This window comes from Thermoanaerobaculum aquaticum (genome assembly GCF_000687145.1).
GTDB lineage: Bacteria > Acidobacteriota > Thermoanaerobaculia > Thermoanaerobaculales > Thermoanaerobaculaceae > Thermoanaerobaculum > Thermoanaerobaculum aquaticum.
In genome coordinates this window covers 1-111534 of the sequence record NZ_JMFG01000023.1, presented here as the reverse complement: position 1 = coordinate 111534, position 111534 = coordinate 1, and the positions used below count along the sequence as shown (strand labels likewise).

Annotated in this window: 110 protein-coding genes and 1 tRNA gene (1 of these 111 only partly in view); 55 read left to right on the top strand and 56 right to left on the bottom strand. The window is 63.9% G+C overall.

Going from position 1 to position 111534, the window contains the following annotated elements:
* Nucleotides 1-184: the final stretch of a glutamate--tRNA ligase gene (gene gltX, locus EG19_RS09390; RefSeq protein ID WP_038049899.1), read on the top strand. Its footprint begins 1277 nt before the window's first position; 184 of the gene's 1461 nt are visible here — the last part of the coding sequence; its start codon lies off the left edge, out of view; its stop codon occupies nucleotides 182-184.
* Between the two features lie 3 nt (nucleotides 185-187).
* On the top strand, nucleotides 188-1903 hold the full coding sequence (locus EG19_RS09385) for a glutamine--tRNA ligase/YqeY domain fusion protein (RefSeq protein ID WP_053335167.1): 1716 nt from the start codon (nucleotides 188-190) through the stop codon (nucleotides 1901-1903).
* A gap of 152 nt (nucleotides 1904-2055) precedes the next feature.
* Here the strand turns inward: EG19_RS09385 and EG19_RS09380 are convergent, their stop codons facing one another.
* On the bottom strand, nucleotides 2056-2940 hold the full coding sequence (locus EG19_RS09380; protein ID WP_038049898.1) for an NAD(P)-dependent oxidoreductase: 885 nt from the start codon (nucleotides 2938-2940) through the stop codon (nucleotides 2056-2058).
* Nucleotides 2941-2959: 19 nt separating this feature from the next.
* The gene (mobB, locus tag EG19_RS12825; RefSeq protein WP_161685543.1) at nucleotides 2960-4015 is read right to left on the bottom strand and encodes a molybdopterin-guanine dinucleotide biosynthesis protein B; all 1056 of its coding nucleotides are present in this window, start codon (nucleotides 4013-4015) and stop codon (nucleotides 2960-2962) included.
* A 104-nt stretch (nucleotides 4016-4119) separates the two neighbouring features.
* On the opposite strand from mobB, the gene EG19_RS09370 reads away from it, so the two are divergent.
* Nucleotides 4120-4662 carry a hemerythrin domain-containing protein gene (locus EG19_RS09370; RefSeq protein WP_053335165.1) on the top strand — a complete coding sequence of 181 codons (543 nt, stop codon included), beginning with the start codon at nucleotides 4120-4122 and terminating at the stop codon, nucleotides 4660-4662.
* Between the two features lie 161 nt (nucleotides 4663-4823).
* On the opposite strand, the gene EG19_RS09365 is transcribed toward EG19_RS09370, so the two are convergent.
* The gene (locus EG19_RS09365; protein WP_038049897.1) at nucleotides 4824-5963 is read right to left on the bottom strand and encodes a trans-sulfuration enzyme family protein; all 1140 of its coding nucleotides are present in this window, start codon (nucleotides 5961-5963) and stop codon (nucleotides 4824-4826) included.
* Nucleotides 5960-6889, bottom strand: coding sequence for a cysteine synthase A (gene cysK, locus EG19_RS09360; protein WP_038049896.1), 930 nt, complete (start codon nucleotides 6887-6889; stop codon nucleotides 5960-5962). The genes EG19_RS09365 and cysK overlap by 4 nt, the downstream gene beginning before the upstream one ends.
* 45 nt (nucleotides 6890-6934) lie before the next feature.
* Here cysK and EG19_RS09355 point away from each other — a divergent pair, with 45 nt between their 5' ends.
* The gene (locus EG19_RS09355) at nucleotides 6935-7603 is read left to right on the top strand and encodes a class I SAM-dependent methyltransferase (protein WP_038049895.1); all 669 of its coding nucleotides are present in this window, start codon (nucleotides 6935-6937) and stop codon (nucleotides 7601-7603) included.
* A gap of 45 nt (nucleotides 7604-7648) precedes the next feature.
* The gene (locus EG19_RS09350; RefSeq protein WP_038049894.1) at nucleotides 7649-9199 is read left to right on the top strand and encodes a BamA/TamA family outer membrane protein; all 1551 of its coding nucleotides are present in this window, start codon (nucleotides 7649-7651) and stop codon (nucleotides 9197-9199) included.
* Here the strand turns inward: EG19_RS09350 and efp are convergent.
* Nucleotides 9196-9756, bottom strand: coding sequence for an elongation factor P (gene efp, locus EG19_RS09345; RefSeq protein WP_038049893.1), 561 nt, complete (start codon nucleotides 9754-9756; stop codon nucleotides 9196-9198). The genes EG19_RS09350 and efp overlap by 4 nt on opposite strands.
* A 103-nt stretch (nucleotides 9757-9859) precedes the next feature.
* Between efp and fabL the strand changes: the two genes are divergently transcribed.
* Genes fabL through EG19_RS09330 form a run of 3 tightly spaced genes read left to right on the top strand, consistent with a single transcriptional unit; the run spans nucleotide 9860 to nucleotide 11569 of the window.
* Nucleotides 9860-10618, top strand: coding sequence for an enoyl-[acyl-carrier-protein] reductase FabL (gene fabL, locus EG19_RS09340; RefSeq protein WP_038049892.1), 759 nt, complete (start codon nucleotides 9860-9862; stop codon nucleotides 10616-10618).
* Nucleotides 10615-11247, top strand: a complete 633-nt coding sequence (locus tag EG19_RS12820; RefSeq protein WP_053335164.1) for a glycerophosphodiester phosphodiesterase — start codon at nucleotides 10615-10617, stop codon at nucleotides 11245-11247. The genes fabL and EG19_RS12820 overlap by 4 nt, the downstream gene beginning before the upstream one ends.
* Nucleotides 11240-11569, top strand: coding sequence for a hypothetical protein (locus tag EG19_RS09330; RefSeq protein WP_038049891.1), 330 nt, complete (start codon nucleotides 11240-11242; stop codon nucleotides 11567-11569). Before EG19_RS12820 ends, EG19_RS09330 begins: the two co-directional genes overlap by 8 nt.
* On the opposite strand, the gene rocF is transcribed toward EG19_RS09330, so the two are convergent.
* Together rocF and EG19_RS09320 are read right to left on the bottom strand one after the other, a co-directional pair.
* On the bottom strand, nucleotides 11566-12468 hold the full coding sequence (rocF, locus tag EG19_RS09325) for an arginase (protein ID WP_038049890.1): 903 nt from the start codon (nucleotides 12466-12468) through the stop codon (nucleotides 11566-11568). The genes EG19_RS09330 and rocF overlap by 4 nt on opposite strands.
* Before the next feature lie 23 nt (nucleotides 12469-12491).
* Complete coding sequence (locus EG19_RS09320) at nucleotides 12492-14261, bottom strand: diguanylate cyclase (protein ID WP_081800080.1); 1770 nt, start codon at nucleotides 14259-14261, stop codon at nucleotides 12492-12494.
* Between the two features lie 119 nt (nucleotides 14262-14380).
* Between EG19_RS09320 and EG19_RS09315 the strand changes: the two genes are divergently transcribed.
* A complete protein-coding gene (locus EG19_RS09315) occupies nucleotides 14381-14857 on the top strand; it encodes a methyltransferase family protein (protein ID WP_053335163.1) in 477 nt (158 codons plus the stop codon).
* A 112-nt stretch (nucleotides 14858-14969) separates the two neighbouring features.
* Here the strand turns inward: EG19_RS09315 and EG19_RS09310 are convergent, their stop codons facing one another.
* The 6 genes from EG19_RS09310 to uvrA all read right to left on the bottom strand — a co-directional run bounded on the left by EG19_RS09310 (nucleotide 14970) and on the right by uvrA (nucleotide 25368).
* The gene (locus EG19_RS09310; RefSeq protein WP_038049888.1) at nucleotides 14970-18362 is read right to left on the bottom strand and encodes a hypothetical protein; all 3393 of its coding nucleotides are present in this window, start codon (nucleotides 18360-18362) and stop codon (nucleotides 14970-14972) included.
* A gap of 690 nt (nucleotides 18363-19052) precedes the next feature.
* Nucleotides 19053-19424, bottom strand: coding sequence for a cupin domain-containing protein (locus EG19_RS09305; RefSeq protein WP_038049887.1), 372 nt, complete (start codon nucleotides 19422-19424; stop codon nucleotides 19053-19055).
* Nucleotides 19425-19641: 217 nt separating this feature from the next.
* Nucleotides 19642-20070: a hypothetical protein gene (locus tag EG19_RS09300; protein WP_038049886.1), complete on the bottom strand. Its 429-nt coding sequence runs from the start codon at nucleotides 20068-20070 to the stop codon at nucleotides 19642-19644.
* Between the two features lie 462 nt (nucleotides 20071-20532).
* Nucleotides 20533-21810, bottom strand: coding sequence for a multiheme c-type cytochrome (locus EG19_RS09290; protein WP_038049939.1), 1278 nt, complete (start codon nucleotides 21808-21810; stop codon nucleotides 20533-20535).
* A gap of 130 nt (nucleotides 21811-21940) precedes the next feature.
* Nucleotides 21941-22294: a hypothetical protein gene (locus EG19_RS09285; RefSeq protein ID WP_038049884.1), complete on the bottom strand. Its 354-nt coding sequence runs from the start codon at nucleotides 22292-22294 to the stop codon at nucleotides 21941-21943.
* A 242-nt stretch (nucleotides 22295-22536) separates the two neighbouring features.
* A complete protein-coding gene (uvrA, locus tag EG19_RS09280) occupies nucleotides 22537-25368 on the bottom strand; it encodes an excinuclease ABC subunit UvrA (RefSeq protein WP_038049883.1) in 2832 nt (943 codons plus the stop codon).
* A 65-nt stretch (nucleotides 25369-25433) separates the two neighbouring features.
* Here uvrA and EG19_RS09275 point away from each other — a divergent pair, with 65 nt between their 5' ends.
* Nucleotides 25434-25976 carry an NUDIX hydrolase gene (locus EG19_RS09275; RefSeq protein WP_038049882.1) on the top strand — a complete coding sequence of 181 codons (543 nt, stop codon included), beginning with the start codon at nucleotides 25434-25436 and terminating at the stop codon, nucleotides 25974-25976.
* A gap of 12 nt (nucleotides 25977-25988) precedes the next feature.
* Here EG19_RS09275 and smpB read toward each other — a convergent pair whose 3' ends face one another.
* Both smpB and EG19_RS12815 read right to left on the bottom strand, forming a co-directional pair.
* Nucleotides 25989-26435, bottom strand: a complete 447-nt coding sequence (smpB, locus tag EG19_RS09270) for an SsrA-binding protein SmpB (protein ID WP_038049881.1) — start codon at nucleotides 26433-26435, stop codon at nucleotides 25989-25991.
* A complete protein-coding gene (locus EG19_RS12815; RefSeq protein ID WP_053335162.1) occupies nucleotides 26432-27904 on the bottom strand; it encodes an HD domain-containing phosphohydrolase in 1473 nt (490 codons plus the stop codon). Before EG19_RS12815 ends, smpB begins: the two co-directional genes overlap by 4 nt.
* 139 nt (nucleotides 27905-28043) lie before the next feature.
* Between EG19_RS12815 and lpxC the strand changes: the two genes are divergently transcribed.
* The 6 genes from lpxC to EG19_RS09235 are packed head-to-tail and all read left to right on the top strand — an operon-like array spanning nucleotide 28044 to nucleotide 35421.
* Entirely contained in the window at nucleotides 28044-28955 is a 912-nt protein-coding gene (gene lpxC / locus EG19_RS09260; RefSeq protein WP_038049880.1) for a UDP-3-O-acyl-N-acetylglucosamine deacetylase, read from the top strand.
* Between the two features lie 58 nt (nucleotides 28956-29013).
* Nucleotides 29014-29514 carry a DUF4390 domain-containing protein gene (locus tag EG19_RS09255; protein WP_038049879.1) on the top strand — a complete coding sequence of 167 codons (501 nt, stop codon included), beginning with the start codon at nucleotides 29014-29016 and terminating at the stop codon, nucleotides 29512-29514.
* The gene (locus EG19_RS09250; RefSeq protein ID WP_038049878.1) at nucleotides 29511-31616 is read left to right on the top strand and encodes a sensor histidine kinase; all 2106 of its coding nucleotides are present in this window, start codon (nucleotides 29511-29513) and stop codon (nucleotides 31614-31616) included. The genes EG19_RS09255 and EG19_RS09250 overlap by 4 nt, the downstream gene beginning before the upstream one ends.
* Complete coding sequence (locus EG19_RS09245) at nucleotides 31613-32968, top strand: sigma-54-dependent transcriptional regulator (protein ID WP_038049877.1); 1356 nt, start codon at nucleotides 31613-31615, stop codon at nucleotides 32966-32968. Before EG19_RS09250 ends, EG19_RS09245 begins: the two co-directional genes overlap by 4 nt.
* A 9-nt stretch (nucleotides 32969-32977) precedes the next feature.
* Nucleotides 32978-34948 (top strand): hypothetical protein, encoded by a 1971-nt coding sequence (locus EG19_RS09240; protein WP_038049876.1) that lies wholly within the window; start codon nucleotides 32978-32980, stop codon nucleotides 34946-34948.
* Nucleotides 34945-35421, top strand: a complete 477-nt coding sequence (locus tag EG19_RS09235) for a hypothetical protein (protein ID WP_152544012.1) — start codon at nucleotides 34945-34947, stop codon at nucleotides 35419-35421. Before EG19_RS09240 ends, EG19_RS09235 begins: the two co-directional genes overlap by 4 nt.
* Here EG19_RS09235 and EG19_RS09230 read toward each other — a convergent pair.
* Nucleotides 35390-35593 (bottom strand): DUF4177 domain-containing protein, encoded by a 204-nt coding sequence (locus EG19_RS09230; RefSeq protein WP_038049874.1) that lies wholly within the window; start codon nucleotides 35591-35593, stop codon nucleotides 35390-35392. The genes EG19_RS09235 and EG19_RS09230 overlap by 32 nt on opposite strands.
* A 71-nt stretch (nucleotides 35594-35664) precedes the next feature.
* Here EG19_RS09230 and EG19_RS09225 point away from each other — a divergent pair, with 71 nt between their 5' ends.
* A complete protein-coding gene (locus EG19_RS09225) occupies nucleotides 35665-36420 on the top strand; it encodes a dolichyl-phosphate beta-glucosyltransferase (protein ID WP_053335161.1) in 756 nt (251 codons plus the stop codon).
* On the opposite strand, the gene EG19_RS09220 is transcribed toward EG19_RS09225, so the two are convergent.
* The 7 genes from EG19_RS09220 to EG19_RS14300 all read right to left on the bottom strand — a co-directional run bounded on the left by EG19_RS09220 (nucleotide 36386) and on the right by EG19_RS14300 (nucleotide 44570).
* On the bottom strand, nucleotides 36386-37657 hold the full coding sequence (locus tag EG19_RS09220) for a serine hydroxymethyltransferase (protein WP_038049873.1): 1272 nt from the start codon (nucleotides 37655-37657) through the stop codon (nucleotides 36386-36388). The two genes, EG19_RS09225 and EG19_RS09220, sit on opposite strands and share 35 nt — an antisense overlap.
* On the bottom strand, nucleotides 37650-38087 hold the full coding sequence (rpiB, locus tag EG19_RS09215; protein WP_038049872.1) for a ribose 5-phosphate isomerase B: 438 nt from the start codon (nucleotides 38085-38087) through the stop codon (nucleotides 37650-37652). The genes EG19_RS09220 and rpiB overlap by 8 nt, the downstream gene beginning before the upstream one ends.
* A gap of 13 nt (nucleotides 38088-38100) precedes the next feature.
* On the bottom strand, nucleotides 38101-39438 hold the full coding sequence (dgt, locus tag EG19_RS09210; protein WP_038049871.1) for a dGTP triphosphohydrolase: 1338 nt from the start codon (nucleotides 39436-39438) through the stop codon (nucleotides 38101-38103).
* The gene (locus tag EG19_RS09205) at nucleotides 39435-40697 is read right to left on the bottom strand and encodes a bifunctional folylpolyglutamate synthase/dihydrofolate synthase (RefSeq protein ID WP_081800079.1); all 1263 of its coding nucleotides are present in this window, start codon (nucleotides 40695-40697) and stop codon (nucleotides 39435-39437) included. The genes dgt and EG19_RS09205 overlap by 4 nt, the downstream gene beginning before the upstream one ends.
* On the bottom strand, nucleotides 40673-41506 hold the full coding sequence (accD, locus tag EG19_RS09200) for an acetyl-CoA carboxylase, carboxyltransferase subunit beta (protein WP_038049935.1): 834 nt from the start codon (nucleotides 41504-41506) through the stop codon (nucleotides 40673-40675). Before accD ends, EG19_RS09205 begins: the two co-directional genes overlap by 25 nt.
* A 64-nt stretch (nucleotides 41507-41570) precedes the next feature.
* Nucleotides 41571-41795 (bottom strand): hypothetical protein, encoded by a 225-nt coding sequence (locus tag EG19_RS09195; protein ID WP_038049870.1) that lies wholly within the window; start codon nucleotides 41793-41795, stop codon nucleotides 41571-41573.
* Between the two features lie 15 nt (nucleotides 41796-41810).
* Nucleotides 41811-44570 carry a TonB family protein gene (locus EG19_RS14300; protein ID WP_053335160.1) on the bottom strand — a complete coding sequence of 920 codons (2760 nt, stop codon included), beginning with the start codon at nucleotides 44568-44570 and terminating at the stop codon, nucleotides 41811-41813.
* A gap of 122 nt (nucleotides 44571-44692) precedes the next feature.
* Between EG19_RS14300 and EG19_RS09185 the strand changes: the two genes are divergently transcribed.
* The 8 genes from EG19_RS09185 (at nucleotide 44693) to EG19_RS09150 (ending at nucleotide 50379) form a co-directional block, all read left to right on the top strand.
* Nucleotides 44693-45439 (top strand): YebC/PmpR family DNA-binding transcriptional regulator, encoded by a 747-nt coding sequence (locus tag EG19_RS09185; protein ID WP_038049869.1) that lies wholly within the window; start codon nucleotides 44693-44695, stop codon nucleotides 45437-45439.
* 2 nt (nucleotides 45440-45441) lie between these two features.
* A complete protein-coding gene (ruvC, locus tag EG19_RS09180) occupies nucleotides 45442-45924 on the top strand; it encodes a crossover junction endodeoxyribonuclease RuvC (protein WP_038049868.1) in 483 nt (160 codons plus the stop codon).
* Nucleotides 45925-46059: 135 nt separating this feature from the next.
* Entirely contained in the window at nucleotides 46060-46716 is a 657-nt protein-coding gene (locus tag EG19_RS09175) for a MotA/TolQ/ExbB proton channel family protein (RefSeq protein ID WP_038049867.1), read from the top strand.
* 1 nt (nucleotide 46717) lies between these two features.
* Nucleotides 46718-47155: an ExbD/TolR family protein gene (locus EG19_RS09170; protein ID WP_081800078.1), complete on the top strand. Its 438-nt coding sequence runs from the start codon at nucleotides 46718-46720 to the stop codon at nucleotides 47153-47155.
* A 10-nt stretch (nucleotides 47156-47165) separates the two neighbouring features.
* Complete coding sequence (locus EG19_RS09165) at nucleotides 47166-47645, top strand: ExbD/TolR family protein (RefSeq protein WP_081800077.1); 480 nt, start codon at nucleotides 47166-47168, stop codon at nucleotides 47643-47645.
* Nucleotides 47646-47688: 43 nt separating this feature from the next.
* Nucleotides 47689-48393 carry an energy transducer TonB gene (locus EG19_RS12805; RefSeq protein ID WP_053335159.1) on the top strand — a complete coding sequence of 235 codons (705 nt, stop codon included), beginning with the start codon at nucleotides 47689-47691 and terminating at the stop codon, nucleotides 48391-48393.
* Between the two features lie 6 nt (nucleotides 48394-48399).
* Nucleotides 48400-49221, top strand: a complete 822-nt coding sequence (locus tag EG19_RS09155) for a DUF4388 domain-containing protein (RefSeq protein WP_081800076.1) — start codon at nucleotides 48400-48402, stop codon at nucleotides 49219-49221.
* Nucleotides 49222-49239: 18 nt separating this feature from the next.
* Entirely contained in the window at nucleotides 49240-50379 is a 1140-nt protein-coding gene (locus EG19_RS09150) for a tetratricopeptide repeat protein (protein ID WP_038049863.1), read from the top strand.
* A 49-nt stretch (nucleotides 50380-50428) separates the two neighbouring features.
* Here the strand turns inward: EG19_RS09150 and EG19_RS09145 are convergent, their stop codons facing one another.
* Nucleotides 50429-51244 (bottom strand): cell division protein FtsX, encoded by an 816-nt coding sequence (locus EG19_RS09145; RefSeq protein ID WP_152544011.1) that lies wholly within the window; start codon nucleotides 51242-51244, stop codon nucleotides 50429-50431.
* Complete coding sequence (gene ftsE / locus EG19_RS09140) at nucleotides 51241-51909, bottom strand: cell division ATP-binding protein FtsE (protein WP_038049861.1); 669 nt, start codon at nucleotides 51907-51909, stop codon at nucleotides 51241-51243. The genes EG19_RS09145 and ftsE overlap by 4 nt, the downstream gene beginning before the upstream one ends.
* 85 nt (nucleotides 51910-51994) lie before the next feature.
* Here ftsE and EG19_RS09135 point away from each other — a divergent pair, with 85 nt between their 5' ends.
* Complete coding sequence (locus tag EG19_RS09135) at nucleotides 51995-52699, top strand: polyphenol oxidase family protein (RefSeq protein WP_053335158.1); 705 nt, start codon at nucleotides 51995-51997, stop codon at nucleotides 52697-52699.
* On the opposite strand, the gene rlmN is transcribed toward EG19_RS09135, so the two are convergent.
* Together rlmN and EG19_RS09125 are read right to left on the bottom strand one after the other, a co-directional pair.
* Nucleotides 52696-53760 (bottom strand): 23S rRNA (adenine(2503)-C(2))-methyltransferase RlmN, encoded by a 1065-nt coding sequence (gene rlmN, locus EG19_RS09130; protein WP_038049860.1) that lies wholly within the window; start codon nucleotides 53758-53760, stop codon nucleotides 52696-52698. The two genes, EG19_RS09135 and rlmN, sit on opposite strands and share 4 nt — an antisense overlap.
* The gene (locus tag EG19_RS09125; RefSeq protein WP_038049859.1) at nucleotides 53711-54031 is read right to left on the bottom strand and encodes a hypothetical protein; all 321 of its coding nucleotides are present in this window, start codon (nucleotides 54029-54031) and stop codon (nucleotides 53711-53713) included. The genes rlmN and EG19_RS09125 overlap by 50 nt, the downstream gene beginning before the upstream one ends.
* 21 nt (nucleotides 54032-54052) lie before the next feature.
* On the opposite strand from EG19_RS09125, the gene EG19_RS12800 reads away from it, so the two are divergent.
* Nucleotides 54053-55000 carry a phosphotransferase gene (locus tag EG19_RS12800; protein WP_053335156.1) on the top strand — a complete coding sequence of 316 codons (948 nt, stop codon included), beginning with the start codon at nucleotides 54053-54055 and terminating at the stop codon, nucleotides 54998-55000.
* A 17-nt stretch (nucleotides 55001-55017) separates the two neighbouring features.
* On the top strand, nucleotides 55018-55200 hold the full coding sequence (locus tag EG19_RS09110) for a twin-arginine translocase TatA/TatE family subunit (protein ID WP_038049856.1): 183 nt from the start codon (nucleotides 55018-55020) through the stop codon (nucleotides 55198-55200).
* Here the strand turns inward: EG19_RS09110 and EG19_RS12795 are convergent.
* The 6 genes from EG19_RS12795 to EG19_RS09080 form a co-directional block, all read right to left on the bottom strand.
* Nucleotides 55175-55762 (bottom strand): lytic transglycosylase domain-containing protein, encoded by a 588-nt coding sequence (locus tag EG19_RS12795; RefSeq protein WP_053335155.1) that lies wholly within the window; start codon nucleotides 55760-55762, stop codon nucleotides 55175-55177. The genes EG19_RS09110 and EG19_RS12795 overlap by 26 nt on opposite strands.
* A gap of 1 nt (nucleotide 55763) precedes the next feature.
* Complete coding sequence (locus EG19_RS09100) at nucleotides 55764-56009, bottom strand: helix-turn-helix domain-containing protein (protein WP_038049855.1); 246 nt, start codon at nucleotides 56007-56009, stop codon at nucleotides 55764-55766.
* On the bottom strand, nucleotides 56009-57127 hold the full coding sequence (locus EG19_RS09095; RefSeq protein ID WP_038049854.1) for a LysM peptidoglycan-binding domain-containing protein: 1119 nt from the start codon (nucleotides 57125-57127) through the stop codon (nucleotides 56009-56011). The genes EG19_RS09100 and EG19_RS09095 overlap by 1 nt, the downstream gene beginning before the upstream one ends.
* Before the next feature lie 65 nt (nucleotides 57128-57192).
* The gene (locus tag EG19_RS09090) at nucleotides 57193-57888 is read right to left on the bottom strand and encodes an outer membrane protein assembly factor BamD (RefSeq protein ID WP_038049853.1); all 696 of its coding nucleotides are present in this window, start codon (nucleotides 57886-57888) and stop codon (nucleotides 57193-57195) included.
* Nucleotides 57889-58557 (bottom strand): ribulose-phosphate 3-epimerase, encoded by a 669-nt coding sequence (rpe, locus tag EG19_RS09085; protein WP_038049852.1) that lies wholly within the window; start codon nucleotides 58555-58557, stop codon nucleotides 57889-57891.
* Nucleotides 58542-59255 carry a PASTA domain-containing protein gene (locus EG19_RS09080; RefSeq protein WP_038049851.1) on the bottom strand — a complete coding sequence of 238 codons (714 nt, stop codon included), beginning with the start codon at nucleotides 59253-59255 and terminating at the stop codon, nucleotides 58542-58544. Before EG19_RS09080 ends, rpe begins: the two co-directional genes overlap by 16 nt.
* 25 nt (nucleotides 59256-59280) lie before the next feature.
* On the opposite strand from EG19_RS09080, the gene EG19_RS09075 reads away from it, so the two are divergent.
* Nucleotides 59281-60135 carry a deoxyribonuclease IV gene (locus EG19_RS09075; protein ID WP_038049850.1) on the top strand — a complete coding sequence of 285 codons (855 nt, stop codon included), beginning with the start codon at nucleotides 59281-59283 and terminating at the stop codon, nucleotides 60133-60135.
* Here EG19_RS09075 and rseP read toward each other — a convergent pair.
* Genes rseP through truA form a run of 5 tightly spaced genes read right to left on the bottom strand, consistent with a single transcriptional unit; the run spans nucleotide 60132 to nucleotide 65052 of the window.
* Nucleotides 60132-61457: an RIP metalloprotease RseP gene (rseP, locus tag EG19_RS09070; protein ID WP_038049849.1), complete on the bottom strand. Its 1326-nt coding sequence runs from the start codon at nucleotides 61455-61457 to the stop codon at nucleotides 60132-60134. The two genes, EG19_RS09075 and rseP, sit on opposite strands and share 4 nt — an antisense overlap.
* Before the next feature lie 13 nt (nucleotides 61458-61470).
* Nucleotides 61471-62625 carry a 1-deoxy-D-xylulose-5-phosphate reductoisomerase gene (locus tag EG19_RS09065; RefSeq protein ID WP_038049848.1) on the bottom strand — a complete coding sequence of 385 codons (1155 nt, stop codon included), beginning with the start codon at nucleotides 62623-62625 and terminating at the stop codon, nucleotides 61471-61473.
* Nucleotides 62622-63431, bottom strand: coding sequence for a phosphatidate cytidylyltransferase (locus EG19_RS12790; RefSeq protein WP_053335154.1), 810 nt, complete (start codon nucleotides 63429-63431; stop codon nucleotides 62622-62624). Before EG19_RS12790 ends, EG19_RS09065 begins: the two co-directional genes overlap by 4 nt.
* A complete protein-coding gene (locus EG19_RS09055; protein ID WP_038049847.1) occupies nucleotides 63432-64226 on the bottom strand; it encodes an isoprenyl transferase in 795 nt (264 codons plus the stop codon). It lies immediately after the preceding gene.
* Nucleotides 64227-64251: 25 nt separating this feature from the next.
* Nucleotides 64252-65052 (bottom strand): tRNA pseudouridine(38-40) synthase TruA, encoded by an 801-nt coding sequence (gene truA, locus EG19_RS09050; RefSeq protein ID WP_081800070.1) that lies wholly within the window; start codon nucleotides 65050-65052, stop codon nucleotides 64252-64254.
* A 70-nt stretch (nucleotides 65053-65122) separates the two neighbouring features.
* On the opposite strand from truA, the gene EG19_RS09045 reads away from it, so the two are divergent.
* The gene (locus tag EG19_RS09045; RefSeq protein WP_038049846.1) at nucleotides 65123-66910 is read left to right on the top strand and encodes an AMP-dependent synthetase/ligase; all 1788 of its coding nucleotides are present in this window, start codon (nucleotides 65123-65125) and stop codon (nucleotides 66908-66910) included.
* Here EG19_RS09045 and EG19_RS09040 read toward each other — a convergent pair.
* The gene (locus EG19_RS09040) at nucleotides 66907-67614 is read right to left on the bottom strand and encodes an HAD family hydrolase (RefSeq protein ID WP_053335152.1); all 708 of its coding nucleotides are present in this window, start codon (nucleotides 67612-67614) and stop codon (nucleotides 66907-66909) included. The genes EG19_RS09045 and EG19_RS09040 overlap by 4 nt on opposite strands.
* 132 nt (nucleotides 67615-67746) lie before the next feature.
* On the opposite strand from EG19_RS09040, the gene EG19_RS12785 reads away from it, so the two are divergent.
* Nucleotides 67747-68436: a hypothetical protein gene (locus tag EG19_RS12785; RefSeq protein WP_053335151.1), complete on the top strand. Its 690-nt coding sequence runs from the start codon at nucleotides 67747-67749 to the stop codon at nucleotides 68434-68436.
* Nucleotides 68437-68438: 2 nt separating this feature from the next.
* On the opposite strand, the gene EG19_RS09030 is transcribed toward EG19_RS12785, so the two are convergent.
* Together EG19_RS09030 and EG19_RS09025 are read right to left on the bottom strand one after the other, a co-directional pair.
* A complete protein-coding gene (locus tag EG19_RS09030; protein ID WP_038049845.1) occupies nucleotides 68439-69347 on the bottom strand; it encodes a proline dehydrogenase family protein in 909 nt (302 codons plus the stop codon).
* Between the two features lie 3 nt (nucleotides 69348-69350).
* The gene (locus EG19_RS09025; RefSeq protein ID WP_053335150.1) at nucleotides 69351-70043 is read right to left on the bottom strand and encodes a ComF family protein; all 693 of its coding nucleotides are present in this window, start codon (nucleotides 70041-70043) and stop codon (nucleotides 69351-69353) included.
* A gap of 71 nt (nucleotides 70044-70114) precedes the next feature.
* Here EG19_RS09025 and EG19_RS09020 point away from each other — a divergent pair, with 71 nt between their 5' ends.
* Entirely contained in the window at nucleotides 70115-70654 is a 540-nt protein-coding gene (locus EG19_RS09020; RefSeq protein WP_038049844.1) for a hypothetical protein, read from the top strand.
* 3 nt (nucleotides 70655-70657) lie between these two features.
* Nucleotides 70658-71041, top strand: a complete 384-nt coding sequence (locus tag EG19_RS09015) for a hypothetical protein (RefSeq protein WP_038049843.1) — start codon at nucleotides 70658-70660, stop codon at nucleotides 71039-71041.
* A gap of 37 nt (nucleotides 71042-71078) precedes the next feature.
* Here the strand turns inward: EG19_RS09015 and EG19_RS09010 are convergent, their stop codons facing one another.
* A complete protein-coding gene (locus tag EG19_RS09010; RefSeq protein ID WP_038049842.1) occupies nucleotides 71079-71591 on the bottom strand; it encodes a hypothetical protein in 513 nt (170 codons plus the stop codon).
* A 132-nt stretch (nucleotides 71592-71723) separates the two neighbouring features.
* On the opposite strand from EG19_RS09010, the gene EG19_RS09005 reads away from it, so the two are divergent.
* From EG19_RS09005 to rny, 10 genes are all read left to right on the top strand, one after another.
* Nucleotides 71724-72602, top strand: a complete 879-nt coding sequence (locus tag EG19_RS09005) for a hypothetical protein (protein WP_038049841.1) — start codon at nucleotides 71724-71726, stop codon at nucleotides 72600-72602.
* A 40-nt stretch (nucleotides 72603-72642) separates the two neighbouring features.
* Nucleotides 72643-73761, top strand: coding sequence for a hybrid sensor histidine kinase/response regulator (locus EG19_RS09000; RefSeq protein ID WP_038049840.1), 1119 nt, complete (start codon nucleotides 72643-72645; stop codon nucleotides 73759-73761).
* A gap of 1 nt (nucleotide 73762) precedes the next feature.
* Entirely contained in the window at nucleotides 73763-75925 is a 2163-nt protein-coding gene (locus tag EG19_RS13190) for an ATP-binding protein (protein WP_081800069.1), read from the top strand.
* Between the two features lies 1 nt (nucleotide 75926).
* Nucleotides 75927-76304: a response regulator transcription factor gene (locus EG19_RS08990; RefSeq protein ID WP_038049839.1), complete on the top strand. Its 378-nt coding sequence runs from the start codon at nucleotides 75927-75929 to the stop codon at nucleotides 76302-76304.
* Nucleotides 76297-77181: an ATP-grasp domain-containing protein gene (locus EG19_RS08985; protein WP_038049838.1), complete on the top strand. Its 885-nt coding sequence runs from the start codon at nucleotides 76297-76299 to the stop codon at nucleotides 77179-77181. Before EG19_RS08990 ends, EG19_RS08985 begins: the two co-directional genes overlap by 8 nt.
* Nucleotides 77178-78347: a class I SAM-dependent rRNA methyltransferase gene (locus EG19_RS08980; RefSeq protein WP_038049837.1), complete on the top strand. Its 1170-nt coding sequence runs from the start codon at nucleotides 77178-77180 to the stop codon at nucleotides 78345-78347. The genes EG19_RS08985 and EG19_RS08980 overlap by 4 nt, the downstream gene beginning before the upstream one ends.
* Before the next feature lie 60 nt (nucleotides 78348-78407).
* Nucleotides 78408-78483 (top strand) — tRNA-Gly (locus EG19_RS08975).
* Nucleotides 78484-78500: 17 nt separating this feature from the next.
* A complete protein-coding gene (locus EG19_RS13185; RefSeq protein WP_161685540.1) occupies nucleotides 78501-78902 on the top strand; it encodes a bactofilin family protein in 402 nt (133 codons plus the stop codon).
* A gap of 69 nt (nucleotides 78903-78971) precedes the next feature.
* On the top strand, nucleotides 78972-79271 hold the full coding sequence (locus EG19_RS08965; protein ID WP_081800066.1) for a cell division protein ZapA: 300 nt from the start codon (nucleotides 78972-78974) through the stop codon (nucleotides 79269-79271).
* Between the two features lie 264 nt (nucleotides 79272-79535).
* On the top strand, nucleotides 79536-81104 hold the full coding sequence (gene rny / locus EG19_RS08960) for a ribonuclease Y (protein ID WP_038049836.1): 1569 nt from the start codon (nucleotides 79536-79538) through the stop codon (nucleotides 81102-81104).
* An 81-nt stretch (nucleotides 81105-81185) separates the two neighbouring features.
* On the opposite strand, the gene EG19_RS12780 is transcribed toward rny, so the two are convergent.
* Nucleotides 81186-82259 carry a glycosyltransferase gene (locus EG19_RS12780; RefSeq protein ID WP_053335149.1) on the bottom strand — a complete coding sequence of 358 codons (1074 nt, stop codon included), beginning with the start codon at nucleotides 82257-82259 and terminating at the stop codon, nucleotides 81186-81188.
* Between the two features lie 65 nt (nucleotides 82260-82324).
* Between EG19_RS12780 and EG19_RS08950 the strand changes: the two genes are divergently transcribed.
* From EG19_RS08950 to EG19_RS08925, 6 genes are read left to right on the top strand one after another with little or no spacing between them, the layout of a single operon-like run.
* Nucleotides 82325-82570 carry a Trm112 family protein gene (locus EG19_RS08950; RefSeq protein WP_038049835.1) on the top strand — a complete coding sequence of 82 codons (246 nt, stop codon included), beginning with the start codon at nucleotides 82325-82327 and terminating at the stop codon, nucleotides 82568-82570.
* 3 nt (nucleotides 82571-82573) lie between these two features.
* Nucleotides 82574-83713, top strand: a complete 1140-nt coding sequence (locus EG19_RS08945; protein WP_038049834.1) for an O-antigen ligase family protein — start codon at nucleotides 82574-82576, stop codon at nucleotides 83711-83713.
* The gene (gene xseA / locus EG19_RS08940) at nucleotides 83710-85077 is read left to right on the top strand and encodes an exodeoxyribonuclease VII large subunit (protein ID WP_053335148.1); all 1368 of its coding nucleotides are present in this window, start codon (nucleotides 83710-83712) and stop codon (nucleotides 85075-85077) included. Before EG19_RS08945 ends, xseA begins: the two co-directional genes overlap by 4 nt.
* Complete coding sequence (gene xseB, locus EG19_RS08935; RefSeq protein WP_038049833.1) at nucleotides 85074-85316, top strand: exodeoxyribonuclease VII small subunit; 243 nt, start codon at nucleotides 85074-85076, stop codon at nucleotides 85314-85316. The genes xseA and xseB overlap by 4 nt, the downstream gene beginning before the upstream one ends.
* Entirely contained in the window at nucleotides 85309-86190 is an 882-nt protein-coding gene (locus EG19_RS08930; RefSeq protein WP_038049832.1) for a polyprenyl synthetase family protein, read from the top strand. Before xseB ends, EG19_RS08930 begins: the two co-directional genes overlap by 8 nt.
* 4 nt (nucleotides 86191-86194) lie before the next feature.
* Complete coding sequence (locus tag EG19_RS08925; protein ID WP_152544009.1) at nucleotides 86195-86950, top strand: TlyA family RNA methyltransferase; 756 nt, start codon at nucleotides 86195-86197, stop codon at nucleotides 86948-86950.
* Between the two features lie 33 nt (nucleotides 86951-86983).
* Here EG19_RS08925 and EG19_RS08920 read toward each other — a convergent pair whose 3' ends face one another.
* Together EG19_RS08920 and EG19_RS08915 are read right to left on the bottom strand one after the other, a co-directional pair.
* A complete protein-coding gene (locus tag EG19_RS08920) occupies nucleotides 86984-87658 on the bottom strand; it encodes an MBL fold metallo-hydrolase (RefSeq protein ID WP_200867134.1) in 675 nt (224 codons plus the stop codon).
* An 11-nt stretch (nucleotides 87659-87669) separates the two neighbouring features.
* Complete coding sequence (locus EG19_RS08915; protein WP_038049830.1) at nucleotides 87670-89142, bottom strand: PhoH family protein; 1473 nt, start codon at nucleotides 89140-89142, stop codon at nucleotides 87670-87672.
* A gap of 45 nt (nucleotides 89143-89187) precedes the next feature.
* Between EG19_RS08915 and EG19_RS08910 the strand changes: the two genes are divergently transcribed.
* Nucleotides 89188-89598, top strand: coding sequence for an outer membrane protein assembly factor BamB family protein (locus EG19_RS08910; protein WP_038049829.1), 411 nt, complete (start codon nucleotides 89188-89190; stop codon nucleotides 89596-89598).
* On the opposite strand, the gene EG19_RS08905 is transcribed toward EG19_RS08910, so the two are convergent.
* From EG19_RS08905 to EG19_RS08895, 3 genes are all read right to left on the bottom strand, one after another.
* Nucleotides 89595-91907: a hypothetical protein gene (locus EG19_RS08905; protein WP_038049828.1), complete on the bottom strand. Its 2313-nt coding sequence runs from the start codon at nucleotides 91905-91907 to the stop codon at nucleotides 89595-89597. The genes EG19_RS08910 and EG19_RS08905 overlap by 4 nt on opposite strands.
* A gap of 9 nt (nucleotides 91908-91916) precedes the next feature.
* Nucleotides 91917-93440, bottom strand: coding sequence for a YifB family Mg chelatase-like AAA ATPase (locus EG19_RS08900; RefSeq protein WP_038049826.1), 1524 nt, complete (start codon nucleotides 93438-93440; stop codon nucleotides 91917-91919).
* Between the two features lie 133 nt (nucleotides 93441-93573).
* Nucleotides 93574-94083 carry a CvpA family protein gene (locus tag EG19_RS08895; RefSeq protein ID WP_038049824.1) on the bottom strand — a complete coding sequence of 170 codons (510 nt, stop codon included), beginning with the start codon at nucleotides 94081-94083 and terminating at the stop codon, nucleotides 93574-93576.
* A 63-nt stretch (nucleotides 94084-94146) separates the two neighbouring features.
* Between EG19_RS08895 and EG19_RS08890 the strand changes: the two genes are divergently transcribed.
* From EG19_RS08890 to coaE, 5 genes are all read left to right on the top strand, one after another.
* Nucleotides 94147-94638 (top strand): DUF2231 domain-containing protein, encoded by a 492-nt coding sequence (locus tag EG19_RS08890; RefSeq protein WP_038049822.1) that lies wholly within the window; start codon nucleotides 94147-94149, stop codon nucleotides 94636-94638.
* A 599-nt stretch (nucleotides 94639-95237) separates the two neighbouring features.
* On the top strand, nucleotides 95238-96968 hold the full coding sequence (locus EG19_RS14465; RefSeq protein ID WP_407702155.1) for an LTA synthase family protein: 1731 nt from the start codon (nucleotides 95238-95240) through the stop codon (nucleotides 96966-96968).
* 34 nt (nucleotides 96969-97002) lie between these two features.
* Nucleotides 97003-97692, top strand: a complete 690-nt coding sequence (locus tag EG19_RS08880; RefSeq protein ID WP_152544008.1) for a ubiquinone/menaquinone biosynthesis methyltransferase — start codon at nucleotides 97003-97005, stop codon at nucleotides 97690-97692.
* A gap of 3 nt (nucleotides 97693-97695) precedes the next feature.
* On the top strand, nucleotides 97696-98607 hold the full coding sequence (gene folD, locus EG19_RS08875) for a bifunctional methylenetetrahydrofolate dehydrogenase/methenyltetrahydrofolate cyclohydrolase FolD (RefSeq protein ID WP_038049819.1): 912 nt from the start codon (nucleotides 97696-97698) through the stop codon (nucleotides 98605-98607).
* 1 nt (nucleotide 98608) lies between these two features.
* Nucleotides 98609-99262: a dephospho-CoA kinase gene (gene coaE / locus EG19_RS08870; protein WP_053335147.1), complete on the top strand. Its 654-nt coding sequence runs from the start codon at nucleotides 98609-98611 to the stop codon at nucleotides 99260-99262.
* Here the strand turns inward: coaE and EG19_RS08865 are convergent.
* From EG19_RS08865 to EG19_RS08830, 8 genes are all read right to left on the bottom strand, one after another.
* Nucleotides 99233-99793: a non-canonical purine NTP pyrophosphatase gene (locus EG19_RS08865; protein WP_038049818.1), complete on the bottom strand. Its 561-nt coding sequence runs from the start codon at nucleotides 99791-99793 to the stop codon at nucleotides 99233-99235. The genes coaE and EG19_RS08865 overlap by 30 nt on opposite strands.
* Nucleotides 99790-101340: an adenylate/guanylate cyclase domain-containing protein gene (locus EG19_RS08860; RefSeq protein WP_038049817.1), complete on the bottom strand. Its 1551-nt coding sequence runs from the start codon at nucleotides 101338-101340 to the stop codon at nucleotides 99790-99792. The genes EG19_RS08865 and EG19_RS08860 overlap by 4 nt, the downstream gene beginning before the upstream one ends.
* Before the next feature lie 4 nt (nucleotides 101341-101344).
* Nucleotides 101345-103777 (bottom strand): alkaline phosphatase family protein, encoded by a 2433-nt coding sequence (locus EG19_RS08855; protein ID WP_038049815.1) that lies wholly within the window; start codon nucleotides 103775-103777, stop codon nucleotides 101345-101347.
* 82 nt (nucleotides 103778-103859) lie between these two features.
* Complete coding sequence (locus tag EG19_RS08850) at nucleotides 103860-106535, bottom strand: TonB-dependent receptor (protein WP_038049813.1); 2676 nt, start codon at nucleotides 106533-106535, stop codon at nucleotides 103860-103862.
* 228 nt (nucleotides 106536-106763) lie between these two features.
* On the bottom strand, nucleotides 106764-109460 hold the full coding sequence (locus EG19_RS08845) for a TonB-dependent receptor (protein WP_038049812.1): 2697 nt from the start codon (nucleotides 109458-109460) through the stop codon (nucleotides 106764-106766).
* A 165-nt stretch (nucleotides 109461-109625) separates the two neighbouring features.
* Nucleotides 109626-110321 (bottom strand): diguanylate cyclase domain-containing protein, encoded by a 696-nt coding sequence (locus EG19_RS08840; RefSeq protein WP_038049810.1) that lies wholly within the window; start codon nucleotides 110319-110321, stop codon nucleotides 109626-109628.
* A 30-nt stretch (nucleotides 110322-110351) separates the two neighbouring features.
* Nucleotides 110352-111245 (bottom strand): hypothetical protein, encoded by an 894-nt coding sequence (locus tag EG19_RS12775; protein ID WP_053335145.1) that lies wholly within the window; start codon nucleotides 111243-111245, stop codon nucleotides 110352-110354.
* Nucleotides 111242-111534 (bottom strand): SPOR domain-containing protein (locus EG19_RS08830; protein WP_038049809.1); only part of this gene is annotated, 293 nt, incomplete at its 5' end. The genes EG19_RS08830 and EG19_RS12775, both read right to left, overlap by 4 nt.

Below are 111534 nucleotides of genomic sequence, written 5' to 3'. Positions count from 1 at the left end.
TGCCGAGGCGCGAGGGTTGCGGGCCGGGGATTTCTTCATGGCGGTGCGGGTGGCGGTCACGGGGCGCACCGCCACGCCGCCGCTTTTTGAAACCATGGAGGTGCTGGGCAAGGAAACCTGCCGGCGGCGCCTGCGGCACGCCATTGGGGTGCTGAAGAGTGCGGTAACGACGAAGGGAGCTTAAGCCATGGCCAACGACACCCAGCGCGTGAGCGAGTTTCCGGCGGAGGGCAGCGATTTCATTCGGGAGATCATCCGCGCTGACCTGGCCTCGGGGAAACACCGCACGGTCATCACCCGCTTCCCCCCCGAACCCAACGGCTACCTGCACATTGGCCACGCCAAGGCCATTTGCCTGAACTTCACCCTGGCCCAGGAGTTTGGCGGCCGCTGCCACCTGCGCTACGACGACACCAACCCCACAAAGGAAGAGCAGGAGTACATCCAAGCCATCGAGCGGGACGTGCGGTGGCTGGGCTTCGATTGGGGGGAGCACCTTTACTTTGCCTCGGATTACTTCGAGCAGATGTACCAGTGGGCGGAAAAGCTCATCCTCAAAGGGAAGGCCTACGTATGCGACTGCACCCCCGACGAGGTGCGGGAAAAGCGAGGCACGCTGACCGAGCCGGGGGTTCCTTGCGAGCACCGCAACCGCAGCGTCGAGGAAAACCTGGAGCTCTTCCGCCGCATGCGTGCCGGGGAGTTTCCCGACGGCAGCCGGGTTTTGCGGGCAAAAATCGACATGAGCTCCGGCAACGTGAACATGCGGGATCCGGTGATGTACCGCATCCTCCATGCCCCGCACCCCCACGCGGGCGACAAATGGTGCATTTACCCCATGTACGACTACGCCCACCCCTTGGAGGACGCCATTGAGGGCATCACCCACTCCATTTGCACCTTGGAGTTTGAGGACCATCGGCCCCTTTACGACTGGTTCATTGACGAACTGGAGCTGCCCGAACCCCACCCGCAACAAATCGAGTTTGCCCGCTTGAACCTCACCTACACGGTGATGTCCAAGCGCAGGCTCTTAAGCCTGGTGCAGGAAGGGTTTGTGGCCGGGTGGGATGACCCGCGCATGCCCACCATTGCTGGCCTGCGGCGCCGGGGGGTTCCCCCCGAGGCCATTCGCCTTTTTGCTGAGCGCATTGGCGTGGCCAAGCGCAACAGCGTGGTGGACGTACAGCTTTTCGAGCACTGTATCCGCGAGGTGCTCAACCGCACCGCACCGCGCCGTTTTGCGGTGCTGGATCCGGTCAAGCTGGTGGTCACCAACTACCCGGAAGAGCAGGTGGAGTGGTTTGCCGTCCCCAACAACCCCGAAGACCCCACGGCCGGCGAGCGGCAGCTGCCCTTTACCCGGGAGCTCTGGATCGAGCGGGAAGACGTGCGGCCGGAGCCGCTGCCCAAGTACTTCCGCCTTTACCCCGGCAACGAAGTGCGGTTGCGGGGCGCGTACCTCTTCACCTGCCGGGAGGTCATCACCGACCCGCATAGCGGCCAGGTGGTGGAAGTGCGCGGTGAAATTGACCCCCAGAGCCGGGGCGGGCAGGCCCCCGATGGCCGCAGGGTGAAAGCTACCATTCACTGGCTTTCCTGTGGCCATGCCCGGGAGGCCGAGGTGCGGCTTTACGACTACCTCTTCGAGAAGCCGGATCCCGACGACGTGCCCGAGGGCAAAACCTGGAGGGACAACCTCAACCCCAACTCGCTCACCGTGCTCAAAAACGCCAAAATTGAGCCGCTTTTGGCGCAAGCTGCGGTGGGGGAGCGCTTCCAGTTTGAGCGGGTGGGCTACTTTGCGGTGGACCCCGACACCACCCCGGAACGCCCGGTCTTCAACCGCATCGTCACCCTCAAAGACGAGTGGGCCAAGCTCGCGAAGAAAATGTCCTTTTAAGCCTCAGGCTCCGCTGCGTGGTTGCCAAGGAAAATGTGGGGCCGCCAAGGAAAATGTGGGGCCGCCGCTCCGCGGCGGCAAACAGAAAAAAAGACCCGCGACGGAGCGCGGGTCCCACATTTTTCGCGTGGGTCCCACAGAAAGAGTTGCAGCTAGCTACCGGATGAAGATCCCCCGATCACCTGAGCTACCGCAGCGTAATCGGCGTCGGCAAGTCCGGCGTTTTCTGTGGCGGCAAAGAGCGCTTCCAGGCTGGCCACCAGGGTGGGGTTGATACCCAAGGCCTCGGCGGTGGTGCGAATGAGCCGCACGTCCTTGAGCATGTGCTTGGCGGGGAAGTTGACCTTGGCGTGCAGAGGGTCCAGCATGACCGGCAGCTTGCGCTCGAAGGTGGGGGCGTAAAAGGCACTTGGCCGCAGGATCTCCAGGAAAAGCTCCAGGGGCACATGCGCCTTCTGCACCAGAGCCAGAGAGGTGGCAAACGCCGCCGCTTGAGCGGCAATCAAGTGGTTGAGGGCCAGCTTCAGGGTGGCTGCAGCACCCACCGGCCCAATCCAGCGGGGGTTGGGCCCAAAACAGCGAAACACCGGGAGAAGCTCCTCAAACAGAGCTTTTTCGCCCCCAGCCATGACCTCCAGCTTCCCCGCTTCCGCTTGCGGCACCGAGCCCAGAACTGGGGCTTCCAGGTAGCGGCCTCCGTGGCTTGCAATTTCTGCGGCCAAGGTCTTGCTTTCCTCCGGGCCAATGGTGCCCATTTGCACCACAGTTTTTCCTGATAAAAAGGGCGCAGTTTCCGCGGCCAGCAGGGTTTTGCCGATGGCCTCGGCGTGGGCCAGCATCAGAATGGCAACATCTGCGTGCTCCAGGGCTTGAGCTGGGGTTGTGGCCACCTGGGCTCCCAGCGCCGCCAGGGGCGCCGCCTTTTCGTGGGTGCGGTTCCATGCGGTGACCGGAAAACCTGACTCCAGGAGTCGCTTGGCCATGGGGAAACCCATGAGGCCGGTACCAAAAAACGCAACGTTCCGAGACGTGCTCATGCCACACCTCCAAGCGGTTTCAAGATGATGAGCCCTGCAATTCCGCCAAGAAGGTCTCCCACTCTTGCCGGGTGTTGACGGTGCGCAGGGCTGGCGCCAAAGCCTCGGGAAGGCGGACCCTGCGGGCTTTGGGGTGGTGGGCCAGGGCCCGCGGCCCTTCTCCCCGTTCGGCCAGGCGCTCCACAGCGTGACGCAGTTGCGGGGCCACCAGGGAAAAGGCAGGCTCCAGGGCCCCTTGGGGGTTTTCCACGAGCACAGCCCAACAGCCCTGGCTGTGCTGCTGGATGATCCAGCGGACAAAATCCTGGCTCACCGCCACTGCGTCCACCGGCAACATCAGCCACCGGGCCAAAGGGTGCCACCGGAGGGCTGCCCGCAAGCCCGCCAGCGGACCGCCGGGGCCAGGGGGGTCCGGCAGCTGCGGTGCTTCCGGTACGTCTGGGGGCAGAGGACCGGCACCCAGATAGGCAAAGCCCTCCACGTGAGGTGCAAGGACGCGGGCCGAGCGGGCGAGAAGGCTCTCCCCGCCGAGCTCTAGGAGCTGCTTGGGCGTGCCCATGCGCTGGCTTTTGCCCCCCAGAAGGATGCCACCCCACAAGGGGGGCTGCCGGGTCAGGCAAAAATCCCGAACGATGGCAAACAACGCCGCTACCCGGTCGCTCCCCCACGGGAGCACCGCCAGGACGTCGGTCACGCCTGCCGGAATTTCGGACGTTTGGGGATGCTCCAGCCACACCTTAGGAAGCGCCGTGTCCTTGTGCCCCTCCACCAGGATGAGATCCACGTTCCAGGCGAGCTGAGCCAGAGCCCAGGTGAGGTCCTTGCCCTGGTCGGGGTGGAAGCGGGCGAAGGTCTCGTTGGGCGCGCGGAGGAGAACCTCCCCACCGGCGCGAAACAGGCGATCGGAGTCCTTGCCCGGCTGATCCACCGTGACCCCGTGGGCGTCGTGTTTAATCAGGCCTACCGTAAGCCCTTGCGCGGTGAGCTCCGGGATCACACGCTCCAAAAGCGTGGTTTTGCCGCTCCCCGAAAAACCACACACCGCCAAAACCGGCACCGGAAGCTGTACGTCCACGGGGGAAAGTGTAGGCCACACGCGGCACCGGCCCAAGACGCGGTTTTTGAGCTAGCGCAAGGAAGACCTGCGCAAGCCGGGTCAAGATACACCCGGAGGTGGACATGAACCCGATTGAAACCCTCATGCATGAGCACGATGTGATCTTGCTGGTGGTAGACGCCGCCCGCCGGGAAGCCGGGCGCCTGCGAAGCGGGGGCAGCGTGGACAAGGAAAAGGTGGAAAAAATCGTGGACTTTGTCCGCACCTTTGCCGATGCCTGCCACCACGGCAAAGAGGAGGACCTGCTCTTCACCCGCCTGGAAGAGCGGGGGTTTTCCCGGGAAATGGGGCCCGTGGCCGTCATGCTCTTTGAGCACGACCAGGGCCGGGGCTACATTCGCCAGGTGGTGGAACACCTGGAAGGCGCCGCCCGAGGCAATCAGCAGGCGGCGTTGCAGGTGGCTTCCGGCCTGGCCGGCTGGGCGGAACTATTGGAGCAGCACATTTACAAGGAAAACAACATCCTTTTCCCCATGGCCCAGCAGGTCTTGAGCGCACAGGACACCCAGGAGCTAGCCGCCAGCTTCGAAAAGGTGGAACGGGAGCGCTTTGCCGCAGCGCACGAGCGTTACCATGCGCTAGCGCACGAACTCGCGGGAAAATAAGGCAACGAAAATTCCGAAGCGCTGAGTTTCTTGCAGGACCTGGCCCCCGGGGTGCTTGACCTCTCCGGGGGCCGTAGGCTCTTCCTAAGCCGTAAGCTTCGCGCCGAGCCCCGGTTGGCTGAGGTATTCCGCGTTCTTGCCTTTGCTCCCGAAGACCCGGCTTACAGCGCTGCCAAAGCGCGATCCAAATCCGCCAGCAGGTCTTCGGGATCCTCAACACCCACCGAAAGCCGCAAAAGGCCATCGGTGATGCCCAGCTTTTCCCGCTCATCCTTGGGCACCGAGGCGTGGGTCATGGTGGCCGGGTGGGAAACCAGGGACTCCACGCCCCCCAGGGATTCCGCCAGGGTGAAGAGCTTGAGGGCGTTGCACACGGTTTTGGCGTTTTCCAGGCTGCCCACATCAAAAGCCACCATGGCGCCAAAGCCCCGTTGCTGGCGGCAGGCCAGCTCGTGCTGGGGGTGGCTGGCCAGGCCCGGGTAATAAACGCGAACCACCCTGGGGTGCTGGGCTAAGAAGCTGGCCACCGCCCGACCTCCCTCTTCGTGAGCGGCCATGCGCAGGGCCAGGGTGCGGATGCCCCGCAGCACCAGGTAGGCGTCAAAAGGGCCCATGATGGCCCCGGCGCTGTTTTGGATGCGGTGCAGCTGAGCTCCCAGCTCCCCGTCTTTGCACACCACCACCCCACCAACGGCATCGGAATGCCCGTTGAGGTACTTGGTGGTGGAGTGCACCACGAAATCGGCCCCAAGCGCCAGCGGCTTTTGCAGAACCGGCGAGAGGAAGGTGTTGTCCACTACCACCAGGACGCCCCGCTGGTGGGCCAGGCGGCTGGCCTCCTCCAAATCCACAATGGCCATGAGCGGGTTGGTGGGGGATTCCAGGAAAAGCATCTTGGTGTTGGGGCGGAAGCTGGCCTCCAAAGCCGCAAGATCACTGGCGTCCACAAAGCTCACTTCTACTCCGTGCCGGCGGGTGATGGTGGTGAACAAGCGGTAGGTGCCGCCGTAGAGGTTGTGGGCGGCCAGGATGTGGTCGCCGGGGGCCAAAAGGTCGGTAAGGGCGTCAATGGCGGCCATGCCCGAAGCAAAGGCGCAGGCATCAGCGCCGCCCTCCAGCTGGGCGACCGCTTGCTCCAGAGCCACCCGGGTGGGGTTGGCGGTGCGGGAGTACTCCCAGCCCCGGTGTTGGCCAAACTCCGCATAAGCGTAGGTGGAGGTGGCGTAAATGGGGGGATTTACCGCGCCGGTGGTGGGCTCGGGCCCAGGACCGGCGTGCACGCAGAGGGTTTTTTCCTTCATGAGGCCTCCGGGAAAAGCTGCAAGATATCTTTGGAAAGGTAACGCTCGCAAGAGTCGGGGATTACGGTGACCACCCGCTTGCCCGGACCCAACCGCCGGGCCACCTTCACCGCAGCGGCCACGTTAGCGCCGGCGGAAGAACCGGCCAGCACCCCGCATTCCCGGGCCAGACGACGAACCATGGCAAAGGCCTCGGGGTCGGGGATGGTTATGACCTCATCAGCCAGAGAGCGGTCCATGATGGGGGGGATTTCGTCCATGCCGATGCCTTCCACCAGGTGCTCACCTGCAGGACCACCCCCCAGCACCGACCCCTGGGGCTCCACCGCCACCGCCCAGAGCTCTGGCAGCTTGGATTTCAGGTAGCGAACCGCCCCCATGAAGGTGCCGCCGGAGCCGCAACCCACCACGATGGCGTCCAGCCGGCCACCGGTTTGCTGGTAAATTTCCGGGCCGGTGGTGAGCTCGTGGGTGCGCGGGTTGGCCGGGTTGGAAAACTGATCCACGTACACCGCACCCGGAGTGGCAGCGGTAATTTCCCGGGCCCGGGCCTGGGCGCCGGCCATGCCTTGCTCTGTGGGGGTGACCACCACCTCAGCCCCCAACGCCCGCATGAGCTTTTGCTTTTCCACCGAGTACTTCTCGGGGACCACCAGGATCACCCGGTACCCACGGCGTACCCCGGCCAGCGCCAAACCGATGCCGGTGTTGCCGGCGGTGGCTTCCACGATGGTGCCGCCCGGGGACAGCCGCCCGTCCTGCTCGGCCGCCAGAACCATGCCCAAGCCGATCCGGTCCTTCACCGAACCCCCGGGGTTGGCGGTTTCCAGCTTGGCCCAAATTTCCGCGCTGCCGTCTTCCAGTTCCTGCAAGCGCAAAAGCGGCGTTTGTCCGATGAGCTCAAGTACCGAGGTCACGACCCGCATCCTGGCCTCCGAGCGTGCCATGGTACACCAGCTACACTACACGGCGTGGAGTCCTTTCTCCGTTACCGCGATGCCCACCACCCCGAATGGGTCACGCGGGCTTATTCCGTGGCGCCCCCGGAGTTTCAAAGGCTCTTGCAGCAGGAGCTCCAATGGCTCCGCACCCGCGCGGCAACCCCTTTGCTGGAGGTGGGCTGCGGGGCGGGGAGGATCCTGGCAGCGCTGGGGATGCAAAAGGGTCCGGTGGTGGGCATGGACTTGGTTCCCCGCTACCTTTTGGCCGCCAAGAAGCTTTCCTTGCCGGTGTGTTGGGTGGCGGGGAACGGCCTTACCCCGCCGCTGCGGCGGGGGTTTTGGCAAACGGTCATCTTTGCCCAAGCCACCCTGGGTTCCCTGGGCGGGGAGGACCTGCGCCGCCGGATGGTGGCCTCGCTGGCGGAGCTGGTGGCCCCCGGCGGGTGGCTCTTGGTGACCGCCTATGGCCCCGGGGCCAGGCAGGCCCGGCGGGCCTGGTACGAGGCCCAGCAAAGGGCCGGGCTTTTGCCGGCCTTTGACGAAACCCGCACCCGCGATGGTACGTTTGCCTTCGTCAACGGCTTTGTCAGCCAGGAGCTCAGCGTCAAGGAGCTTGCAGACCTGCGTCCCCAGGGCTTTTCCGGGGAGGTGGAGGAGCTGCCCGCCGGGCTTTTGGCGGCGGCCTGGCAGCGGCGGTGAGGTCACGCACGGCGCCAGACGAGCTTCAACCGTAAAATAAAAGCGATGCTCACCGCCTTGTTGCTGTTGTCGGTGTTGGGGGAACCCTCCCTGCCGCCACCCGGGCCGGTCATCGTGGCCATCCACGTGGTGCGGCACGATGTTTTTGATCTCTCGGATCCCGAAACCTCCTCCTGGCCCTACCGCACCGCCAACGCCCTCCACACCCTTTCCCGGGAGCGCTTTATCCGCTCGCTGTTGCTGTTCAAAGAGGGCGATCCCTGGGATCCTGCGCTGGCTGCGGAAAGCGAAAGGCTCCTGCGAGCCACCGGTTTTTTGAACCCCGTGCACATTTACGCCAAACCGGTGGCGGAAGGGGTGGAGGTCTATGTGGAGACCCGCGACCAATGGACGCTGGAGCTTTCCATCAACTACGGCCGCATGGGCCACCGGCAAAAGGCCGGTGTTTCCATTTCCGAGCAGAACTTTTTGGGCTGGGGCAAAACGGTTTTTTTGGATGCCCGCTCCGATCCCGAACGGGACTCCATTACCGCCGGCTACAGCGACCCTTTGTTTCTGGGAAGCCGTTGGCGCCTTTCCGCGGCGCACCGCGAAGCTTCCGATGGAACGGCGGACGAGTTTTCCCTGGCGTACCCTTTTTATTCGCTGGCCACCCCCAAGGCGGGAGGCATCTTCTACCGCCGGGAAAGCCTTGTGGAGTACCTGTGGGCCTCGGGCAAAAAGACCGTATCGGGGGATACCTTGCGGCGCTCGCTGCTCGTTTGGGGTGGTTTGCGTCTTCCCGGCGACGGGGAGGTGACGCGACGGCTCACCGCCGGCTTTTTTGCCGAAAGGGCGGCGTTTTCCCGCTGGTCCTTCCGTACTGGGGCCTTCTACCCGGAACCCGAAGACCGGGAGCTCGTGGGTTTTCAGGTGGGCTTCGAGAGCCAATCCAGCCGCTGGGAAGTGGTCCAGGGTTTCCGCGGCTGGATTCGCCAGGAGGATGTCCCCCTGGGGCCGAACTACTCGCTGACGCTGGGTTTCTCGCTTCCGTTTTTGGGAGGGGATCGGACCCGGCTACCGTACCAGGCCAGCTTCTTCAAAGCCGGGATGGGGGCCGGGTGGTACCGGTGGCTTTCGTTGGGCAGTGAGGGCCGCTTGGAGCAGGGAGGTATTGCCGACGCGGTCACCCGCGTGGAGGCGGGGGTGGCGCAGGTGGGGGAGCGGGGGTTCCGGGTACGCGGGGCGGTGGAGCTGGGTCACCGTTTGGGCCTGGACCGGCAGCTCACCCTTGGTGCCAATACCGGTCTGCGGGGGTGGGACCCCGACACCTTTGACGGGACATCCCGGGCAGTGGTCAACGCCGAGTGGCGAAGACGGCTCACGGGCGAGGTTTTGCATTTGGCGGTTTTGGGTTTGGTGGTGTTTGCCGACGCCGGCAAGACCTGGGGGGCGCGGGTTGGTCCCGACACCGATGGCTGGCGTGCCGATGCCGGCGTGGGCCTTTTAGCGGAGGTCACCCGCGCTGCCATCTTGCGGGTGGTGCGCCTGGAGGTGGCTTACCCCGACCGGGGGAAGGGGCCGGTGGTGCTGGTCACTGGGGTTTCGCTGTTTTAAGCCCGGGACACGTACTCGCCGGTGCGGGTGTCCACCACGATCTTGGTGCCGGTTTCCACAAACATGGGCACCTGCACCACCAGGCCGGTTTCCAGCTTTGCAGGCTTAGAACCCCCGGCGGCGGTAGCCCCTTTGAGGGGCGGCTCGGTTTCCACCACGGTGAGCACCACGGTGTTGGGCAACTCCACCGAAACCGGGTTGCCCTCGTAAAAGTCCACGGTCACCACGGTGTCCGGGAGCAGGTACGAAAGGGCATCCCCCAGCACCTCGTCGCTCAAGGTGATTTGCTCGTAGGTTTCCATGTTCATGAAGTGATGACCGGAGTTGTCGGAGTAGAGGTACTGCATCTCGTGGGTGTCCAGGGTCGCCTTTTCCACCCTGTCTTCCGAGCGGAAGCGGTGCTCCAGCTGGTTGCCGGATTTTAGGTTCCGGAGCTTGCACTGCACCATACCCCGCCAGTTCCCGGGGGTGATGTGCACCACGCTCAAAACGCGGTGGAGCTGTCCGTTGTGGACGATGATGTACCCAGGTCGCAACTCCGTAGCCACGATTTGCATGAAAAACCTCCATGGCAGCGGCCTTAGCCGCGCTGCGTATTGTAGCAAACCCCTTGCTGCCACCCAGGCCTTCGGCTAGAGTTGCGCCAGGGGAGGACGTGAGATGGATTTGCGACTTCGGGGCAAGCGAGCCCTGGTCACCGGTGCATCCCGCGGTATTGGGCGGGCTATCGCCTTGTCGCTGGCCGACTTCAAGGTAGATGTGGCCATCAACTTCTTCCGCCACCGCCAGCCGGCGGAGGAGGTGGCCAAGGAAATCGAAGCTCGCGGGGCGCGAGCGTTGCTCATTAAGGCCAACGTGGCCGACGAAGAGCATGTGGAGCGCATGTTCGCGGAAATCCGCGAGCACTGGGGCGGCCTGGAGATCCTGGTTTCCAACGCCGCTTCGGGGGTTTTGAAGCCAGCCACCGAGCTCACCATGCACCACCTCCACTGGACCATGGACATCAACGCCTTGGCGCTGGTGCCCTTGGTGCAGCACTTTTTGCAGCTGCCCTCGCAAGGGGAAAAGGTGGTGGTGGCGGTGTCGTCGCTGGGGGCGGTGCGGGCTATCCCCAACTACACGGCGGTGGGGGCCTCCAAGGCCGCTTTGGAGTCCATGGTGCGGCATCTGGCCTGCGAGCTGGCGGGCAAAGGGGTGCGGGTCAATGCGGTTTCCGCCGGCACGGTGGACACCGATGCCCTCAAGCACTTCCCCAACCGCGAACAGCTTTTGGAGGAATCCCGACGCCGTACGCCCGCTGGTCGCCTCATCACGCCTCAAGACGTGGCCAACGCCGTGGTGTTCCTCTGTACCGAGTTTGCCTCCATGATTCACGGGCAAACCATCGTGGTGGACGGCGGATATTCCATCTTGGCATGAGGCGCCCGCTGATCATCGGCCATCGCGGGTTTGCCGGGCGCTATCCGGAAAACACGCTGGAAGCCGTGCAAGCGGCAGTGGCGGTGGGCGCCGACGGGGTGGAGGTAGACGTTCGCCCGTGCCGGGAAGGGGTTTGGGTGTGCCACCACGACCGTACCCGGAAGGGCAAACCGCTGCGGGAGTGGCCCCTGGCCGCGCTTCGCCAGGAAAAGGTCCCCTCTTTGGCGGAGGTGGTGGAGGCCGTTCCCGAGGACCGATTTCTCTTTGTGGAAATCAAACCCTTAGCCCAAAGCGAGCTTTTGCGGCTTCTGGACCCTTTGCAGCGTTTGCTTGAGCCCCGCAAGCACCTTAAGGTTTTGTCTTCCTCCTTGCGGGTGCTGAGCCTGGTGCAGACGGTGCTGCCCCGTGCCACGGTTTCGTGGGTGGTGGACCGCGTGCCTTCTTTTTTGCCCGCGGGGTTGGAGCTCTCCCCCCATCACCGCTTGGTGGAAGAGATGCGGGGCTTCCATGTCCCTCTCAACCCCTGGACGGTAAACCAAAAACCCCGCATGCGGGATCTGGCGGCGCTGGGTGTGGCCTCCCTCACCACCAACTTTCCCGATCGCGCCCTGGAGGTCCTCGGTGGTTGAGGTGGGGGTTTTTCTGCCCAACCTTTTCCTTTACTCGGTGGTGGAGGCCGCCATCCGCAGCCTGGGGGCCAAGCCGGTGCGGGTGGAGCGGGGTACTTCCCGCCTGCCGGCGGTTTTGGTGCTGGATGTGGAAGCGGTCCCGGGGGAGCAGGTTCTAGCCTGGGCTCGCGCCGGGGTGCAGGTGTTGGCTTTCGGTCCCCACCAGAAAAGCCAGGAATGGAACGCCCTCCGCGCTGCGGGAGCGGTGGTTTTGCCCAAATCGCGCTTTTTTCGCGAGCTGCCTTCGCTTTTGGAAAAGGCCCTGGCAGCCGAAAGCCCCTAGAGGATGCGTTTGCCCAAAAGCGAGGCGGCCAGCTCCACCATGAGCTGGGCGGTGCGGTTGCGGCGATCCAAGATGGGGTTAACCTCCACCAGGTCCAAGCTTGTCACCTTCCCCCAGTCGGCCAAAAGTTCCATGAGCAAGTGAGCCTCCCGGTAGGAAAGCCCCCCAGGGACCGGAGTGCCCACCCCCGGGGCTTCCTCCGGGTCCAGGACATCGGCATCCAGGGACACATGCACCCGGGAAAGGTGGGCGAGCTTGGCCATGATGTCCTCGGCAATGCGGGCGATACCCAGGCGGTCCACCTCCTTCATGGTGTACACGGTCACCCCCGCTTGCTTCAGCGTTTCCCGTTCCCCAGGGTCCACGCTGCGCACGCCCACCAGCACCACGTTTTGCGGGTTTAAAACCGGCTGGCCCTGGCCCAAGAGCGAGGCCAACCGTTGGTCCCCCAGGCCGCAGAGGGCAGCCAGCGGCATGCCGTGCACGTTGCCGGAAGGGGAGGTTTCGGGGGTGTTGAAGTCGGCGTGGGCATCCACCCAAACCACGCCGGTGGGACCGAAGGAGGCCAAGCCGGCAATGGAGCCCAAGGCCACCGAGTGATCGCCCCCCAGCACGATGGGGAAAACGCTGGGGTCGAGCTTGCGGATTGCTTCGGCGGTGCGGCGGCAAACTTCGCGGATGGCCTCCACGTACACCATGCCGCCCCGCTCTCGCCGATCCCCGCCCTGGAGGCTTTCCACCACCGGCACCTGGAGGTTCCCAAGGTCCTCCACCTCATGGCCTATGGCCTGGAGGGTTTCGGCCAGGCGTGCGTAACGCATGGCCGAAGGCCCCATATCCGTGCCCCGCCGCGACTGTCCCAAATCCATGGGAACGCCCATCACCAGTACTTTCGCCATGGGGAAAGCTTACCAGCTTCGCTTTACGCGCTGTTTAAGCGACGATGGGTCCCGGAAGCTGTGCGGAGGCAAACCTGGTTGCGGCCCGAGCGCTTGGCGGAATACAGAGCTTCATCGGCTTCGGCAAACAGCACACTGACGGGGACCCCTTCCACCGGCCGTCCCACCGCCACCCCGCAGCTTACGGTGACCACAGGCCCCAAGGGCGAGGCCGGGTGCGGCCACGCTCGCTCCTCCACGGTGTGGCGCAGCCTTTCGGCAAGCTCGTGGGCCTGCAAGACGCTGAGCGAGGGCAGGAGCAAAACGAACTCCTCACCGCCGTAGCGGGCCGCCAGGTCGCCGGGGCGCCGACAGAGGGAACGGAGTTCTTCGGCCAGCAGCTGCAAAAGGCCGTCGCCGGCCTGGTGGCCCCAGGCGTCGTTGTAAGCCTTAAAGTGGTCCACGTCCACAATCACGATACCCAGCGTTGAGCCCTGCCGGTACACCCGCCGCCACTCCAGCTCCATTTGCTCGTTCAAGAGCCGACGGTTGGCAAGGCCGGTGAGGGGGTCGAGGCGGGAAAGTTCCTCGGCCGCCACTTTTTCTTGCCGCAGGTGGCGGATCTTATGGCCCAAGGCAAAGGCCAGCAGCACCATTTCGGCAGCAGAGCCCAGCTGTGCCGAGTTGGCGGTGATGAACGTTGTGGGCAGGAGGCGGAAGAAAGCGGCGATGTACACCACCGTGCCGAGGATGACCATGCCGGTGGCCAAGAGGAAGTAGCGCGCTTCGGGGCTTTTCTGCCGCAAACGCAAAAACCCCGCAGCCACGTAAAGCGAACACGTCCCTGCCGCCGCCAGCGCCAGCGGTGTTTCGATCAGGGAAAAACGCTGGAGCGCCACCCCTACCAGCAGCAAGCCCACGAAGACACTGATAGCTTGAAGCCCGCGAGCTAGGCGCGGGGCTTTCACGGGAAGCTCCAAAAAGGCGCTGGAAAAAGCGTTGCCGAAGATGATGGCCAGGCCAATCATGAAGTAGTGAGCTTGTGCGTCCCATAGCGGCCAGTGGGGCCAAAGGAAGGTCAACCCCATCCCGGCGCGCACCAGCCAAATGCAACCAAAAAAGCTGGCGTACAGCACGTAAAGCAGGTAGAGTCTCTCCCGCAGCGAAGAGAACAAAAACAGGTTATAAAGAACCACCGCCAGCATGATGCCCCCGTACACCCCGTGGGCGTGATCAAAGCGGCGTTGCGTGATAGTAAAGGCTTCCAGGGCTTCCATTTGCACGGCCAGGGAAGAAGGGATCTTCGGTGAGTTTGCTGGCACCCAAAGCCGGAGCCAAAAGGTGTTGGTCCCGGGTGGGAGCACGGTGGGCAGAACCGCCTGGGGGCTCTTCATGGCTCTTTCGTCTAAGGGCAAAAACCACCCCGTGCGGGCCAGGGGTTGCGGGCTTTCGCCGGTAAAGAGCTCGGCGAGCGCCACAAGCTTGTCGGGCAAGAAAATGCAGGTGATGGGGTGGGGGTTTGGGTTTTCCGCTTGCAGCCGCACCAGGTACGTTCCGGGAAGGAGCTGGTTGCCGCGGGGGGCCGGGGCCCAGCTCTCGGGATAGGAGGGAAGGGGTACAGGACCGTTGCCGGCGAGGGGTTGATACCAGGCCCCGCGATCGGTGAGCACGGTGCAGGGCTGGGGGAGAGCCAGGGCTGTCCGAGCGCCAATCAAGCCAATGACAAACGAGGCCGCAAGCCCCAGGCGGACTCCCCACCTGCGTGCCCGCTTTTGGCGCTCGTATACTCTGTCCACCGGGCTCTCCGTTGGCATTGAAAATGATACCACGACTCAACACTTGGACAAACACCCGTGTCAACTGTAGAAGGGGAGGGCAACGGCGACCCGCGAAGGTGGCCGGCAAGTCCAGGGAAGGGTAAACTGCAACGGCGATGGGGGGAAGGCACGGCAATTTGGCTTCACGGGGTTTAGCGTGGGCGTTGGTCCAAATCCCGGTGCTGGTGGTTGCGGCTTACTTGCCGGTCTCCACCGGGCGTTGGCCGGACGAGGAACTGCTGGTTTCCTTTCCAGGCGCAGCCCTCGTGATCTCGGGCCTGGGCATTGTCATCGTTGCGGCGCTTAAGCTCGGTCGTAGCCTGACGCCTTTGCCAGTGCCAAAGCCTGACGCCACGCTGCAGGTCGGAGGACTTTACCGCAATGTTCGCCACCCCATCTACGCTGGGGCGGTGATGGCCGTCTTGGGTTGGTCCCTGTGGTGGTGCTCCTGGCCGGGGGTGCTATGGACCCTTGTGGTTTTTGCCTTTTTTGACCGGAAAGCCGCCTACGAGGAGCGCTGGCTTTTAGCCCGCTTTCCCGACTACCAGCAGTACCAACGCCGCACTGCCAAGTTCTTTCCCTTCGTTTACTAGGCGACGGAACGCTTTTTCGTTAATCAAGGCGGAAAAAATCCGGTTTTGCCGGCGGTGTATTGCCAGGCTAGTCACAGCACTGCCCCACCGTGAGAGCCCCAGGTTGTCGGCTTTACGGCTCCCGTAAGGCCCGGAAGGTCCAAGTACCGCTCAAACCCTGTTGACCTGGAATATCCGAGGCCTGAATCACGATCCGCCGACCATCCGGGGTGACCCGCGCCCAGGCGAATTCGGGAATGACGGGGAGCACAAACGTCCCGGCGTTCCATGGGAGCATTTTGGTGGAAAGGGGGCAGGTCTCCTTGAGGATCATGAGCGCCTGGGTCCACTCCCAAAACAAGCCAGTGGTGAGACCCCGGTAGCCCACCCCGCCGGTGACCCAGGTAAGGACGTGGAAAGCACTTAAACCGCTGGTAAGGGTACCGTTGTTATCGGCCGAGTAGGAGCAATCGCCATTGGTGCCGCGTACCACGTACGAATAATCACCGGAAAATGGTGCGTAGCCGCGGAAAACAGGGGTGTTTTCGTCGTAAAAACCCTCAGCTACGGGCTCCAGGCGCAGGCCGGCCACGTTCATGGTTTCGGTCACGCTGTTACCCCAGCGGTAGGTAAGACTGGCCTCGCCTTCCCAGTGGGCACAGCCGAGGTTTGTGGCAAAAAGCAGGGGCGGGTAGTCCCCTTTGGGCCACACGGAGCTTATCTCGCTCACATCTGCATTGGACAGGATAATCACCAGCGATTCCACCCGTTCGGCTTTCAGATCGCGGCAGTAAAGCCGTCCAGCCAGCGGGGTCCAATCCTCTTTTTTCCAGGTGCCGTTGATCTTTACGAGCGCTGTGATGTGCCCCCCTTCGGCGGTGTCTGGCCCGGCAAGGGGGGAGGCACTGTAAAGCTTCCCAAATTCGTCAACGGTTTGCAGGCTAAGGCTGCGGGTCAAGCCGTTAAAGAAACCCAGGGCAGCAACGCTGGCGTCGGGGAAATCGTAGTGATAATAAAAAAGAGAAAGCCGGAGCAAAGGCGGCTTGGTCTTAGGGATGACTTCCCAGCTTGCGTCACGGGTGGATAAGGTGCCTGTCCGCGGTGGGTTTACTTGTGCCCCATAAGTAAGGCCATCGTTGGTAAAGAGATTAAAAGGCGCCTGTTGGTTCCAAGCGTACACTGCAAAGTCCGGCCAGGACTTATCAAGCTCTGCCGAAACGGAGCGCAAGGCGCTATCCAAAGCGTGGAGGCCGTCCGCACCTACCGTGGCATCCCAGATCTTGCCAATGACATCAGGGGCAAGTCCGCGAATGCGGGTCAAGTAGTAAAAGAACGTGTAGGTGCCATAGGGCTTGAGGACGTCCCCGCCGTCGTTGTCAATGGCGAGGTAGGGTTTGTCCAAGTAATGAGGCGCATCGTCGTGTTCCCGGTTGGTGCCGGGATAAACAAAGTCTTCGAACCAGGTGGCGGTGCCCTCGCTCAGCCATCGCATTGACGTGGGGCATTGGCGGCTGTTGAAACCAATTTGTACGCCGTGAAAGGTCTCGTGGGCCAAAATGGACTTGAAGATGTTTAGGTCGCTGATGGTCCGGTTAAGGTACGAGAAAGCTGGGGCGTTGTTACAAGCGATAAGCGTCGTCGGGACGGTTGAACCGTAAGTTCTGGAGGACAGCCCGTCGGACAAAACCACATCGTAAAGAGCGCTGCCCCCCTCGTCCCCGTCGGGTTTTGGGACCCGTCCCATGGAAGCCGTGAATTTTGGCCAAATGTCGGAGGTGGCGGCAGCAGCTAAGGCGCGAGCCACGGCTGCATCAGTGGCGGCATGGGATTTCAGGTACCACACCCGCACGTAGGTGCCGTCGTAGTATTCCCAGTCTCCACTGAGAATGGGGCAGGTAATGGCCCAAGGCCGACACATGGTAGCCAAAGCCGACACTCCCGTTACTCCGGCCCTCCGCCGGTCCCACCAACTGCCGGCGTAAAAAGGCTGGACCAAATAAGGGCCAACGACCTCCTGGGTTGCTGGCGAAAGGGTGGCAAATTTCTCCGCGGCCTCTGCCGTCCCCAGGGCTTCATGGGTGTTGCGGTCATCGCCCTGGAACTGCGCCGGTAAGCGTGAATCCCCGAAATCAGCAAAAACCTTGTAGGTCAATGCTTGTTCGCTGCTAATCGTCTGGTTGGCAAGGGCTGCTTCGATAAGGTCATAGCTGCTGGGGGGAAGGAAACTGCGGGCGTCGCGAAAGGTGGTGGGGTCTCCGGTCACCGGATCAATGGTGGACATGGCACCAAGCCAGCGGCCGTTGGCTTGGGCCCAAACCGTGGCTGCCCCTGGCGGCAGGCCCATGAAGTTGCCCAAATTGTCAATTTGGGTATAGGAATTGGCCTTGATGACCTGCAACTTTTCCGTTACTCCCGCACGGAGGGAAAGCGTGATATCGCGGTTTTCCAAGTTTTGCACCACCAAGTTGGAGCGGAAATCCGTCTGGGGACTGGTGGGGGAATAAACCGACAGCGCCACCGGCATGGAGGATCCCACCGCCAGGGAAGGCGTGGCCGGGGGTAAATCCTGACCAAAGCTGCCCTGGTTTCCCTTGTTGAAGGTCCGGACCCAGGCCAGGGCTCCTCCTTGAACCTTCAGGGTCCCAGCTCCCGACGCCACCCCGAGGGTCTGGTAGAGGTCTGGGAGGTAGCGGGTTTCTCCAGCAGCCAAGGTCAAGTTGGCCCTGGCGGCTACGTTCCCCTGTCCCCGGGGGATCAGCTCCAGGATTAGCGGGAGCGACGCCGAGGTGGGGTTGTAAAACACGGCCTCGGAGCGCCAGGAGGTTTGGTTGGCACCGGGGAGCTTGGCAACGCCGGCAAAAAGGCGTTCGCTACTGTCTCCGGCACCCAAACCCCGAAGGGTGGTGGGATCGCCGGTGACGGGGTCAACCGTGGAAATGGCCGCAAACCAGCGACCGGTGGCGCTCACCTGCACCACCGAAAAGCCGGAAGCAGCACCCAAAAACGAGCCCAGGTTGTCAATTTGGCTATAGGCTCCGGCGGGTACGCTGACGGTTTTTTCCGCAGTGCCCGCGCGGAGCGTGAAGGTAATGGCAACGGGCTCCAGGTTGACCAGGAGGAGGTTTGAGCGGAAGCCGGTCTTGATGTCGGCGGTGGCAGAAAAAGGGAAGATAAGCGGTTCGCTGGGGGTATATGCGGAGCTGGCGTCCACCGGCACCAGTTCCTGGCCAAAGGTTCCGCTGGCCCCTTGGTTGTACGTGCGGACCCACGCCACCACCTCGCCTGTGATGCGGACCATGCCGGCCCCATCGGGAGCCCGCAAGAACGCGTAAAGGTCGGGGATGCGGCGGGTTTCACCCACAGCGAGGACCAGCTGGGACGCCACCGCCACCGCTCCCGAACCCCGGGGGAGCAACGCCAGCTCCACCTGTTGGCTGGTCCCGGTAGGGTTGTGAAGTACTACCTCCGAGCGCCAGGCCGTTCCGCTGGCTCCCGGGGCGTGGGCCACCCCAGGGAAAAACACCACCGTCGGCTCGCTGGCGGTGCCGGTCTGTGCTAGAAAAAAACAAAAGACAACAAACGTAGTCCATGGCTTAATAGGTATCATTGGTCCCCCAAGTTCTGCGCCTTGCGCTCCTTTTGCGCCGCCCCGGACGTTGTGAGGCAAATTCTGCCGTGAGCTTAAGTCGCAGTATGGGCTACTTCGGGAGAAAAAGCAACCGGGGGGATGGGACCGCGAAAGGTAGGTTTCAAAAGAAGCGCCCCAAGCAACGCTGAAACCACCTCAAAGGAGCCAACCCAGCCACGTATCAGGGAATCTCCTTCAAAGGGACCAAATTGGACCTGGAGGAAATCGGGGCGCTGCCTCGCAGGGCGATGTCCTGGCACGCAGGGGGCACTGGTCGCGCCCTTTGCCCTTGACAGCTCCCGAAGGAGCTCTGAAAATCCAAACAAGATGGAGCCACTGGGATGAAACTCGCAGGTGGTCCGCGGGTTTTTTTGGTCATGCTTTTGCCTATAGTGTGCTGTTTGGTGCCTGCTGTGGATAAAAAAACTGGGGCCCAGGGTTATTAACACTTGCTCTGGGCCCGGAGTTACATCTTGAATTTTGACCTTCTGTGGCCCGCGGGTGGTGGGGATTGCTTGCTGTTTTTCACCACCCGCACCGGAGCCTCGGCATTGAGCTGAAAGCCCCGGTAAGGGGTGCTTCCCTCTTTTACCGCTTAATTTCTACCACCACGAAGTGGATATCGGTCTTGCCGGTGTTTTCAGCCTTGTGGGTTACGGGCCCGTGGTAAATGGCCTGTCCGGCCTTGAAGGTGGACACCTGGCTTTTGCCGTCGGCGCCGGTGAGTGTAGCGGTGGCGTCGGTGAGCGAGTAAACCACGGTGCGGGGATGGGAGTGCATGGCGACCTTCTCCCCGGGTTTTGCCCAGAACTCGTAAACGCGGACATCGTCGTTGTCCACGAGCACCTTGCTGTTGGCAGGTAGGGCCTTGACCGCATCCTGGGCCAGCACTACCTGTACGGCGCTTAAGGCAGCGCCCGCCAAGAGGACCAAAACAGAAAGACGTGCCAGTGTTCTCATAGGTGAGACCCCCTCTCCTTTCTGAGAGTTATTCTTGTGCAAACCGCGCGCAATCTCCGGATATTTCCGGCCTGTCAAAAGCTCAGTCCGAGTGGCTTTTTAAGGCCCAAGCAGCGGTTCTTTTCTGAGGCTTGCGGTTGCTGCCTACCGATTGCCCCTCGAACCGCCGGTGCGTTCCCATGCGGCTGTCGCTACCGCGGGCACTGGTGGTCTAAACTTACTCCGTTTTCCCGGGCCCCCGCAGTCCCCAGAGGAAAAGAGAAACACCCAAGAGCATGGTCACCCCCACGCTGGCAAAACCCACGGTAATCACCAGCTCCTGCCAGGGCTGACCACGATGGGCTCCGGCGGCCAGAGGTGCCATGGCGGCGGTGCCAAAAGCGGCGGCGAGAGAGGTGAAGAACCAGTTGGCGTAGGTGCCGTAGAGCACAGCGCCCAGGGCCCATTTTTCTGCCCCTGCCGAAAGCCGCAGGCGAGACCAGTTTGCCGCTAAGGCCAGCAAGAAGATCCCGTTCATGAGGCCTTCCAGGTGCGCTGCCAATCCCATTCGCGGGTTGGGGAACAGCTGCATCACCAAGCCGGTGACAAGGCCGAGCAAAAAAAGCAGCATTCCATGCCAACACAAACGCCGCGACTTTTCCTTCATGTTTCCTCCCTTTCTCTCTGAACCAAAAATGCTCAAACCTTTTGTCGGCCTTTTCCGCTGGAAAGCCCAACGGGATTTTGCTTTGGGCTTGAGGGTGCCGTTTTTCTTCGCACGGCCAAGACGCGATTTCACAAAAACAGCAGGCAAAATCCTCAAAGTGGTCCAAGCCCATGTGCACTTTTTCCCCTCAACTTCTGCAGCTGTTGAAGTGACTAACGCAAACTAAAGCTTAATCGCTAGATTGTCAAGCGCTGGCCGCTAGGGATTGCTTGAGCCAAGAGCTCACCGGGGGCCTTGGGCCGGAAGGAGACCCGGGCTTTCCTGGCGGGCCAGGGGCTGCACAGCTAGCGGTGAATGAATTCAGACAGGCGCGGTCCGCAGGCCGCCGGAGGCATTGAGGAGTGCATCACCACCGGCGGCCTTTTCCCCAGAAAGTCTGTGGGCCAGTTGGGTCAAAACCTTTTACCGCTTGGGCGTTGCTGCATGAGCTTGCCGGAGTTCCGAAGCCATCGCCTTGATTTCCGCCAAATCGCGCTTGAGCTCGCTCCAGCCGTACCACAGGGCGTAGTCGGGGTTGGCGTGGAAGGTGCCCTGGAAGGCACGCATGCGGTGCTCCAAGTGCATGACGAAGAGCTTCTGTTCGATGGGTGTGGGGGCGTCGTGGAAGGTCAAAAGATCCGGGAAGGCGTGGGCGTAGGAGGAGGGCTTGGCGAGGATGCCATCGCGGTAAAGACCGGCCACTTCCCGGATGGCCTCAGCCAGCAGGTGGTCCGCTTCCTTGATCATTTCGTCGCCCCGTTGCACCTGCTCCTGGGCAAAGCGGCTGGAGTGGCACTGGCTGCAAACCTTCAGCAGTTTCTCGCGCTCCTTTTGGAAATCCTCGGCGGACAGCCGCGCCACCTGCGCTGCCTTCACCACCTCCAGGCGCGGGGTGGGTTTGCCTGCCGGGTCCAGGACGCCTAGAGCTTGCAGGATCGTGGTTTGGTCGGCGGCCCACTGGGGTTCTTCCGGCAGCGGCAGCCGCACCGCCAAGAAGCCCCAAGGCGTCCGCACCTCGTGGTTGCCTTCGGGCATGTGGCAGGTTTGACAGGTGGGCGCCGGGGTTTCCGCCGGCAGCACCTTGGCCTGCTTCAAGAGGTAGCGCACCCCGTGCTTGGATGCCGAGTACATCTCCCATTGCGGGTGATCAAAGCCCATGTGGCAGGTCTGGCAGGCCTGGGGCTGGCGGGCCTCGGTCACCGAAAAGGTGTGGCGGGTGTGACAGGCATCGCAGGAGGCCAAACCAAAGCCCGCGCCGCTGGCTTTCAACTCCTTGACCTCTTGCTCGCTTTTGAGCCCGATCTTGTGGCATCCTCCGCAGCCTTTCATCCCTTCCCGCATGGCCACCGGCAGGGCGTGGGTGGTGGGCATGGCCTTCATGGCTGCCCAGGCAAAGGCGTGCTTGCCTCGCTTGAACTGGGCCACCCGGTCTTCGTGACAGGTGGCGCAGGTGTCCGGGGTGGGGATGAGCGCTTTGGCGGTATCCGCTGCCGAGCGGTGCTGATCCCCATGACACGCAGCGCAATCCACGTCGTTGGCGGCGTGCTTGGAGAGCTGCCAATCGGCTACCAATGCCGGCGTCACCGCCTTATGGCAACCCACGCAGGACGCTTGCGTTGTTTCCGGGGCAGCGGTGGCAGTAGCCCAAACGCCCCAGGTTCCCGTAACAGCCAAAGCCAGGATCAGCACCTTTCTTACCATGATCTCCTCCCAAATCACGTCCTGCGGCTCAATATCGGGCAGCAAACGGAAGACGTCAAGGCTTTCTCCGGGGATTGCAATAGGCAAAACAAAGCCATGGCCTCCGCCGGAGTGTTACCGGCTTGTAACCTTAGCTTTCTGCGGCTACCCGCAGCGGTTTCCAGATGTAAAGGTACCAGTAAACCGGCATGGCGAGAACGTTGCCTAGGAAAATGACCACTGCCCAGAGAGCTTTTTGGTCTTGCGGCACCCGGTCGGTCTTAAACAAATGCACGATATAAACCACCAAAAGGCCCATGATTTCCAGCATCGTGGCGATATGCATGATAAAAATGCCTCCGAAAAGCAGGGGCATGTCTTGCGACGGCTGGGGCTTAGCTGCCGCACTGGTAATGAGGATCACAATGGTAGCAAAGAACAAGAACATATAGAGGAAGGGCCACAGGGTAAAAACGGCGAGGACAATGGCTTTTCCCTTACTCATGTTCCCCCCATGCGAGAGCACCGAAAGCCTCTGGCTGGCTTGTCCCGGACTCTCCAGCTAACTTCTACCCCAGTATAACTGCGCTAGCACGTCAATGCCGTGAAAGGCACCTGCGGTTACCACCCACGAGCGCGGGGTAAACGAACTTGAAAGAGGGTGACGTCTTGTAGCTTGTCAAATGGGAAAACGCCAGAAGCTTGGCACGGATTTAAAGCCCACACCAGCCAAACGCATCAAGCACCTTAACACGCTTGGGCTTTGGGGAGGGAAAGCAGCGGGGCGAGGTAGCGGCCGGTCCAGCTTTGCCCGTTTTGGGCGACCTGTTCCGGGGTGCCCTGGGCCACCAGGAAGCCGCCTTCGTCGCCGCCTTCGGGGCCTAAGTCAATGATCCAGTCGGCGGTTTTGATGACGTCCAGGTTGTGTTCAATGACCACCACGGTGTTCCCTCGATCCACCAGAGTGTGCAGCACCGAGAGAAGCTTTTTCACGTCGTCAAAGTGCAGGCCGGTGGTGGGTTCGTCCAGGATGTAAAGGGTTTGGCCGGTGGCGCGGCGGGCGAGCTCCCGGGAAAGCTTGATGCGCTGGGCTTCACCGCCGGAAAGGGTGGTGGCTGGCTGGCCCAGCTTGATGTAGCCCAGGCCCACGGCCATGAGGGTGTCCAGGATGCGGGTGATGTGGGGGTGGGCGGCGAAAAGCTCCCGGGCTTGCTCCACCGTGAGGTCCAAAACCTCAGCAATGGACAGGCCCTTGTAGTGCACCTCCAGGGTTTCCCGGCTGTAGCGCCGGCCCTTGCAGACGTCGCAGGTGACGTAAACATCGGGGAGGAAGTGCATTTCGATTTTGATTTGCCCTTCACCGGCGCAAGCTTCGCAGCGCCCCCCGCGGACGTTGAAGGAAAAACGGCCGGGTTTGTAGCCCCGGGCCCGGGCTTCGGGGGTTAGAGCAAAGAGCTCGCGGATGGGGTCAAAAACCTTGGTGTAGGTGGCGGGGTTGGAGCGGGGGGTACGACCGATGGGGGATTGGTCAATGGCCACCACCTTGTCGATGAACTCGGTGCCTTCCAGGCGGTCGTGGGCTCCTGGGAGCTCCAAAGCCCGGTACAAACTGCGGGCGCAGGCTTTGTAGAGGATTTCGTTGACCAGGGTTGACTTGCCTGAGCCGGAAACCCCGGTGACGCAAATGAACATGCCCAGCGGGAAGGCCACGTCGAGGTTTTTTAGGTTGTGCTCCCGGGCACCGTAAACGACGAGCTTTTTGCCGTTTCCCGGGCGGCGCTTGGGGGGAACGGGGATGGTGAGCTCCCCAGCCAGGTAGCGGCCGGTGAGGGAGCGGGGAAAGGAAGGGATGACCTCCGGCGGGCCTTCGGCTACCACCTCACCGCCGTGGATGCCGGCACCGGGGCCCAGGTCCACGATCCAGTCGGCTTCCCGCATGGTTTCCTCGTCGTGCTCCACCACCAAAACGGTGTTGCCCAAATCGCGCATGCCCTTGAGGGTGGCCAAGAGCTTGCGGTTGTCCCGCTGGTGCAGGCCAATGGAAGGCTCGTCGAGAACGTACAGCACGCCCATGAGCTTGGAGCCAATTTGGGTGGCCAGGCGGATGCGTTGGGCTTCGCCGCCGGAAAGCGTGCCGGAGGTGCGGGAAAGGGTGAGGTAGTCGAGCCCCACGGCGGCTAAAAACTCCAAACGATCGTTGATTTCCTTGAGGATCTTGCCGGCGATCTGCTGCTCACGGGGGGTGAGCTCCAGGCTCTGGAAGAACTTCAAGCTTTCCCGCACCGAAAGCTCCACCACGTCGTGGATGTTTTTGCCGCGGATGTGCACCGCCAGCGCTTCCCTCCGCAACCGCCGTCCGCCACAGGCGGGGCAGGGCTTTTGCGACATGAAGCGCTCGATTTCGGCCCGTACTTCCGGGGAGCGGGTTTCCCGGTACTTGCGCTCCAAGGCAGGGACCAGGCCTTCAAAGGGGGCGCGGTAGGCCCAGGTGGAACGCTCCCCCACAAACTCAAAGTGCAGCTCCTGGGTGGTGCCGTAGAGGATCGCCCTCTGCACCGGCTCGGGCAGCTTGTACCAGGGCACGTGCAGGGAAAAGCCCATGGCCTTGGCCAGGGTTTGCAGTTGCCGCCAGCGGAAAGAGCGCCCCGATTCGGCAATGCCGGCTACGGCGCCGGCAGCTAGCGAGCGCTGGGGATCCAGGATGAGCTTTCCGGGGTCAATTTCCTGCACGCTCCCCAGGCCCGTGCACGACGGACAGGCGCCCTGGGGCGAGTTAAAGGAGAAAAGACGGGGGGAAAGCTCGGCCAGGGAAAAGCCGCACTGGGGGCAAGCGTGGCGGGAGGAAAGCACGAACTCCTCGCGGTCTTTGGGGGCGATCCGCACCAACCCGTCACCCACCCGCAGGGCGGTTTCCAGGGAATCGGCCAGGCGCTGGGCCAGGTCCTGGCGCACCTCCAGGCGGTCCACCACCACCTCGATGGTGTGCTTTTTCTTCTTGTCCAGCTCAGGGGGGTTGGCCACCTCGATGATTTCCCCGTTCACCCGGGCGCGCACAAAACCCTCCCGCGCCATTTGCTCAAAGAGCTTGCGGTGTTCCCCCTTTTTCGCCTGGGTGAGGGGGGCCAGCACCAGAAAGCGGGTGCCGCCGGGGAGGCTCAATATGCGGTCCACCATTTGCTGGACGGTTTGTCCGGCAATGGGGATGCGGCAGTCGGGGCAAAAAACCTCGCCAATGGAAGCGTAAAGCAAGCGCAGGTAGTCGTAAATTTCGGTGACGGTACCCACGGTGGAGCGGGGGTTTTTGGAAACGGTTTTTTGCTCAATGGAAATGGCAGGGGACAGGCCCTCAATGACGTCCACATCGGGCTTGTCCATTTGCTCCAAAAACTGCCGGGCGTACGCGGAAAGGGACTCCACGTAACGCCTTTGCCCTTCGGCAAACAGCGTATCAAAGGCCAGGGAGGACTTTCCCGAACCGGAAACCCCGGTAATCACCACCAGCTTGTTGCGGGGGATGTCCAGGTTGATGTTCTTGAGGTTGTGCTGGCGAGCCCCGCGAATTGAGATGAAGTCTTTCATTTTTCCCACCCAAACAGGGTATTGTATCGCGCGCGGCATCTTTTCACGAGCCGCAGGGGGTTGGCGTGGAAGAGGATGTCCAAGGAAACGTAGCGTTTGCCGGCAAGCTTTTGAGCGTAGAGGTGCACCGGGTGCGCCTGCGACAGGGACAAGAGGCGGTGCGGGAGGTGGTTCGCCATCCCGGGGCGGTGGTGATCCTGCCGGTTTTGCCCGACGGCCGGGTGGTGTTGGTGCGGCAGTTTCGCTTTGCGGTGGGTGAGGCCCTGTGGGAGCTGCCCGCCGGCACCCTGCACGCCGGGGAGGAGCCTCTGGCTTGTGCCCAGCGGGAGCTCGCTGAGGAAACCGGTTTTCGCGGTGAGCTCATCCCCCTGGGGGCGTTTTATTCGGCTCCCGGCTTTTGTGACGAAAAGCTTCACGCTTTTCTGGCGACCAACCTCAATGCGGGGAAAACCAACTGGGATGAGGACGAAGAGCTGGAGCTAGGGTTGTTCACGCCGGAAGAGCTGGCGGTGGCCATTGGCCAGGGGCAAATCCGCGACGCCAAAAGCTTGGCGTGCCTTTTGCTGGCCCAGCTTGCCGGTCTCTTTGCTTTGCCCCAGGGTCAATAGCGCACCGGGAAGCTAGCGGTAGTGCTTCATGGCCGCTTCCGCTTCCCGATCCAGCTCCCGCCGTTTGAGGGTCTCGCGCTTGTCGTGAACCTTCTTGCCCTTGGCCAGGGCCAGCTCCACCTTGATCCAGTTGCCTTCCAAACCAATGGCCAAAGGGATGAGGGTCAAGCCCTTTTCCTGAACCTTGCCCCAGAGACGCTTGATTTCCCGCTTGTGCAGCAAGAGCTTGCGGGGCCGCAGGGGGTCGTGGCCGGCGTAGCCAGCGTTGGCGTAAGGCGCAATGTGCACGTTCACCAAAAACGCCTCACCGTTTTCAAAGGCCACGTACCCGTCTTGAAGGTTGACGCGGCCATCCCGCACCGACTTCACCTCGCTGCCGGTCAGCGCAATGCCCGCCACCAGGCGCTCCAAAAACTCGTACTCAAAGCGGGCCTTGCGGTTTTGCGCCAGCACCTTCATGCCCCTACCACCTTGATAAGCACCGGCACCAGGTTGGGATCAAACTGTTTGCCGGCTTCCTTTTCGATGATTTGCACTGCTTGCTCGCGGCTTACCGGCCGTTTGTAGGAGGCGGGGGAGGTGAGCACGTCGTACACCTCCGCCAGGTGCACGATGCGGGAGGCCAGGGGGATGGCGGGACCGGAAAGCCTCTGGGGGTAGCCGCTGCCATCCCACCGCTCGTGGTGGTGCCGCACGGCCTCGGCCAGCCCCGGGTAGGCGGTTTCCTCCAGGATCCTGGCCCCCACCACCGGGTGGCGCTGGTAGAGCCTGCGCTCCATTTCCGGGGGTTTTTCCAGGCGGTAAATGCGCTGGTAATCCAGCTCCCGCATGCCCACATCGTGGAGGTAGCCGGCCAGCGTTACCAGCTCTTCCTCGTCCTCGCTCAAGCCCAGCTCCTGCGCCATTTTTTGCGCAAGCTCAGAAACCGCCTGGCTGTGCTGGCGCAGGTGGGGGAAGCTCAAGTCCCCCGGCTCCAACAGTACCCGCGCCATGTTGCGCACGGCTCGCCGCAGGGCCTGCTCCCGTTGGGAAAGCTCCCATACCCCGCTTATGGCGGAAAGCAAGGCGTGCGGTGAGCTACCGGCCGGCGTTAAGAGCGACACCAGCACCGTCAGGCCATCCCGGGATAAAACCACGGTGCGGATTTCTTCCCGCCGCGCCTCCCGCCCCTGGGAGGGGCGTTCGGTAAAAGACCAGCGGGAGGCTTCCGGCAACGTTAAGCCGGCCTGGGCGGCCACCTCCCGTTGGTGCCGGGCGATGGATTCCCGCTCGGTGCCCTCCAGCGGGGTGGTGGTAAAGAGGTGCGAGCGCACCGTGGCCCCTTCCACCACCGTCACCGCTACCGCCCCCACCCCTTCGGCTTGAGCCAGGGCCCCGCAAAGCCCCGCGAGCTTTTCCACCGCCTGCGGGAACTTGAAGGCTTTGGACGGTTGCGGCTTGACCTCGGTGGGGGTGGGTGCAGGTGGCGGTGGAGCGGCTACCAGACCCAGCTCCCCCAACACCGAAAGCAGCTGCTCGCCAATGGCTTTGGCTCTTTTAAGCTCTTCCGGGCCGTAGCTTTTCCGTCCAGCGCGGTCCCTGGCATCCACGAAACCGATGAGGTTATCCCCGCTGATGAGCGGCACGGTGAGCAAGGTGGTGCTTCCCGAAAGCCTGAGCACCTCAGCCAGCGCCGGCTCGCTGGCCGGGTCGGCCAGCACCGCTGGCGCCGTGCGATGGCGTCGCACCCAGTGGTAAAGGGGATGGTCCGGGGGAACTTCGGCGAGGATGGCCTCCCGGCGGCCAAAGCCGTAGCTTTCCACCAGCTCCAAAGCGCCTCGGTCTCCCAGCAGGTAGAGGGCGGCCTTGGTGGTTTGGAGCTCCTCCAAAAACCGGTATAAAACCTCCTTTAAGCGAAGCACCGCCTCCGGATCCAACGGTGGCAGCATATGACCTCCACAGGCAGTGTAGCACCCGGATTGCTGTTGCATAAAAACCACAGCTTTGCAGGAAAACCACAGCCCAGCCTCCCACAAGCCGCCGCAGAGCTGGCACGGATCTCGCAAGGCCGAGGTCCGGGAGGCGGGTATGGCTTGGCAGCGGACGCTGGCGCGTGCGGTGGAAACGGAAGGGGTAGGGATTCACAGCGGTGCAAACGTGAAGATCCGGCTGCGCCCTGCTCCTGTGGGTACGGGGGTGGTTTTTGTGCGCACCGATTTAGGGGTGGCCATCCCCGCCCGCGCTGAGCACGCCCGCGATTTTTCCTTTGCCACCACCATTGGCGTCCGCGGTGCCGAGGTGGGCACCATTGAGCACCTGATGTCGGCCCTCTACGCTTTGGGCATCACCAACGTGTTTGTGGATATCTCCGGGCCGGAAGTGCCGGTTTTGGACGGTTCGGCGTTGCCCTTCGTACAGATGATCAAGCGCGCGGGGGTCATGGAGCAGTCCAGCTCCTTCCCGGAAGTGCGTTTGCTGAAGACCGTGCGGGTGGAGGACGGCGACCGCTTTGTGGAGCTGCACCCGTCCGAAACCTTTTCGGTGGATTACCGGGTGCGCTACAAGGCGCCGGTGGTGGGCGATCAGCGCTTGACCTTTACCGTTTCCCCGGAGCGCTACGCAACGGCTATTGCTCCAGCCCGCACCTTTGGTTTCCTTTCGGATGTGAAGGCCCTTCGCGACCGGGGGCTGGGGCGAGGGGGGAGCCTCTCCAACTGCGTGATCGTGGATGAGCACCGTGTGCTTTCCGGCCGCCTGCGCTTCCGGGACGAGTTTGTGCGCCATAAGGTTTTGGACCTCATTGGGGACTTGGCGCTTTTGGAGTACCCCCTGCGCGCCCACGTGGTAGCGCACAAAGCCGGCCACGCCCTGCACGTGGCGGCGGTGCGCGAGCTGTTGTCCCAGCCGGAAGCGTGGGAGCTCTTCGAGCCGGAACGGGTGACCCCGCTTTCCGTGCACCCCTTCGCCATGGAGCCGGCGGCCCAGGCAGTGGCCGGTTAGCGGTTCCCAGCGTTTAGCCATCGCCTTTTCCGTTCGCCTGTGGTAGTTTTGCCACACCATGGTAGGCCTGCTCGTGCTCCTGGCAGCCACAGCCGCACCGGAGCTGGAGGTGAACCTCACGCCGGCGCCGGGGAGGCTGTTGGTGCAGGTGACGGTGCAAAAGCCCATCCCCCAGGAGTGGGTGGAGGGCTTAGCGGGAGGGGCACCGGTGGCAGTGACCTACCGGATGAAGATCTTCCGCAACCGCCGCTTCCTTTGGGACCAGCGGCTGGCCAGTCACGAGCTGGTGGTGCGGGCACAAAAGGACCCGGTAAGCGCGGTGATTTCCCTGCAGGCGGAGCTGGATGGGGAGGTGCTGGCCTCCTCCCAAACCGCCAAGCTCGAACAGGCTCTGCAGTGGGTTTCCCGCCCACCCACCGTGGAGCTGCCCATCCCCCTCCATCACGAGCCGCTGTGGCTTTTGGTGCGCGCTGAGTTTCTCACCAAGTACAAGCTTCTGGTGATACCGGTGACCGAAGGCACCGACTGGGTGACCCGGGCCGTTCCGGAGGCGCCATGAGGTCCTGGCGCCGCTCCTGGCTGCGCCTCCGGCGGCAGGGCCGTTTTCTCTTGGGTGTGTACCTGGTGCTTGTGGCCCTGGGGGCCGCGCTGTACGCCCTCATTGCCCGGCTGCGGGAGGTCCCTGCCGAAGAGCTCACCAACCGCCTTTTGGTGTTCCTGCTCACGCTCTTCGACCTCACCCTCATGGTGGTGGTGCTTTTCGTGCTCCTGCGCTCCGTTTTCAAGCTTTTCGTGGAGCGACGGCTGGGGATCATTGGCTCCCGCTTTCGCATGAAGCTTTTGGTCTCCTACCTGCTGTTGATCCTGGTGCCGGCGGTGTTGATCTCGCTTTTAGCCACATCGCTTTTCTCCCACCTGGCTTCCTCCTGGTTTTCGGCGCCGGTGGAAGCGGTGGTGCAGGCGGGCGCTTCTCTGGCGGAAGGGGTGCGGCGGGAAAGCGAAGAGCGGAGCTTGCGGTGCGCCCAAGCCATGGCCGCACACCTTTCGGCGGTGGAGCCGCGACGGCGGGCGGCCGAGCTGGAGCGGCTGCACTTTTCCGGGAAAAACCACCTTTCGGCTTTGTTTGGGGAAAACGGTCCGGTGGTGGAGCTTTTGGAGCCCATGCGCACGGCGGCGTTGCGGTTGCCCTCCCTGACGGCTTCCGAGCTGAGCCATGCCGGCACCCGGGTGGACCGGGTGTCCCGGGTTTTGGTGGTGCGGGCGTGGGTGCCGCTGGGCGACGGGGCCGTAGTGGTTTGCGGGGAGGTCTGGCGCGAGGACGTTACCGCCGCCCAGGCGCGGCTGGCGCAGGCGGCTGCCTCGTACCAGGCGCTCAAGCTGCAACGGCCGGCCATTACCGCCACCTTGGTGCTTTCCTTTGGCGGCATCGCCCTCGTGGTGGTCTTTGCCGCGGTATGGACGGGGCTTTACCTTTCCCGCTCCTTTACCGAGCCTTTGATGGCTTTGGCAGCCACCACCGCAGCGGTGGCTGAGGGGGCGGAGCTGGCCGAGGTGCCGGTACCGGGGGAAGACGAGGTGGCGCTGCTGGTGGCTTCCTTCAACTCCATGGTGCGCCGGCTCAGGGCCCAGGAGCAGGAGCTGCGGGCCACCGTGGCCCGTTTGGATGCGGTGCTGGGGGCCATTCGCGCCGGCATCCTGTGGCTGGATCGGGAGAGAAGCGCGGTGCGCGGGAACCCCGCGGCGGCGGCCATGCTGGGCTTGCCGGCCCTGTGTGAGGGAAGCGTTCCGCTGGCAAAGCTCGCCGACCATGGCCTGGGGCGGCTGGTGGAGGTCATAAGCTCCGCCGCTTCCGGCTACCGCAGCTCCTTGACCCTCTACCCCGGAGGGGCCCCCAAGCACCTGGAGGTGACGGTGGTGGCTTTGGGGCGAGGGCCGGAGGTTTCCGGTTGGGTGGTGGCTTTGGAGGACATCACCCAGCTGCTGCGGGCCCAGCGGCAAGCGGCTTGGAGCGAGGTGGCCAGGCAAATTGCCCATCAAATCAAGAACCCCCTCACCCCCATTCGTCTGGCGGCCGAGCGGATTGCCCGCCATTTTGCCCAGAACCGCAATGACCTGGGGGAGGTGATCCCGGCCGGCTGCCGTGCCATCGTGGACCACGTGCGCTCCATGCAGGAGCTTTTGGACGCTTTTTCCCGCTACGCCAAGCTGCCGCCGGTGCAGCGTCGGCCGGTGGATGGGGAGGAGTTCCTCCAGCAGGTGGTGCGTCTTTACCAGGGGGTCAAGCCGGGCGTGGAGGTGAAGCTGGAGGCATCCCTTGCCCAGCGCCGGGTGTGGCTGGACCGCGACCTCTTCCGGCAGGTGGTGGTGAACCTCCTGGACAACGCCCTGGAGGCATCCACCCCACCGGGGGAGGTGGTGGTGCGGGCCTTTTGGGAAGGGGAGGAGATGGTTCTGGAGGTGCTGGACCGCGGGCCGGGGTTGCCGGTGGAGGACCCAGAGCTCTTGTTCCAGCCGTTCTTTTCCTCCAAGGGTCGGGGCTCCGGGGTGGGGCTGGCGGTGGTGTTGCGCATCGTGACCGACCATGGCGGCACGGTGCGCTTGGAGCCCCGGGAGGGTGGGGGGGTGCGCGCGGTGGTGCGCATCCCCGGGGGTGAGCCGTGAGAAGGGCGGCGATTTTGGTGGTGGACGATGAGCCCGGCATTCGCGAGCTTTTAAGCCAAATTCTGGCCGATGAGGGCTTTTCCGTGACCACCGTGGCTTCCGGCGAAGAAGCACTGGCCGCGGTGTCCCGGGAGGTCTTCGATTTGGTGATGCTGGATATCAAGCTTCCCGGGATGGACGGGCTGGAAGTGCTCCGCCAGCTCAAGGTAGGGGGCAAGAGGCTGCCGGTGGTGATGATTTCCGGTCACGCCACGGTGGAGCAAGCGGCGCAGGCGGTGAGGGAAGGGGCTGCGGACTTTCTGGAAAAGCCCCTGGGCCTGGAGCGGGTGCTGGTCACCGTCAACAACGTCCTGGAGCGTGCGCAGCTAGCGGAACGGTTGCAGGAGGAGGAAGAGGACGTTGAGCTCACCGGCGTTTCCCCGGCCATCGTGGAGCTGCGCCGGCAGATTCTTCTGGCTGCGCCCACCGACTCCCGGGTGCTCATCACCGGTCCCAACGGCTCGGGGAAGGAGGTGGTGGCCCGCCTCCTCCACCGGCACTCCCGGCGGGCGGCGGGGCCTTTTGTGGCCTTGAACTGCGCGGCGATCCCTGCGGAGCTCATCGAGTCCGAGCTTTTTGGCCACACCAAGGGGGCTTTTACCGGCGCGGTAGAGGCCAAACGCGGGAAGTTCGAGCTGGCGGACGGCGGCACCTTGCTGTTGGACGAGGTGGGCGACATGAGCCTTCTCACCCAGGCCAAGGTGCTGCGGGTGCTCCAGGAATCGCGCTTTACCCGCCTGGGGGGCGCCACGGAAATCCGGGTGGATGTGCGGGTCATTGCCGCCACCAACAAGGACCTGGAAGCGGAAATTGCCGCTGGCCGCTTCCGACAAGACCTTTACTTCCGCTTAAACGTGATCCCCATTCGCGTGCCGTCCCTGGCCGAACGGCGGGAGGACATCCCGCTTCTGGTGGAGACCTTCATGGCCAAGCTGGGCAAGCGCATGGGGGTCAAGCCCAAGAAGGTCACGCCCGAAGCCATGGAGGCCCTCCTGGCCTATCCCTGGCCGGGGAACGTGCGGGAGCTCCGCAATTTGGTGGAGCGGCTCTTGATCATGGTCCCCGGGGACGAAGTAACGCCCGCCGATTTGCCCATGAAGCTGGCGGAGACCGAGGTCTTTTGGCCCGGCCGTCCGCTGCCCTTGAAGCAAGCCCGGGAGGCCTTTGAGCGGGAGTACATTGCCCGGGTGCTGCGGGCCTGCGACCAGAACATGTCGCAAGCGGCGCGGGTTTTGGGCCTGGAACGCTCCCACCTTTACCGGAAGGTCAAGGCTTTGGGGATTAAGGTTGACGGCGGGACAGGAGAAAGTTAGCATCAAGCGATGTCCTACCCAGGCTCTCCCGATAAGGACCCGAAGGTGCAGCAGCGGATCCTGGCGGCTTTCCGCGAGGCCGTGCGCCTTTACCAGGACGGCCACCGGGACGAGTGCCAAACGGTGCTCCACTCGATTCTGGAGGTGGACCCCGCTTTCCGACCGGCCCAGCGGCTGGAAAGCGCCATCATTCAAGGTTTACCTGTGGATTTGGCCTCGCTTTTGGGTGACCTGGCCGGCGAGGCCGGCAGCCAAGTGGAGGGGTTGCTCTCCCAAGCCCGCCAGGCCCTGGCCGAGAGGAACTTCTCTCGCGCGGCGGAGCTTGCCCAAGGGGTGCTGCGGGAGCTCCCCGGGCACCAGGAAGCCCGCTCGCTGCTCCAGCAAGCGCAGACGGCCCAGAAGGCCCAGAGCGAGGTGGCCACCCAGTTGGCCCGGGCTCGCCAAGCGCTGGCTGCGGGGCTGGTGGAGGAGGCTAAGGGCTTTCTGGCGCTGGTGCGGGGAATTGCCCCGGATCACCCGGAGCTGGCGGAGCTGGAAGGCCTCATGGCTTCACAAACGCCTGGGGAAGCGGCCATGGTGGAGTTTGAAACCTTCACGCCGCCCCCCTCGCCGCCCACACCACCCCCTTCCCCCGCCGATCGCGTGGAGCTGGAAGCTCCCTGGGAAAGCGCAGCGCAAAAGACCACTTCCGGCTTCAGCTTTGATGCCGTGGGTGAGGTGCCCACCTTTAGCGCTGAGCCGGCAGTGCCGGAAAGCCCGGAAGAAAAGGTGGCGGCCTTGTTGGCCGAAGGCCAGGAGGCCTTTGACCGCGGGGACTACGCCCAGGCCGTGGACGTGTGGACCCGCATTTACCTCATTGATCCCCACAACCAGGAAGCCGAGCGTCGCATTGAGCAGGCCCGTCGGCGCCGGGAGGAGCTGGACCGTCTGGCGGAAATGAAGTACGCCGAAGCCCTGGAGGCGTTTGAGGGGGGGCGGCTGGAGGAGGCCAGGGAGCTTTTGCAGGAGGTGCTTTCCCTGCAACCCCAGCACGTGGACGCCAACGACCTCTTGGCGCGCCTGGAAACGCCCTCGGCGCCGCCTCCTCTGCGGGCGGAGCTGCCGGCGGTGGAGGAGGACCTCTTCCGCGACGATTTTGTGCCGCAGGAGATCGTCTCCGGGGAAAGCGCGGCAGTGAGCGAGGTGCCGCTGGAAGAAAGAGCGGTGCCGCGCCCTGTACGGCCAGCGGTGAAGGCCCGGCGCCTGGCTTTGCCTTTGCCGGTGATGGTGGGTGTGGGAGTGGCGGTGGTAGTGCTGGTGGTTTTGGGTTTGGTTCTGGGGGGCCGGGTGTTTCAATCCGGGCCTTCGGTGGAAGACACCCTGCAAGAGGCGGAAAGGCTGGCCCAGCAGGGGCAGCTGCAGGACGCCATCAAGCTTTTGCAAACCCTCAACCTGGAGGGCCCGGAAGCCAACCAGGTGCAGCAGCGGATCCTGGAGTACCAGAAAAAACTCAAGGTCCAGGCGCCTCCTCCCCCCACGGTGGACCTCGCTCCCGCCAAACAGGCCCTGGGCGAGGGGAGGTACCTCAAGGCCGCTTTGGTGTTGCGGGCAGCGGCCAAAAAGGCCCCTCACGACGAGGGGGTGCGCCAGCTCCTGGGACAGGTGGCGGCTTACGATCCTGGCCTTCCGGCGTTAGCGGATGCCTGGGAAAAGGGCAGCTGGGAGGTGGCTTCCCGTGCGCTGGCCACCATGGTGGAAGCCCATCCCCAGGATGGGGAGTTACGGCAAGCCTGGCAGGTGGCCCGCTACAACTGGTCTCTGGAGCTGCTGCGGGGTTTCCAGGTGGCCGATGCGGCCAAGGTGCTGGGGGAGCTCGCTAAGGAGACCAACGACCCCGAGGTGGGAAGGCTTCACGAGCTGGCCCGCGCCTACCTTTCCCGCTCGGTGGACCCGCGCTACAAGATCTTCGTGAACTCGCTGAGCTTCCGCGAGCTACCGTGATGTCCTCGCCGCGGTTGCCTTTCGACGTGGAGCTGGCCTGGGGTACGGCGCCTGCGCCCAAGGTTGAAGCGCCACGACCCGCCGGTTTTTTACGGTTGTTTTTGGCGTTGCTCGGGGATTTGGGTCTTGCGGCGGTGATGCTCTTTGCGGTAGCTGCCGGGGCCAGCCGCTTTCAGCTTTCCTGGTCTGGGCTGGAAGTGGCAGGGGTTTTGGTGGTGAGCCTGGGGCTTTTAGCGGGATGGGTGGAGGTGGCGTGCCTGTGGTTTTTTCACAGGACGGTAGGGATGCAGCTGGTAGGGGTGCGGTTTGAAAAGCCCCTGAAGCTAAAAAAGGCCGTTTTCCTGTGGTTTTTGGTGCTGCTGGCAGCCCCCCTTTTGGGCCTTCCCCTGCTGCTGGGTGGGCGAGGCTCCCGGGGGCTCGAAAAGCTCGCCGGATCGGCCCTTACCCTTGAGAGCCATCCCGCCGGCGCTTAAAAACGAGGCTAATGTGATCGGTGGCTCCGGTTTTAAAGTTAATGGCGGCAATACCCACCAGTTCCCACCCCTCCGCACCCAAGCGGTTCATTTCGTCCTCGTAGGAGATGGGCAGTTGGTAGTTTCGGGACTGAATGTTAAGGACCTTGTACTCCCATTTGCTGCGCTCCATACCTCCTCCCCTGCGCTCCCAGTTTCCGGCTCACGGTTCGCCGGGTACTATACCACGTTTTCTTGATTGCGATGCACTCTCCCCGTCTTTCCGTGGTGATTCCGGCCTTTAACGAAGCCGGGCGCCTGCCGCAAACCCTGGAGCGGATTGCTGCTTATCTCACCGCCAAGGCGGAGCTGCTGCCGGCGGAAGTGGTGGTGGTGAACGACGGCTCCACCGATGCCACAGCGGCGGTAGCTTCCGCTTGGCAGCCGCCGCCGGGGCTTTCGCTGGTGCTGCATTCGCTTCCCCAAAATCGCGGCAAGGGTGCGGCGGTACGCGCGGGTTTGGCTTTGGCTTCCGGGGAGCTGGTGCTCATCACCGATGCGGATTTGGCGACACCCATCGAGGAGCTGGAAAAGCTTTTGCCCTACGCTAACGCGGTGGCCTGTGGCTCGCGGGCGGTGGACCGGCGGCTTATTTTCAAAAAGCAGCCTTTCCTTCGGGACCGCCTGGGCCGGGCTTTTAACGTGGCCTTGCGGCTTTTGGGGTTGACCCAGCTACGGGATACGCAGTGCGGCTTCAAGCTGCTCCCCGGAGCGTTGGCCCGGGAGCTCAGTGCCGAGCTTACCTTCGACGGCTTCATTTACGACGTGGAGCTTCTAACCCGTGCCCAGAGGAGGGGCTTTGCGGTGGTGGAGGTGCCGGTGCGCTGGGCCCACGTGGAGGCCTCCCGGGTTAAGCCCCTCCGTGATGGGCTGGCCATGCTGGCCGACGCCCTTCGCTTGCGCTTGAAGCTTTGGCGAGAAGGGCCTAAAGCTTGCCGTAAAGGGGAAAAGCGCGGGTAAGCGCTTCCACCTCACTGCGAACCGCCGCCCATACCGCTTCATCCTCGCTGCGCAGCACCCGGTCAATGAGACGGGCAATGAGCTTCATTTCCTCCGGGCCCATGCCCCGGGTGGTGACCGCCGGGGTTCCCAGGCGGATGCCCGAGGCAATGTAGGGCTTGCGGGTGTCAAAGGGCACGGTGTTCTTGTTCACGGTGATACCCGCCCGCTGCAGCCGTTCTTCGGCCTTCTTGCCGGAAATGCCGTCGGGCCCCAAATCCAGAAGCATGAGGTGGTTGTCGGTGCCACCGGAAACCATACGCCAACCCAGGTTTTGCAGCTCCTGGCACAGAACCTTGGCGTTTTCCAGGACCCGGGCAATGTACGCCTTGAACTCTGGCTTTAGCGCCTCGGCAAAGGCCACCGCTTTGGCGGCAATGACGTGCATCAGCGGCCCGCCCTGCACCCCGGGAAACACCGCTTTATCCAGCGCTTCCGCAAACTCCGCCTTGCACATCACCATGCCGCCCCGGGGCCCACGGAGGGTCTTGTGGGTGGTGGTGGTGACGAACTCGCAGTGGGGAACCGGCGAGGGGTGAAACCCGGTGGCCACCATGCCGGCAATATGGGCAATGTCGGCCATGACGTAGGCCCCCACCTCGTGGGCAATGTCGGCAATGAGGGCAAAGTCAATGATGCGGGGGTAGGCAGAAGCCCCGCACACGATGAGGCGGGGCCTGTGCTTCCTGGCCAAGTCCCGAAGCAGGTCGTAGTCAATGGTTTCCGTGTCCCGCCTGACACCGTAGGGCACCACGGTGAAGGTTTTGCCGGAAAAGTTCAAGGGGTGGCCGTGGGTGAGGTGGCCGCCGTGGGTTAAGTCCATGCCGAAAAATACGTCCTGAGGTTGCAGCACCGCCAGGTACACCGCCATGTTGGCCTGCGCCCCGGAGTGCGGCTGCACGTTCACGTGATCGCAGCCGAACAGCTTCTTGGCGCGCTCCCGGGCCAGCTCCTCCGCCACATCCACGAACTCACAGCCACCGTAGTAGCGCTTGGCCGGGTAGCCTTCGGCGTACTTGTTGGTCATCACCGAGCCCATGGCGGCCAGCACCGCGGGGGAGACGAAGTTTTCCGAAGCGATGAGCTCCAGCCCGTGGTTTTGTCGGCCCCTTTCTTTTTGCAGGGCCTCGGCAATTTCCGGGTCGGTTTGGCGAACGGTTTCTTCCAGGAACGAGAAAAAGCGCTCCCTTTCACTCATCCTTGGCCTCCAGTTTGGCCACCCGGCGGGCGTGACGACCGCCATCAAAAGGGGTGGCGAGAAAGATGTCCACCATTTGCTTGGCCACCGCCTCGCCGGTGACCTTGCCGCCCATGCAAAGCACGTTGGCGTTGTTGTGCCGGCGGGCCATTTCCGCGGTGTAGGCGTCGTGGCAAAGGGCGGCGCGCACGCCGGGGTGGCGGTTGGCGGCCATGCTCATGCCGATGCCGGTGGCGCAAATGAGGATGCCACGGGCTTCCGCTTCGCGGGCCACCCTGGCGGCCAGGGTATGGGCAAAGTCCGGGTAATCCACCGATTCTTCCGAATGGGTGCCCAGGTCCTCCACCTCCCGGCCGGCGGCCCGCAGGTGCTCGAGGATGGCCCTTTTCAGGGCAAACCCGGCGTGATCCGAGGCAATGAAGATCTTCATCGCAAGTCCCGGCTCACCAGGAGCCGACGGTGGGATGGTACAACTTTTCAAACTCCGAGAGGGCAAAGCGGTCAGACATGCCGGCCAAATGGTCCACCAGGATGCGCACAAAGCGGGGGTCGGGGTGGTAGTGGGTGGTCACTTCCTCCTGAGCCTGGCCGTGGGGCAAATCCCGCAGGTAGGGCCGGCCGGAAACCTCGGAAAATCGCAGCAATACGTAGGGCGGAAGGGTCAGGGGGTTGCTGTAGTAGGCGCGGAAAAGGCCGGTGAGCACCAGCTGTGCGCGGTGGTCCTGGAGGTTCACCTCCTGGTGGTTGATGATGAACTGGTAAATGAAGGCCTTGAGCTCGGCAAAGAGCGGCTGCATGTGGGGCGAAAAGGCCACCAGCTCCCGGGGACTTGCGGCCCAAAAGCGCTGCCAGGAAGCGCGGTCGCCCAAGCCGAAAGTGGCAGCCAGCTCCCCGAGCTGCCGGGCGGTGTGGCGTACCGCATCGGTGACCAAAAGGTGGATGAGGGTGCGCTGGAGGGCCGCCGCCCTCCGGAAGGCCGAGCGCTCCTGCCGGTAGCGGTCCCCCAGAATCTCGATGGCTTGAGCCACCAAGCCCAGCGGCTCCACCGCGGAAAGGCTTACCGCCTCGTTGGCCAGGCCGTCCTCCAGATCATGGGTCTGCTGGGCAATTTCGTCGGCGAGGGCCACCACCTGGCCTTCCAAATGGCAGGGCTGGTGCAACCGCAACCCTTCCCGGTCGGGGAGGGGGAAGGGCAGGTCCGGGTTCCAGGAGGTGTGCTTCAGGATGCCCTCCCGCACGGGGTCGGTGAGGTTTAAGCCGGGTGTGGGGTAGCGTTGCTCCAAAAGGTCCACCACCCGCAGGGAGTGGTAGTTGTGCTTGAAGGTACCTACCTCGCCAACCACGCTGGCGGGCAGCGGGCAGGAGGGCTCCTTCCCGGCCAGGATGCGGGCCAGCACCTTTTCCCCCGAGTGGCCAAAGGGGGTGTGGCCCAGGTCGTGCCCCAGGGCAATGGCTTCCGTGAGGTCCTCGTTGAGCCCTAAGGCGCGGGCCATGGTACGCGCCAGCTGGGCCACCTCCAGGGTGTGGGTGAGCCGGGTGCGGGGGTGGTCGGCGGTGTGCGGCACGTACACCTGGGTTTTGTGCTTGAGCCGGCGGAAGGCCCGGGCGTGGAGGATGCGGTCGCGGTCCCGGGCAAACTGGGTGCGAAAGTCCTCTTCGGGGTTGGTGGCATCGAGAGGGTGCCGACGGGTGGCGTCCCGGGAAAGCGTAGCGTAAGGGGCCAGAAGCGTTTCTTCCTGGGCTTCGAGGACCGATCGCAGGCGTAAGCTCACGGTGGTCATGCCTGCCCCCGAAGGAAGCTCAGGGCTTCCCCCACCAGGCGCAGGGAGCCGGTGACCAGGGTAAGGCGGTGGGGTGCGGCAGCTTCCAGCGCTTCGGCCACACTGGCCGCCACCCGGCAGCCGGGGAACGCGCGGGCGAGCTCCTCAAGGTCCCGGGCCCGGGGGGAAGGGAGCGGTGTCACCTGCACCTCTCCCACCAGCGGCCGCAAAAGCTCGGCCATGGCGGCCAGGGGCTTGTCGGACAAGCAGGAAAAGACAAGGTCGAGCTTCCCGGCCAGACCGGCGGCAGCAAGCGCCTGGGTTAACGCCGTCATGGCTTCCAGGTTGTGAGCCCCGTCCAGCAAGAACCGGCGCCCCTGCCAGCGAATTTCCTCGAGCCTTCCCGGCCAGCGGGTGGCAAGCGTGCCGGCAATCAGGGCGTCGCGGCTGGGGCGGGGAACCAGCTGCAGCTGGTCCAGCGCCCCAAGCCCGGCCAGGGCCAGGCGGTAGTTGTGCACTTGAAAGCGGCCTGCCAAGGGAAGCTGCAGCTGCCACTCTTCGCCGAACGCGTGGGCGCGAACGGTGGAGAAGAGGGAGGGTTGGGCCGTGGGGAGAGGTTCCACCGTGACCCACTGGGACGCCCGGGAAATGCGGGTCTGCGGGCCAGCGTGGGTGCGGATCACCTCCGCAAGGCTTGGGTCCCACTCACCCAGGATGGCTTCCCGCCCCCGCAGGGCAGCGGCCTTTTCGGCGGCAATGTGGGCGCGGGTGGGTCCCAGCCAGTCCTGATGGTCGGTGCCCACGTTGGTGAGCAGCGCCACCTCGTGGGCCTTGGCGTTGGTGGCATCCCAGCGGCCTCCCAGGCCGGCTTCCATGACGGCAATGTCCACGTGGTTTTCGGCAAAGGCCGCAAAGGCAGCGGCGGTGAGGGTTTCGAAGTAGGAAAGCTCAGGAAACCGGGAAAGCCTCTGAACCCAAACCAGGAGCTCTTCCGGAGGCAGCGGGGTACCGCCAATGCGGATGCGCTCCTCCACCCGCACCAGGTGGGGGGAGGTGTAGAGCCCCACCCGCAACCCCATGCTTTGCAGGATAGAAGCTAAAAACGCCGCGGTGGACCCCTTGCCGTTGGTGCCCAGCACCAGCACCGAGGGAAAGCTATGTTCCGGGTGGCCCAGCTCCGCTAAAACCCCGGCAATGCGCTCAAGACCGGGCACCACCCGGGCTTCGAAGCGATGGGCCAAGAGCCGGTCAAGCTCTAGGGCGAGAGGTGGGCGAGACACCGGATCAGCGTCTCCTTCAGCTCCCCCCGGGGGACCACCATGTCCAGCATCCCGTGCTCCAGCAAGAACTCCGCCCGCTGGAAGCCCTCGGGCAGCTTTTGCCGGATGGTCTGCTCGATGACCCGCGGCCCGGCAAAGCCAATGAGCGCTCCCGGCTCACCGATGTTGATGTCCCCCAGCATGGCGAAGGAGGCGGTAACGCCGCCGGTGGTGGGGTCGGTGAGCACGGAAATGAACGGGATGCGTGCCTGGTGGAGCTTGGCAAGCGCTGCGGAAATCTTGGCCAGCTGCATGAGGGAAAGCACGCCTTCCTGCATGCGCGCGCCGCCGGAGCAGGCAACCGTCACCAGCGGCGTGCGGGTTTTCAGGCAGCGTTCAATGGCGCGGGTGAGCTTTTCCCCCATGGCCGAGCCCATGGAGCCCCCCATGAAGGCGTACTCCATGGCGCCAACGATGACCCTGCGGCCCCCCATCTTGCCCACGCCAATGAGCATGGCGTCGTGCTTGAGCCCCTTTTCCCGCAGGGCTTTGAGCCTTTCGCTGTAGGGCTTGGAGTCCACGAACTCCAAGGGGTCGGTGGAGTACACGTTGCCGAAGAGCTCTTTCCACTCGCCGTTGTCAAAAAGCTGGGCGAGCCTGGTGCGAGCCGAGATCCTGTGGTGATGGCCGCAGCGGGGGCAAACAAACAGCGAGCGCTCCAGCTCCTTTCGGTAAAGGATCTCCCGACACCCCTCGCACTTGACCCAAAGCCCTTCGGGTACGCGACTGGGGGGACGCTCCTCCCGGCTGGTTCGGCGAAACCAAACCATCATCGGTGGTGGCCTCGAGCTTGAGCGGTGGGGCCCTCAGTGCCGGAGGGCCCATCCTCAAGGCTTAGGCGGAGGGACTCTCCTCCAGGTCGTTGGGGATCCCCAGCCGCTGGCAAGCCGCATCGTACATTTGGCGCGCGGCCTTCTGCGCGGCTTGGAGCTCGGCGATGCGCTGCTTGACCCGCTGCAGCTCTTCCTGGATTTGGTTCTCCAGGTCCTGGATCTCCTGCTTGGTCACTTTCAGGGTTTCCTCGTAAAACTTGCGCTGTTGTTCGGTCAGTACCGCCATGTTTGTTCCTCCCTCCTATTGGGGCTTGAACGGTATGGGTTGGGTAAACCAGGTTTTCACCTTCACCCCATCCTTGGTTGCCGGTTTGTATCGCCAGTTCCTCACAGCCGCCACCGCGGCAGCATCCAGCCCTAAGTCGGGTTTGATGCCGCGCAGCACTTTCACATCCCGCACCACACCATTTTCGTCCACCAGCACGCTCAAAATCACCGTACCCCCCTGGCGCTGGCGGGCGGCCAGCGGCGGGTAGTTGGGTTTGGGCATGAGGATGGGCTCGGGCCAAACGTCCGGGACATCCACCAGGTCTCCCTCTTTCACCGCCGGCGCCGGAGCTTGGGCCACCACGGGAGCGGGGGTAGGTGTGGGTCTCGGCGTGGGTGTGGGTTCGGGGGTAGGCGTGGGCTCCACCTCAGCGGGTGGCACCACCGGCGGCGGGACTACCGCAGGAGCCGGAGTGGGCGTGGGTGCCGCCGGCCGGGTGGGTGCCGGCGTCGGTGCCGCCGTGGGGATGGGCGTGCGCGTCGCGGGGGCCGCCACCGTGGGGACAACCGCCGGTGCTGCGGCCGGTTGCCCTGCGGGGCGCGCGGCAGCTTCTGGCCCCGGCAACGCCGGTGGCGCCGTGGGCTCCGGAATCCCCGCCTGGGCCACCTGCTGCGCTTCGGGGGTGGGTGCCGGCAAGGGCGACTCCGCCGGTTTGCTGCGGGTTAAGAGGAAATACCCGCCAACCACCACCACCAGCACTGCAGGCACCGCCCAAACCAGCGGTGAGGGCTTCGGGCGCTGGGGGATTGCTTCCTCCAGCTCGGGGATGGTCACCGGCTGGGCGGGGGCGGGAGCCGGCTCCGGCTTTGGCGGCGCTGCCGGCTGGGGTTCCGGTGGCTTGGGCGTTGGGGCGCTCACCGGTAGTTTCACCGTGGCCGCCGCTTCGGTGGCCAGCGCCGGACGTTCCCGTCCTACCAGGTCGCAGAGGAAAGCCGCCAGCTGTGCCGCGCTGGGAGCTGGCTCGAAGGCGCGCATGGCCGCTTCCAGGTCCTTGGCCATGTCGGCTGCCGACTGGTAGCGCTCCTCGCGCTTTTCCTTAAGCGCCTTGAGGAGGATCTGCTCCACTTCGGGCGGGATGCTGGGGTCCAGCTCCCGGGGTGGCACCAGCTTGGGGCTGCGCACCTGCTCGAGGATGGAAAGCTCCGAATCCCCGGAAAAGGCCTTGCGCCCCACGATCATCTCGTAAAGCACCAGGCCCAGGGAGAAGATGTCGGAGCGGTGGTCCAGGTCCTTGCCCCAGGCCTGTTCCGGGGACATGTACTGAAGCTTGCCTTTGAGAGCCCCGGCGCGGGTATGGGAAGCCTTGGAGGCGGCCTTGGCAATGCCGAAGTCACAGAGCTTGATTTCCCCTTCGTAGGAGATCAGCACGTTTTGCGGGGAAACGTCGCGGTGCACCAGGGCCATGGCCTGGCCCTTGAAGTCGCGCTTGCGGTGCGCGTAGTCCAGGGCATCGGCTAACCGCGCCCCCACGTACAGCGCCAGAGGCAAGGGGAAGCGCTCCCCTTTAGCCTGCAGCTTGTTGAGGATGGAGCGCAGATCGAGGCCGTCAATGTACTCCATGGCGATGTAGTAGGAGCGCTCGATCTTGCCCAAGTCGTAAATGTGGATGATGTTGGGGTGCTGGAGCTGGGCGGCCAGCTTGGCCTCGTCAATGAACATGGTGACGAACTCGTCGTTGTCGGTAAGGTGCGGGAGGATGCGCTTGATGGCCACGATCTTCTGGAAGCCCTCCAGGCCCTTCATGCGCGCCTTGTACACCTCGGCCATGCCGCCGGTGGCAATGTGCTCGATGAGCTCGTACTGGCCAAAGGCGGTGCCGGTGGTGGCTGTGGGCTGGGCGGCCGCAGGCTTGGGAGGCTCAGGGCGAGCCACGGGAGCTTCGGCTGGAGGGGGAGGGGTAGGCTTGGCTTCCGGTTTGGGCTTGGGTTTCAGAGGCACTTCAAGCCCGGAAAGGGTTTGCGAGAGCAGCTCGTCCACCCGCTTGGCGCCGGTATCCTCCGCGGGCTTGGGCTTTTTCTCTTCGGCCTTGAGGACATCGGCAATGGTGGCTTCCAGCACCCGCTCCACGTCCTCCACCGCTCCCTTTGGGGCGGGCACCTGGCGGGGAGGGGTTGGGGGTTTGGGTGGTGCGGCGGGTGCGGCCTGGGGTGGGGCTGGTGCCGGCGCCTCCGGTTTCTTCACCGGGGCTTTGGGTTCCACGCGGATGCGCTGGGTATCGGCTGGGCTGGGTGCTTCTTCTTCCTCACTCAGGATATCGCCAAAGAGCTCCTGGGAGGTCACCACGCCGCCCTCGGCGCCCTGCTGTTTCAGGGCCTCAAGGATTTCCACCTTGGTTTTTTCGGAAACCGTGGCGGCCCGTGCTCCGGCTTCCAGCCACTGCTTCACGCAATCCCGGAGCTGCTGGTCGGAAAAGGGCTTGGGGAGAATGTCCTGGGCCCCTAACCGCTGGGCGTCCCCGCGGGTGTCGCTGCCGGTGTAGCCACTCATCAGGACGACAAAGGGGGTGGTCCGCAGGCCAGCCCGGGCTCGCAGTTGGGTAATGGCGTCTTCCACCTTGACCCGGGGCAACACCGAGGTTAACAGCACCAGCGAAGGCTCCACCTTGCTGCAGTGGGCGATAGCCCCATCCAGGTCGGTGGCGGAGAGGAACTCCACGTTCAAGGGAGCCAAGGCGGCCGCATAGCGGGCGGCGTTGCGGGGCTCGTAGTCAACGAGGAGGACTGTCGGTTTCATGGGCCTATCCCACCTCTCGGTCCAGCTGCCGGTTATTGTCGCTTACCGGCAACGCTTCCGTCAAGGGAAGTCTCGAGGTGTGTAAAATAGTGGTGAAGGCCATGTCAGGCCGGGAGCCTAAAATGTCGGGACACAACAAATGGAGCACGATCAAGCACAAGAAGAGCAAGCTCGATGCCAAGAGGGGCAAGCTCTTCACCAAGCTGATTCGGGAAATCACCACCGCAGCGCGCTTGGGGGGTGGTGATCCGGAAGCCAACCCGCGTTTGCGGGCAGCCATCCAGGCGGCTAGGGCCGCCAACATGCCCCAGGAAAACATCACCAAAGCCATCCAGCGGGGTACCGGCGAGCTTCCTGGGGTGACCTACGAAGAGGTGGTGTACGAGGGGTACGGCCCCGGCGGGGTGGCGGTCATGCTGCAAGTGCTCACCGACAACCGCAACCGCACCACCGCGGAGATCCGGCACCTGTTCTCCAAGCACGGCGGCAACCTGGGGGAAACCGGGTGCGTGTCGTTCCTCTTTAAGAAGCAGGGTTACCTTCTCGTGCCCAAGAGCTCGGGTTCTGAGGACGCGGTGATGGAAGCGGCTCTGGAAGCAGGGGCTGAGGACTTTTTCGCCGATGACCCCGAGTTTTTTGAAATCTACACCGCTCCTGACGAGCTCCATCGGGTGAAGGGCGCCTTGGAGGCCAAGGGGTTCACCGTGGAGCAGGCCAAGATCGAAATGGTCCCCACCACCCAGGTGCGTCTGGAAGACAAGAAGGCCGAGCAAATGATCCGCCTCATGGAGGCCTTCGAGGACCACGACGACGTGCAGAACGTGTGGGCCAACTTCGATATTGACCCCAGCTTGCTGGAAGCGCAGTAAACGTGCGGGTGCTGGGCGTTGACCCGGGGACCCGAACCACCGGTTGGGGCCTCATTGAAGCTGAAAACGGAGAGATCACCCGCGTGGCTTGGGGTTGCCTCAAGGGCAAGCGGGGTCTGCCCCGGGCGCAAACGCTCGCTGGGCTAGCCGACGAGCTGCTAGCGCTCCTCGCCCAATGGCAGCCCCAGGTGGTGGCGGTGGAAACCCCTTTTGTGGCGCGATTCCAAAAGGCTAGCCTGCTTTTAGCGGAAACTCGCGGTGCGCTTTTGGCAGCGCTGGGTCAGTGGGGTGGAGAGGTAGCGGAGTACGAGCCGGCGCGGGTCAAGTCCTGGGTGGTGGGTAACGGGCGGGCGGAAAAACAGCAGGTGGCCTGGCTGGTGCAAAGGCTTTTGGGGATTGCCGAAGAGCTGCCCGCGGACGCCGCCGATGCTTTGGCGGTAGCACTTTGCCATCTCTTGGACAGGAAAAGCGTGCATCTCCGCTGATTGAGCTCTGGCGCTACGCTCGTTGACTCTCCTTTCCTTCCTGTGTTAGCCTCACCGAGCCGGAGAAGGGCTGCCTCATCCGGCAAAACCAACGGACTTGGCGGAAGGCCAATCCGGGAAAGTGAGGAGGCGAACGTGTTAGGAGATCTGGTTACCTATTTCCAGCAGGGTGGTATCACCATGTGGCCACTTTTGGTCTTCTCGATCTTGACCGCGACGTTTATCGTCGAGCGCGGGCTGGCGTTGCGGAAGGCCAAGGTCAACGTGAATGAGTTCCTTTCCAAGGTACGGAAGGCGCTTCTCGTCAACCGCGACGTGCGCGGGGCCATGAAGGTGTGCGAGGAGTACCAGGGACCGGTGGCTTCGGTGGTGAAGGCGGCTTTGGCCCGCTACGGTCATCCCCGGGAGGACATCGAGAAGAACATTGAGTCGGCCGCAGTTTTTGAAAGCGCCCGTCTGGAGCGGGGCTTGATGGTGCTGGCCACCTCCGCCAACATCTCGCCAATGTTGGGCTTCTTGGGCACGGTTACGGGCATGATCAAGTCCTTCGCGACCCTTGCCCAGGCTGGTCTTTCCAACCCTGGCGCCGTGGCGGCCGGTATCTCGGAGGCACTGATTACCACCGCTACCGGTTTGTTCATTGCCATCCCTGCCCAGCTCGGCTACAACTACTACATGAGCCGCATCAACCGGTTCATGCGGGATATTGAGGTGGCTTCCAACATGTTGATGGACACCTTCATTGAGATGGATAGCGAGCGGTACGGACAGGGAGGCGGCGCGGAGGCGTAAGATGATCCGAATACGGCGAGTAGGCCGTAAACCCGACCCTTACATCCCCACCGCGACGATGGCGGATATCGTTTTCCTCCTCATCATCTTCTTCATCGTCACGTACAACATTGAGGTGGACAAGGCTCGGGTGCAGTTGCCGCGCACCACGGTGCGCACCGATGTGCCCCGCGATGCTGCCTACGTTTCGGTGGATACCGAGGGTGTCATCAGGGTTTCGGGTGGCAAGGAAACCTCTGTGCCTGTGGCAACGGTGGAAGAGGTTCAAACCTTTGCCCAAAACGTGGTAGCCCAGGCTCCGGATAAGCCGTTCGTGGTGAAAGCGGATAAGGGCACGCGGTATCAAATCATTGACAAGATCCTCGATGCTTTGAAACAGGCACGGGTGCGAACGATCTTCCTTCTCTCCGAGCAGCGTACGATCTCGGATAAGAGCTGAGGGGGGCGCCATGAAACTTGAACGTCGGAAAATACCGCCGGAAATCTTTACGGGATCCATGGCCGATGTGACCTTCCTCCTCATCATTTACTTCATGGTGACCATGGCTTTTTCGGCCACCAAGGGGTTGGACTTTGCGGTTCCCAAGGAAGACACCGCCCAGGTGCAGCTGGAGAGGGAAGAGGCTGTGGAGGTCAAGGTCACGCCGCAAGGGACCTACCTGGTGGACGGCCGGCCCTTGGCTTTATCGCAGTTTGCCGACTACCTCAAGGGTAAGATCGTTCCGGGCAAGCTGGTGGATGGGAAACCCGTCATTGAAAAGCCCGTGATCCTGCGCCCGGATCCCCAAGCCCCCTACGGGGCCATGATGGACGCCTTTGACGAGCTCCGGCAGGTGAAGGACAAGCTGGGACTGGCCAGGGAGCTGAACATTTCTCTACCTACCCAGCGGGAAATCGAAAACCTGTGGGGCGCTCTGGGAGCTCTGTAGCCGTGCGGCGGTCGTGGCCCTACAATAAAAGTGGAGGTGTTGTATGAGCACCAATGAGCGCCAAAAGCAAGACCTCACGCTCCAAGAGCTGACCATGCTGGCGCAGGAGTACGAGGAGGACCGGCGCACCCTTCGGATCGCAACCATCATTGCGGTCATCTTCCACGTCGTGCTCTTCATCATTCGCTTCCCCGAATGGGCAACGCGAACGGCTGAGGCCCAGCAAAACAAACCCAAGATCTTCGTGGTGCAGCAGCCGCGCTTCAAGCCCCCGGAAGTGCAGAAGCAGCAGGAGATCCTCAAGCCGAAGACGGTGAGGGTGCCGATTCCGGACCCCACACCTGATGAACCGGAGCCCGTCCGTCAGTACGAGCCGGAGGAGGAAATCCCCGATACCCCGCTGCCGGCGGACGCAGTGTTTGGGGATATTGGCCCCCCACCGCCACCGGAGGACGAGGGACCGATTCGTGTTGGTGGGCAGCTTAAGGAGCCGCGGCGAATCAAATATGTGGACCCCGTTTATCCGGAGATTGCCCGGCGGGCAAGGGTCTCAGGGCCGGTTATCCTTGAAGTGGTGCTGGATAAGGAGGGCAACCCCAAGAGCGTGAAGGTGCTCCGCGGTCTCTCCATGGGGCTTACCGAAGCCGCGGTGGAAGCGGTGAAGCAATGGAAATGGGAGCCCTCGACCCTTAACGGGAAACCAGTAGAGGTCATCATTATCGTTACCGTGAACTTCCGCCTCCAGTGAGCGATCATGGCACTCCAAGGCTCCCTCGCTGACTTGGCTCTCCCCGACGTAATCCAGTTGGTATCGGTGTCGGGTAAAACGGGGGTGTTCACGCTCTCCGGCGATGGGGGCATCGTCGGTAAGATCTTCCTCAAGGACGGGCAAATCGTGGACGCCTACGTGGGCAACCTGCGGGGGGAAAACGCCGTTTACGAAATGGCCATCTGGCAGCGGGGCCAGTTCATCTTTACCCCCCAGGTGGAATCCGACCAGGTCACCATCACCAAGTCCAATGCCTCACTGATGATGGAGGCGGCGCGCCGACTCGACGAGTGGCGGGTTTTGCAAAAGCGCATTCCTTCTTTGGATTTGATCCCGTACTTTTTGCCTCGGGAACCGGGCCACGATCAGGTAACCCTTTCCCCCCACGAGTGGGTGGTGGTGACCAAAATTGACGGCCAGCGCTCCATCCGGCAGCTGGAGGAAGTGACCAAGCTTTCGGCCTTTGATTTGTGCAAGACGCTCTTTGGCCTTATCACCTCGGGGCTTATTGGGCTCCGTTCGCCGGGGGAGGAAGCCCCCCAGGGAGCTCCGGCCGGGCCTTCGGTGACAACGTTGCTGGCGCTCACCGAAAACATCCGCAAGATTGCCGAGGAAATCGTCGGGCCCGGAGGGGCCATCACCGTGGAAAAACAGTACCGGCTGGCGCGCACCGAAATTGAGCGAGGCAAGGGGATGAGCGCCGTGCAAAGCATGGTGGACCAGCTGGCGCGGGCCATCTCGCTGCTTAAGGGCGGCGAAGAAGCTGAGGAATTTCTCCGGCGGGTAACCCCGTTGGTTCAGCTGTAAACAAAGGGGGCAATGAGGATGAAATTGGTAGCGCGTTTTCTTCTGGCGGTAGCAGCAACGGGCGTTTTGGCGGCCGATTGGAATGCGGCCCTGTCCTTGTACAAGAAGGGCGATTACGCCGGGGCGCTGAAGGAGTTCCAGGCGGTGCTCCAGGAAAACCCCAACTACGCCGGCGCTTACTACTACGTGGGCGCCTGTCAGGAGAAGTTGGGCCAGAAGGACCAGGCGTTGGCTAACTACCAGAAGGCCAACCAAATGGAACCCACCAACCCAGCCTTTGCCAGGGCGCTGGCGGTTTTGCTGGTGGATATGGGAAAGGCTGCCGAAGCGGTAAAGGTGCTGCAGGTGGTGCCGGTGGAAACGCTCAAAGGCGAACAAAAGGCCGTGGTGCTGGCAACCCTGGCTCGGGCGCGGCTGGCGGCCAACGACACCAACGGTGCGGTGGAGGCAGCCCGTGCCGCTACCCAAGCGGGACCTCAGCAGGTGGATGCTTGGGCTGTTTACGGTGCGGCCCTGTCCCGGGCTGGCAAGGACGCCGACGCCTTCAACGCCTACCGCCGGGCCTTTGAGCTGAGCGGTGATGCCACGCTGGGCAAAACCGCTGCTACCGCGGGTCTGCGCGCTGCGCGTATGGTCAAGGGGCAGGAATCCAACGCCCTTTACAGCCAAGCGGCAACCGTCGCCGCCAAAGCCTACGAAAAGAAGGCTTCGCCGGACCTTGCTCTGCTGGCGGCAGAGGGCTTTCTGGGTGCCGACCGCTACGACGAAAGCCTGGCCTGGTTGGACAGGGCCGGTGTGGATAACGCCCTCACCACCTACTACCGCGGCCAGTGCGCCCAGGGCAAGGGCGACGTGGCAAAAGCCGAAAAGTTCTTCCGGGACGCGCTCACCAAGAGCCCCGATGCCCACCTTCGGCGGTTGATTTACAGCTCCCTGGGCTTTGTGCTGGACAAGCAAAAGCGCTATAAGGAGGCCGAGCAGGCCTACCAGGAGGCGGGCAACCCCACCAAGGTCGCGGAAATGCGGGACAAGCAGGCCAAGTACGAGCAAAACCTCAAAGCCGATGAGGAAGCCCGCCGCATTGAAGAAATCCGCAAGACCCAGGAAGAGCTGCGTCGGCTCCGGGGGGGCGCACCAACCCCCACGCCCAAGTCGTAAGCGCCAATCAACGCACGGGTACAAGAAAGGCCCCGCTGCCAGCGGGGCCTTACGGTTCTTGGGGGAGGGAGCGGACCCCCACCGCCGCCCCCAGAACTCCGGCCAACCCCCCGGCCAGCACTGTGGCCAAGAGGTAAGTGGGCGAAAAAGGCGGCAGGTGGATCCAAGGGGCCAGGATGGCTCGCCCCAAAAGCGCCAAACCCACGGCGGAAGCGCCCCCAAGCAAACCCAAAAGCGTACTGGCCACCAGGTAAGGAGCCCGGATGTCCTCCTCATGGGCGCCGATGAGCCGCATGATGGCAATCTCGTCAGCGTGGGAAAGCACCAGCAGCCTCACCGCTAAAACCACCAGCGCTGCAAAGGCAAAAACCAAAATCGAAGCCAAAAGCCCCGCCAGCCGCAAGGCCAAGGAAAACCCGGAAAGCGCCGGCCCCACCCATTCCTGGGAGGAACTCACCGCCGCCACTCCCGGATGGGTGCGGAGGAACTGCTTGAGGCCTTCCGCGTCCGCAGCGGCCACGGTAATGGAAAGCGCCGCCGGCAGGAGGCTTTCCCCGGCGGCCCCGCCGGCCCAGCCGGCAAGGGTTTGCCCAAGCTCTTTAGGGGAAAAGCTCACGGTCCTGGCTTGTGGAAAGCGGGAAGCCACCGCCGCTTGCAGCTGAGCAGGCTCTGAGCCGTCAGCCAGCACCGCCACCACCACCGCTTCCTTGGCCGCCCGCAGAAGCCCGGCGCGCCCCCACTGCAGGAAGCTGGCCGCCAGCATGGCCCAAGCCCCGCCTACAGCTAAAAGCAACACCGCCACCAGCGCCATACCCCTGGCTTCCCGCAGCTGCCGCCACACCTCCCGCCAAAGGTGCTGCCTCATGGCGGTCCCCACCGGTCCTGAACCAGCCTCCCCCGCTCCAGCACCAGGGTGCGGGCGGGGTGAGCGGCAATGAGCGACACATCGTGGGTGGCCACCACCACCGTGGTGCCGCGGTAGTTGGCTTCCCGAAAGAAGCCCATGAGCTCGTGGGAGCGCTCGGGGTCCAAGTTGCCGGTGGGCTCATCGGCCAGGATGAGCTCGGGCTGCACCACCAGCGCCCGGGCCACCGCTACCCGCTGCTGTTCACCGCCGGAAAGCTCCTCCGGCAAAGCGGAAAGCCGGTGCTGCAAGCCCACCTGGCGAAGGGCGTGGTAAGCCCGGCGCTGCTGCTCCCTTTCCGGCAACCCCAGGAGGTCCAGCACGAAGGTGATGTTTTCGCCCACGGTCCGCCGCCGCAGGAGCTTGAAATCCTGAAAAACCACCCCCATGCGCCGGCGGAGCTCCGCCACCTCCCGCCGATTGAGGGTGGTCAGGTCCTGTCCAGCCACCACCACTCGCCCTTGATCGGGTACCTCGGCCCGGTACAAAAGGCGCAGCAACGTGCTCTTCCCGGCCCCCGATGGTCCGGTGAGGAAAACGAACTCGCCCTTCTCCACTACGGTTGAAATTCCCACCAGCGCTGGCCGCCCACAATAGGTCTTGGTGACGTTTTCCAAGCGGATCATTGCCTCTGCCCACGCCCCATGCGCAAAACCGCCGCTCCCCCCATGCTCTTTGCAAGCACTCCCGGGGAGTGTAGCATCGCTTTCCGTGGGCCATGAAGGCTTGACGCTCGTTCCTTTAGCTGGGGCGCTGGCGCTTTTTGCCGATGCCCGCGCCTGTCCCCCGGGTTTTTCCGCCGAGGGTTTGCCGGCGCTGCTGGAGGAAGCCTTTGGCTTTCCCACGCCGGTTCTGATCCCCCAGCAACGGCACACCGATTTGGTTTTCACCTTTAGCGGTCGGGTGCCAAAGGCTACGCTATTGCAGGTGGTGGGCGTGTGCGACGCGCTCATCACCGCCGAGCGGGGGGTGGCGCTGGCGGTGCAAACCGCCGACTGCCTGCCGGTGGTTTTGGCAGGCGGGGGTGTGGTGAGCATCGTGCATGCCGGCTGGCGGGGGTTGGCGGCGGGCATTCTCGAAAAGGCGGTGCGGCTGCTTTCGGTGCAGTTTGGCGTGGAGCCCATGGCCTTGAACGCGGTGATCGGCGTGGGCGTGGGCCCCTGTCACTACCCCGTGGGCCCAGAGGTGGTTACGGCCCTCACGACCCAGCTGGGTTCCCTCTCGGGTGCTGCAAGCGACGGCCGGGTAGACCTGCAAGCCTGCGCCCGGAAGGCGCTCCTCAAGGCCGGCTTGCTCTCCGAGCGATTGCGCGTTCTCCCAGGGTGCACCGCCTGCAACCCCAACTACCACTCCTACCGACGGGACGGGTCTCAAGCCGGGAGGCAGTGGGCCGCGGTGGTACTGCCGCCTGTCTAAGGGGAAACGGCAGCCGGGCGTGGAAACTTCAGTTGTCCGCGCAGCTGCCCGCACGCTGCCGCCACCTCCCGCCCTTTGCTCCAGCGCACGGTGACATTCATGTTGGCTGCTGCCAGGTGGGCGGCAAAGGCGTTGATGACACCTTCGGAAGGTGGCTCCAGGCCGGGCAGAAAGTCGGGGTCGGGGTTTAACGGGATCAGGTTGACCTTTACCTTCAGCCCCGAAAGCAGCCGCACCAGGCGGCGGGCGTCCTCCAGAGAGTCGTTAACACCAGCAATCAGCACGTACTCAATGGTGATACGGCGCCCCCGCTCCAGGGGATACGCTTTAAGCGCTGCAATCAACTCCGCCAGAGACCAGTGCGCCACCCCGGGCATGAGGTAGGCCCGCTGCTCATCGGTGGTGGCGTTGAGGGAAACGGCGAGATTCGGGCGGCGGGGAAGCTGCGCCAGCGCGTAAAGCTTGGGCACAACCCCAGCGGTGGAAACGGTTGTGCGGCGCAAGCTCACAGTTTCGCTCAGAAACTCCAGGGCGCCCACCAGGTTGGGAAGGTTCAAAAGCGGCTCACCCATCCCCATGAACACCACGTTGACGCCCTGCCCCACCAGGCCCTCCGAGCGCATGAGCACCCGGAACTGGCCAAAGATCTCGTGCACCCGCAAGTTGCGCCCGCTTCCCAAAGCCCCGGTGACGCAAAAGCGACAGCCCACGGCGCAGCCGGCCTGGGAGGACAAACAAAGGGTGGTATGGCCCTCCATGGGCATCGCCACCGCTTCCACCACCAGGCCGTCCTCCAGCTGCAGGGCGTACTTGGCGGTGCCATCGCTGGCCCGACGAACCTCAATCACCACGGGGTCGGCAAGGCAGGCCTGGGCTTGCAGTTGGGCCCGCAGCGTCTTGGGCAAGTCGCTCATGTCCTCAAAGCTTCCGGCGAGCCGGCGGCAAATCCAGTGCTGGAGCTGCCTGGCCCGGTAGGGCGGCTCCCCTAAGCTGGCGAGGAACTCGCCCAGCTCAGCGGTGGGAACGCCCATCAGGTTCCGGCGGGAAGACCTGTTGGTCATCGCTCTCCAAAGCAATTCCTAAGGCGTGCAACGCTTCCACGTCGTCGCGGTTCCACCCCTGGGACCAGGGGGGCTGAATTTCGATGGCAAAGCCGGCGGAGCCCGGCCTCGCAATCCGGACCCTGAGCACCAGCCGGGCCTCCAGGCCGAGCCTTTTCAGCTCCAAAAAAAGCGGCCGCAGCCGCGGGTCCCGGCTGGCCGCCCGGCCCAAAGCCTCGGCCAGGGCGCCCAGGACGCCTTCCAGATCGCGGGGCGATGCCTCTGACTTCATCACACAGCTAGAATACCACCCGTGGACCCTTTTGATTCCCACGGAAACCCAAAGGAGCCTGCGGTGTTTCGCCAGCGGCTGCTCCGCTTAGGGCTTTCCCCCCAGGCCTGGGAGCCGCTGACGGCGGATGCTTCGGTGAGGCGCTTTTTCCGGGTTTACCTGAGGCCGGGGAAAAGCGCCGTGCTGATGCTTTACCCCCCGGAGGACGCCGTCTCCGTTCGGCACCACGCGGCGGTGTTTCGTTGGGCCCGGAGACAGGGCCTGCCGGTGCCGAAGCTCCTGGCGGAAGCCGCCGAAGGCTTAGTGGTGGAGGACCTGGGGAGCCGGGGGGTGCGGGAAGCACTGGCCGCGAATCCAGACGCAGCGCAGGAGCAATTGCTTCGCGTCTTGGCGGCGTTTCAAGCTTACCGGGGCCCTTTTACGCTCAACCCTCCCTTTGACCAGGACCTCTTCATGCGGGAGCTCCAGCAGTTCCTGGACTATTCGGGGCTCGGGCAGCCAGCGGCGCCTGCGGTGCTTGCGTTTTGCCGGTCGCTGGCTTTCGCGCTTGCGGCCCACCCCTACCGCCTGTGCCATCGGGATTTTCACCTGGATAACCTCCTGGCCACCCCTGTTGGCATCAAAGCCGTGGATTTCCAGGACCTGCGTCTGGGTCCCGACACCTACGACGTGGCTTCGCTGCTCCGGGAGCGGGGAGGAACCACGCTTTTCCCTGACGACTTTCTCGCCAGGGCGGCACAGGTGCTGGGTTGGGAGGCAAACTGGCAGACCCGCTTCACCCAGTGCGCCGCCCAAAGGGGGCTCAAAGCGTTAGGCACCTTCTTGAAACTCGCCAGCCTCGGAAGAAGCCAATACCGGCGGCTCATTCCGGAAGTGGCCACCAACGCCTGGCAAGCGGTGAAGGCCCTGGGAGGCCCAACGGAGCTTTTGGCGGTGCTGGAAAAACTTTCGGCGGATGAGGGGCTATAATTTGCGGAGGAGGGCGCATGTTTGGCTCCATCGGTGTACCCGAGCTGCTGCTTATCCTTCTCATCGTGATTGTGATCTTTGGCGCTAGCAAGCTGCCCCAGCTGGGGCGGGGTTTGGGCGAGGGCATTAAGAACTTCCGCAACGCACTCCGGGGCGAGGAAAAGCCCAAAGAGCCTACGGAGCCCAAAAACCAAACCTAGCCGTGGCCAGCGGCTGGCCGGTAAGCCTCCGGTACGCTTCTTCCACCCGCAAAACAAAAGCTTGCGTTTCGCGGTAGGGGGGAATGCCGCCGCTCTTGTAAACCGCCCCGGGACCGGCGTTGTAAGCTGCTAAAACCAGCTCCACATCACCGCCGAAGTCCTCAAAGAGCAGCCGCAAATAGCGGCACCCCGCTTTCAGGTTGGCCTGGGGCTCGTGGTGGCCCGCCACACCCACCAGCGTGGCGGTTTCGGGGAGCACCTGCATGAGCCCCACCGCGCCTTTGTGCGAAAGGGCGGCCGGGTTAAAGCCCGACTCCACCTCCACAATGGCCGCCACCAAAGCGGGATCCACCCCTTCGGCAAGAGCTGCCTGCCGGATTTCCTCAGGGATATTGACCTGCTCTCCGGGGGTGACGATCTCGTACCAGCTTTCCTCGCCTCGCACCGCCGGATCCACCGAGCCCAGGCTGGCCCCAAACCTGGCCACGGCCCCGGCAAGCAACACTCCACAAGCCGCGGCCGCGTAGGCCAGCCCCAACTCCCGCAACGAGGTAGCAGCCAACTTAGCTCGACAGGTGCGGGCCCCTCTTTAGCTTGACGCGGAGGGTGTTCCGGTGGATTTGGAGGGCAGCCGCGGCCCGCTGAATGCTGCCCCCGTACCGCTGGACCGCCGCCTCCACGTAACGCAGCTCAAAGGTGCGCACCGCTTCCTCCAGGCTCAGCGACCGGTCCAGCATCCCCTGCAACAGCACGTCCATGGCCTGGGCCATTTCCGCAAGCGAAGGGGAGCGCTCCGGCTGGGTTGCCATCACTGCACTTCCACCCGATCACCCACGTGAACCGGCCCGTCCGTGGCCAGCAGCTTCACCGTGGCCCAGTGCGGCCCGGCGGTGAGGGCGGCCCCTTGACCCAAAACGATCCTCGGCAAACCGGGCACCGGGTTTTCCCGGTAAATGGTCAAAAACGTGCCCGGCTGCACCTCATCGGCTTCGCCCAGGTCCACCACCACCAGGTGATCCTGCCCCAGGCTTTCCACGTTGTCCTTGGAGTACACGATGAAGCCCCGGGCTTTGCCCGAGGGGGCATCGCAGCGGGTGGCCGCTGCCGTCTTGGGCGCCATGGGGATGGGGATGGCTTCAAACGGCTTGAGCTTGGCACCCAGCGGGATAGGATCGCAGGAAGCCATGATTTCCGCCGTGGCCGAGTGCTCCTGGGTGCAAATGACCCGCAGGTGCCCCAGGTACCGCACGACCCTTCCGAGCTTGGCGCCGGTGGTAGGGTGCTTGATCACGCGGTCGGGCATCACCACGAAGAACTCATCACCGGCTTTGACCCCTTCCGCTTCGCCGCCGTTGATGAAAACGATGTCGCCGGTGGCAAAGCGCGCCTGATACCCGATCCTCTCGGCCGAGGCAATGGTCAGGGGGAGTTCCTCCCCTTCAGTGTCCACGTAAACGAAGCAATGGATGTCGTCCTCGGAGCCCAGGGGTACCAGCTCCTCCGCCGCCTCTCCTGCCGCCGGAGGCAGGGTTATTGGCGATGGTGGCGCCGCCGGGCTGGGTTGCGCCTCAGCCGCCGGAGGCGGTGGTGGGGCTTCGGGAGCCGGCGCTTCCGCCGCTTTTACTCCCACCACCAGAGGATCCCCGGGGTAAATCCAGTGGGCGTCCCGGATGTACTGGTTTTGCTCCCAAAGCTGCGGCCAGAGATAGGGGTTACCCAGGAACTTTTGCGCCAGGGCCCACAGCGTGTCCCCAGGCTGAATGATGTACACCTGGGCGTCGGGAGGAAACTCCTGGGGGGGCTCATAGGGCGTCCAGTGATCCCCAACCTTGTGCAGCGGTCGGGGTGGCGGCCCGCTTTGCTCCTGGGCCATGAGGTAGCCAGAGAACAGCAACACGATTAGCGCCCATACGGTTATGCGACCCATAACTGGCTTTTCCTCCCTCATCGGCTTTGACTCCTACCTTAGCCTAACTCCCAGGTGACAGCCCGTCAAGTATTGCCGGTGATTGTCCGCACCTTTTCCTCAGCGGCCAGCTGTTGCAGCAGCGTTTCTCCCTCTTTCGCGGCGGCCGTTTCCGGGTAGTTCCGCAGCAGGTAGTTGAGCCGGTTGCGCGCCCCTTCTTTTGCCCCCACTTGCAGGTAAAAGCGCGCCACCTGCAGCTCATGGGCGGCCAAATCCTCCCGGCATTTGGCCAAAAGCGTGCGGGCTTCCTGGGCCTCGGGGCTGTCGGGAAAGAGCGAAACCACCTGCTGGAAGCTTTCCGCTGCCTGTCGCACCGGGGTGAGGTCCCGCTGGGGGCCTTTGGCCTGCTGAAGGTAGGTTCGCCCAAGCATTAGCAGGGCGTAAGCGCGGTGAGGGTCGTTGGGGAATCGGGTGGCAAAGTCCTTGTAACGCACCTGGGCCTCGGCTTGCGATTCCGGATCTTTGCTGGCAAAAAACGTGTCGGCAATTTTCAGTGCTGCTTTGCGGCCCAAGGGATCGTTGGGGAAGGAGTCGGCAAGAAAAGCGTAGTACTTGCGGGCCTCTACAAACTTCTTCTTGGCAGCTAGGGCATCACCCTTGGCCAGGATTTCGTCCTTGCTCATTTGCGTTACCTCGGCGAGAAACGCATCCTCCTGTTTCTTGGCCGAGGCGCAGGACAAAAGCAAAAGCACGCTGCACACCACCACGCCCGCTCGCCACATCTAAGACCCCCCTTTTAACAGCGAAATGGCCCTTTGCCGGTCTGCTTCCGCAAACACCGCGGTCCCCGCCACCAAAACGTCGGCACCAGCTTGCCGCAAAGCGGGGGCGTTGTCTACGGTCACGCCCCCATCCACAACCAGCTCCACGTGGGGTGCCACCTGCTCCCGGATCCTGGCCAGCCGCCCCAGCTTGCCCACAGTTTCGGGGATCAAGCTCTGGCCGCCGAAGCCGGGGTTGACGGTCATGAGCAGGATGAAGCCCACAAAGGGCCACACCTCGTCCAAGCTAGCCAGCGGAGTGAGGGGGTTCAAAGCGACGCCGGGGACCATTCCGGCCTCGCGGATTTGCGCCAACACCCGATGCAGGTGGGTTACCGCCTCCACGTGCACCGAAAGGCGATGGGCGCCGGCCTTGGCAAACGGCTCGATGAGCACCTCCGGCTTGGTGACCATGAGGTGCACATCCAGCGGCAAAGCCGAAACCCTTCGCACCGCTTGGCATACCACGGGTCCAAAGCTCAGGTTGGGCACGAACACCCCGTCCATCACGTCGAAGTGCAGCAGGTCAGCTCCAGCCCTTTCTACCTCCTGGACTTCTTCACCTAGCCGCGTGAAGTCAGCAGCCAAAAGCGACGGGGCCACCTTGACGGGTTTTACCGGCTGGCCCACAGCACCACCCCCGTTCCCAAAGACGCGGGACCGCCGGCCATGGGTGTTTGCTTCACCACCACCCCGGCAGGCAAGCCAGGGTAGGGCACCGGCTGCACACCGTCCACGCGAAAGCCCCAGCGGGAAAGCAGGTTTTGCGCCACATCCACCGGCTCCCCCACCATGTCCGGCATCACCACGCGGTTTTCCCGGGCTTGCCGGTTGATCAGCAGGGAAACCTTACCCCCTGGAGGTAAGAGGCTTCCCGGTGCCGGGGATTGGGCAATGACCACCATAGCCGTTCCTTCCCCCTGGACCTCGGCGTGCTCCCCTTCCGCAAGCCCCGCCTGCTCCAGTTGCACCGCAGCGGCGGCCGGAGGTAGCCCCACGAGATCGGGCACGGCAAGCCCGGCGGTTCCCAGGGATGGGTACAGCAGCACGGTGGAGCCGCGCTTGAGCTGGAAACCGGCCACCGGTCGCTGGCGGGCCACGGTGCCCGCGGGGTGCGTGGCGTCCGGCACCGGTTCCTGCAAGCGCGGGACCAACCCCACTGCCTGCAAAGCCCGGGCTGCGGCCTCCGGAGGTTGACCTTCCACCGCTGGTACCCTCACCGCCGAAGCCTTCAGGGAAAGCCAGAGCACCACCCAAGCGGCCACGGCCGCGCCCAGCACTATTCCCGTGACCACCGCCAACGCGGCCAGGAGCTTGCCGCCTTTCATGACCCCGAGAGGTTAGCATAAGCCCATGCCTAAGCTGGGAGCGCACCTGGCCACCGCCGGCGGCTGGCACCGGGCGCTGGAAACCGCCCGCCAGTTGGGCTGCCAGGCGGTGCAGATCTTCCTGCAGCCACCGGGACGATGGGCGCCATTGCCGGAAAGCCCCCAGGCGGTGGCGCTTTTTCGTGAGGTTTTAGCTGCCTCGGGTTTGCACGGCGCGGTCTTTGCCCATGCCCCTTACCTCGTGAACCTGGCCTCGGCGGACAGGGAGCTCGGCGAGCGGTCGGCTGTCCTGGTGGCCCACCAGCTGGTGCTGGCCCAGCGCCTGGGCCTGGCCGGCGTGGTGGTGCACCCCGGATCAGCAGGGCGGGAGCCACGGCAGGAGGCCGTAGCCCGCCTTCGCCGGCGCCTTGCTGAGGTTTTCGCTCGGGCGGCGGTTGACACGCCTCTCCTTCTGGAAAACACCGCCGGTGCCGGTGGGCTTTTAGGCGTGACGGTGAAGGAGTTGTTGGAGCTTGCCGAGCCTTCCTGGTGGCAGGAGGGAAGGGTGGGGTTGTGCCTGGATACCGCCCACCTTTGGGCAGCGGGTTACGACCTCCGCCGGGGAGGCTTCCGGCAAGCCTGCCTTGAGCTAGCCGAAGCGGGGCTTTTCCGGGCGCTGAAGCTGGTGCACATCAACGACACACCGGTGCCACTGGGGAGCCGCCGGGATCGCCACGCGCCTCCGGGTGCGGGGGAGTTAGGTGAGGTCTTCTTTACGGAGCTTTTGGGCGATCCTGTGTTGGCGGATGTGGCGTGCATCATGGAAATCCCGCCCGGGCCCAAGAACCAAGGCGTTCGGGAGGCCCTCCACCGCCTGCGCAGCTGGCTTTCGGCCCCCTAGGGCTGGGAGCGGGGCCAAAGGGCGGGCAGGTTTTTCACCACGTCGTTGGCCAGCACGAACAGGATCAGGGCCATGATCAGCCAAAAGCCCACGTTGGTAATGCGCTCTTTGGTTTTGAAGGAAAAGTCCCGCCGGCGGATGCCTTCCGCCGCCACGATGACCAGGTGCCCGCCGTCCAGAACCGGAATGGGCAGCAGGTTGAAGATGGCCAGCTGCAGCGAGATAACCCCCAAAAGCCAAATCAGTGGTACCAAACCCGACCGCGCCGCTTCCCCGGAAAACTTGGCAATGTCAATGGGCCCGGACATTTGGCGAATGGAAGCCCGCCCCGTGACCATGCGGGACAGCACCCACAGCGTTTCGGCGGTCATCCTCCGGCATTCCAGCACCGCTTCGCGCACAGCCTGGCCGGCGGGGAGCTTGCGGATCACCTGCCAGGAGGGTATGGGAATCCCCAGCTTCCCTTGGCCCGCTTCGCTCCTGGTGGTGGCGGAAAGCGTCACCAGCTCACCATTCCGCAGCACCTGCAGGGAAATTTCCTTTTCCGGCCTTTCCCCCACCAAACGCACCAGGTCAAAGAAGTGCTCCACCGGGTTGCCGTCCACCGAGACGATGCGGTCCCCGGGCAAAAGCCCCGCTTTTTCTGCGGGCGAACCGGGCATCACCCGCTGCACCTCGGCGGGGATGGGCGGGGCCAGGCCGGCCCAGCCCAGGGCGTAACGGCTCACGCTTTTTGGCTTCAAGGGAACGGTGAGCTCTTCGTTGCCGCGGCGCAACTTCACCGAAAGCTCGCGGTTGGGGGAGGAAATCGTCACCATTTCCAGGTCACGCCAGCGCTTGATGGCCTTCCCGTCTACTGCCAGCACTTCATCTCCGGCCTTGATCCCCGCCTGGGCTGCCGGGGAGGCAGGGTCCACCCAGCCCACCACCGGCTTCTGGTCCTGCCAGGCCGGCACCTCCACCCCCAGGTTAAAGGCCAGGGCCATAAAGGCAAGAGCTCCCACCACGTTGGCTGCCGGCCCGGCCACCAGGATGACCGCCCGCTTCCACCGCGGGAGCAGGGGCACCGGGGCCTGTCCCGGCTGTACCACGTCGGACTCGTCGGGCCCCAGGCCCAAAATCCGCACGTATCCACCCAGTGGAATGAGGCTCCAGCGAAAATCCGTACCCCCCCAGCGAAAGCCGAAAAGCCGCTTGCCGAAACCCACGGAAAACACTGCTACCGGCGCCCCCACCAGGCGAGCCGCCAGGAAATGGCCCCCTTCGTGCAGGAGCACCAGGATGCCAATGACCACGATTAAGCTCAAGGCGTTTACCAGCATTCCTATCCCTTCTTTACCGGGCCAGCCGGGCGGCCCACTCCCGCGCCCGCCTCCGCGCCCGCTGATCGGCGGCCAACGCCTCCTCCAGGGAGGTCAAGGGGGCCGCCGGCTCCTCTTCCAAGACCCTCCGTACCAGCTCGGGAATTCCCAAAAAAGGAAGCTGGCCGGCAAGGAAAAGCTCCACAGCAACCTCGTTGGCCGCGTTGAGCACCGCCGGTGCTGTGCCCCCGGCTTGAAGCGCTTGGCGGGCCAAGGCCAAACAGGGGAACCGGCGATCGTCGGGGAGCTCAAAGTGCAAGCTCCCCACTGCAGCCAGGTCAAGCCTACCAAATGGACTGGCCAAGCGCTCGGGGTAGGCCAGGGCGTAGAGGATTGGGAAGCGCATGTCGTTCACCGAAAGCTGGGCGATGAGCGTGCCGTCCATGTACTCCACCAGGGCGTGGATGCGGCTTTCGGGGTGAATGAGCACGTCAATGGCATCCGGGGGAAAGCCGAACAAGTGGTGGGCCTCGATGATCTCCAGCCCTTTGTTCATCATGGTGGCCGAGTCCACGGAGATCTTGGCCCCCATGCGCCAGGTGGGGTGGGCCAGGGCTTGCTCAGGGGTGACGTTGGCCAGCTGGGCAAGCGGGGTGGTGCGGAAGGGCCCGCCGGATGCGGTGAGGATGAGCCTCCGGGCGGTTCCCGGGGGCCCCACCCGCAGCGCTTGAAAAAGCCCGTTGTGCTCGGAGTCCACGGGGATGATTTGGCTCCCCGAACGCCGGGCTTCCGCCATGATCAGCGAGCCGGCCACCACCAGCGTTTCCTTGTTGGCCAACAGCAGCTCTTTGCCGGCCTGCACCGCCGCGTACGTGGCCGGCAAGCCCAGGGCCCCCACCAGCGCGCCCACCACGGTGGTGGCTTGGGGATGGGTGGCCACCGCCAGGCGGCCCTCTTCACCGGCCAGCACCTCCAGCCCCGGAAAGCGGTGGGCCAGCGTCAAAGCCTTTTCCTCATCGGCCACCGCCACCAGCTGCGGGCGGAACTCCTCAATTTGTCGCGCTAAAAGCTCCAGGTTGCGGCCAGCGGCCAGCGCCACCACCTGGAAGCGGTCGGGAAAGTGGCGCACCACGTCCAGGGTGGAGGTGCCAATGGAGCCGGTGGAGCCGAGGATGCTTAGGACCTTCACCGTGGCAAGCTCAAAAGCATCAAAACCCAGGTAAACGGAGCGGCGAAGAAAAGCGAGTCCGTGCGATCCAAAAACCCGCCGTGGCCGGGGATAAGGTCGGAGGAGTCTTTGACCCCCACATCCCTCTTAAACAGCGATTCCACCAGGTCCCCCACCGGCGCCAGAAGCGAAAGCATGGCGGCTTCCGCCCACGCCAGCGCCCACGGCAGCTCGGGGAAGAACACCGTGCGGCAGAACCACACGCCAAAAAACGTGAGGGCAATGCCGCCGAGGATGCCCTCCCAGGACTTCTTGGGGCTGACCCGCGGGGCCAGTTTGTGCTTCCCCCACCGCACACCTACGTAGTAGGCGCCGGAATCCCCTCCCCAAATGGTAAGGCAGTGCAGGAGCACCACCTTCCACCCCAGCTCCGGGCCAAAGCTCAAGCGCAAAAGCCCCATGGCACCGGTGGTCACGGCAAAGTAAAGGGCCACGAAGAGGGAGCCGGCAAGAGCTGCGCTGGCCCCCTCCACCGCACCGCCGGTGAGCAGGTACCAAACCGGAAGCAACAGCAGGGCAGCCACGGTGAACCACGCCCACAGCTCCAGGTCTTGCTGCCAAGCCACCACGGTGCCAGCGAAGCTGGCCGCCAACGTGGGCACCAGCGGCACGGGGTGTCCCTTGGCGCGAAAAAGCGCCACCAGCTCCCAGGCTGCCAGAAGCCCCACCACCGCCACGGCCCCCAAGTAAACCCACGGGGGAAGCCAGACGATGGCCGCCAGGATGATGGGCAGCAGCACAAACGCCGTGGTCTCCCGCACGCCCACCTAGGTTTCCTCCGTCTCTTCAGCTTCGGGAACGCCCCCGAAGCGTCGTTCCCTCCTGGCGTAGTCAGCCACGGCAGCGATGAGGTCGCGGGCGCGAAAGTCGGGCCACAGCACCGGGGTGATCACCAGCTCGGTGTACGCAATTTGCCACAGCAAGAAGTTGGAAATGCGCATTTCCCCGGAAGTGCGGATCAAAAGATCGGGGTCCGGGGTGCCGGCGGTGGCCAGATGGGCCGCCACCCACGCTTCATCCACATCGTCCTCCCGCAGCTTCCCCTCCCGGGCCAGGCGCACCGCCTCCCGCACCGTATCCGTGAGCTCGGCCCGGCCCGAGTAGTTGAGGGCAATTTGGAAGAAAAGCCCGGTATTGGCAGCGGTGGCCTCCACGGCGTGGGCGAGGCCCTGTTGGATTTCCGGCTCCAGCTCGTGGATGCGGCCAATGGGGCGAAAGCGGATGTTGTTTTCCACCAGGGTGTGCAGCTCCTTGTTGAGGTACTCCTTCAAAAGCGCCATGAGCGTGAGCACTTCCCAGCGCGGACGGCGCCAGTTTTCGGTGGAAAAAGCGTAAAGCGTCAGCACCGGGATTTCCAGGCGAGCAGCGGCTTCCACCGTGCTGCGCACCGCCTCAATGCCCGCCCGGTGGCCTTCCACCCGCGGCAAACCGCGTTTTTTGGCCCAGCGGCCGTTGCCGTCCATGATGATGGCTACGTGCTTGGGGAACCTTTCAGGGGGAATGCTCTCCAGGAGCTTTCGCTCCTCACTTCCGGGCGGGGCAATGCGATCCACGTCCTTCATGGACCGCGGCAGTCTAACACGTCCGCTAAAAGCGCAAGGTTTGCGCCCTTTGCGGGCCTTTCGCCCAGCGCTTGGGGCGGCGGTAAAAAACCCGTTCCAGGGTGAGGCCGTGGGGCGGGGCCGTGGGGGCCGGGGGGAGGCTAGCTTCCCCGGCCATTAAGGCTTGAAGCCAGGAAAGCTCCTGGCGTCCCTGGGCGATTTCCAGCGCAGCTCCCACCAGACGGCGCACCATGCCCCGCAGGAAGCCGTCCCCCTCGAAGATCATGTCCGCCCTTCCTTGACCGGCGGTGAGGGTTGCCACAAAAAGCGTTCTCACCGTACCCCGCTTTCCCCGGCCCGCATGTCCCGAAAGGGAGAAGCGGACAAAGTCATGCTCCCCGGGGAGCATACGGAGCGCTGCGGCCAAAAGCTCCAGGTTGGGGGCACGGGGCAGCCACAGGCGGCGGAGGCCCTCCCAAGGGGGCAGCACCGCCCCCCAGGCCAGGCGGTAGCGGTAGCGCTTGCCCACCGCTGAGCGCCGGGCGTGAAAGGAAGCCGGCACCGGTTTGACCTGCAAAACCCGGAGATCCCAGGGCAAGAAGCTGTTGAGAGCTTGCAGAACACCTGTGGGCGGAATGGCCAGGGGAGGATCAAAATGGGCCACCTGCCCGTCGGCGTGCACGCCGGCATCGGTCCGTCCCGCCCCCACCGTGGGCACGGGCTTTTGGTAAAGGCGAGCCAGGGCTTTTTCCAGCTCCCCCTGCACGGTGCGGGCGTTTTCCTGCTTTTGCCAGCCGGCAAAGTGGGTCCCGAGGTAGGCGAGGGTCATCCGCAGGCGCGGCTCCATGCGGGTATTATGAAGGGCAGGAACAAAGCATGGGTTTTGGGTACAATGCCGGCGAGGAACGGAGGAGGCGATGAAGACTCTCCAGGACCTGTTTTTTTATGTGGTGGGCAACTTCCCCCCCCGCAAGGTGCTGCTGCGCATCAAGGAAGGGAGGGGATGGCGGGAAGTTACCGTCAAGGAGTTTGAGAAGGCGGTGCGGGAGCTTGCCCAGAAACTTTTGGCCTTGGGCATCCGCCCGGGGGATCGGGTGGCGATCTTTTCCGAAAACCGCCCCGAGTGGCACATCGTGGACTTTGCCTGCCAGCTCATTGGCGCTGTGGATGTGCCTCTGTACGCCACGTTGCCAGCCCCTCACGTGCGCTACATCGTTCAGGATGCCGGGGCCCGACTTTTGATCGTTTCCGGCAAGGAGCGGGCGCGAGTAGCCTTGGAAGCCGCTTCCGGTTTGGATGTGCAGGTGATCGGTGTGGATCCCAACTTGGCCCCGGGCCTGCGTTGTCTTGCCGATCTGCCTTTGCCGCCCAAGCGCAAGCAAAAGGAGTTTCCGGTCGTTGCCGAGGAAGACCTGGCCACCCTCATTTACACCTCAGGAACCACCGGTGAGCCCAAGGGGGTGATGCTCACACACCGTAACCTGATCTCCCAGGTCAACGCGGTACGCCCGCTTTTCCCCATTACCGACAAGGACATTTCCATGTCGTTCCTGCCGCTTTCCCACTCCTACGAGCGCACGGTGGACTACGTGTTCTTGCAGTACGGGGTGCAGATCAACTACGTGGAGTCCATTGAAAAGGTGCCCATGCAGCTCACGGAAATCCGCCCTACCATCATGGTTTCCGTGCCCCGCCTTTACGAGCGGTCGTACATCAAGATCCTCTCCAAGATCCAGCAGGAGGGTGGGGCCAAGCGGCGCCTGTTCCAGTGGGCCTTGTCGGTGGGGCGGAAGGTCAAGGAAGCGGAGTGGCGGGGGGAAAAAGCCTCGGCGTTCCTCCGGGGCCAATACGCGGTGGCCAAAGCCCGCATCTTTTCCAAGGTGTTGGAGCGCCTGGGCGGGCGTTTGCGGTTTACGGTTTCCGGGGGAGCACCGCTTTCCCGGGAGGTGGGGGAGTTCTTCGATATCGTGGGCTTGCCCATCTTGCAGGGGTACGGTCTTACCGAAAGCTCGCCAGTCATTTCCGTGAACCGTCTTGACGCCAACCGCATTGGCTCGGCAGGGCAGGTGCTTCCGGGCGTGGAGGTGCGCATTGCCGAGGACGGGGAGATCCTGGCCCGCGGCCCCAACATCATGAAAGGCTACTGGAACAAGCCGGAAGCCACCGCTGAGGCCATTGATAAGGAGGGTTTCCTGCACACCGGAGACGTGGGGTACATTGACGCCGACGGCTACCTCTTCATCACCGACCGCAAGAAGGACATCATCGTGACTTCCGGCGGCAAGAACGTGGCGCCCCAGCCCATCGAGGGCAAGCTCGGGGCCACGGCCTACATTGCCCAAGCGGTGGTGATTGGCGATCGCTACCCCTACCTCACCGCGCTGATCGTGCCCAACTTTGAAAACCTCGAGATCTACTTTGCCGAAAAGGGGATCAAGGGGCTTTCCCGGGAAGAAATGGCGGCCCACCCGGACACCGAAGCGCTGGTGGCCGAAGCGGTGAAGAAGGTAAACCTGGAGCTGGCTTCCCACGAGCGCATCCGCCGGTTTTCCCTGCTTCCCCGGGAGTTTTCCCTGGAGGCCGGGGAGCTCACCCCCACCATGAAGGTTCGCCGGCGGGTGGTGGCCGAGCGCTACCGGGACGTGATCGAAGCCATGTACCTCAAGACCCAAAAGGCCTTTGATCTGGGGGCTGGGGAGGACTAGGCCAGCGGCGCCCGGGAGAGGATCGAAAAGCACACCGGGAGAAAGAGCTCGGGGCTTAAGGACGGCAGCACCCCATCGGGATGCGCTGGCAGCAGCCGAGCTGCCGTAAACGTGTGACCAGCTACGGCAATGGCCTTAGCGTCCCAGGTCTTGGCACAGGCCACGTCAGCTGGGGTATCCCCCACAATGACGGTACGCTCCGGGGAAAAGCGCACACCGAAACGCTGGTGCGCTCTCTCCCAGGCGTAGGGGAGCAGCTGGTTGCGGTCGGAGCAGTCAGAACCAAAGGCCCCAAAAGCAAAGTAGTGCCAAAGACCGGCGAGCTCCAGTTTAAACTGCGCGCCTTCGCGAATGTTTCCGGTTAAAAGGCCCAACGCCACCTGGGGGTTTTCGGCCAGCACCGGGAGCAGCTCGGCCACGCCTGGCAAAAGCCGAACGTGCGGTTTTTTGACCACTTCCGGCAAGGTCTCGAGGTAGGCAGCCAAAACCTCCGCCACCAGCTGGTTTCGCTTACGGTGGTCGGTGGCCACCCGGTTCAAGAGCTCGGACACGATTTGCGGGTCGGTTTTGCCCGCCGGGGAAAAACCCTCCACCGGTGGCTCGGCCCCTACCACCTGCCGGAAGGCCTTCAGGAGGGCGGCAAAGGCTTTCCCTTGGCTGGAGATGAGGGTCCCATCAATGTCGAAGAGGAGCAAGCACCGCACGGGGCAAGTTTACAGGGAGGAGCCGAAGGTTGCATCCAAGGGTCCGCGGCTATCGCTTTGGCCAGTGGTTTTTCAACCACGGTTTGACAGTTTCCGCCTCCCGCTCGTAGCATAAGCGCGGGAGGCTAAACGGTGCTCACGGGGTTCAACACCGACATCGAGTACGGTGGGACCACCTACCACGTGCAAACCGAGGACCGGGGCGGGAAAAACCCCCTCATCGAGTCCCTCATTTACGTGGGTGGAGAAATTCTGGCCAGCCGCCGTACGGAGTACCGCAACCTCTTGGAAGCCGGAGCGGATGAAAACGCCATCCGCATCCTCATGGAGCGCCAGCACCGGGCCATCGTGGAAGCCATCCGCTCGGGTCGGATTGACCTTTTAACCCAACCGGCGGCCAGCGACGAAGGGGACACCACGGTGGTGGCGCGCTCGCCGCTGGCAGCCAGCGCCCGCAAGGTGGAAACCTCCCGCTCCCTGGACGAGGTCATTGCCCAGTGGTTGGAGGAGCAGCGGCGCGGCGTTACCCTCAAGCTGCAGGTGGAAGGGGCCGATCGCTTGCTGGCGGGCCAGCCCTTTGCGGTGACCGTCAAAACCCTCAACCAGGACGCAGGTCACGGGGTTCCGGCCCAGGTGGAGATCCGCTTCGTTTCCACGGCCACCAAGCCCATGGTGCTGGCCAACGGTTCCACCGATGCCTCCGGGGTTTTTAAAGCGGGAGGGACCCTCCCCCCGTTGGACAAAGGCACGGGCATCCTGGTGGTGACGGCCCGCGCTGGCAACAGCGTGGCCGAGGCCAAGTTTCTGGTGAGCAAAGCGTAAGCTTACGCCTCCAAACGACGGCGGAAGAAGGCTTCCAGCCCCGCCCTGATGATGTTGGGGTTTTCCCGCAAACGGCGCACCGAGTACGGGTACCAGTGGGAGCCGAAGGGGACGTAAACTCGCAGCTTGTGCCCGGCGCTAACGATGATCCGGCGCAAAGCCGGGTCGACCCCTAAGAGCATTTGGAACTCAAAGCGCTCCTTGGGAACCCCCATTTTTTCGGCCAGGGCCAAAGCTTGCTCGATGAGCCATTCGTCGTGGGTGGCAATGGCCACGTAGCCTTTCCCTGAAAAGAGCGCTTCCAAAGCGTGCACGAAAGCCCAGCGGATGATTTCGGGCTCTTCGTAGGCAATAGCCCGGGGCTCGAGGTAAATCCCCTTGCAAAGCCGAACGTTGGTGCCTTCCTGGCCAAGGTTCCTGGCGTCGCTCAAGGTCCTCCGCAGCCTGGCTTGCAGCACCACTCCCACGTTGGAAAACTCCTGGCGGAGCGCTTTGTACATGCGCAAGGTGGCCTCGGTGGTGGTGGCGTCCTCCATGTCAATGCGCACAAAAATCCCCAAGCGCGCGGCTTCGGCGACCACCTGGCGGAGGTTGGAAAGGGCCAGATCCTCCCCAATTCCCAGACCCATTTGCGTGGGTTTCACCGAGATGTTGGCGTCCAGCTTGCGCTCGATGATGGTAGCCAGCACCTCCCGGTAGGCGGCCACCGCCTGGGCGGCCAGCTCGGGGTTTCGCACCGCTTCCCCCAGCACATCCACGGTGGCGCAGCACCCCTCCCCCATGAGCCGGCGCACGGTGTTCACCGCGTCTTCCAAGCTGTCGCCGGCCACGTACCTTTTTGCGAAAAAACGCACAATGAACTTAGGCGTTAAAGGGAGGGCGGTTTTGAGGAGACGGTTGACGACGCTCATGGCTCACCTCTTGAGGGTTTTGGCGAGGGCCAGTACCCATACCTCTTTGGCCCCTGCGCGCCGCAAGGCGCGGGTGCAGGCGGCGGCGGTGGCGCCGGTGGTGACCACGTCGTCCACCAGCACCACCCGCTCGGGTGCCGGACCGGTGGGTTTAAAGGCGTGGGCCACCTGCTGGTGGCGGGATTTCCGGCTTTGGCCTTTTTGCGTCCCCGCCGCCACGCGCCGGAGCAGCTTTTGCTTCGGCCACGAGGCCAACCTGGCAAGCTCGCTGGCCAGGAGCTCCGCTTGGTTGTAGCCGCGCCTTAGGCGGCGCCAGGGGCGCATGGGCACAAAGGTGACGGTGGGCTTTTCAGGCCAGGAAAAGCTTCGGGCCTTTTGCCAGAGCTCTACGGCGCAGGGGGAGGCCAGCTCGTCGCGCCCGTTTTTTAAAAGCAGCACCAGCTCCCGCGCGCCCTTCTCGTAAGCAAAAACGGCGGCAAAACGCCGCCACGGGGGTGGTGAGGTTTGACAGGAAAGGCACGGGCTCACCTCCGACGGCTCCCCGCACCTCTCGCAGGCGGGCTCGGGGAGCCGGGGCAGGGCTTGCCAGCAGGGGGAACAAACCCCACCACGGGAAGCGACGGGTAAGCTGTCCCGGCATAGGAGGCAACGGGCGGGGAGCAGGGCCTGCAGCAGGGACGCAACCACGTACCCCATGCTCGGCAAGTGTAGCAGCTTGCCAACGGGAGCAAGGCCCGGTCGCGTATACTGCAGCAACGGAGGGTTCGATGCGCGGGCTGCGGCTTATCCCTTTCTTGCTGCTTTTTGGAGCTTTGAGTTGGGCCCAAGCTTTGTATTTGGGCGCGGGCGCAGGGGCGGTTTGGGAGCGGCGGGCGCCGGTAGCCCCCCATAAGGAGTGGTTCCACAGCGACAGGCCGGCAACGAGCTTTTTCCTGGCGCTACCGGTGGAAGAGGGCACGCTCTTTCGCGTGGAAAAGCTGGACCTCCCCCGGGATGTGAGCTGGCAGGGTATGGCGTGGGAAGCTCGCCTTTCCGGCTGGACCGCTGGTGTGGATTACTTTTTGCCCGGGGTTTGGGGCCAGGCCCTGGTGGGCGCTGGCGTGGGGGCGTACCGGCTGGATTTGGCGGCGAAAACACCCCCAGAGGGCGTGGAAGACACGCGGTTTGGCTGGTACGTGAAGGTGGGGGAGTGGTTTACCCTCACTCGCAGGCTGCAGTTTGCGGCGGAGGTGAGCTACCACCGCACCAACCATGCCGGCCAGCCCCAGCTGCTGACCGCTTCCGGAGCCTTGGTCTTCAAGTTATAGCCCATGCCGCACGTGATCCTTTCCGGCCAGGCTGACCTTGCCAGGGCGTGGCAGGAGTTTCCCGAGGGCCCCTTTCGCTTTGGCAACGCCGTGGCCCGCATTGAAGGGCGGTTCTTAAGCGCCTCCCGACGGGAGCTGCTCCTGGAGGCGGTGGTGGTGGAGTTCGGGCGCCCCCTCCACCCGGTCATCCTGGTTTCCCTTCGCCAGGAAGGCACCGGGGTGCACCTCTGGGACGTGGTGCGGGTGGAGCGCACGGAAGCGGTGAAGGCGCTCATCGCCCTGGTGGGGCGGGAGCTGGCCCGCTTTGGGGCTGGCGAGGTGCGCAGCACCAACCTCAAGCCAGAGCTGCTTTCGGCCTTGGGGGTGGGGCAAATTTCCGCAGGATAGGGGCAACGCCTCACGAGGGGGCACAGCTCCGGGGCTTTTAAGGCGCCGTTTCCTCCAGGGCTTTTTGCACCTGTTCCCCGTGCTCCACCTGGACGTTCTTGAGCTGGTCCTGTATGCCATGGGTCACCGACCCCGGGCTTTCCCCCGCCAACACCGCCCGGGCCACCGCCAGCTCCGCTCGTGCCTTCTGCCTTTGCGGGTCGCTTGCATCCGGGCCGGCCTGGGCGAGGGCCAAACAGGCGGCCCGCCACGCCACCGCCAAGCGGTACTCGGGGCTTCCCGGGCGGCTTCCCGCCACCCACTGCGCGGCCTTTTGGGCAATGGCGGAAAGCTCCTGGGGTGCGGGTTCCGACGCAGCCAGCAACGAATCCAGGCGCGCTAGGGACTCCTGCGCTTCCCGCCAGTCCAGGCTTGCCGGCTGGGCGCTTTTTTCTCCTTCCACCTGCCAGGTGGTCACGCGCTGCACGTCCTTGCTGGCTTTTTGGGAAAAGAGCCAAAGCCCGACGGCCATAGCTACCACCAAGGCCAGGAGCGACAAGAACCTTCCCATAGCTTCCTCCTTCCCCAAGCTTACCCCCGCCTTCCGTCCTCTTGAAAGGACACAAATCCCGCCCCACCGGTGCCTGGCTCTGGAGCAAGATGGCACGCCGTGTGCATAGAGGGAAACCGTGGGAGGTGGGAGATGAAACGGTTTCTGATCGTGGTGGCGTTGGTGGCTTCGGCAGCCCAGGGGCGGGAGCTTTCCTCCATGTACGTGGTGCCAGCGGCGGCCAACACGCCCGGGAAAAACGGCACCGATTGGCACACCGATCTCACGCTGGTGAACCCGCACGGGTTTTCCCTTCCCATCGTTTTGCAGTTTCTGCCCTCCGGACGGGACAACCGGGTAGGCGTTCCCACTGTCACCTTTGACCTTCTGGCCTACGAAAGCTTGAACCTTTGGGACGTTTTGGGCCCCAACGGCTTTGATGCCCGCGGTTCCACCGGCGCCCTTTTGGTGGCGACCGATACGGACAAGATCGCCTGCCCCACCAACTCGGCCCAGTGCGACTTTGTGGTGTTTTCCCGAACCTACACCATAGGCCCGCTCCCCGGGGAGTTTGGCCAGGCGCTGCCGGGGTCTCCGGCGGGGTGGGGGATGGACAGCACGGTCCTGGCTTACCTTCCTCAGCTCTCCAACGACGCCGATTTCCGCACCAACCTGGGTGTGGCCAGCTTGGCGGATGATTTTGTGGAAGTGGGTTACGACGTGCAAGCCCCGGATGGGCAAATTCTGGCCCGGGAGAGCACGTGGATTGCCCCCTTCGGTCATGCCCAGTGGGGTTTGAACACCACCATCACCGGTGGCAGCGTGGTTTTTTACATCAAATCCGGCCCCCAGGACGCCATGCTCTTCCCCTACGCTTCGGTGGTGAACCAGCGCACCGGTGATCCCGTGTACGTGGAAGCGCACATGACGGTGGTGGGCGTTTCGGCCCAAGGGCTTTCGGCCCGGGCTTTGAGCAAATCGCCCGCTCTTCCTCCTCGGCTGCCGGCCCCTAGTTTCCGCTTGCCGCGTTAACCCCAAAACCCGGTGCTTGCGGGGTTGTTAGAATGCCACCGTGCTGGCATCGGCGCGGGTTTTAGTGGTGGAAGACGATGTGGCCCTGGCCCAAACGGAGGTCGAGCTGCTGCGGGAGGGGCTGCCAGGGGTTGAAATTGTGGCCGTTAACGATGGTTTGCGGGCCTGGGAGATCCTCTCAGCGGACGGCGCCGACGTGGTGCTTTCCGACGTGGCGCTGCCGGGGATTGACGCCCTTGAGCTTTTGAAGCGCATCCGCGGTGACCACAACCTCTCAAGCACTGCGGTGATCCTGGTGACCGGTGTGATTTCACCGGAAAAGCTGTTCTCGCTTTTGGAAAACGGCGCCGACGACTGTCTGGTGAAACCCATTCGCGGCGAGGAACTGGTGGCGCGGGTGCGGGCGGCCCTCACCCGGGTGGGGCGGCAGCGACAGCTGGCAGCCCGAGCCCGGGAGCTGGAAGAAAAGTACGCCCGGGCCAGCGAGTTTTTGTCGTGGGTTTCCCACGAAATCCGCACCCCGCTTTCGGCCCTCATGTCGGCAGCCCATGTGCTCAAGCGCTACGGGAGACAAAAACCCGAAGAGGTGGAGCGCTTTGCCGAGCTCATCCACCGGGAGGGGCAAAGGCTCACCCGGCTGATCAACAACCTTTTGGACCTGGCCAAGATTGAAGCCGGGGAAGTGGAATGGCACGTGCAGGAGGTTTCTCTTTGCGAGCTTTTGCAGCGCGTGCAGGAGGTATTCCAGGCCCTGTGCGCTGATCGCTCCTTGCACTTGCAGTTGGTGCCTTGTCCTGAGGCCATCTTGAAGGTGGACGCCGACAAGCTCTCCCAGGTGCTCACCAACCTGATTTCCAACGCCATCAAGCATTCCCCGGAAGGCGGTACCGTGCGCATTGCCTGTGATCGTTCGGGGGGACACGTGCAGATTGCCGTGGAGGACCAGGGTCCCGGCGTTCCCGCCGGCATGGAGGAGGTCATCTTTCAACGCTTTCGGCAGCTGGATCTCACCGATGAAAAGGGCGGCACCGGTTTGGGGCTGGCCATCTCCCGGGAGATCGTTACCCGCTCGGGTGGGCGAATTTGGGTGGAGCGTTCGTCTTTGGGCGGGGCGCGGTTTGTGATTGAGCTCCCCTGCGAAACCCCGGGGTTGGCCTAACATGGTTCAGTTCGATAACCAGTACCGGCAAGTCAAGCTCAAGATCGTGTACTACGGGCCTGCCCTGGGCGGGAAAACCACTTGCTTGCAGTACATCCATCGGGTCACCGACCCCCAGCGCCGCACCCGCCTTTACACCCTGAACACCGCTTCCGACCGCACGCTGTTCTTTGACCTCTTGGGCCTGGATTTGGGGCGGATCCGCGGCTACCGCCTGACCGTGCAGCTGTTCACGGTGCCCGGACAGGTGCAGTACAACACCACCCGGCGGGCGGTTTTGGCCGGAGCTGACGGTGTGGTCTTTGTGGCCGACTCCCAGGTGGGCCAGGAGAAGGCCAACCTCGAGTCCCTGCAAAACCTCCAGGAGAACCTGAAGGCCAACGGTTTGGACCCCGAGACCATTCCGCTGGTTTTTCAATACAACAAGCGCGATTTGCCAAAGATTTTGTCGCGGGCGGAGCTGGACCGCCTGCTCAACCCCAAGGGCTACCCGGTGTTTGAAACCGTGGCCACCACCGGGCAGGGAGTGCTGGAGGCATTTGCCGCCATTTGCGAGGCCACGGTGCTGTCGGTGGCCGACCGCCTGGGTATTACTGCCCAGGCGGATGCCCTCACGCGGTTGGTGGCCAACGTGCGGGCGGCCATGGCGCCGTTGATCCCCACCAAGCCCCCGGAGGTGGAAGCGCCGGTGGTGATTCGAACCACCAGCGAAGGGCAGCTGGGTCCTGAGGAGCTGATGGCGGAGGCGGTGCGGGCCAACGCCGCCATGGCCGATCTTTCGGCGCGGCTGGATCAGCTCTCCAAGCAGCTCTCCCGGCGGGTGGAGGAGCTGCAGGCGCTGTTGGTGTTTTCCCAGGTGCTCACCCAGGCCCGGGAACCCGACGAGGTAACCACCGCCTTTTTTGAGCGCTTCCTGGTGGACATGAAGGTCACTGCCGGCACCTTGATCTTGGAAAACCCCAAAGGGGAGCTGGTGGAGGTGCTGCGCCGGGGCCTGGCGGCGGAGCCGTTAATGCGGCCGGGGGCGCAGGGGGAGCTTCCGGCCCGGGCCATCCTCGAGGGCCGGCAAGCCTTCCGCCTGGACCTGGGCGATCTGGCACCGGGGCAAAACCGCGAGCCCTGGATCGATGAGGTTCGGGGTCTGGGGTTCGAGCACTTCTTGGCGGTGCCTTTGGTGGCGCAGGACCGGGCCTGGGGTTTGGTCACGGCCTACGGGGAGGCCAGCCGCGGCCCCTTCCAGGATGAGGACTTAGAGCTTGCCGCCATCATGGGCGCGGTAGGGGCGGTGGCCATTGCCAACGCCCGGGCCTGGCACGCCTTGGAACAGGTGAACCGCAACCTGGAAAACCTGGTGGCGGCGCGCACCGGCGAGCTGCAGCAAGCGTTGGCCAAAGCTGAGGCGTTGGCCAAGGAGCTTTCGGTCAAAAACCAGGAGCTGGAAGCAACCTACCGTCGTCTGGCGGAGCTGGACCAGCTCAAGGGCGAGTTGCTCCGGCGGGTAGCCCACGAGCTCAACACCCCGGTGACGGCCATTCAAACGGCAGCGCGAATCCTCACCCGCTGGGACCAAATCCCCAAGGAAAAGGTGAGCAACTTCGTGGGGATCGTGGCCGAGGAAGCTTCCCGCCTCGGAGATCTCATCGCTTCCGCGCTGCAAGCGGCGGCGCTGGGGCTTCCCCAGGAGGTGGGGGAGAAAACCGCCGTGCCGGTGGCCGACCTCCTGCGCCAGGCGCTGGCACCGGTCAAAGGCGAGGTGGCCGAGCGGCAAATTAAGGTGGCGGTGAAGGTGGCTTCCGGCCTGGACAAGGTGATGTGCTTTCCGGAAGCGTTAACCGCAGCGCTCACCGCGCTTTTGAAAAACGCCGTGGAGTTTTCGCGGCCTCAAGGCAGCGTCACGGTGACGGTTTTGCCGGTGCGCAAAGCAGGGCAAAACTTCGTGGAGTTCCGGGTGGAGGACAACGGCGTGGGCATTGCCCCGGAGGACCTCCCCCAGGTCACCGAGCCGTTCTTCCAGGGGGGGAACCTGCTCACGGGCAAACCCAAGGGCCTGGGTTTGGGTTTGACGGTGGCCAAGAGGGTGGCGGAGCTGCACGGTGGGTCGCTGGAAATCGTGTCGCAGCCGGAGCAGGGAACCACGGTGAGCCTGCGGGTAGCGGTGGGGTAAGGTGCTGGACGTCCTGGTGGTGGATGACGAGCCTGCCATCCGGGAGACCCTCTCCTTCATCCTGGAAATGGAAGGCTTTACCGTGGATGTGGCAGCCGACGGTGAGCAAGCCTTGGCCAAGGTCCACGAGAACCACCCCAAGGTGGTGCTCCTGGACGTGATGATGCCCAAAAAGGACGGCTACCGGGTTTGCGAGGAGATCAAAAAGGACCCCCGAACCGCCACTACCAGGGTGGTGATTCTCACCGCCATGGGGCAAGCTGCTGACCGCGCCCGGGCCTTTGAGGTTGGGGCAGACGCGTACATTTCCAAGCCCTTTGACGAGGACGGCCTAATTGCGCTGCTGCGCCAGCTGGTTGCGGAGGGATCCAGTGCTTGAGCTGGGGGTCCTCACCGCTACCCCCCACCTGCCCATTTACCAGGAGCTCTTGGCCGCGGGCCCGGAGCTGGGGGTGGTGGTGCACCTTTGGGATGCCACGAAGATGGCCGCGCAGGTGCCGGGAGGGGTGACCCTGGAGGGCAAGCCTCTGGCTGTTCAGCAGGTGCCGGTGTTCCTCCCGCGGGTGGGGAACTGGCGTCCTGAATCAACCTTGGCGTTGATCACGGCTTTGGAGCGGCTGGGGTGCACCCCTTTTAACCGCCCGGAGGCCATCCGCGTGGGCCGCGACCACCTCCGCACGGTGGAGGCCCTGAGCCTGGCCGGCATCCCGCACCCGCCCACGGTGGTGGGGAGCGACCCCGAGGTGCTGGCCAGGGCGGCCCAAACGCTCGGCTTTCCGGTGGTGGTGAAAAGCCGCCGTTCCCGGCAAGGGGTGGGGGTGATTCGCTGTGGCTCCCTTCCCGAGCTGGAGGCGGTGCTGGACGCCCTTTGGCGGGTGGGCGAAGAGGTGGTGGTGCAGCGTTTTTGCCCGCCCGGAGGGGAAAGCTTCCGGGCATTGGTGCTGCAGGGCTCGGTGCTGGGCGTCACCCGCCACCGGGCGCCCCAGGGCGAGTTCCGCAGCAACGCCGCCCGCGGCGGGGTGGTGGAAGCTTGCCCGGCGGATGGGCACCTCCGCAATCTGGCCGTAGCGGCGGCGGCCGCCCTGGGTTTGGCCTTCTGCGGGGTGGACCTTTGGCCCGATGGTGACACGCTCCTGGTGGGTGAGGTGAACCCCACGCCCGGCTGGAAGCACTTTGCCCGGGCCACCGGCATTTCGGTGGCGCGTCTGGTGCTGGAGGCCATGGTCGCCCAGGCCCGTCTGCGGGGGGAGCGGTGAACCCCTTTGCCCTGGTGGGGGAAGTGCAGCTCAAGGCCGGTAAGGAAGAACCCTGCCGCCGCCGGCACCCGTGGGTTTACCGTGGGGCTCTGGCCACGCCGCTTCCCGATAAAAAAGGACCGGTGGCGGTTTTTTCCGCCCAAAGGGAGCTTTTGGGGGTGGCCCTGCCGGCAGCTTCCGAGGGTTCCCTGGCTTTGCGCATGGTCACCTTTGGCCCGGAGCCCTGGACCGCTTCGGTTTTGCGGCGGCGTTTGGCCAACGCCTGGAGGGTTCGGGAGGTGGTGCGGAGGCATACCGAGGCCTTTCGCTTTCTCCACGCCGAAGGGGATGGGGTCCCTGGCCTGGTGGCGGACGTGTACGGCTGCTTTCTGGTTTTCGAGCTTTACGAGCCGGTATGGGAGAGCTACCTCCCGTTCCTGGTGGAGGAAGCCTCGAAGCTTTCGCGAGCCGAAACCGTTCTCTGCCGGCGGGCCTCGGGGTCGGGGGTAGAGGTGCTCAAAGGCACAGTGCCCCCTGAACCGGTGCTGGTGCGGGAGTACACCTGGCGGCTTTTGGCCGATCTTTTGGGCGGACAAAAAACCGGGCTTTTTCTCGATCAACGGGAAAACCGGCTGCTGCTCTCGCAGTTGGCCCACTCGGCCCGGGTTCTCAACCTGTTTGCGTACACCGGTGGCTTTGGGGTGGCTGCCCGGGTAGGAGGGGCGCGGCAGGTGGTGAACGTGGAAAGCTCCAAAAGGGCGCTGGAGCTGGCCCAGCGCACCTACCACGCCAGCGGGCTTTCTCCTAGCGAGGGCGAATTTGTGCAGGGCGACGCCTTTGCCGTGGCCCGCAACCTGGCCCTGCGGGGAGAGAAGTTCGATTGGGTGGTGGTGGACCCCCCTGCGTTTGTGAAGTCCGCGGAAAAACAGGCCCGCGGGCTTTCCGGCTACCGCGACATCAACCTTCAGGCCCTCAAGCTGGTACGGGAAGGGGGCATGCTTTTGACCTGCTCCTGTTCCGCCCGGGTGAGCGTGGAGCAGCTGGAAGGCGCCCTGCTGTCTGCCGCTTTGGACGCGGGGCGGGAGGTGCGGGTGCTGGAGCGGCGGGGGGCCGGGGCCGACCACCCGGTTTCCCTCTTTTGCCCCGAATCCCGCCACCTGAAGGTGCTTTGGTGCGCGGTTTTCTAGCTGTGCTTGACACCCAAGGGGGGCTCGTTTAGATTTTTTGGCGGTGGGAAGCACCGGCGAGCGGGCATAACTCAGCTGGTAGAGTGTCAGCTTCCCAAGCTGAAAGTCGCGGGTTCGAATCCCGTTGCCCGCTCCATTTTTTTGGAGGTTCCTGTGGCCGGCCTGGTTCGCGAGCATCCCCATGAAACCCGTTCTGTAGCAGGTTCCACGGTTATTGCCAAGGAGTCGCGCCTGAAGGGTGAGCTGGCAGGCACCGCCGGGGTGCGGATCGAAGGGCAGGTGGAGGGCAACGTCACCGTGGATGGTCCCGTGGAAGTGGCGGAAGGGGCCAAGGTGCAGGGAGAAATCAAAGGCCGGACCGTGAAAGTTGCCGGCGAGGTGGTGGGCAACGTCCACGCCCTGCAGCTGGTGGAGCTTTTAGCTTCGGGTTCGGTGAAGGGGGATCTCTTCACCCCATCGCTACACGTGGTGGAAGGGGCGCACCTGGAAGGGCAAGTGCATATGGAGTCCCGACCGCAGCCTCCGGCGTCCCAACCCCCTCGCGCCAAGTCCTGAACCAACGCTAACTTGCCGCCTCCCTCCGGGTCTTGACTGGGTGTATACTGAAAGCCGGAGGAGAAACGGATGGCCGCCGAGGCGTCCACCGAGGTAGAAATTTACGGGCGGCGCTACCGCCTGCGGTCCACCCATGAGGGCAGCGATGTGGAGAAGCTGGCCGCCTTCGTGGACCGCCGCATGCGGCAGCTGGCCCAGCATCTACCCCAGGTGGACTCCGCGAAGCTTGCGGTGCTGGCGGCGCTGAATATCGCGGAAGAGCTGTTCCGCGAGCAACAAACGGATCCTGGTACGCGGACCGAAAAGATTCGGGAGCGTGTGGAAGGGTTAATTGCGAAGCTTGACGCTGCCTTGGGGGTTTCGTCATGAGGCGCCCGGCAGCGAGGTTGGAGGCCCCTGCGCGGCAAGTGATGAGCGAAACTATCCTTGGACCAACACCTATTTGCGGGGTGCCGGGTCCTGCCACCCCGATCGAGCCATGCGGCGAGTGACGGATGGTGGGTAGGCGCCCAACCTGTGGCGTACAGGTTCAAATAGGATTGCTCACACGGCCGTTGCGGGGGCCAAACTTAAGCTGAAAACCCCGCCCTCGCGTCCCCCCGCGTGCCTTTCGATCCTTGAAAGGGGGGCAACATGGGTTCCACAGTGATGCTGGCTGTGGCGGGGATCCTCATTGTTGTGGGTGTGGCGCTTGTCTTGGCTTCCTTGCGGTTGCGCAAGAAAGCGGAGAGCCGGGAGCGGGAAGCCGAGGAGCTGTCGCGCAAGCTGTTAGCTGCTGCTGAACAAGAGGCCCAACAGATCGTTCGGGACGCGCAAATTGCCGCCCGGGAGAAGCTCCTGGCAGCTCGGGCCGAGTTTGAGAGGGAAACCCGCTTGGTGCGGGACGACCTCGTGGGCCTGGAGCGGCGGCTCAACGAGAAACAGCGGGAGCTGGAGGACAAAGCCCGGGCCTTGGAAAGCAAGGAAGCCGAGCTCAAGTCCTTAGAAGAAAGGCTTTCCCTGCGGGAAACGCAAATTTCCCTGCAGGAGGACTCGGTGGCCGCCATGGTGGCGGAAGCCCGCACCCAGCTGGAACGGGTGGCAGGGCTCACCTCGGAGCAGGCCAAACAGGAGCTCATGCGGGCCATGGAAAACGAGGCCCGCATGGAGGCGGCCAAGCTCATCCGCCGCATCGAGGAGGAAGCCCAGCAGGAAGCCAACAACCGCGCCCGCAAGATCATCGCCACCGCCATTCAACGCATTGCCGCCGAGTACGTGGCGGAAAGCACGGTGGCGGTGGTGGACCTGCCCAACGATGAAATGAAGGGCCGCATCATTGGCCGGGAGGGTCGCAACATCCGTGCCCTGGAAAACGCCACCGGTGTGGACCTCATCGTGGACGACACCCCCGGGGCAGTGACGCTTTCCTGCTTTGACCCCTTGCGCCGGGAGGTGGCCCGCCTGTCTTTGGAGCGGCTCATGGCCGACGGCCGCATCCACCCCGCCCGCATCGAAGAGGTGGTGGCCAAAGTGCAAGCGGAGCTGGAGGAAAAGATCTTCCGGGACGGGGAGGCAGCCGCCATGGAAATGGGCTTTCCGGACCTCCACCCCGAGCTCATGAAGCTCTTGGGCCGGCTCCAGTACCGCACCTCCTACGGGCAAAACATCCTGGCCCATTCCAAGGAGGTGGCGCGCATTGCCGCCCACCTGGCCGAGGAGCTGGGGGCCAACGTCAAGGTGGCCAAGCGAGCCGCGCTCCTGCACGACATCGGCAAGGCGGTGGATCGGGAAATGGAGGGCACGCACCTCACCATCGGTCGCGATTTGCTGCGCCAGTACGGGGAAAGCGAGGAGGTCATCCACGCCATGGAGTGCCACCACGGCGATGTGGACCCCCGCACCCTGGAAGCCATCATCGTCACCGCCGCGGACGCCATTTCCGCTGCCCGCCCCGGAGCCCGGCGGGAAATCCTGGAGAGCTACCTCAAGCGCCTGGCCCAACTGGAAGCCATCGCCGGGGATTTTGCCGGGGTGCAAAAGGCCTACGCCATCCAGGCCGGGCGGGAGCTGCGCATCATCGTGGAGGCGGAGCGCATTTCCGACGACGAGGCGGTCTGGCTTTCCCGGGACATCGCCAAGCGCATCGAAAAGGAGCTCACCTACCCCGGGCAAATCAAGGTCACGGTCATCCGCGAAACCCGCGCCGTGGAATACGCCAAGTAGGGGCAGCCCTCCGTGGCTGCCTTTTTTCCGGCGGCCCAAGGGGGCCGCTCTTTCTTTTTTGCCGAACCTATCTAGCTGCCCTTAAGCGCCGGCCTCTCGGTAAAGCGTGAGGAGCTCTTGGCTGAGGGCCTGGGGGGTGAGGCCGGAAACCCGCTCCCGGGCCTTTTCCCCGGCCTTTTGCCGAAGCTCGGGGTTTTGCTGCCACTGGGCAAGAAGGGTGGCGAGGGCTGCCGCATCCCCCCGGGGCCACAGCTCCCCGGTGATGCCGGGAACCACCAAATCGCGGATGCCGGGGACGTCCACCGCCAGCGAAGGCACCCCGCAGGCGGCCGCTTCCGCCACCGCCCGGTGGGCCCAGTCGGACCCCGGCTCGGGGAAGACGAACACGTCCATGGCGTTGAAAAAACGCTCCAGGCCCTCCTCGTGGTAACCGGGGAAAACCACCCGCTGGGCAATGCCGAGCTTTTTGGCAAGCTTCTCCAGACGCGGCAGGAAGGGCCCCTTGCCCACCACCAGCCCCCACACGTTGGGCACCGCCCCCAGAGCCAAAAGCAGCAGGTCTTGCCCGCGGCTGGGGTCCAGCTTGCCCACCGTGCCGGCCACGAAGGCCTCCGGGGGAATGCCCAGCTCGGCACGCACCTGAGCCCGATCGGGCCGCGGTGCAAAGCGCGGTTCCAAAGCCAAGGGTAAAACGCGGATGGCCGCCTTGGGGGCTAGCCTGCGGGCTTTTTCCTCCATTTCCGAGTGGCTCAAGCCCACGCCGGCCACCGCAGCAAACAGCAAGCGATGGTAAGGATCCGGGCGGAGGTGGGAAGGGTGGTGTACCGACCGCACCAGCACCGGCCTTTGGGGCAACGAGCGGCGGATCCACCAGGCCAGCAGGTGATCGTGGGGCAAATGGGTGTGAACCACGTGGAATTCGGCCATGAGGGAACGCACGCTGAAAAGCACCCGGCGCAGGGAGGCCCAGGACCTTTCCTTTTCCAGGATGGGGTGGGCCCAGGGGAGTCCTGCCAGCCTGGTTTCTAAGTTCCTGCCGGGGCGAAAAGCAAAGTGAGCGTCAACGCCCGCCTGTCGCAAAGCCTCCACGGCTTGCAGCGCGGTAGCAGCTGCTCCCGTCCAGCGATCGGCGGCCACCAGGTGTAAAACCCGCACCTGAGGATGATGCCTTATGCTGCGGGAGCCGGCAAGGAGGTGCTAGCATCGGCAAGGAGGTGAGCATGGCTTTAGATCGCGAGCTCTTGGATTTGCTCATTTGCCCTGCCTGCCAGGGGGAGCTGGAGGTGGTGGCGCTTGCCCCCGACGTTTGTGCGCTGTTGGTGGCCCGCTACCGGGAGAAGTTCCGGGATGAGGAGCCGGTGGTGGAGCAGGGGTTGCGGTGCCAAAGCTGCGGCTTGACCTACCCGGTGGTTTCCGACATTCCGGTGATGCTGGTGGACGAGGCCCTGCCCGCCGCCAGCCAGTAAACCGTGCGGAAAGCCGCGTGGGCCTCGGGGTTTCTGGTGGCGGGAGCGGTCTTTTCCTCCCGCCTGGGGCTTGCCAACCCCTTATTTTTGGCCTCGGCGCTAGCCGCTTGGTGGGCCTTGCGGCGCGGGGAGCTTTCCGGGAAGCGCTGGATTTGGCCGCTTTTGGGCCCCATTGCGGTTTTTTGGGGAGCCTCGGTGCTTTCCGCGCTTTTTTCCTTGGACCCCACCACGAGCTGGCGGCAGCTCCCCCGGCTTTTGGTGTTTCTGCTGATCCCCTTGGCGGCCAACCTCATGGATGAGCGGGCCTGGGGCCTTTTAGCCTGGGGGCTGGCCGGCATGGCAGGGGTCCTCAGCCTGTGGGGCTTGTGGCAGTACGGGCACGGGTACGACTCGCTTACCATGCGCATCCGCGGCCCCCTTTCCCACTACATGACTTACGCCGGCTGGTTGCTTTTGGCGTTCTGCGTGCTTCTCGCCCTGGCACTGCTTTCGCACTTTCGTGGCAGGTTTTTCTTCCTCGTTCCGGCCGGCCTGGCGTTGGTGGCGCTGTTTTTGTCCTACACCCGAAACGTGTGGGTGGGGCTAGGGGTTGGGGTGTTGGTGCTGGCGGCGTGCTGGCGGCGGCGCTTGCTTTGGCTCTACCCCCTTTTGGCGCTGGCGGTTTTGCTGGTGTTTCCCGAAAGCGTGCGCGACCGCCTGTGGTCCATGCTGGACCTCCGCCAACCTGCCAACTTCGACCGCTTGTGTATGGTTTACTCGGGTTTGCAGATGGTGCGCGATTACCCCTTGACCGGTGTGGGGCTGGACATGGTCCCCAAGCTGTACCCGCTCTACCGGCGGGACGACGCCCCGCGCTACCGGGTACCGCACCTCCACAACAACCTTTTGCAAATTGCTGCGGAGCGAGGCTTGGTGGCCTTGGCGGCTTACCTTTGGCTTTTGGCTGCCTTTTTTTCTCAGACCTGGCGTCGCTTGCCGCAGCTTACCGGTGTTCCCAGGGCCGCGGTGGCAGCCGCCCTTTCGGCGGTGGCTGCCATCAGCACCGCCGGGCTTTTTGAGTACAACTTCTGGGACGCGGAAATCCAGTACCTCACGTTTGTGCTGATGGGTGGGGCTTACGCCCAAATGGAGGCCCGGGGGTGAAGGTTTACCAGGTTTCCGAGCTGGTGGCGGCCATTAACGCGCAGCTTTCGGCCTTTGGGGAAGTGTGGGTGCGGGGTGAGCTTTCGGGGGTGAAGGTGGCTTCCTCGGGGCACCGCTACTTCACCTTGAAGGATGCGGATGGGCAGCTTTCCTGCGTGATGTGGGCCTCCCGTGCCGACCGCCTGCGCTTCAAGCTGGCCGACGGGCTTTCGGTGTTGGTGCGGGGTGTGCTTGAGGTTTACCCGCAGCGGGGCAGCTTGCAGCTTATCGTGCAGGAGGTGGTGCCGGAGGGGATTGGGGAATTGCAGCTGGCCTTTGAGCAGCTCAAGGCCAAGCTGGAAGCCGAGGGGCTTTTTGCCCCCGAACGCAAACGCCCCATGCCGGAGCTCCCCCAGCGCATTGGCCTGGTGACCTCCCCTTCGGGGGCGGCGGTGCGCGACGTGCTGAAGGTGCTTTCCCGCTGGCCGCACCTTTCGGTGCTTTTGTACCCGGTGCGGGTGCAGGGCAAGGGCGCCGAGGGGGAAATTGCCCGCGCCATTCGCTACCTGGGAAAGCTCGGCACGCTCGATGTGATCCTGGTGGTGCGGGGCGGGGGCTTGCTGGAGGACCTCTGGGCTTTTAACGAGGAAGTGGTGGCCCGGGCCATTGCCGCCTCCCCGGTTCCGGTGATTTCCGGGGTGGGGCACGAAATTGATTTCACCATTGCTGACTTTGCGGCTGATATCCGGGCTGCGACCCCCACACAAGCGGCGGAGCTGGTGGTGGCGCAGCTGGAGCGCCAGGCCCGCCGCCTGGAGGACGCCTGGCGTCACCTGCTGCTGGCCTGGCAGCGGACCTTGACCTTGCGGAAAAACCGCCTAGCGCTTCTGGCGGGGGCCCGGGGTTTGGCGCTTTTTCCAGCTCGGGTGCGGCAGATCCGCACGGTTTTGCAACGGGCAGAAGTTTTGCCGCAGCTCCTGCGCGGGCTTGTGCTGCGGCGCCATCGGGGGTATCAGCTTTTGGTTTCCCGGCTTTACGCCTGGCCGGTGCGGTTTGGCGCCGCCCGCCGCTGGCAGTTGCTGGCCGGCCAGGAAGCCATGCTGCGGGAAAGGCTCAGGGCGCTGGTTTCCCGCCGGAAGCTGGAGCTTGCCGCCAAAGTGAGGGCGCTGCAAGCCCTTTCACCCACCGGGATCCTCAAGCGGGGGTACTCCATTACTACCGTGGAAGGGGACCCCCGGCCGCTGCGGCGGGCGGAGGACGTGCAGCCAGGGCAGCGGCTTAAAACCCAGCTTTCCCAGGGGCTGGTGCGCTCGCTGGTGGTGGGGAGGGAGGCCGGGCAGCAGCAGGCGCTCTTTTCTTTGGGTGAAAACGAGGAGGTGGAATGAGCAAGGAAAGCTTTGAACAAGCCTTAGGTGAGCTGGAGGCCATTGTCTCCAAGCTGGAAGACGACACGGTGCCGTTGGAGGAAGCTCTGAAGCTCTTTGAACGGGGCATCAAGCTGGCCAAGAAGCTGAAAACCCAGCTGACCGCCGTGGAGCGCCGGGTGGAGCAGCTTCTGGCCGAAGCTGAGGAAGGCGAGGAGCCGGAAACCGCACCCTTTGCCGTGGAGAAGGAAGGTGATTGAGCTTTTCCTGCAACAGGAGCGGGAGGCCATTGACCGCGCCCTGGAAGAGCTTTTGCCGGCGGAGGAGGCCTGGCCCTCCGAGCTGCACCGCGCCATGCGCTACGCCGTGCTGGCGGGGGGCAAGCGCCTGCGCCCCATCCTCTTCCGCCTGGGCCACCGCATTGCCGGCGGGGACCCGAACGCGGTTTTAGCCGCCGCCTGCGGGGTGGAGCTCATCCACACCTACTCCCTGGTGCACGACGACCTGCCGGCCATGGACAACGACACCCTGCGGCGGGGCAAGCCCACCCTGCACGTGGTTTTTGGCGAAGCCCTGGCGATCTTGGCCGGGGATGCCCTGCTCACCGAAGGTTTCCGCTGGCTGGCTTCCTACCCTCCAGGGGATCGCTGGGCCCCCCTTCGCGCTGAGGTTTGCCGGAGGGTTGCGGAAGCCGTGGGCTCCCAGGGGATGGCGGGAGGGCAGGTGGAGGATTTGGCCGCGTCCGGCGCCCCGGCCGAAGCCCAGCGGCTGCGGCGCATCCACGAAGCCAAGACCGCGCGCTTCATTGCTGCTTGCCTGGCCTGCGGGGCGGTTTTGGCTTCCGCTCCCCCGGAGCTGGTTTCGGCTTTGGAGCGGTTTGGCTTGCAGCTGGGGGTTGCCTTTCAAGTGGCCGATGACATCCTGGATGTCACCGGAACCCCGGAAGAGCTGGGCAAAAGCCCCGGCAAGGACGACGCGCAAGCCAAGCTCACCTACCCGCGGGTCTTTGGCTTGGAAAAAAGCCGGCAGGTTCTGGCGGAGCTGAGCCACACGCTGCAGCAGGAGGCCAGCCGCCTGGACCCCAGCGGGCTTTTGGGCGAGCTGGTGGCCTTCGTGTGCCAGCGGAGGAGCTGAGGGGTTGCCTGGCTCGGGGGTGCCCAAGGTCAGGCTGGATGCCCTCCTGGTGGAGCGGGGGTTGGCCCCTACCCGGCAAAAGGCCCAGGCCCTGGTGCTTGCTGGCCGGGTACGGGTTGATGGCCAGGTGGTGGACAAGCCGGGGAAGCTGGTGGCCGGCGATGCCCAGGTGACGGTGGAGGCCCCGGAGCACCCCTGGGTTTCCCGGGGTGGGGTGAAGCTGGCGGGGGCTCTGGAGTTTTTTGGGGTTTCCCCGGAAGGCAAAAGGTGCCTGGATGTGGGGGCCTCTACCGGGGGGTTCACCCACGTGCTGCTTGCCCGCGGTGCCCGGGAGGTGGTGGCGGTGGACGTGGGCAAGGGGCAGCTGGACTGGAGCCTCCGCCAGGATCCCCGGGTCAGGGTGGTGGAAGGCATCAACGCCCGCTACCTTCAGCCGGAGGATGTGGGGGGTGGGTGCTTCCAGCTCGTCACCGTGGACGTTTCCTTCATTTCCGTGACCCTGGTTTTGCCGCGCCTGCTGCCGCTTTTGGCACCGGAAGGGCTTTTGTGCGTGCTGGTCAAGCCCCAGTTTGAGGTGGGCAAAGGGCACGTGGGCAAAGGCGGGGTGGTACGAGACCCGCAGCTGCGGGAAGCGGCCATTCAAAGGGTCATCGCCGAAGCCCAAGCCCTGGGCCTGGAGGTTGTTTCCCGTTGCCCTTCCCCGCTTCCCGGTCCGGCCGGCAACCTGGAGGAGTTTCTGCTCCTTAAAGCCAAAGCTTGAGGCTGCAGCCGCAACGGCTGGAAGCTCGCGAGCTCACTCCCGGTGCTTGATCACCACGGCAATGGAGCTGCCTTCCAAGAGCTTGGCAAACTTTTTTGCGTCTACCTCCTCCCCCACGATGCTGCCGTAGTGCATGGGCACGGCTACCTTGGGCTTGATGCTCCTGGCCGCTTCGGCGGCTTCCTGGGCGGTCATCACGTAGGTGCCGGACACCGGCAAAAGCGCCACGTCGGGGGCGAGGTTGGCCATTTCCGGAATGAAGTCGGTATCCCCGGCGTGGTAGTAGGTGAAGCCGCCCACGGTAAAGACGTAGCCAAGCCCGCCGTAGGATTTGGGGTGGAACTGCTTTTGGAGGTTGTAGGCGGGAACCGCCTTGACCGTGACCCCCGCAAAGGTCTTGGTTTCCCCGGCAGCGATCACCTGCACCCCGGAAAGCTTCTTGGCTACCGAGGAAGGTCCCACGATGATGGTGCCGGCCTTTTTGATCTTGGCCACATCCTCGGGGGAGCAGTGATCGAAGTGGTCGTGGGTGATGAGGATGAGGTCGGCCTTGGGGAGGCCCTCCGGCAGCTTGAAGGGGTCCACGTAAACCACCGGAGGACCGTCCAAGCGGAAGCAGTCATGCCCATGCCAGTGGAGCTGTTGCACCATGTTCACCTCCTTACCGCTTGACGCCAGCACAAGCAGCAAGAAAACCCCGGTAAACATCGTTGCCTCCTTTACAAAGCATCGGCGCGGGTGGAAATCGGCCCGCGGTAGTTGCGGGAAAGCCGCACCTGCGCCACGTACGGCCCAAAGCCCTTGTAGGTTTCCTTGATGCGGGTGAGGGCATTGGAGCGCCAATCCACGTACGGGTTGTCAATTTGCACGGGGTCCAAGCAGCCGGCCAGGGCCACCTTGGAGCTGGCGCAAAAGCGGCTCATGAGCGTTTTCGCCAAATGCCGGTCGCCGTTTTGCAATTCGTCCACCAGCACCAGCGAATCCTCAATGTCCAAACCCCGCAACAGCGAGGTGGAAAGCAAGGTAAGCCGCCCGGAAGCTTCCAGGTCCTGCAGGAAATCCCGACCGTTGGCCAAGGACACCGAGCGGATCGCTTGGAAAAAGGGCTCCAGCCACGGGGAGAGCTTGGCGTCGTGATCCCCGGGGAGGTACCCCATTTCAAACTGGCTGGCGGAGTGCTCGGGGCGGAGCAAGATCAAGCCGTTGGGGTACAGGGGCGGCGGCAGCACCCCGGGGCTTTTCACCCGGAAGCTGGTGGGCTGGCCAAAGAGCAGGTAAAGGGCCGCCACCACCATGAGGCGGGTTTTTCCGGAGCCCGCCGGCCCATCCAGCACCACCAGCTGCACCTCGGGGTCCAGCAGAAACTCCAGGGCCAAAAGCTGGCGGGGGTCGGCAGGGGTAAAGCCCAGGATGGTGCGGGGGACCAGCTCTCCCCGGCGGGAATCCCAGTACTGGGCAAAGCGCAGCTCTTGCGCCCTTTCCCCGGAGGCGTCCACCCGCAAGGTGAGGGTCCCCTGGGGCAGGTGCAGGACCACACCCAGGTTGGGCAGGGGCTCGGCCACTAGCGTCCTGAGGCTTTCCATGGGCAGAAAGCGCTCCCGCGGGGGGCCGCTGGCCAGAAACTCATCCCACAAATCGCCGCTGCCTTCGCCCTCCACCACCCCGCAAAATAGGTCCTCCGGGCTTTCTAAAGCCACCTTACCGTAGCGCAGGGCTTCGGCGGGGATGCCCTTGGCGTCGCAAGTTAAAAGCATGTTGGAGTCTTCGGAAATTAACACCACGCGGAAGCCGTTGTGCCCCCTCACCAGCGAGGCAATGCGCTCGGCGGCAGCAATGATCACGCCGTCGCCGTTGCCGTTTTCCGAAACCGCCGCCGGTGGAGGCTCCCAGGCCAGCACCCCGCCGTTGGGGGTGGTGGGCAGGGAGGAAAAGGGGATGCGGCCGGAAAGCACCGGCGTGGGGTCGGGGTGGATGAGGGAGGCGTTGCGCAGCGCCAGGATCTTGCGCACCGCGGCCCGGGCCGCCGCCTTCACGCCTTCGGACTTGTGGCGGCTGCCCTGCAGATGGGCTAGCTCCTTGAGCACCTGCTGCAGCAGGATCACCATGTTGCCGGGGGCCAGGAGGCGATCCAGACAGTCGGGGTTTTCCACCAACGCCGAGGTATCGGGGATGTACACGTCTACCGGGTTCATGGACCATCCCCATGCTACCATGAAAAGCGAGCAAAGGAGGTGGCCATGAAACGCTGGATTTTGGCTTTGGTGGTGGTTTTTGGCTTCTTGCCGCCGGCCGCGGAGGCCGAGGTGGTGGCGCTGCAGCTCGAGCGCAAGGGGGTGAAGAAGCCCGAACAAATGGTTTACGGCGTGGACCTGGCCACCGGCCAGGTGGTCTGGGAGCACCGCTTTGGTGAAGAGGTGAACTTCGTGGAAAAGGTCAAAGGTGGTCTTTTGGTAGGTTGCGACGATGGCACGCTGAGCCTTGTGGATCCAGCCACGGGTTCGCTGCGGTGGACCGCCAAGCTGGGGGAAAAGGACGAAAAGGTGAATACGTTCCGCGGTGAGTTTGCCGAGGGCTTCTTGGTTTCCTTCCACAACGAGGTGCTGTGGTTGGTTTCTCCCAAGGGAGAAGTGGTTTGGGTCTTGCGCTAGCGGGGCGAGCGGTGGGGCGCTGAAAGCAAGCAGGCAAAGTAGCCTTCCCGGTGGCGCAGGTGGTCGAGGGGGAGCATGGCGCCCACCGATTTGCGGCGGAGGGCCTGGTAGAGCTTGGCCAGCTCCTCGCGGTTGCGGAACAGCCACGCTTCAAAGGGCTCGCCCTCCTGCAACCCGGAAGGCACCAGCGGTACCCGGAAGGCGGCGTGGAGGGCATCGGTTTCCTCGTACCAAAGGCCTAAATACCACGCCCGGCGGCCATCGTCTTCCAGGCTTGAGGCCACGCAAAGGCGGGGGTCCAGCTCCTCGCTGGCCGCACTCTGGGAAACCGGGGAAACCCCCTGGGCCAGGCTTCGCAGGGTGCTTAACAGCGGAGTTCCAGGTGGGAGCATGGCAAGCCCGGGAGGTGCCTGCCGCCAGGCCACCATCTCGTAAAGCGGGAACGGCTCCAAACCCTTGGGGTGAATGACCCCCAAAAAGCGCAACCCCGCCCAGGGCCCGGTGCCGCCCATCCCGGCCATCACCACAAGCCAAGGCAGGCCCCAGGCTTCCACCTGGCCCAGGCGGGGGTTGCTCCACTCCAGCTCCAGCTCCCGCAGAAACGCCTCGGTTAAAACCGTGCCCAGGTTTTGCAGCTCGCCGTTTTCCAAAAGGTACGCGGCGTAGGGGCGTTCCTGGGCAAACTCGGGAAGCCTCGATTCGTGGCGCACCGGTTCCAGAAACTCCAGCACCTTGTGCAGGTCGTAGCCCCGGGCCACCAGGAAGTCGGCAATGTCCTCCACCTCCTTGGAGCTTTTGCCGGTGGTGAGGCGTGACAGCTCCACCAGGCCCTGGCCGAAGAACTCAAAGCTCACCTTTTGCCCGCCCATCATGGGGAGAAGGTGGTAGGTGCCCACGTTGAGGGCCATGCGGAGCCCGTGGTTAAAGGGGCACCCCTGCTCCCGCAGCTCCTCGTAAATGAGCCGCCCCTGCACCGCCGCAAAAAAGAGGCTCTGGGCGCTGCGGCAGGAGTAAAAGGCGCCGTCCCCGAGGAACTTCTCCAGGCGGAGGCGGTGTTCGGTGCGCAGCTTTTCCCACTCGTACTGGAAGCGGAGCATAAAGCGCAGGGCTTCCAGCTCCGCCCGCAAACCCCGCCGGCGCAAGTCCTCCAGGATTTGCGTGAACTCCACCAGGTCGTACACCAGGCCGTAGCGGCGCACTGCGGAAGGCACCACCGTGGGCGAGGTGAAATCGAAGGCCCGCACCGAGGGCGAAAGCCGCACCACCTGGCTGCCGCTCTTGGCCACCAACCGGGAGCCGGAGCTAGCCACCGGCAGGATCCGCGCCCGCAGGGCAGCCACCACCTCGAAGCGCCGCAGGCGGCCCCCTAGGTCCTCCAGCAGGGAAAAGAGCTCGGCGGAAAGCCTGGGCGTTGCCGGGTGTCGCCAAACCGAAAGCAAACGCAGGGTTGGTGGGTGGAACAGCAGCCGGACCGAGGGCAGCGAGGGTGCTTCTTCGTCCAAAAGCGCCAGGGTTTCCAAAAAGCCCGGGTCCTTGTTGCGGAGAACGTCCAGTGCTTCGGCTTTTTCCGCCACCACCCGGCGGAACTGCGCGGGCTCCAGGCCCAGCCTGCCCGCCAGGAAGAGGTCCAGCTCCTGCTGATCCCGGGTGGCTTGCAGGCTTACGAACGGAACCAGGTCCTGGCGGAGGAGCTGGCCAAAACGCCGGCCGGTCTCGGGGTTCACCCACGGGGCCGCGCTTTTCAGCCAATGCACCGCTTGCTGCTCGGCGTTTTCCAGGACTTCCACCACCCTTTGCGCGGCCAGGTAGGTGATCTTGGCCAGGTCGAGCTTTCCGGTCCCGGGGGCCCAGGACACCACCTCCCCGCGCAGGTCAGAAAACCGCAAAGCGGTTTCGCGGGAAAGGGCCAGCCACAGGATTTCCGGGAAGAGCCGCCCAAAATCCTGCTCCAGGGCGTGGGCCAAAAGCGGGGTGGCCTGCGCCAGAAGCTCTTCGCGTTTTTTCACCAGCGGTTGCTTGTCGAAGCTTTGCCCCTGCAGCCTGGCCAGGCGGTAGCGAGCTTCCAGCTCCAAAAGTCGGGCCAGCTCCCGACAAAACCCCTCCCACGAGGAGGTCACCTGAAAGGGGAAGCCCAGGGTGACGATGGTGCGCTCGTCGTCGCCGTAAAGCCAAAAGGGAGCGGGCACCCGGCTGGCAGCTTCCCCAAAAAACCCCCGCCAACCACCCCCCCGATCGGCAGAGGTGAGGTACACGCCCAGCACCTCAGGCGCCTGCAGGGCGTGCTCCACCGTGGCCGCCGGGAACTCCATGGAACGATTCTACGCCGGCATGGCTTGCTCCCGGTAGGCTAGAGCTTCGGCGACGTGCACGGCTTTCACGCTTTCCGAGCCGTCCAAATCGGCAATGGTGCGGGCCACCTTCAGCACCCGATGGATGGCCCGGGCGGAAAGCCCCAGGCGCTCCATGGCGGCTTCCAGGAGCTTCTGGCCTTGCCCATCCGGGCTGCAGAAGCGCTTGACCTCTTCCGGCGTGAGCTGGGCGTTGGTGGTTCTTCCGGTTCCCGCAAGCCTTCTCTTTTGCGCTTCCCGGGCGGCCACCACCCGCTCCCGGACCGCTCTGGAGCTTTCGCCCCGCCCCTGGGTGAAGAGTTCCGAAAACCGCACCGGGTGCACGGTGAGGTGCAGGTCAATGCGGTCCAGGAGCGGACCCGACAGGCGCGAACGGTACCTGGCGATGGCCTGGGGGGAGCAGCGGCAGAGGCGCTTGGGATCGCCCAAAAACCCGCAGGGGCAGGGGTTGGCGGCGGCCACCAGCTGAAACCGGGCGGGGAAGCGCAATGACCCTGCAGCCCGGGCAATCACCACGCACCCGGACTCCAGCGGTTGCCGCAACACCTCCAGGACGTCCCGGCGGAACTCGGTGAGCTCGTCCAGGAAGAGCACGCCGTTGTGGGCCAGGGAAACTTCCCCAGGGCGGGGGTAGGGTCCGCCCCCCACCAGGCCCGCTGCGGAAATGGTGTGGTGGGGGCTGCGGAACGGGCGAACGGAAAGCAAGCCCTGGGGCCGGGGAGCCAAAGGGGCTACCGAATAAACCTTGGTGGTTTCCAGCGCCTCTTCTTCCGACAGGGGCGGCAGGATTCCCGGAAGCCTTTGGGCCAGCATGGTCTTCCCTGAGCCCGGGGGGCCGATGAAGAAGAGGTGATGCCCGCCCGCAGCAGCCACCTCCAAAGCCCTTTTGGCATGGCTTTGTCCGGCGACATCAGCCAAATCCAGCTCCCGGCTTTGCTCCGGCTGCCACCAGGAAGCTTGCTCCGGCTTGGTCCAACTACCAGCTCCGTCTCCGCGAATGAGGGCCACCACTTCCTTGAGGTGGGAAACCCCCAGCACCTCCGCACCTTTCACCACTGCAGCTTCGGGCAGGTTTTCCGCTGGAAGGATCACCTTGGCTTGGTGTTTCGTGGCAGCTTCCACGATGGGGAGCACCCCCCGCACTGGCCGGAGCTGACCGTCTAAGGAAAGCTCGCCCAGAAGCCATAAATTGCCCATGCCCTTAGACGGCACAAAGCCGGTGCTGGCCAGCACCCCCACGGCAATGGCCAGGTCTAAGAGCGTGCCTTCTTTTCGTTCCTCGGCGGGCGAGAGGTTGACCACCAGGGATTTGCTCTCAAGGGTGGCCCCCAGTTGCCGAATGGCGGAAACTACCCGCTCCCGGGACTCCCGCACCGCGGCATCGGGGAGCCCCACCACCACCAAACCGGGAAGCCCGTGGTGGGCTTCCACTTCCACGCGAACCGGCAAAGCCTCCACACCTCGGGGAACGGCCGAACACACCTTCACCACCATAATGCCTCCCCGACGTGGCTGGACGGTAACCGTATTATGCTGAGGGGAACTGGAGGCGTCAAGGGTTGCCGGCTGCTGATCCCAGGGTGGAAAAGCTACGGTGGGAACTGGAGCAAGCCCTCGATCGCCAGCTTCAGGGGCCTTCGGGGTGCTGGCCGCTGCTGGTGGGTTTGGCGGGCTTGCTGTTGGGCTTGGTGCTGCTGGCCGGCGGGCTGTAAGCGGCCAAAAACGCCCCTCCCAGCGAGCTTAATGTTTCGCTCACCCGGCCCCGGGCGGGAAAGCCCCCAGCGGAAGCCAGCGCCAGCAGCACCGCGCTTAGGAAAAGCGCCAGAGCCGCCGCCAGAGCCGCACCCAGAAGCCGATCCAATAGCGAGAGGTGCACGCGTTCCAAAAGCTTGCGAACCCCGGCTCCGGCCAGCAGCAGCAGGAAAAAGGCCAGGCCACCGGCTACAAGGGAAGCCAGTAACTTAGGTGCCAGGGAAGCGGTGGGTCCAAACGCCCAGGTGGCCAGCGGAGGCCCCGCAACTCTCCCCGCCAAAACCCCGCCCACCAGCGCGCCGGCGGTGGAAACCATGCGCACCACCCCCCAGAAACCGCCCAGCACTGCGCAGCCCGCCGCCACCACCAAAATGAGCACGTCCACGCCGGTATCTTACCGTGCTTCTCGCTTTGCTAGAATCCTGGCCAACGTGAAAGGAGGCCTGTAATGACCTGGCTCCCCGACCCCTTGCATCCGGCGGTAGTTCATTTTGTGGTGGCGCTGAGCTTTTTGGCGCTGTTTTTTGAGCTCCTCACCTTGCACCCGAAGGTTCGGCAGCTTTCGCCGGTGGTTCCCATACTCTTGGTCTTGGCGGCACTGGCCGCAGTGGCGGCGGTGCTTTCCGGGGAGGCGGCCCACGACGAAGCGGTGATCCCCCAAGCGGCCAAGGCACTGGTGGAGCAGCACGAGGAGCTGGGGGAGAAGGTGATGGTGGGTCTCATCGTGCTGGCGGTGGTACGGCTCGTGCTTTGGCGGATGGAGCGGTTGGCCACCTGGGTGCGGGCGGTGTGGTTGCTCTTGCTGTTGGCTGCCGCGGCAGCGGTGGGCTACAACGGCATGCTGGGTGGTGAGCTGGTGTTTCAGCACGGGGTGGGAACGCAGCTCACGCTCAAAGGCACACCTGCCCCCGCGGAGGGGGAGCATCTGGAAGACCAATGAGGGGGCTGGCTGCCCTCGGTCTGGGCCTGTGGGCAGGCTTGGTTCTGGCAGCGCCTTGCCCTTCCGGATGGCGGGTGGAGGCGTTTAAGCCGCCCAGGCTGGCGTGGGAAGGGGCGCAGTTTGCCATCCCAGTGGAGGTGACCAACACCGGCCACCAGCCGTGGTCAGGCCAAACCTCCGATCACCTCTCCTACCACTGGCGGGACCTCAGCGGCAAGGTCCTGGTTTGGGATGGGGACCGGACCGACCTGGGGCGGACGTTGATGCCAGGGGAAACCCAGCGGGTGCTGCTGCGGGTCAGGGTTCCCCGGGACCCAGGGGTGTACCTCCTGGAGCTGGCCATGGTGCGGGAGCAGGTGTGCTGGTATCCCCCGCCTTCGGGTCAAGCGCACTTAGCCCAAGTACGGGTCTTGCCCCGCCTCCCCTTCTTGGTGGGAGGCCTTGGGCTTTTCACCGGTTTGTTGAGCCTGGTGGTTTGGAAGCGCAGGCGGTGGGCTTCCTGGCTGGTGCCGGTTTGCACCGTGCTTTGGCTTGCAGCTTTTGCGTGGGTGGTGGGACAGGTGGTGGTGGTTGCGGCGGGCCGGGTGNNGGGGCCGCCCATGCCGGTGGGCATGCTGTGGGCGGGGGGGTGTTTGCTTTCTTTGGCGCTCATCCTTTTGCCGGCCCGGTGGTGGCCGCGGGCAGCCACGGTGCTGGCCTTTCTGGCTGTGGTTTTGGCTTTTGCCGATACCCTTTACCTGCGGTTTTTTGGCAGCATCGTCTCGCTTTTGGCGTGGCAGGGCGCCGGGCAGCTGGGTCAAGTGTGGGATAGCGTCCGGTCGCTGGCAAAACCTCAGGACCTTTGGTTTGCGGTCTTGGGCTTTTGCTCGCTTTTCCCTTGGTTTTGGCCGCGCTGGCAGGAGCAATGGCCCTTCTGGCCACGCTTCCTGCGGCAGGCCGCGTTGGCCGGGGTTTTGTGGGTGGCGGCATGGCCGGTGCTTGCGGCGGTGCGCGGGGTTCTAAGGGAGACGCAGGGAGCCCAGGTTTTTTCCTACACCATGCGGATGCAGGAGCTGGGGGTCTGGGGGCTGCACCTTTTGGACGCGGCCCGCACCTGGAAGGAAGCGGTGGGTGAGGGTTTGGCCCGAGAAGAAAAGCAGCAAATTCGCGATTTTTTTGCCCAACGGGCCAGAACCACTCCGGCTTTCGGGCCGGCCTTTGGCCGCTTTTCCGGCTACAACCTGGTCTTGCTACAGGTGGAGTCGCTGCAGAACTTTGTGGTGGGGCTGGAGGTAAATGGCCAGGAGGTTACGCCCTTCTTGAACTCCCTGCGGCGGCGCGGCCTTTACTTTTCCTGGGTTTTTGACCAAACCAACCAGGGCCGCTCCTCGGACGGGGAGTTCATTGCCTTGAACTCCCAGCACCCCTTGGGGGAAGGGGCGGTGGCTTTCCGACGGGCGGGCAACCGCTTCATGGCCTTGCCAAAAGTTCTCCGCTCCCGGGGTTACAGCACGCTTTCCGCCCACGCCTTCGAGCGGGGGTTTTGGAACCGGGCGGTGCTGCACCCCGCCTACGGCTTTGAGCGCTCGTTCTTCAGGCGGGAACTGGGGCCCGGTGAGGTCATCGGCTGGGGGCTGGCCGATGGGGTTTTCCTGGAAAGGGTCCTTCCCAAGCTAAAGGAAGCCCGGCAGCCTTTCTTTGCCTTTTTGATTACCCTGGGGTTGCATCACCCCTTTGATGAGTTCCCCGAGGGTCGCAAGAGCTTGAAGCTCCCGGATTTGGGGGACCCGGCCTTGGCCAACTACCTGCAGGCCATGCGTTACGTGGACGGGGCCTTGGCGGCGTTTTTTGAGGGTCTGGCCAGGGCCGGTCTGGCGGACCGCACGGTGGTGGCGCTGTACGGCGACCACGAGGCGGGCTTTCCCCTGCAAGCGCCTCTGGCCAACCTGCTCCGTATCCAGTGGAGCCCCCAACAGCTCATGGCCCTTCGGCGGGTTCCCTTCTTCATCGTCACCCCTGATGCTTCGTTGACTGGTGAGGTGGATGAGGTGGGAGGGCAGGTGGACATTGCGCCCACGCTCCTGCACCTTTTGGGTGTACCGCGCCCATCCTGGTTTGTGGGCCGCGCCTTGATCCCGGGAAGGCAAGGCTTTGCTGCCCTTCCCGACGGTTCCGGGGCGGACAACCAGCTCCTGTGGGTGGAGCCGTTCCAAGCGTGCGCCGAACGCCTGAGCCTGCAGGGCCGCGAGAAAAGCGCTTGCCAGCCGCTGCGTGAGGCGGTCGCTGCGGAGCTGGCCGCATCGCGAGCGGTGGTGGAGCACGACTTGCTCCCCGACATTGCCGGTCCTTGAGGGGACCGCGGCTTCCGTGATAGCTTCCCGGCCCGTGAGGCCAGGTCCCGATCCCCAGGCGGTAAAGGCCATGTTTTCCCGGGTGGCGGCCCGCTATGACCTGCTCAACCGCTTGCTCTCCCTGGGCCAGGATCAGCGCTGGCGGAAGCACCTGAGGCGGGCGGCAGCCCAGGCACCCCCTGGGCCGGTTCTGGATTTGGCCTGTGGCACCGGCGATGTGGCCTTGGGCTTTGCGGCACGAAAGGCGGTGGGGGCGGATTTTTGCCTGGACATGCTGGTGCTGGCTAGAAAAAAGCAAGCCCCAAACGCCCACCCACTTTGGGTGGCGGCCGACGTGCAAGCCCTGCCGTTCCGTTCGGAGGTTTTCTCGGCGGTGACCGTGGCCTTTGGTTGGCGCAACTTTCCCGACCCGGGGGCGGCTTTTTTTGCGGTACACCGGGTTTTGAAAGCGCAGGGCCTTTTGGCCATCCTGGAGTTTCACCCGGTGGAAGGCCGGGTCTTCCGGGGCCTGCACAGTACCTGGCAGTGCTTGGTGATTCAGCCGGTGGGGAGCTGGCTTTCGGGGGACGGCGAAGCCTACCGCTACCTGCCGGCTTCTTCCCGGAGCTTCCTGACCGCCGATGAGCTGGCGGGGCTGGCGCAAAAGGCGGGGTTTTCTTTAGTGGCCCGTCGGTACCTGGGTTTGCGCGTGGCGTGTCTTTCGGTGTTTCAAAAGGGAGGCTAACGCATGCAGGTGATGGCAGGAAAACCGGTGGCTGAGCTCATCCGGCAGCGGCTGCGCCGGGAAATCGAAGAGCTGCAGGAGCGGGGGATCGTCCCTAGCTTGCACGCCATCCTGGTGGGCAACGACCCGGCTTCGGGGGTGTACGTGCGGGCCAAAGCCAAAGCCTGTCAGGAGCTGGGGCTTTCCGCGGAAACCCACCACTTGCCGGCGGACACCGCACCGGAGGTGCTTTCCGAGCTCATTGCCGCCCTCAACCGCAATCCGCAGGTGGACGGCATCTTGCTGCAGCTGCCGCTCCCGCCCCACCTGCCCACCGCCCGCTTTCTCTCCGAGATTGCGCCGGAAAAGGACGTGGATGGCTTCCATCCGGAAAACGTGGGGCTTCTGTGGCAGGGCCGGCCGCGTTTTGTGCCCTGTACCCCTGCTGGCATTATGGAGCTCTTGCGCTTTTACGGGGTGGAGCTTTCCGGCAAAAGGGCGGTGGTGGTGGGGCGCTCGGACATCGTGGGCAAGCCCATGGCCGCCCTGCTTTTGGCCGCCAACGCCACGGTGACCATTGCCCATTCGAAAACCGCGGATCTGCCGGCGGTTTGCCGGGAAGCGGAGGTTTTGGTGGTGGCCGCCGGAAAACCGGCGCTGGTGGGGGCCGCCCACGTACGCCCGGGAGCGGTGGTGGTGGATGTGGGGGTCAACCGCGTGGAGGACCGGGCGATGGTGGCGCGTCTTTTCCCCGGCGACCAGGATCGGCAGGGGGAGCTTTCCAAGAAGGGCTACACGCTGGTGGGGGACGTGGCGTACAGCGAGGTGGTGGAAAAGGCTTCGGCAATCACGCCCGTTCCCGGCGGGGTGGGGCCGCTGACCATCGCCCAGCTTTTGGCCAACACCCTGCGAGCGGCCCGGTTGCGGCGGGGGTAAGGTGCTGCGGGTGGGTCTCACCGGGGGCCTGGGCGCAGGAAAAAGCACATTGGCGCGGTTTTTGGCCCAAAAAGGGGCGGCAGTGCGCGATGCCGATGCGGTGGTGGAGGAGCTTTACCTCCCCCAGGGGACCGCGGTTTTGCCACTGGTTCGCGCGTTTGGGGAGCGCATTTTGACCGCCCAAGGGGGGGTGGACCGGGAAAAGCTCAAGAAGCTGGTGGCCGCCGACCCTTCGGCCTTGCTCATGCTCAACCGCATCGTGCACCCCCTGGTGCGGGCGGAAATGGCCCGCTGGCTTGAAGAGCTGGAACACCGACCGCAAGGCCCTCTGGTGGCGGTGGTGGAAGCGGCGCTTCTGGTGGAAACCGGCTCCTTTCGTAGCTATCACCGGCTGGTGGTGGTTACCGCGCCGCTTTCCGTGCGGCGGGAGCGGGCCGCCGCCAGCGGTCTTTCGCTGGAAGCTGTGCGTCGCCTCATGGAAGCGCAGGCGGACGATGAAACCAAACGCAAGGTGGCCCACTACATCGTGGATAACTCGGGAACGCTGGCGGAGCTGGAAGCCAAAGCCGAAGCCTTGTGGCAGCACTTGCTGGCCGATGCACAGGCGGTGGCCGAGGGTCGGCCCTTAAGCACCGGTCCAGCCCTGGTCCTGTAGGGCTTGGCGCAGGGCCCGCAGGGCCTGGGCGCGGTGGGAGATGCGGTTTTTTTCCTCCAGGGAAAGCTCGGCGTAGGTTTTGCCGCAAGCCCCATCGGGAGCAAACACCACATCCCAGCCAAAGCCGTTGCTGCCCCGGGGCTCGCTCACGATGGTCCCCCGCACCAGCCCCAGGGCGCTTATAAGCTTCTGCCCGTCAAAAACCACCGCAGCGGTTTTGGCAAAGGCGGTTTTGTCGGGAAAAGCCGCCAGGATTTTGGGCAGCGCCTGAGCCCCCGCGGCGGCCAAAAGCCACTTCACCAGAGGCCCGGGAAAACCACCTAACGCGGCAAGCTCCAGGGAGGTGTCCTCCACCAGCACCGGCCTTTGCAGTCGCGAAAAGGCCTCCTTAGCCTTGGCCTTGGCCAGCACCTCCACATCCAAGCCCTGCCATTCGGGGAGATCCAAACCCACCCGTTCCAGCGGGAGGCCAAGGATGGCCTGGGCCTCCCGGTGCTTTTCGCTGGAGGAGGTGACGAAGACCAGATTCACGAACAGCGTTCCCGTTCCAAGAGGTAAGCCGCCACCGGCTTGGTGAGCCCGCGGATCTTGAAGTCCCCCAGGTGGGCGAAGGGGAAGATGTCCTTCAGCGCCTTATAAGTAGCTGGCCCCACCACCACCTGCCCCGCTTCCGCCACCTGCTCCTCCAAGCGGGCGGCCACGTTTACGGTGTTGCCCAAAACCGTGTAGTCCACGCGGGTGGAGGAGCCGATTTCCCCCACCACCACCGGCCCGGAATTCAGTGCCACCCGCACCTGCACCTCATCCAAGCCTTTCTCCTTGCGGGTTTGGTTCCACTCCTCCACGGCCTTTTGGATGGCCAGCGCTGCCCGCACCGCCCGCTCGGCGTGATCGTGCTGGGGCAAGGGCGCTCCAAAAAACGCCATCACCGCATCGCCGATGAACTTGTCCAGGGTGCCACCAAAGGCAAACACTGCATCGGAGGCCAGCGAGAAAAACTCGTTTAGGAAAGCCGCCACCGCCGGTGGTTCCATGTGCGCGCAGCGGGAGGTAAAGCCCACGATGTCGGCAAACAGCACCGTGACCTCTCGGGTTTCGTGCCGTTCGGCGCCGGTAAGACGCTCCTTCACGATGGCTTCCACCACTGCCGGCGAGTGGTAGCGCTCCAACCGCTCGCGGATGCGCCGCTCCTCGCGGATGAAGTCGTTGAGCTGCGCCCGCTCAATGGCCACCGCAGCGTAGTTGGCCAGGGCGGTGAGCAGGTCCAGATGCTCCGAGGTGAAGCAACCGGTGGCCAGCGGGGTGTCCACGAACAAAACCCCAATCACGTTGTCGCGGTGCCACAAGGGCGCGCACATGGCCGAGCGGATGGAGTGCAACCGCACGCTCATGCCGGCGGAAAAGCGCTCATCGGCCTGGGCGTCGGAGGTGAGCACCGCCACCTTTTGCTTCACCACCAGGTCGAGGATGGTCTGGGAAATTGGGGCTTCTTGCAGGCTCGTGCCCTTGCGGGAGCGGGCCTGGCGCAGCTGCGGCTCCCCTTGAGGGTTAAAGAGCAAAATGTAAGCCCGCTCGGCGGGGAGCTGCTGAAACACCGCCTCCATCACCTTGTCCAGCACCGGCTCCAGCTCCTCCACCTCCAAAAGCGTGCGCGCCACCTGCGCCAGCGCTTGCAGCACGCGCTCGCGGGAGGAGACTGCCACCGCAGCGGGGCTTTCCCGCTCCTCCAGCGGGAAGTCCTTGCGGAACTGGGCCAGGGGGCGGAGGAAGGTGCCGGTGGTGCTTACATCTTCGGTTTTCTCCCGGAAGGTCAGCTGAAAGTTGCCAATGTGGATGGTGTCCCCATGGGCTAGGGCAGCTTCCTGGACGTAGGTGCCGTTGACCTTCACGCCGTTGGTGGAGCCCAAATCCACAATCCACCATTTGCGGTCCCGCAGCTCCAAACGGGCGTGGTGGCGGGAAACCGAAAAATCCTTGAGGGTGACCACGTTGTCGGCAGCCCGGCCAATCCCCACCGGGCCTTCCTCTAGGGTCACCTTGCGCCCGCCACCCGCTTCTTCCCAAACCAGCTCCGCCACGGCGCTATTGTACGCCGGGCGACCGTCGGAGGCGGGAAAGCTCTGCCTGGGCGGCCCGGTCCCCCGGGTCCAGTTGCAGCACGATCTCCAGGTGTTTGAGAGCTCCCGCGGTGTCACCCAGGGCTTCCAACGCCACCGCCAGGTTGCGGTGGGCCTTGGGGTTGTCTGGAGCGAGCTCCACGGCTTTGGTGAGGAGGTCCCGGGCAAGCTTGAGCTGGCCCTGTTCGCCAAAAAATACCCCGGCGTTCAAAAGCAGCGGCACGCTCCTTGGAAAGCGCTTGAGCCCCTCGGAGAACATCTGCGCTGCCCGTTGGGTTTGCCCGCGTTCCCGGTAATCCAGGGCCGAGCGCACGATGGTCATTTCCGGATCGGCAATGCCGGTGTCCACGGCCCGCCAGAACTCGGCATCCGCTTCATCGAAGCGCCCCTCCTTGCGGAGGAAGGTGGCGAGGTTGTAGTGGGGGGCGGCGTAGGTGGGATCGGCGGCAATGGCCTGGCGGAACACCTGCTCCGCTTGGGAGCGGTTGCCGGCTGCCGCCAGGCTGGAAGCCAGGTTGTTGAGCCGCCGGGACTCGGCGCGATCGAAGCGCGGTGCCGCAGGAGAGGCCGGTTTTGCCGTTTCGGCGGCGGGCCGCTCCCCAGATCCCCCTTCTCCTCCCAGGTAACCCAGAGCCCTGAGCTTGGCAAGCTCCTCCGCCCGGGCTTCGGGGGGCAGCTCCACCCGCTTGAGGCTGGGGCGACCGACCAGGTGGCCGTAGTGCACCTTCACCTCGGTGGCCGGCTTAACCCAGGGCGGCAGGCCTCCCGCCATCTCGGCCCCTAAAGGAAGCCCCGCCAGCGCCAAAAGCGTGGGGGCCACCTGGGAAAGCGTCATACGCTGCCGGCTTTTTGGCACGGTGACGTGCGGCGAAACCGCCACAAAGACGCCCACCGGCCGGTGCCACCACACGGCGGTGGCGGTGTGGGCCCCGGAGGGCACTTTGGGGCGGTCCGAACCCCAGGTGAAGCCGTGGTCGGAAACGATGACCAGCGTGTCTTCGGGGCCCAGCTGGGCCCGGATTTGCCCAATCCACCCGTCCACGTGGGCCATGTAGCGGTCCACCACCGGCCCAAAGCGCCGGGCAAGGCTGGGATCCACCTGGGGTAAAGCGGGAGGGCGGTAAGGGGCAAAGAGATGGCCCACGGTGTCGGTGCCTTCCAGGTACACGAAGAGTGCGTCCCGCTCGGTCGAAAGCTCCCTGGCGGTAAGCCTTTCCACGGTAAGGGTGGCGGCCCAGAGTTTGGCCAGGCCGGCAATGGGGTTGTCCCAGTCCCCTTCGCCTGCAGCCGAAAGCTCCGAAGCCGTTACCGTCAAGATGGGCGCCAGATCTTGCGGCTTGAGGTCCTTTGCCTTAACCGCCAAACGCTGGGCTTCTTCTTGCGCCTTGGGAGGATCGGCCAACGCCGGGGTATCGGCGGCCAAACCCAAAAGCTGTTCCGTGAGGCGATCGGAGTACACCACGCCGCCGGGGGGCGCCTGGGCGGGAAAGGTGGCCCACCAGCCCACGGTGGCGGTGGTGCGTCCGGCGGCGGCCAGGATTTCCCAGAGGGCCGGGACCTTGCGGGAGTTGGCGGAAATTGGGTGCGGGGGACCGCCCTGGGGATCGGGTTCCAAAAAATCCAAAATACCGTGAGCCTCTGGAGGCACACCGGTGGCTATGGTGGTCCAAATCACTGGAGAAATAAGCGGTGGGGGAACTTCTAGCTCGGCGTGCACCCCCTCCTGGAGGAGCCGGGCCATTTGGGGCATGACCCCGCGGGCGCAAAGCTCGTCCACCAAGCTCCAGTCCAGAGCGTCCAGCCCCAGCACCACCAGACGCCCGCGTTTTTGCGACACGCGGCGAAGCGTTGCCCGGGCTTCCGCTTGGAGCACGTTGCCGTCGGCTGCCGTGAAACGCACGCCGCTCACTTCCAATGGGGAAAGCCAAGAGGCCAGGGCTTGGCCAACTTTAGCTTGAAAGGACGTAGCTTGCGGAAACCACATGCCCCACTCTTCGGTGGCCTGCCAAAGCGAGCCGGAAAGCTCCGGCGGGAGGGCTTGCACCAAGGCCTTACCGAAGCTTATCGCCAAGCCTTTTTCGCGGACATCCCGGGCGTCCAGGGGGAGGGGCCCGGCGCCCCTGACGGTAACGCGGGCGGCAAGTTCCGCCTCGGTACCCGAGGGGAGCTTGACCGGCACGTTTCCGGTGAGCACCGCAGCGCCGGCCTCTTGCGGGACTTTAACCCGGGAAGCCAAAAACCACGGAGAAAAGGCCCAGCTGTTGGGCAGAAGCATCACCTTTGAGGACCAGCGGCTCACCGCCACGGTCCGGGTGGAGGTGGACGGGGGCACCAGCGTGAGGGCGAAAGCCGCAAACAAAAAAGCGGCGCAGGAAAGAACGAGCAGATTACGCTTCACAGCCAACCCTCCCCGGGCATTCTAGCCATAAAAAAACCCGGGGGCCGAAGCCCCCGGGGTGTGTTCGGTTTTCCGAACGGCCTCAGTACTCGATCTTGAAGCCAATCTGCAAGCGACGCGGCGCCTGCCAAGCGGTGGGTCGGAAATAGGCAGAATCTGGAGTGCAGGAACCGGTGCTGGGGTCGTAGACGCTGCACTGACGGGTGTAACGGGCGGTGCGGAACTGGTTGTTGAACATGTTGAAGAGGTCCACGTAAGCGGCGAAGCGCACGCCCTTAAAGCTGAAAGGCTGCTCCACGTGGATGTCGCCTTCCCACAGGTTGCCGAACTTCTTGGACCCGCGCTCGGCCAACGGGTAGGAGTAACCGTCAGGCGTTGTGCCGGTGGGGGTGTAGTAGATGCCATCCTGCCAGAACAGCGACAGGCCGACGATGGTCTTGAAGGGGAAGGTGTAGGAGCCGTTGAACTTCACCTCGTGCTTGCTTTCCGCACGGCCGTACCAGCGGGACAGCTCGGAATAAGGCCCAATGAAGGCGCCGGGCAGGGCGTTCCACCAGTTGGCGGCCCAGTTCTTCTGGTCAAACACGTAGGTGTAAGCCGCGATGAACTGGAAGCCGTCGGGGCCGAAGCGCTTGCGCAAAGCCGCCTCAATGGCCTGGTACTCGGACCAGTTCTTGCCGGTCTTGGGCACGTTGGTGATGATGCCCTCGCCGTCGTCTTCGGGGTCGTACCAGTCAATGGTTTTCTTAACTTTACGGTACACGTAGTTCACGCTGGCAGCAAACTGCGGGTTGATGAGCTTCTCGTAGCCAGCCACGAACTCGTCCTGGTAGGCAGGGTCGAGGTTCGGGTCAAGGGTAGTACCACCGGCGGCGGTGGGAACGTCATAGACAAGGCGCCAGCAGCTATCGGGATACTCCCAGATGTTGCGACCATCTAGGCTGCAGGTTCCCCGCCAATCCCAGCGCTGCTGGTGGGTGGGGATGACGTTGAAGTAGTCGGCGATGTAGTTGGAGGCCAGGGTGTAGAAGCGGCCCAGGGACACGCGCAGGGCGTCACCGTTGAGGTCATAGGCAAAGCCCAAGCGCGGGGCGATCATGTCGCTGAAGTCAAACTTCAAGACCTCGTCATCGGTGTTTTGCCGCAGCTTGGTGGCCTCAGCGCGCACGCCAATGTTAAACGTGGCCTTGCCGACCTTCCACTGGTCCTGGACGTAAATGCCCTGATAATCCTGCTCGGTCCTGTTGGCCCGAACCTGGTCAAGCCACAGGTAACGGCGGAAGGGGGTTTGACCCAAATTGCGGGTCTGGTAGTAGCCAGCAGGGTTATAAATCCGCCCCACTTCAGGCTTCAACCACAACAGCTCAGCACCGGCCTTGAACTGGTGGGTGCCGGTGGCGGTGTCCAGGTAGTAAGACACGGCCAGGTTCAAGCCGTCACGGTCCCGCTTGGAGCGGTAGTCGTAATAAGCGGCGCCGTAGTAGTAGGCGGCGGTGAGGTCGTACATAAACGGCGTTTGCCCAAAGCCACCGTAGAGCGGTGTCACGTTCAGCTCTTGACGGTGGTACTGGTACTTGGCCTCAGCAAAGACGTTGGGGGAAAGCACCCCGTACCACTGCAGGGAGGCGTTGTTGCCGCCCTGGAACTGCTGCTGCTCAGCCGAGCTGTTCCAGTTGGGACCGCTCCAACCACCGCGCAACGGATCCAAGGTAATGGGGTCCTCGTTGTAGAACCCAACCAGGTTGTGGCTGGGGTTGATCTGGTACGTGAGCTTGCCGGAGAAGTAGTGGCCCACGTAGTTGGTGCGACCGGTGGTTTGCGTCTTGCTCACCGCATCCTGAATGGTGGCGTAGCGGCCGAAGTTGCGGTGGTTGTCCCGCTTCTCATAGGCGAAGTAGAACCACAGCATGTCCTTCACAAAGGGGCCACCGAGGGTGAAGGAAGGCCGCTTCTCGTCGGAAGCCGTCAGAGGCTTCTTCTGACCGGTTTCCTTTTCAATGCCGCCGCGAGCCGACCAATCCACATCCTGCTGGATCCAGCGGGCGGTGAAGGACAGGTTGTTGCCACCGGACTTCGTCACCAGGTTGACGATACCGCCCGTGGCGCGGCCATACTCCGCGGCAAAGGCAGCGGTTTGGATCTGTGCCTCTTGGATGGTGTCCCAGTTAATGGCGGTGCCCCAGGTGTTGGTGCGGGGGTCGGTGGTTTCCACACCGTCAATGAGGTAGCTGTTGGAGTCGTTGGAGGACCCGTGAACGTAGGGGTTGTTGCCGGCCTTCACACCGGGAGCCATCTGCATCATGGTCTGGAAGTTGCGGTTGGTGGCCAGGGTGTCCACCAGCGTCCAGTCCACGGTGGTGTCCACGGTGGATTTGGACGTGTCCACCACGATTTTCTCCGCGGTGACGGTGATGGCTTCCGCGAACTGGGAAAGGGACATTTCCGCCACGATGGGGGTTTCCTTACCCAGGTTCACGATGATCCCGGTTTGTTCCAGCGTGTTAAACCCCGAAAGCTCGAACTTCAAGCTGTAGTCCTTGCCCGGGGGTACCGGAACAAAGCGGAAGCGCCCCTGGGCGTCGGTGACCGCCACACGGGTGCCCTGCATGGCAGGACCCGACAAGGTCACCGTGACCCCTGGAAGGGGCTGCTGCTGGTTGTCCACCACCGTGCCGGCGATGGAGCCGTACTGCTGTTGCGCCAGAGCCGGCGCAGCCAACAGCACGAAGGCCAGTAAAAGGTACGTTAAGCGCCTCATTACTCCTCCTTTCTTGCCGGGTAAGCTTTTTGTCCTTTCGGACGCAAAACCCGGCCGCTCGAGTTTAGCAAGCATTGTGCCGGGTACAAGGCTGACTCCAAGGCTAAAAGGCCGGGTTTTTCATTCGGTCCTTTGGTGTTTTGTTCAAAAAACCGAATACGGGGGTTCGACCCGCCAAGAAAAAGGGGGGCACAAGGCCCCCCTTTCCGTGATGAATCGCCTCGCCTCTCAGTATTCGATCTTGAACCCCAGCTGTACCTGCCGCGGTGCCTGCCAGCCGGTGGGCTTGCGGAAGGTGGCGGTGGAAACGCTGTTGCCACCGCGGGCGGTGGGCTGCTGGTTGTTGAAGGCGTTGAAGAGGTCGAAGTAGAGCGCCAAGCGCAGCGGACCCACGGTTACCGGGTGCTCGACGTGGAGATCGGCTTCCCAGTTGTTCCCCACCCGGCTGGAGCCGTAGCGCTCAAGGGGTACCGTGCCAAAGTCACCCGGTGCTGTGGCCGTGTACACGTTGCCGGAGCTCCAGAAAGCGGTGATGCCGAAGATGGTCTTCCACGGGGCGGTCCAGGAACCTGCGAACTTCACCTCATGCGGGCTTTCCGGTTTGCCGTACCACAGCGGGTCAAAGGCATCGGGCTGGTCGCCGTAGCCCGAGAACTGGCTGAAGCCGCGGGTTTGAGACCACGACCGGGAACGCAGCACGTACGTGTAGTTAGCGATGAACTGGAACCCGTCAGGGCCAAACCGCTTGCGCACCATGAACTCCAGGGCTTGGTACTCCTTCCACTTGGCGTTGGTGGTGAAGACACGTCCGTCAGCCACCTCCACCCGCTTCAAGGGGGCGTTGGTCCAGAGGTACACGCCATCGTACTCGGGATCCACGTCCTCAATGCCCTTGGGTTGCTCCCGCCAAACGTAGGTCACGCTGGCGGCCATTTGCGGGCTTAGAAGCTTTTCAAACCCCAGGGTGAACTCGTCCGTGTACACGGGGTCGAGGCCGGGATCAAGGAGGTAGCCGGATTCGCCGATGTTAAAGCGGAAGTCCAGCCTCCAGCAGGAATCCGGGTAGGTCCAAATGTTCCGGCCATCCACGGTGCAGGTGTTGTTCCAGGACCACCGTTCGTAAAGCGCAGGCGTGGAGCTCAGGGTGTTGCCAATGTAGTTGTTGGCCAGGTCGTAGAAGCGGCCCAGGCTGGCGCGGATCACATCACCGTTGAGGTCGTACGCGAAACCCAAGCGGGGAGCCAGCTGGTCGGTGAAGGAGAAGGAGAGGAACTCCTGCCCCACGTTGTTTTCCCCTTTCCAGGATTCCGCTCGCACCCCGATGTTAAACGTGGCCTTGCCAACCTTCCACGCGTCCTGGACGAACAAGGCCCAGTAACGGTCCTTGTTGGTGATGGGGCCCGGCTCCTGGGTGTAGAAATACCGACGGAACGGCTTGGGGTTTGAGCCCACGTAACCCGAGGTCTGGTAATACCCCGCCGGGTTATGAACCGAACCGGCTGCTGGCTTGATGTCTAAGTACTCAACGCCGGCTTTGAACTGATGGGACCCGGTGGCGGTATCAAGGTAGTAGGAGCCGGCCACCTGGAAACCGTCACGGTCGCGCTTGGAGCGATAGTCTTCCCAGGGAGCGCCGTAGTAGTAACCATAGGTGCGGTCAAGGATGAACGGCACCTGACCCCACTGAGCGGTGGACTGTGGCGAGTAGTTCAGCTCCTGCCGGTGACGCTGGAACTTGGCTTCCATGAAGAAATTCGCGGCAAGGACGCCGTACCACTGCAGCGACGAGTTGTTGCCGCCCTGGAACTGGGTGTTTTCTGCCGATTTAGCAATGATGGGGCCGTAGTAATAGCGCCCGTTGGCGTTGGAAATGTCAATGGGGTCTTCGTTGTAGAAGCCCACCAGAGAGTGGCTGGGATTGACTTGCCAGGTGAGCTTCCCGGAGAAGTAGTGCCCCTTGTAGTTGGAAATCTCCTGCACCGAGTTGCCTGCCACAGCGTCCGCCAGCGTTTGATAGCGTCCGAAAGTCTGGTCCCGGTCCCGGCGCTCGTAAGCCAAATAGAACCACAGACGGTCCTTCACGAATGGCCCACCAAACGTGGCCGAGGGCCGCAGCTCGTCGGTGGCCACCTGGGATGCCTTCTTGCGCCCGGTTTCCTTCTCAATTCCGGGACGGGCGTTCCAGTCGCTGTCCTGCTTCACCACCCGCGCGGTAAACGAAAAGTTGTTGCCCCCGGACTTGGTCACCAGGTTCACGATGCCGCCGGTGGCGCGGCCGTACTCAGCGGCAAATCCTGCGGTTTGCACCTGGGCTTCCTGAATGGTGTCCCAGTTAATGGCGGTGCCCCAGGTGTTGGTACGGGGGTCGGTGGTGTCTACGCCGTCAATGAGGTACGCGTTATCGTCCCCGGAACCGCCGTGGACGTTGGGGTTGTTAGCGGCCTTCACCCCCGGGGCCAACTGCATGAGCGTTTGGAACGTGCGGTTGGTGGCCAGGGTGTCGGCAAGGGTCCAGTCCACGGTGGTGTCCACGGTGGATTTGGTGGTGTCCACCACGATCTTTTCCGCGGTCACGGTAATGGCCTCAGCGAATTGGGAGAGGGACATTTCCGCGAGGATCGGGGTTTCCTTGCCCAGGTTCACGATGATCCCGGTTTGTTCCAGCGTGTTGAACCCCGAAAGCTCGAACTTAAGCGTGTAGTCCTTGCCCGGGGGAACCGGAACAAAGCGGAAACGCCCCTGGGCGTCGGTGACCGCCACACGGGTGCCCTGCATGGCAGGACCCGACAAGGTCACCGTCACCCCTGGTAGGGGCTGTTTTTGGTTGTCCACCACCGTGCCGGCGATGGAGCCGTACTGCTGCTGCGCCAAGACCGGCGCGGCGAGCAGCACGAAGGCCAACAAAAAATACGCGATTCGCCTCATACCGTCCTCCTTTCCCGCTACCAAAACCTCACCCGCCGGTGGAGCCTCGATCCGTGGGGGGCGGTAGCTACCAGGAGATTTGCAAAAGAGATGCCGACTTACGATGGCTTCGCAATGTTCTTAAGAGGCTGCGACGTTCGGGAAATTGGATGCACCGCCGAAAAGCTAGGGGGCCGTAGCGGTGCAGTCGCCCCCTTCGCTGCGGGCGGCGTACAGGGCGGCCTCGGCGGCCTTCACCAGCTCTTCGGCCGTGGCGTAACGCCCGGGTTTGAAGGCGGCAAGTCCTGCGGTGGGTCGCAGCAAGAGTCGATCGGGGAGCTGCCGTAACGCACGCCGCACGCGCTCCACGTACGCCAACGCTTCCCTTTCGTCTTGTTCGTCCAGCAGGATGGCCACGGTTTTCCGGGAGTAACGGGCCAACAGGTCGCAGTGCCGCAAGTGAGTTCGTAGCCGAGAAACTACCGTTTCTACATCCACCGGGGTGCCGGCTGCTGTGGAAAACCTCACCAGGGCCAGGGCAAAGGGCGAGGGTGGGGAGGTGCCCAGGCGTTTCTGCACCTCGTGGGTAAACGTTGTCCACGGCAAAAGGCCCAGGTGCGGCAGAAGGCTAGCCGCGTGGAGCCGAGCCCACCTCGTGGTGAGGGTAAAAGACAGGGTGAAAGCAAACGGAAGCACACCCACCGCGGAGTACAAAACCACGGCCGGAATGTTGGGTCGGGGGAGCAGGGAGAGGTCCACGGCCACATCAGCCAAGACGGTGACGAAGAAAAACGATGCGGTGAAGATCAAAGGCCACGAGAAAGCCTGTTGGGCCCGCCTTCGTTGCAAAATCAGCCAAAGGGCGAGGACCACAATGACCACGATCCCCGCTTCAGCCAGGTAAACCCAGAGTTAGAGATCGGCAGCACGGCGCCAAAGCAAGGCAAAACCCGATCCCACCCCCATGACGCTGGCAAACACTAGAGCCAGCGTGGGAGCCGGACGGGCAAACACGGTGGCTAGCACCAAAGGGAAAAGCCCCACGCTCAAGAGCAAAAACACCACGTTGAGACGAAAGGCCAGGCCCGGTGAAAAGAACAAACTAGGGCCAAAGCCGGCATAGGTGACCTGGTAAAGCCCGAAGCTCACCAAAAAGCCAATCCACGGCCACTGTTCCCGTCCCCCACCGTAAAAGAGCGAAATCAAACCGTGGAGCAGGGCCAGCACGCCCAAAACTGTTGCGCCCACCCAAAACACCACGTCCCGGGCCGTTTGGTTGGCCAGCAGCCTTTCGTACCGGTCCAGCACCGGCGGGGGGCCAAGGAAACCGCCGAACCGCCACTCGTTGTACACGTGAACGGCCAGCTCGTTAAACTCGCCAAAACGCAAGCTAGCCCGGGGTAGGCGGTAAATCCGCCGTTGCAGGGTGGCTGGGTCGTAGGTGGGAGGAAAGGCGCCGCTTTCACCAATGCGCTGCCCGTTGAGGAAAACCTCGTCCACGTCCCCCAGCGTCCCCAGATCCACCCCTAAGCTTTCGCCGGAAAACCGGCTGGGAAGCTGAAAGGTGAGGCGGTACCAGGCGTGCCCGTTGTAGCCTGAAAAACCTTGCCTTTCCCACGGCCCCGGGACCTGGATCGCCTGCCAGTGGGTTTTTTCCCGGAACGGCGAAGACCATGCGGGGTCATGGCCGGTCCGGAACCACCACTGCCCTTCCAGGGAAAAGGGGAGGGAGTCCACCACCCGGGTGGCCGGCTGTGCCAGGGCCGAAGCGGCCAAAAGCCCCAGGGCCAACCCACCCAGCTTCACGGCCTTCCCTCGTCAACCGCCGGCGGGCAGGGAACCGCCATGGCTCCCGGGAAGTCTGCAGAAAGCCCCCGGGCCACTTCCAGAGCGCGGGCACGCCCGGAAAGGCCGGTGACCCTCACCCTGGTAAGCCCACCTCCAGCGGGCGCGGTTCGCGTGGTCCAGCCACTTTTCCGCAAGGTGGCAACGGCCCGTTCCACGTTTTCCGGACGGGCGAAGGCCCCCACCTGCACCTCCCAGCACGGGTAAGCCATCATCCCGTCCCCCCATCGCACCACCGCCAAGCGCACCC

Bases quoted from the DNA above. Each gene is read 5' to 3' on its own strand.
- EG19_RS08920 (WP_200867134.1), bottom strand. From the start codon at position 87,658: ATGTTTACCGGGGTTTTCTTGCTGCTTGTGCTGGCGTCAAGCGGTAAG.
- EG19_RS09185 (WP_038049869.1), top strand. From the start codon at position 44,693: ATGTCGGGACACAACAAATGGAGCACGATCAAGCACAAGAAGAGCAAG.
- EG19_RS09240 (WP_038049876.1), top strand. From the start codon at position 32,978: ATGTCCTACCCAGGCTCTCCCGATAAGGACCCGAAGGTGCAGCAGCGG.
- truA (WP_081800070.1), bottom strand. From the start codon at position 65,052: ATGGAGCCGCGCCTGCGGATGACCCTCGCCTACCTCGGGACCCACTTT.
- EG19_RS14300 (WP_053335160.1), bottom strand. From the start codon at position 44,570: ATGAAACCGACAGTCCTCCTCGTTGACTACGAGCCCCGCAACGCCGCC.
- EG19_RS09300 (WP_038049886.1), bottom strand. From the start codon at position 20,070: ATGAAGGAAAAGTCGCGGCGTTTGTGTTGGCATGGAATGCTGCTTTTT.
- EG19_RS09025 (WP_053335150.1), bottom strand. From the start codon at position 70,043: ATGGGGTACGTGGTTGCGTCCCTGCTGCAGGCCCTGCTCCCCGCCCGT.
- EG19_RS08890 (WP_038049822.1), top strand. From the start codon at position 94,147: ATGACCTGGCTCCCCGACCCCTTGCATCCGGCGGTAGTTCATTTTGTG.
- rny (WP_038049836.1), top strand. From the start codon at position 79,536: ATGGGTTCCACAGTGATGCTGGCTGTGGCGGGGATCCTCATTGTTGTG.
- EG19_RS09010 (WP_038049842.1), bottom strand. From the start codon at position 71,591: ATGGGAAGGTTCTTGTCGCTCCTGGCCTTGGTGGTAGCTATGGCCGTC.
- EG19_RS09100 (WP_038049855.1), bottom strand. From the start codon at position 56,009: ATGGCAACCCAGCCGGAGCGCTCCCCTTCGCTTGCGGAAATGGCCCAG.
- EG19_RS09195 (WP_038049870.1), bottom strand. From the start codon at position 41,795: ATGGCGGTACTGACCGAACAACAGCGCAAGTTTTACGAGGAAACCCTG.
- EG19_RS08905 (WP_038049828.1), bottom strand. From the start codon at position 91,907: ATGGAGTTCCCGGCGGCCACGGTGGAGCACGCCCTGCAGGCGCCTGAG.
- EG19_RS12815 (WP_053335162.1), bottom strand. From the start codon at position 27,904: ATGCTGCCACCGTTGGATCCGGAGGCGGTGCTTCGCTTAAAGGAGGTT.
- EG19_RS09165 (WP_081800077.1), top strand. From the start codon at position 47,166: ATGAAACTTGAACGTCGGAAAATACCGCCGGAAATCTTTACGGGATCC.
- EG19_RS09225 (WP_053335161.1), top strand. From the start codon at position 35,665: ATGCACTCTCCCCGTCTTTCCGTGGTGATTCCGGCCTTTAACGAAGCC.
- EG19_RS08950 (WP_038049835.1), top strand. From the start codon at position 82,325: ATGGCTTTAGATCGCGAGCTCTTGGATTTGCTCATTTGCCCTGCCTGC.
- lpxC (WP_038049880.1), top strand. From the start codon at position 28,044: ATGGCTTGGCAGCGGACGCTGGCGCGTGCGGTGGAAACGGAAGGGGTA.
- EG19_RS13190 (WP_081800069.1), top strand. From the start codon at position 73,763: ATGGTTCAGTTCGATAACCAGTACCGGCAAGTCAAGCTCAAGATCGTG.
- EG19_RS12820 (WP_053335164.1), top strand. From the start codon at position 10,615: ATGAGGCGCCCGCTGATCATCGGCCATCGCGGGTTTGCCGGGCGCTAT.
- EG19_RS09020 (WP_038049844.1), top strand. From the start codon at position 70,115: ATGCGCGGGCTGCGGCTTATCCCTTTCTTGCTGCTTTTTGGAGCTTTG.
- EG19_RS09080 (WP_038049851.1), bottom strand. From the start codon at position 59,255: ATGAAAGGCGGCAAGCTCCTGGCCGCGTTGGCGGTGGTCACGGGAATA.
- EG19_RS09230 (WP_038049874.1), bottom strand. From the start codon at position 35,593: ATGGAGCGCAGCAAATGGGAGTACAAGGTCCTTAACATTCAGTCCCGA.
- EG19_RS08845 (WP_038049812.1), bottom strand. From the start codon at position 109,460: ATGAGGCGAATCGCGTATTTTTTGTTGGCCTTCGTGCTGCTCGCCGCG.
- EG19_RS09380 (WP_038049898.1), bottom strand. From the start codon at position 2,940: ATGAGCACGTCTCGGAACGTTGCGTTTTTTGGTACCGGCCTCATGGGT.
- cysK (WP_038049896.1), bottom strand. From the start codon at position 6,889: ATGCGGGTCGTGACCTCGGTACTTGAGCTCATCGGACAAACGCCGCTT.
- EG19_RS09030 (WP_038049845.1), bottom strand. From the start codon at position 69,347: ATGAGCGTCGTCAACCGTCTCCTCAAAACCGCCCTCCCTTTAACGCCT.
- xseB (WP_038049833.1), top strand. From the start codon at position 85,074: ATGAGCAAGGAAAGCTTTGAACAAGCCTTAGGTGAGCTGGAGGCCATT.
- EG19_RS09350 (WP_038049894.1), top strand. From the start codon at position 7,649: ATGCTCACCGCCTTGTTGCTGTTGTCGGTGTTGGGGGAACCCTCCCTG.
- EG19_RS09370 (WP_053335165.1), top strand. From the start codon at position 4,120: ATGAACCCGATTGAAACCCTCATGCATGAGCACGATGTGATCTTGCTG.
- rlmN (WP_038049860.1), bottom strand. From the start codon at position 53,760: ATGACCAACAGGTCTTCCCGCCGGAACCTGATGGGCGTTCCCACCGCT.
- dgt (WP_038049871.1), bottom strand. From the start codon at position 39,438: ATGACCACCGTGAGCTTACGCCTGCGATCGGTCCTCGAAGCCCAGGAA.
- EG19_RS09220 (WP_038049873.1), bottom strand. From the start codon at position 37,657: ATGAGTGAAAGGGAGCGCTTTTTCTCGTTCCTGGAAGAAACCGTTCGC.
- EG19_RS09255 (WP_038049879.1), top strand. From the start codon at position 29,014: ATGGTAGGCCTGCTCGTGCTCCTGGCAGCCACAGCCGCACCGGAGCTG.
- EG19_RS09385 (WP_053335167.1), top strand. From the start codon at position 188: ATGGCCAACGACACCCAGCGCGTGAGCGAGTTTCCGGCGGAGGGCAGC.
- EG19_RS09090 (WP_038049853.1), bottom strand. From the start codon at position 57,888: ATGTGGCGAGCGGGCGTGGTGGTGTGCAGCGTGCTTTTGCTTTTGTCC.
- EG19_RS12805 (WP_053335159.1), top strand. From the start codon at position 47,689: ATGAGCACCAATGAGCGCCAAAAGCAAGACCTCACGCTCCAAGAGCTG.
- EG19_RS09110 (WP_038049856.1), top strand. From the start codon at position 55,018: ATGTTTGGCTCCATCGGTGTACCCGAGCTGCTGCTTATCCTTCTCATC.
- fabL (WP_038049892.1), top strand. From the start codon at position 9,860: ATGGATTTGCGACTTCGGGGCAAGCGAGCCCTGGTCACCGGTGCATCC.
- EG19_RS09305 (WP_038049887.1), bottom strand. From the start codon at position 19,424: ATGAGAACACTGGCACGTCTTTCTGTTTTGGTCCTCTTGGCGGGCGCT.
- EG19_RS09145 (WP_152544011.1), bottom strand. From the start codon at position 51,244: ATGAGGCAGCACCTTTGGCGGGAGGTGTGGCGGCAGCTGCGGGAAGCC.
- folD (WP_038049819.1), top strand. From the start codon at position 97,696: ATGCAGGTGATGGCAGGAAAACCGGTGGCTGAGCTCATCCGGCAGCGG.
- EG19_RS09075 (WP_038049850.1), top strand. From the start codon at position 59,281: ATGCCTAAGCTGGGAGCGCACCTGGCCACCGCCGGCGGCTGGCACCGG.
- EG19_RS08965 (WP_081800066.1), top strand. From the start codon at position 78,972: ATGGCCGCCGAGGCGTCCACCGAGGTAGAAATTTACGGGCGGCGCTAC.
- uvrA (WP_038049883.1), bottom strand. From the start codon at position 25,368: ATGAAAGACTTCATCTCAATTCGCGGGGCTCGCCAGCACAACCTCAAG.
- EG19_RS09055 (WP_038049847.1), bottom strand. From the start codon at position 64,226: ATGAAGGACGTGGATCGCATTGCCCCGCCCGGAAGTGAGGAGCGAAAG.
- rpiB (WP_038049872.1), bottom strand. From the start codon at position 38,087: ATGAAGATCTTCATTGCCTCGGATCACGCCGGGTTTGCCCTGAAAAGG.
- EG19_RS09125 (WP_038049859.1), bottom strand. From the start codon at position 54,031: ATGAAGTCAGAGGCATCGCCCCGCGATCTGGAAGGCGTCCTGGGCGCC.
- ftsE (WP_038049861.1), bottom strand. From the start codon at position 51,909: ATGATCCGCTTGGAAAACGTCACCAAGACCTATTGTGGGCGGCCAGCG.
- EG19_RS09005 (WP_038049841.1), top strand. From the start codon at position 71,724: ATGAAACGGTTTCTGATCGTGGTGGCGTTGGTGGCTTCGGCAGCCCAG.
- rocF (WP_038049890.1), bottom strand. From the start codon at position 12,468: ATGGCGAAAGTACTGGTGATGGGCGTTCCCATGGATTTGGGACAGTCG.
- EG19_RS09365 (WP_038049897.1), bottom strand. From the start codon at position 5,963: ATGAAGGAAAAAACCCTCTGCGTGCACGCCGGTCCTGGGCCCGAGCCC.
- EG19_RS08915 (WP_038049830.1), bottom strand. From the start codon at position 89,142: ATGAACCCGGTAGACGTGTACATCCCCGATACCTCGGCGTTGGTGGAA.
- EG19_RS08850 (WP_038049813.1), bottom strand. From the start codon at position 106,535: ATGAGGCGCTTAACGTACCTTTTACTGGCCTTCGTGCTGTTGGCTGCG.
- EG19_RS09170 (WP_081800078.1), top strand. From the start codon at position 46,718: ATGATCCGAATACGGCGAGTAGGCCGTAAACCCGACCCTTACATCCCC.
- EG19_RS09250 (WP_038049878.1), top strand. From the start codon at position 29,511: ATGAGGTCCTGGCGCCGCTCCTGGCTGCGCCTCCGGCGGCAGGGCCGT.
- EG19_RS09045 (WP_038049846.1), top strand. From the start codon at position 65,123: ATGAAGACTCTCCAGGACCTGTTTTTTTATGTGGTGGGCAACTTCCCC.
- EG19_RS09320 (WP_081800080.1), bottom strand. From the start codon at position 14,261: ATGCCAACGGAGAGCCCGGTGGACAGAGTATACGAGCGCCAAAAGCGG.
- smpB (WP_038049881.1), bottom strand. From the start codon at position 26,435: ATGAAGGTGCTGGCGCAAAACCGCAAGGCCCGCTTTGAGTACGAGTTT.
- EG19_RS09315 (WP_053335163.1), top strand. From the start codon at position 14,381: ATGGGGGGAAGGCACGGCAATTTGGCTTCACGGGGTTTAGCGTGGGCG.
- EG19_RS09150 (WP_038049863.1), top strand. From the start codon at position 49,240: ATGAAATTGGTAGCGCGTTTTCTTCTGGCGGTAGCAGCAACGGGCGTT.
- EG19_RS08910 (WP_038049829.1), top strand. From the start codon at position 89,188: ATGAAACGCTGGATTTTGGCTTTGGTGGTGGTTTTTGGCTTCTTGCCG.
- EG19_RS09155 (WP_081800076.1), top strand. From the start codon at position 48,400: ATGGCACTCCAAGGCTCCCTCGCTGACTTGGCTCTCCCCGACGTAATC.
- accD (WP_038049935.1), bottom strand. From the start codon at position 41,506: ATGGTTTGGTTTCGCCGAACCAGCCGGGAGGAGCGTCCCCCCAGTCGC.
- efp (WP_038049893.1), bottom strand. From the start codon at position 9,756: ATGCAAATCGTGGCTACGGAGTTGCGACCTGGGTACATCATCGTCCAC.
- EG19_RS09290 (WP_038049939.1), bottom strand. From the start codon at position 21,810: ATGGTAAGAAAGGTGCTGATCCTGGCTTTGGCTGTTACGGGAACCTGG.
- EG19_RS09095 (WP_038049854.1), bottom strand. From the start codon at position 57,127: ATGGGTCGCATAACCGTATGGGCGCTAATCGTGTTGCTGTTCTCTGGC.
- rseP (WP_038049849.1), bottom strand. From the start codon at position 61,457: ATGCTGGTAAACGCCTTGAGCTTAATCGTGGTCATTGGCATCCTGGTG.
- EG19_RS08900 (WP_038049826.1), bottom strand. From the start codon at position 93,440: ATGGTGGTGAAGGTGTGTTCGGCCGTTCCCCGAGGTGTGGAGGCTTTG.
- EG19_RS14465 (WP_407702155.1), top strand. From the start codon at position 95,238: ATGCCGGTGGGCATGCTGTGGGCGGGGGGGTGTTTGCTTTCTTTGGCG.
- EG19_RS09015 (WP_038049843.1), top strand. From the start codon at position 70,658: ATGCCGCACGTGATCCTTTCCGGCCAGGCTGACCTTGCCAGGGCGTGG.
- EG19_RS09285 (WP_038049884.1), bottom strand. From the start codon at position 22,294: ATGAGTAAGGGAAAAGCCATTGTCCTCGCCGTTTTTACCCTGTGGCCC.